Annotated in this window: 99 protein-coding genes, 1 tRNA gene and 1 pseudogene (2 of these 101 only partly in view); 69 read left to right on the top strand and 32 right to left on the bottom strand. The window is 71.4% G+C overall.

Annotation, left to right across the window (positions count from 1 at the left end):
* Positions 1-291 carry the 3' end of a TetR/AcrR family transcriptional regulator gene (locus ACMCNO_RS11565; RefSeq protein WP_412749405.1) on the top strand. It extends 345 nt beyond the left edge of the window, so the window shows 291 of its 636 coding nt (coding positions 346-636); the start codon falls outside the window, past its left edge; the stop codon is at positions 289-291.
* The gene (locus ACMCNO_RS11570) at positions 278-1030 is read left to right on the top strand and encodes a DUF4190 domain-containing protein (RefSeq protein ID WP_412749406.1); all 753 of its coding nucleotides are present in this window, start codon (positions 278-280) and stop codon (positions 1028-1030) included. Before ACMCNO_RS11565 ends, ACMCNO_RS11570 begins: the two co-directional genes overlap by 14 nt.
* 124 nt (positions 1031-1154) lie before the next feature.
* Here the strand turns inward: ACMCNO_RS11570 and ACMCNO_RS11575 are convergent, their stop codons facing one another.
* A complete protein-coding gene (locus ACMCNO_RS11575) occupies positions 1155-2417 on the bottom strand; it encodes an ATP-binding protein (RefSeq protein ID WP_412749407.1) in 1263 nt (420 codons plus the stop codon).
* Positions 2414-3097: a response regulator transcription factor gene (locus tag ACMCNO_RS11580; protein WP_412749408.1), complete on the bottom strand. Its 684-nt coding sequence runs from the start codon at positions 3095-3097 to the stop codon at positions 2414-2416. Before ACMCNO_RS11580 ends, ACMCNO_RS11575 begins: the two co-directional genes overlap by 4 nt.
* A gap of 101 nt (positions 3098-3198) precedes the next feature.
* On the opposite strand from ACMCNO_RS11580, the gene ACMCNO_RS11585 reads away from it, so the two are divergent.
* A complete protein-coding gene (locus ACMCNO_RS11585; RefSeq protein ID WP_412749409.1) occupies positions 3199-3783 on the top strand; it encodes a hypothetical protein in 585 nt (194 codons plus the stop codon).
* Positions 3784-3793: 10 nt separating this feature from the next.
* On the opposite strand, the gene ACMCNO_RS11590 is transcribed toward ACMCNO_RS11585, so the two are convergent.
* Positions 3794-4432, bottom strand: a complete 639-nt coding sequence (locus ACMCNO_RS11590; protein ID WP_412749410.1) for a TIGR03085 family metal-binding protein — start codon at positions 4430-4432, stop codon at positions 3794-3796.
* Positions 4433-4602: 170 nt separating this feature from the next.
* Between ACMCNO_RS11590 and ACMCNO_RS11595 the strand changes: the two genes are divergently transcribed.
* The gene (locus ACMCNO_RS11595; protein WP_412753676.1) at positions 4603-6381 is read left to right on the top strand and encodes an ABC transporter ATP-binding protein; all 1779 of its coding nucleotides are present in this window, start codon (positions 4603-4605) and stop codon (positions 6379-6381) included.
* Positions 6382-6418: 37 nt separating this feature from the next.
* A complete protein-coding gene (locus ACMCNO_RS11600) occupies positions 6419-8203 on the top strand; it encodes an ABC transporter ATP-binding protein (protein ID WP_412749411.1) in 1785 nt (594 codons plus the stop codon).
* Between the two features lie 39 nt (positions 8204-8242).
* Here ACMCNO_RS11600 and rpsD read toward each other — a convergent pair whose 3' ends face one another.
* Positions 8243-8851 carry a 30S ribosomal protein S4 gene (gene rpsD / locus ACMCNO_RS11605; protein ID WP_412749412.1) on the bottom strand — a complete coding sequence of 203 codons (609 nt, stop codon included), beginning with the start codon at positions 8849-8851 and terminating at the stop codon, positions 8243-8245.
* Positions 8852-8951: 100 nt separating this feature from the next.
* Between rpsD and ACMCNO_RS11610 the strand changes: the two genes are divergently transcribed.
* Complete coding sequence (locus ACMCNO_RS11610) at positions 8952-9677, top strand: DUF2470 domain-containing protein (protein WP_412749413.1); 726 nt, start codon at positions 8952-8954, stop codon at positions 9675-9677.
* Positions 9678-9726: 49 nt separating this feature from the next.
* Here the strand turns inward: ACMCNO_RS11610 and ACMCNO_RS11615 are convergent, their stop codons facing one another.
* From ACMCNO_RS11615 to ACMCNO_RS11635, 5 genes are all read right to left on the bottom strand, one after another.
* Positions 9727-10359, bottom strand: coding sequence for a TetR family transcriptional regulator (locus ACMCNO_RS11615; protein ID WP_412749414.1), 633 nt, complete (start codon positions 10357-10359; stop codon positions 9727-9729).
* Entirely contained in the window at positions 10356-11093 is a 738-nt protein-coding gene (locus tag ACMCNO_RS11620) for an ABC transporter permease (protein ID WP_412749415.1), read from the bottom strand. The genes ACMCNO_RS11615 and ACMCNO_RS11620 overlap by 4 nt, the downstream gene beginning before the upstream one ends.
* Positions 11090-11818 carry an ABC transporter ATP-binding protein gene (locus ACMCNO_RS11625; protein ID WP_412749416.1) on the bottom strand — a complete coding sequence of 243 codons (729 nt, stop codon included), beginning with the start codon at positions 11816-11818 and terminating at the stop codon, positions 11090-11092. Before ACMCNO_RS11625 ends, ACMCNO_RS11620 begins: the two co-directional genes overlap by 4 nt.
* A gap of 177 nt (positions 11819-11995) precedes the next feature.
* Positions 11996-13297 carry a hypothetical protein gene (locus tag ACMCNO_RS11630; RefSeq protein WP_412749417.1) on the bottom strand — a complete coding sequence of 434 codons (1302 nt, stop codon included), beginning with the start codon at positions 13295-13297 and terminating at the stop codon, positions 11996-11998.
* Between the two features lie 169 nt (positions 13298-13466).
* Entirely contained in the window at positions 13467-14723 is a 1257-nt protein-coding gene (locus ACMCNO_RS11635) for a hypothetical protein (protein ID WP_412749418.1), read from the bottom strand.
* 296 nt (positions 14724-15019) lie between these two features.
* On the opposite strand from ACMCNO_RS11635, the gene hisI reads away from it, so the two are divergent.
* From hisI to ACMCNO_RS11650, 3 genes are read left to right on the top strand one after another with little or no spacing between them, the layout of a single operon-like run.
* Positions 15020-15421 (top strand): phosphoribosyl-AMP cyclohydrolase, encoded by a 402-nt coding sequence (gene hisI / locus ACMCNO_RS11640; protein ID WP_412749419.1) that lies wholly within the window; start codon positions 15020-15022, stop codon positions 15419-15421.
* Complete coding sequence (locus tag ACMCNO_RS11645) at positions 15418-16950, top strand: anthranilate synthase component I (RefSeq protein WP_412749420.1); 1533 nt, start codon at positions 15418-15420, stop codon at positions 16948-16950. The genes hisI and ACMCNO_RS11645 overlap by 4 nt, the downstream gene beginning before the upstream one ends.
* Positions 16950-17585 carry a Trp biosynthesis-associated membrane protein gene (locus ACMCNO_RS11650; protein ID WP_412749421.1) on the top strand — a complete coding sequence of 212 codons (636 nt, stop codon included), beginning with the start codon at positions 16950-16952 and terminating at the stop codon, positions 17583-17585. The genes ACMCNO_RS11645 and ACMCNO_RS11650 overlap by 1 nt, the downstream gene beginning before the upstream one ends.
* On the opposite strand, the gene ACMCNO_RS11655 is transcribed toward ACMCNO_RS11650, so the two are convergent.
* Positions 17507-17848, bottom strand: a complete 342-nt coding sequence (locus ACMCNO_RS11655; RefSeq protein WP_412749422.1) for a hypothetical protein — start codon at positions 17846-17848, stop codon at positions 17507-17509. The two genes, ACMCNO_RS11650 and ACMCNO_RS11655, sit on opposite strands and share 79 nt — an antisense overlap.
* 391 nt (positions 17849-18239) lie before the next feature.
* On the opposite strand from ACMCNO_RS11655, the gene trpC reads away from it, so the two are divergent.
* From trpC to ACMCNO_RS11680, 5 genes are all read left to right on the top strand, one after another.
* Complete coding sequence (gene trpC / locus ACMCNO_RS11660) at positions 18240-19031, top strand: indole-3-glycerol phosphate synthase TrpC (protein ID WP_412753677.1); 792 nt, start codon at positions 18240-18242, stop codon at positions 19029-19031.
* Positions 19028-20263, top strand: coding sequence for a tryptophan synthase subunit beta (gene trpB, locus ACMCNO_RS11665; RefSeq protein WP_412749423.1), 1236 nt, complete (start codon positions 19028-19030; stop codon positions 20261-20263). The genes trpC and trpB overlap by 4 nt, the downstream gene beginning before the upstream one ends.
* Positions 20260-21066 carry a tryptophan synthase subunit alpha gene (gene trpA, locus ACMCNO_RS11670; protein WP_412749424.1) on the top strand — a complete coding sequence of 269 codons (807 nt, stop codon included), beginning with the start codon at positions 20260-20262 and terminating at the stop codon, positions 21064-21066. The genes trpB and trpA overlap by 4 nt, the downstream gene beginning before the upstream one ends.
* A gap of 74 nt (positions 21067-21140) precedes the next feature.
* Positions 21141-22457 (top strand): prolipoprotein diacylglyceryl transferase, encoded by a 1317-nt coding sequence (lgt, locus tag ACMCNO_RS11675; protein ID WP_412749425.1) that lies wholly within the window; start codon positions 21141-21143, stop codon positions 22455-22457.
* A 28-nt stretch (positions 22458-22485) separates the two neighbouring features.
* Complete coding sequence (locus ACMCNO_RS11680) at positions 22486-23676, top strand: FAD-dependent oxidoreductase (RefSeq protein ID WP_412749426.1); 1191 nt, start codon at positions 22486-22488, stop codon at positions 23674-23676.
* 66 nt (positions 23677-23742) lie between these two features.
* Here the strand turns inward: ACMCNO_RS11680 and ACMCNO_RS11685 are convergent, their stop codons facing one another.
* Positions 23743-24615 carry a GNAT family N-acetyltransferase gene (locus ACMCNO_RS11685; protein ID WP_412749427.1) on the bottom strand — a complete coding sequence of 291 codons (873 nt, stop codon included), beginning with the start codon at positions 24613-24615 and terminating at the stop codon, positions 23743-23745.
* Positions 24616-24796: 181 nt separating this feature from the next.
* Here ACMCNO_RS11685 and gltB point away from each other — a divergent pair, with 181 nt between their 5' ends.
* From gltB to ACMCNO_RS11705, 4 genes are all read left to right on the top strand, one after another.
* Entirely contained in the window at positions 24797-29380 is a 4584-nt protein-coding gene (gene gltB / locus ACMCNO_RS11690; protein ID WP_412749428.1) for a glutamate synthase large subunit, read from the top strand.
* Positions 29373-30851 carry a glutamate synthase subunit beta gene (locus ACMCNO_RS11695; protein WP_412749429.1) on the top strand — a complete coding sequence of 493 codons (1479 nt, stop codon included), beginning with the start codon at positions 29373-29375 and terminating at the stop codon, positions 30849-30851. The genes gltB and ACMCNO_RS11695 overlap by 8 nt, the downstream gene beginning before the upstream one ends.
* Before the next feature lie 279 nt (positions 30852-31130).
* Positions 31131-32579, top strand: a complete 1449-nt coding sequence (gene pyk, locus ACMCNO_RS11700; protein WP_412749430.1) for a pyruvate kinase — start codon at positions 31131-31133, stop codon at positions 32577-32579.
* Positions 32576-33454, top strand: a complete 879-nt coding sequence (locus ACMCNO_RS11705; RefSeq protein WP_412749431.1) for an acyl-CoA thioesterase — start codon at positions 32576-32578, stop codon at positions 33452-33454. The genes pyk and ACMCNO_RS11705 overlap by 4 nt, the downstream gene beginning before the upstream one ends.
* Positions 33455-33577: 123 nt before the next feature.
* Here ACMCNO_RS11705 and ACMCNO_RS11710 read toward each other — a convergent pair whose 3' ends face one another.
* Positions 33578-35035 (bottom strand): hypothetical protein, encoded by a 1458-nt coding sequence (locus ACMCNO_RS11710; protein WP_412749432.1) that lies wholly within the window; start codon positions 35033-35035, stop codon positions 33578-33580.
* A gap of 253 nt (positions 35036-35288) precedes the next feature.
* Here ACMCNO_RS11710 and ACMCNO_RS11715 point away from each other — a divergent pair, with 253 nt between their 5' ends.
* The 3 genes from ACMCNO_RS11715 to ACMCNO_RS11725 all read left to right on the top strand — a co-directional run bounded on the left by ACMCNO_RS11715 (position 35289) and on the right by ACMCNO_RS11725 (position 37344).
* The gene (locus ACMCNO_RS11715) at positions 35289-35888 is read left to right on the top strand and encodes an RNA polymerase sigma factor (protein ID WP_412749433.1); all 600 of its coding nucleotides are present in this window, start codon (positions 35289-35291) and stop codon (positions 35886-35888) included.
* 34 nt (positions 35889-35922) lie between these two features.
* A complete protein-coding gene (locus tag ACMCNO_RS11720; RefSeq protein WP_412749434.1) occupies positions 35923-36843 on the top strand; it encodes a hypothetical protein in 921 nt (306 codons plus the stop codon).
* Positions 36844-36912: 69 nt separating this feature from the next.
* Positions 36913-37344 carry a hypothetical protein gene (locus ACMCNO_RS11725; protein WP_412749435.1) on the top strand — a complete coding sequence of 144 codons (432 nt, stop codon included), beginning with the start codon at positions 36913-36915 and terminating at the stop codon, positions 37342-37344.
* Positions 37345-38035: 691 nt separating this feature from the next.
* Here ACMCNO_RS11725 and ACMCNO_RS11730 read toward each other — a convergent pair.
* Positions 38036-38118 (bottom strand) — tRNA-Leu (locus tag ACMCNO_RS11730).
* A 127-nt stretch (positions 38119-38245) separates the two neighbouring features.
* Here ACMCNO_RS11730 and ACMCNO_RS11735 point away from each other — a divergent pair.
* The 11 genes from ACMCNO_RS11735 to ACMCNO_RS11785 all read left to right on the top strand — a co-directional run bounded on the left by ACMCNO_RS11735 (position 38246) and on the right by ACMCNO_RS11785 (position 49997).
* Positions 38246-38863, top strand: coding sequence for an ANTAR domain-containing response regulator (locus ACMCNO_RS11735; protein ID WP_412749436.1), 618 nt, complete (start codon positions 38246-38248; stop codon positions 38861-38863).
* A gap of 216 nt (positions 38864-39079) precedes the next feature.
* Positions 39080-40249, top strand: coding sequence for a branched-chain amino acid ABC transporter substrate-binding protein (locus tag ACMCNO_RS11740; protein WP_412749437.1), 1170 nt, complete (start codon positions 39080-39082; stop codon positions 40247-40249).
* Positions 40250-40331: 82 nt separating this feature from the next.
* Positions 40332-41282 (top strand): branched-chain amino acid ABC transporter permease, encoded by a 951-nt coding sequence (locus tag ACMCNO_RS11745; RefSeq protein WP_412749438.1) that lies wholly within the window; start codon positions 40332-40334, stop codon positions 41280-41282.
* 46 nt (positions 41283-41328) lie between these two features.
* A complete protein-coding gene (locus tag ACMCNO_RS11750) occupies positions 41329-42459 on the top strand; it encodes a branched-chain amino acid ABC transporter permease (protein WP_412749439.1) in 1131 nt (376 codons plus the stop codon).
* A 65-nt stretch (positions 42460-42524) separates the two neighbouring features.
* Positions 42525-43343 carry an ABC transporter ATP-binding protein gene (locus tag ACMCNO_RS11755; protein ID WP_412753678.1) on the top strand — a complete coding sequence of 273 codons (819 nt, stop codon included), beginning with the start codon at positions 42525-42527 and terminating at the stop codon, positions 43341-43343.
* A complete protein-coding gene (locus ACMCNO_RS11760; protein ID WP_412749440.1) occupies positions 43333-44043 on the top strand; it encodes an ABC transporter ATP-binding protein in 711 nt (236 codons plus the stop codon). The genes ACMCNO_RS11755 and ACMCNO_RS11760 overlap by 11 nt, the downstream gene beginning before the upstream one ends.
* Before the next feature lie 32 nt (positions 44044-44075).
* A complete protein-coding gene (locus ACMCNO_RS11765; protein WP_412749441.1) occupies positions 44076-44978 on the top strand; it encodes an ABC transporter substrate-binding protein in 903 nt (300 codons plus the stop codon).
* Positions 44979-44985: 7 nt separating this feature from the next.
* Complete coding sequence (locus ACMCNO_RS11770; RefSeq protein ID WP_412749442.1) at positions 44986-45993, top strand: amino acid ABC transporter permease; 1008 nt, start codon at positions 44986-44988, stop codon at positions 45991-45993.
* Positions 45990-46766: an amino acid ABC transporter ATP-binding protein gene (locus ACMCNO_RS11775; RefSeq protein WP_412749443.1), complete on the top strand. Its 777-nt coding sequence runs from the start codon at positions 45990-45992 to the stop codon at positions 46764-46766. The genes ACMCNO_RS11770 and ACMCNO_RS11775 overlap by 4 nt, the downstream gene beginning before the upstream one ends.
* Before the next feature lie 54 nt (positions 46767-46820).
* The gene (gene polA / locus ACMCNO_RS11780; RefSeq protein WP_412749444.1) at positions 46821-49511 is read left to right on the top strand and encodes a DNA polymerase I; all 2691 of its coding nucleotides are present in this window, start codon (positions 46821-46823) and stop codon (positions 49509-49511) included.
* A 117-nt stretch (positions 49512-49628) separates the two neighbouring features.
* Entirely contained in the window at positions 49629-49997 is a 369-nt protein-coding gene (locus tag ACMCNO_RS11785; RefSeq protein WP_412749445.1) for an ArsR/SmtB family transcription factor, read from the top strand.
* 154 nt (positions 49998-50151) lie between these two features.
* Here ACMCNO_RS11785 and ACMCNO_RS11790 read toward each other — a convergent pair whose 3' ends face one another.
* Positions 50152-51003, bottom strand: coding sequence for a class I SAM-dependent methyltransferase (locus ACMCNO_RS11790; protein ID WP_412749446.1), 852 nt, complete (start codon positions 51001-51003; stop codon positions 50152-50154).
* A 331-nt stretch (positions 51004-51334) separates the two neighbouring features.
* Here ACMCNO_RS11790 and rpsA point away from each other — a divergent pair, with 331 nt between their 5' ends.
* The 3 genes from rpsA (at position 51335) to uvrB (ending at position 56692) form a co-directional block, all read left to right on the top strand.
* Complete coding sequence (gene rpsA / locus ACMCNO_RS11795; RefSeq protein WP_412749447.1) at positions 51335-52837, top strand: 30S ribosomal protein S1; 1503 nt, start codon at positions 51335-51337, stop codon at positions 52835-52837.
* Between the two features lie 212 nt (positions 52838-53049).
* Positions 53050-54243, top strand: a complete 1194-nt coding sequence (coaE, locus tag ACMCNO_RS11800) for a dephospho-CoA kinase (protein WP_412749448.1) — start codon at positions 53050-53052, stop codon at positions 54241-54243.
* A gap of 316 nt (positions 54244-54559) precedes the next feature.
* Positions 54560-56692, top strand: a complete 2133-nt coding sequence (uvrB, locus tag ACMCNO_RS11805; protein WP_412749449.1) for an excinuclease ABC subunit UvrB — start codon at positions 54560-54562, stop codon at positions 56690-56692.
* Positions 56693-56786: 94 nt separating this feature from the next.
* Here the strand turns inward: uvrB and ACMCNO_RS11810 are convergent, their stop codons facing one another.
* On the bottom strand, positions 56787-57089 hold the full coding sequence (locus ACMCNO_RS11810) for an antibiotic biosynthesis monooxygenase family protein (RefSeq protein ID WP_412749450.1): 303 nt from the start codon (positions 57087-57089) through the stop codon (positions 56787-56789).
* 385 nt (positions 57090-57474) lie between these two features.
* On the opposite strand from ACMCNO_RS11810, the gene ACMCNO_RS11815 reads away from it, so the two are divergent.
* On the top strand, positions 57475-58470 hold the full coding sequence (locus tag ACMCNO_RS11815) for a TerC family protein (protein WP_412749451.1): 996 nt from the start codon (positions 57475-57477) through the stop codon (positions 58468-58470).
* 42 nt (positions 58471-58512) lie between these two features.
* Here the strand turns inward: ACMCNO_RS11815 and typA are convergent, their stop codons facing one another.
* A complete protein-coding gene (gene typA / locus ACMCNO_RS11820) occupies positions 58513-60378 on the bottom strand; it encodes a translational GTPase TypA (RefSeq protein WP_412749452.1) in 1866 nt (621 codons plus the stop codon).
* A 265-nt stretch (positions 60379-60643) separates the two neighbouring features.
* Between typA and ACMCNO_RS11825 the strand changes: the two genes are divergently transcribed.
* Entirely contained in the window at positions 60644-62614 is a 1971-nt protein-coding gene (locus tag ACMCNO_RS11825; protein ID WP_412749453.1) for a fibronectin type III domain-containing protein, read from the top strand.
* Positions 62615-62790: 176 nt separating this feature from the next.
* Positions 62791-63216, top strand: coding sequence for an uL11 family ribosomal protein (locus ACMCNO_RS11830; RefSeq protein ID WP_412749454.1), 426 nt, complete (start codon positions 62791-62793; stop codon positions 63214-63216).
* 51 nt (positions 63217-63267) lie between these two features.
* Here ACMCNO_RS11830 and ACMCNO_RS11835 read toward each other — a convergent pair whose 3' ends face one another.
* Entirely contained in the window at positions 63268-63906 is a 639-nt protein-coding gene (locus tag ACMCNO_RS11835; protein WP_412749455.1) for an ATP-dependent Clp protease proteolytic subunit, read from the bottom strand.
* A 184-nt stretch (positions 63907-64090) separates the two neighbouring features.
* On the opposite strand from ACMCNO_RS11835, the gene ACMCNO_RS11840 reads away from it, so the two are divergent.
* Positions 64091-64711 (top strand): cysteine hydrolase family protein, encoded by a 621-nt coding sequence (locus tag ACMCNO_RS11840; RefSeq protein WP_412749456.1) that lies wholly within the window; start codon positions 64091-64093, stop codon positions 64709-64711.
* Between the two features lie 26 nt (positions 64712-64737).
* On the opposite strand, the gene ACMCNO_RS11845 is transcribed toward ACMCNO_RS11840, so the two are convergent.
* The gene (locus tag ACMCNO_RS11845) at positions 64738-65442 is read right to left on the bottom strand and encodes a maleylpyruvate isomerase family mycothiol-dependent enzyme (protein WP_412749457.1); all 705 of its coding nucleotides are present in this window, start codon (positions 65440-65442) and stop codon (positions 64738-64740) included.
* A gap of 170 nt (positions 65443-65612) precedes the next feature.
* Here ACMCNO_RS11845 and rsgA point away from each other — a divergent pair, with 170 nt between their 5' ends.
* From rsgA to ACMCNO_RS11920, 15 genes and pseudogenes are all read left to right on the top strand, one after another.
* Positions 65613-66440, top strand: a complete 828-nt coding sequence (gene rsgA, locus ACMCNO_RS11850) for a GTPase RsgA (RefSeq protein ID WP_412749458.1) — start codon at positions 65613-65615, stop codon at positions 66438-66440.
* Positions 66441-66472: 32 nt separating this feature from the next.
* Positions 66473-68293: a hypothetical protein gene (locus tag ACMCNO_RS11855; RefSeq protein ID WP_412749459.1), complete on the top strand. Its 1821-nt coding sequence runs from the start codon at positions 66473-66475 to the stop codon at positions 68291-68293.
* 139 nt (positions 68294-68432) lie between these two features.
* Positions 68433-71405: pseudogene (gene uvrA, locus ACMCNO_RS11860) on the top strand (excinuclease ABC subunit UvrA); the annotation flags it as partial.
* 380 nt (positions 71406-71785) lie between these two features.
* Complete coding sequence (locus tag ACMCNO_RS11865) at positions 71786-72337, top strand: Rieske (2Fe-2S) protein (RefSeq protein ID WP_412749460.1); 552 nt, start codon at positions 71786-71788, stop codon at positions 72335-72337.
* 104 nt (positions 72338-72441) lie between these two features.
* Positions 72442-74589, top strand: a complete 2148-nt coding sequence (uvrC, locus tag ACMCNO_RS11870) for an excinuclease ABC subunit UvrC (RefSeq protein WP_412749461.1) — start codon at positions 72442-72444, stop codon at positions 74587-74589.
* Between the two features lie 62 nt (positions 74590-74651).
* Positions 74652-75551 (top strand): RNase adapter RapZ, encoded by a 900-nt coding sequence (gene rapZ / locus ACMCNO_RS11875; protein ID WP_412753679.1) that lies wholly within the window; start codon positions 74652-74654, stop codon positions 75549-75551.
* Positions 75548-76618 carry a gluconeogenesis factor YvcK family protein gene (locus ACMCNO_RS11880; protein ID WP_412749462.1) on the top strand — a complete coding sequence of 357 codons (1071 nt, stop codon included), beginning with the start codon at positions 75548-75550 and terminating at the stop codon, positions 76616-76618. The genes rapZ and ACMCNO_RS11880 overlap by 4 nt, the downstream gene beginning before the upstream one ends.
* Before the next feature lie 59 nt (positions 76619-76677).
* A complete protein-coding gene (gene whiA / locus ACMCNO_RS11885; protein WP_130511592.1) occupies positions 76678-77658 on the top strand; it encodes a DNA-binding protein WhiA in 981 nt (326 codons plus the stop codon).
* 357 nt (positions 77659-78015) lie between these two features.
* The gene (gene gap, locus ACMCNO_RS11890; RefSeq protein ID WP_412749463.1) at positions 78016-79014 is read left to right on the top strand and encodes a type I glyceraldehyde-3-phosphate dehydrogenase; all 999 of its coding nucleotides are present in this window, start codon (positions 78016-78018) and stop codon (positions 79012-79014) included.
* A 10-nt stretch (positions 79015-79024) separates the two neighbouring features.
* Entirely contained in the window at positions 79025-80221 is a 1197-nt protein-coding gene (locus ACMCNO_RS11895) for a phosphoglycerate kinase (RefSeq protein ID WP_412749464.1), read from the top strand.
* Positions 80222-80223: 2 nt separating this feature from the next.
* Positions 80224-81012 carry a triose-phosphate isomerase gene (gene tpiA / locus ACMCNO_RS11900; RefSeq protein ID WP_412749465.1) on the top strand — a complete coding sequence of 263 codons (789 nt, stop codon included), beginning with the start codon at positions 80224-80226 and terminating at the stop codon, positions 81010-81012.
* 114 nt (positions 81013-81126) lie between these two features.
* Positions 81127-81384, top strand: coding sequence for a preprotein translocase subunit SecG (gene secG / locus ACMCNO_RS11905; protein WP_412749466.1), 258 nt, complete (start codon positions 81127-81129; stop codon positions 81382-81384).
* A gap of 177 nt (positions 81385-81561) precedes the next feature.
* Positions 81562-81903: an RNA polymerase-binding protein RbpA gene (locus tag ACMCNO_RS11910; protein WP_412749467.1), complete on the top strand. Its 342-nt coding sequence runs from the start codon at positions 81562-81564 to the stop codon at positions 81901-81903.
* 96 nt (positions 81904-81999) lie between these two features.
* The gene (locus ACMCNO_RS11915; protein WP_412749468.1) at positions 82000-82422 is read left to right on the top strand and encodes a VOC family protein; all 423 of its coding nucleotides are present in this window, start codon (positions 82000-82002) and stop codon (positions 82420-82422) included.
* A 112-nt stretch (positions 82423-82534) separates the two neighbouring features.
* Positions 82535-82807 (top strand): flagellar biosynthetic protein FliQ, encoded by a 273-nt coding sequence (locus tag ACMCNO_RS11920; protein ID WP_412749469.1) that lies wholly within the window; start codon positions 82535-82537, stop codon positions 82805-82807.
* 15 nt (positions 82808-82822) lie between these two features.
* On the opposite strand, the gene ACMCNO_RS11925 is transcribed toward ACMCNO_RS11920, so the two are convergent.
* The 8 genes from ACMCNO_RS11925 to tkt form a co-directional block, all read right to left on the bottom strand.
* On the bottom strand, positions 82823-84595 hold the full coding sequence (locus ACMCNO_RS11925; RefSeq protein ID WP_412749470.1) for an MFS transporter: 1773 nt from the start codon (positions 84593-84595) through the stop codon (positions 82823-82825).
* 11 nt (positions 84596-84606) lie between these two features.
* On the bottom strand, positions 84607-85038 hold the full coding sequence (locus tag ACMCNO_RS11930; protein ID WP_412749471.1) for a MarR family winged helix-turn-helix transcriptional regulator: 432 nt from the start codon (positions 85036-85038) through the stop codon (positions 84607-84609).
* Positions 85039-85100: 62 nt separating this feature from the next.
* A complete protein-coding gene (locus ACMCNO_RS11935) occupies positions 85101-85814 on the bottom strand; it encodes a hypothetical protein (RefSeq protein WP_412749472.1) in 714 nt (237 codons plus the stop codon).
* On the bottom strand, positions 85754-86524 hold the full coding sequence (pgl, locus tag ACMCNO_RS11940) for a 6-phosphogluconolactonase (RefSeq protein ID WP_412749473.1): 771 nt from the start codon (positions 86522-86524) through the stop codon (positions 85754-85756). Before pgl ends, ACMCNO_RS11935 begins: the two co-directional genes overlap by 61 nt.
* 136 nt (positions 86525-86660) lie before the next feature.
* Positions 86661-87677 (bottom strand): glucose-6-phosphate dehydrogenase assembly protein OpcA, encoded by a 1017-nt coding sequence (locus ACMCNO_RS11945; protein ID WP_412749474.1) that lies wholly within the window; start codon positions 87675-87677, stop codon positions 86661-86663.
* On the bottom strand, positions 87674-89191 hold the full coding sequence (gene zwf, locus ACMCNO_RS11950) for a glucose-6-phosphate dehydrogenase (RefSeq protein WP_412749475.1): 1518 nt from the start codon (positions 89189-89191) through the stop codon (positions 87674-87676). Before zwf ends, ACMCNO_RS11945 begins: the two co-directional genes overlap by 4 nt.
* A 93-nt stretch (positions 89192-89284) precedes the next feature.
* Positions 89285-90430 (bottom strand): transaldolase, encoded by a 1146-nt coding sequence (gene tal, locus ACMCNO_RS11955; protein ID WP_412749476.1) that lies wholly within the window; start codon positions 90428-90430, stop codon positions 89285-89287.
* A 94-nt stretch (positions 90431-90524) separates the two neighbouring features.
* Positions 90525-92579: a transketolase gene (gene tkt / locus ACMCNO_RS11960; RefSeq protein WP_412753680.1), complete on the bottom strand. Its 2055-nt coding sequence runs from the start codon at positions 92577-92579 to the stop codon at positions 90525-90527.
* 343 nt (positions 92580-92922) lie between these two features.
* Between tkt and ACMCNO_RS11965 the strand changes: the two genes are divergently transcribed.
* The 3 genes from ACMCNO_RS11965 to ACMCNO_RS11975 all read left to right on the top strand — a co-directional run bounded on the left by ACMCNO_RS11965 (position 92923) and on the right by ACMCNO_RS11975 (position 95318).
* Entirely contained in the window at positions 92923-93882 is a 960-nt protein-coding gene (locus tag ACMCNO_RS11965) for a heme o synthase (protein WP_412749477.1), read from the top strand.
* A gap of 202 nt (positions 93883-94084) precedes the next feature.
* Positions 94085-94378 (top strand): hypothetical protein, encoded by a 294-nt coding sequence (locus ACMCNO_RS11970; RefSeq protein ID WP_412749478.1) that lies wholly within the window; start codon positions 94085-94087, stop codon positions 94376-94378.
* Between the two features lie 22 nt (positions 94379-94400).
* A complete protein-coding gene (locus ACMCNO_RS11975) occupies positions 94401-95318 on the top strand; it encodes an ATP-grasp domain-containing protein (protein WP_412749479.1) in 918 nt (305 codons plus the stop codon).
* Positions 95319-95418: 100 nt separating this feature from the next.
* On the opposite strand, the gene ACMCNO_RS11980 is transcribed toward ACMCNO_RS11975, so the two are convergent.
* Positions 95419-96363: a COX15/CtaA family protein gene (locus tag ACMCNO_RS11980; protein ID WP_412749480.1), complete on the bottom strand. Its 945-nt coding sequence runs from the start codon at positions 96361-96363 to the stop codon at positions 95419-95421.
* Positions 96364-96479: 116 nt separating this feature from the next.
* Between ACMCNO_RS11980 and ACMCNO_RS11985 the strand changes: the two genes are divergently transcribed.
* The 9 genes from ACMCNO_RS11985 (at position 96480) to ACMCNO_RS12025 (ending at position 103952) form a co-directional block, all read left to right on the top strand.
* Positions 96480-97199, top strand: coding sequence for a helix-turn-helix transcriptional regulator (locus ACMCNO_RS11985; RefSeq protein ID WP_412749481.1), 720 nt, complete (start codon positions 96480-96482; stop codon positions 97197-97199).
* The gene (gene sufB, locus ACMCNO_RS11990) at positions 97200-98621 is read left to right on the top strand and encodes a Fe-S cluster assembly protein SufB (RefSeq protein WP_412749482.1); all 1422 of its coding nucleotides are present in this window, start codon (positions 97200-97202) and stop codon (positions 98619-98621) included.
* A 51-nt stretch (positions 98622-98672) separates the two neighbouring features.
* A complete protein-coding gene (sufD, locus tag ACMCNO_RS11995; protein ID WP_412749483.1) occupies positions 98673-99806 on the top strand; it encodes a Fe-S cluster assembly protein SufD in 1134 nt (377 codons plus the stop codon).
* Positions 99803-100135 carry a non-heme iron oxygenase ferredoxin subunit gene (locus ACMCNO_RS12000; protein ID WP_412742121.1) on the top strand — a complete coding sequence of 111 codons (333 nt, stop codon included), beginning with the start codon at positions 99803-99805 and terminating at the stop codon, positions 100133-100135. Before sufD ends, ACMCNO_RS12000 begins: the two co-directional genes overlap by 4 nt.
* Positions 100132-100890, top strand: a complete 759-nt coding sequence (gene sufC, locus ACMCNO_RS12005) for a Fe-S cluster assembly ATPase SufC (protein ID WP_412749484.1) — start codon at positions 100132-100134, stop codon at positions 100888-100890. Before ACMCNO_RS12000 ends, sufC begins: the two co-directional genes overlap by 4 nt.
* A 19-nt stretch (positions 100891-100909) precedes the next feature.
* Positions 100910-102166 carry a cysteine desulfurase gene (locus ACMCNO_RS12010; RefSeq protein WP_412749485.1) on the top strand — a complete coding sequence of 419 codons (1257 nt, stop codon included), beginning with the start codon at positions 100910-100912 and terminating at the stop codon, positions 102164-102166.
* Positions 102163-102621, top strand: coding sequence for a Fe-S cluster assembly sulfur transfer protein SufU (sufU, locus tag ACMCNO_RS12015; protein ID WP_412753681.1), 459 nt, complete (start codon positions 102163-102165; stop codon positions 102619-102621). Before ACMCNO_RS12010 ends, sufU begins: the two co-directional genes overlap by 4 nt.
* Before the next feature lie 37 nt (positions 102622-102658).
* Complete coding sequence (locus ACMCNO_RS12020) at positions 102659-103108, top strand: metal-sulfur cluster assembly factor (protein WP_412749486.1); 450 nt, start codon at positions 102659-102661, stop codon at positions 103106-103108.
* 88 nt (positions 103109-103196) lie between these two features.
* Entirely contained in the window at positions 103197-103952 is a 756-nt protein-coding gene (locus ACMCNO_RS12025) for a maleylpyruvate isomerase family mycothiol-dependent enzyme (protein WP_412749487.1), read from the top strand.
* Between the two features lie 150 nt (positions 103953-104102).
* Here the strand turns inward: ACMCNO_RS12025 and ACMCNO_RS12030 are convergent, their stop codons facing one another.
* Genes ACMCNO_RS12030 through ACMCNO_RS12040 form a run of 3 tightly spaced genes read right to left on the bottom strand, consistent with a single transcriptional unit; the run spans position 104103 to position 111003 of the window.
* Positions 104103-105818, bottom strand: coding sequence for a response regulator (locus ACMCNO_RS12030; protein WP_412749488.1), 1716 nt, complete (start codon positions 105816-105818; stop codon positions 104103-104105).
* Entirely contained in the window at positions 105815-110422 is a 4608-nt protein-coding gene (locus ACMCNO_RS12035; RefSeq protein WP_412749489.1) for a hypothetical protein, read from the bottom strand. The genes ACMCNO_RS12030 and ACMCNO_RS12035 overlap by 4 nt, the downstream gene beginning before the upstream one ends.
* Positions 110422-111003 carry a hypothetical protein gene (locus ACMCNO_RS12040; protein ID WP_412749490.1) on the bottom strand — a complete coding sequence of 194 codons (582 nt, stop codon included), beginning with the start codon at positions 111001-111003 and terminating at the stop codon, positions 110422-110424. Before ACMCNO_RS12040 ends, ACMCNO_RS12035 begins: the two co-directional genes overlap by 1 nt.
* Positions 111004-111584: 581 nt before the next feature.
* Between ACMCNO_RS12040 and ACMCNO_RS12045 the strand changes: the two genes are divergently transcribed.
* Positions 111585-112181: a LysE family transporter gene (locus ACMCNO_RS12045; protein ID WP_412749491.1), complete on the top strand. Its 597-nt coding sequence runs from the start codon at positions 111585-111587 to the stop codon at positions 112179-112181.
* Between the two features lie 11 nt (positions 112182-112192).
* Here the strand turns inward: ACMCNO_RS12045 and ACMCNO_RS12050 are convergent, their stop codons facing one another.
* Positions 112193-112876, bottom strand: a complete 684-nt coding sequence (locus ACMCNO_RS12050; RefSeq protein WP_412749492.1) for a DNA alkylation repair protein — start codon at positions 112874-112876, stop codon at positions 112193-112195.
* A 32-nt stretch (positions 112877-112908) separates the two neighbouring features.
* On the opposite strand from ACMCNO_RS12050, the gene ACMCNO_RS12055 reads away from it, so the two are divergent.
* Positions 112909-113547 (top strand): acVLRF1 family peptidyl-tRNA hydrolase, encoded by a 639-nt coding sequence (locus tag ACMCNO_RS12055; RefSeq protein ID WP_412749493.1) that lies wholly within the window; start codon positions 112909-112911, stop codon positions 113545-113547.
* On the opposite strand, the gene ACMCNO_RS12060 is transcribed toward ACMCNO_RS12055, so the two are convergent.
* A complete protein-coding gene (locus tag ACMCNO_RS12060; protein ID WP_412749494.1) occupies positions 113544-114467 on the bottom strand; it encodes a neutral zinc metallopeptidase in 924 nt (307 codons plus the stop codon). The genes ACMCNO_RS12055 and ACMCNO_RS12060 overlap by 4 nt on opposite strands.
* A 246-nt stretch (positions 114468-114713) precedes the next feature.
* On the opposite strand from ACMCNO_RS12060, the gene ACMCNO_RS12065 reads away from it, so the two are divergent.
* Positions 114714-115343: the 5' end (the start) of an ABC-F family ATP-binding cassette domain-containing protein gene (locus ACMCNO_RS12065; RefSeq protein ID WP_412749495.1), read on the top strand. Its footprint extends 975 nt past the window's final position; only the first 630 of its 1605 coding nucleotides appear in the window; the start codon lies at positions 114714-114716; its stop codon lies beyond the right edge, outside the window.

The raw sequence follows: 115343 nt of genomic DNA on the forward strand, positions 1-115343 counted from the left end.
CGCCAGATCAACGCCGAACGGGAGCACATCCCGCCCGCCGCTCTGCTGCTCTGGCAGCAGACCGGCCCCGGCCGCACGCGGCACGAGCTGGCCCTACGGCTGCGCCGGATCGCCGAGCGCGGCGACCTCGCGATCGACGACCCCGACCGCGCGGCCGGGCATCTGATGCTGCTCATCTCCGCCGACAACCTCACCGACCCGGACGCCCTGCACGACCGGGCCGAGGTCACGGCGATGGTCGCCGCCGGGGTGCGCACCTTCCTGCACGGCTACCAGGGTGCGCAGCGCTGATGCCGACCGGCCGCGCCCGCAAGGCCGGTTAGTTGATCTTCGATGTACCATCCGCGAAATGGATCATGGTAATCAGCCGCTTCCGACTCCTGTCGTGCCCGCGCCGCAGCCCGCGGCACCCGCATGGAACGGCAAGACGAACGGCTTCTCCATCGCCTCGCTGAGCCTCGCGCTCTTCGGCTGCATCAGCGTGATGAGCATCGTGTTCGGCGTGATCGGGCTGCGCCAGAGCCGGCGCAACGGCGACCGCCGCGGAAAGATCTACGCGATCCTCGGACTGAGCATCAGTGCCTTCTGGGTACTGGCCATCGCGGTCGCCGTCGGCGTGGCCATCGTCAAAGACGTCGCGGACGGGCCCGACCGGGATGCGTCCGGCGCGATCCGCGGCGAGCGTTCGATCCTCGCCACCGAGCTGCGCGTCGGCGACTGCATCAAGGACCTCGAATCCCAGTCCGGTCGTGAGGTCGACGTGCTGCCCTGCGCGTCGGCGCACAGCAGCGAGGTCTTCGCAGTCCTTCCCCTGCCCGGCGGCTCCCGGCTGCTGACGGGGAAGGCCAGGCAGCAGGTGGAGACCAGCTGCGCCGCGAAAGTCACGGAGTACGCGGGGCCGAAGCTCGACAAGGACGCCTACCTGGTGCTGGTGGTGACCCCCGAGGACCTGGACGCCCCCGACTTTCACGATGTGCTGTGCATCGCTCACCGTCAAACCGGCACGACGACCGGCTCGCTGCATCACTAGACGCGGACGGCCCAATCCATGGACAGCATGTGCCGGGAGGTGCAGGGCTTCGCCAGCCCCGACGGTGCGGCGATCCCCGCCGGGGGCCTGGCCGGACTCCTCGACCGGGCGTGCGGTTCGCCGGTCAGCTGGGGCCGAACAATTCCAGGATGACGCGGGCGCCACCGCTACGGGTCGCCTCGACCCGCAGCGCCCCACCGCTGGCCTCGGCGGCCTGCCGGGCGATGTCCATGCCGAGCCCGGTCGAGCCGGATCCCGAGGCGCCGCGGCGTAGCGCCGACTCCGCGAACCCGGGACCGGCGTCCGCGACGGTCAGCACCGCGCCGCCGCCCGGTCGCGCGGTCAACGACACCCCGAAGTCGGTGCCGTCCGGCGTGTGCGCGAACACGTTGCCCAGCAGGGCGTCCAGCGCCGCCGCGAGATCGTCGGCGGGAACCGCCACCGGGAGCGGCATGCCGGGCAGCTGACGGTGTACCCCTCGGTCGGTGTCCTCGGCCAGCACGGACCAGAACGCGACCCGGTCCGCGACCACCGCGGTCGCGTCGCAGCCGGTCCGCGGGCGCTGCGCGCCGCGGTGGCGCGCCTCCCGGATGACCGCGGTGACGGCCCGCTCGATGGCGTCCGCGGCCGCCGCCACCCGGGCGGAATCGTCCGGGTCGCGCAGCGACTCGGCCTCCAGCCGCAGCGCGGTCAGCGGCGTCCGTAGCCGGTGCGACAGGTCGGCGACCTGCTCCCGTTCCTGGCGCAGCAGGTCCTGGATGCGTCCCGCGAGATGGTTCAGGGCCCCGGCCACCTCGCGCAGCTCCGGCGGCCCGGCGGGGGAGGCCCGGGCCGACAGCTCCGCGCGGGCCAGGCGATGCGAGACCGCGGACAGCTCCGCGATCGGGGCGACCAGCGTACGGGCCAGCCGGTCCGCGACCAGCAGCCCCAGCAGGACAAGGGCGGCGCCGAGCCCGGCCAGCACCAGCCACGCCTTGGTCACCCCGCGGGTCAGCTCCGCGCGCGGCACCACGGTGCGCACCACCGCCGTGCCCTGCGCGGTGACCACCGGCACGACGATCTCCCGCCCGTCCGGGCCGTCGACCGTGAACGACTGCCCGTCCGCCCGCGCCAGCCGCACCGCCGGGGTCTCCGGCGCCGGGGTCCCGAGCACCCGGCCGTCCGGCAGGTAGACCGTGACCGGCGCGGACACCCCGCTGAGCGACAGCTCCAGCTGGGTCGAGTCGCTGGTGCCCACCAGTGGGACGATGGCCCGGACCACGTCGTCGGCGGCGCTGACCGCCCGGTCCGCGGCGACCTGGCGGATGAGCAGCGCCAGCGGCACCAGGAAGGCCAGCAGCACCAGGCACGTGGTGGCGGCGACCAGCAGGGTGAGCCGGCGCCTCACGCCGGCTCGCTCAACCGCACGCCGACCCCCCGGACGGTGTGCAGGTAGCGCGGCGCCTGGGCGGTCTCGCCGAGCTTGCGGCGCAGCCACGACAGGTGCACATCGACGGTCTTGTCCGCACCGCCGTACGGCACCTGCCACACCTCGGCCAGCAGTTCCCGCTTGGTCACCACCTGCCCGGCGCGGCTGGCCAGGTGGTGCAGCAGGTCGAACTCGCGCGGGGTGAGGTCGAGCGGGGTGCCGTCCAGGGAGGCGGTACGGGCCCCGGCGTCGATGCTCAGGCCGCCGACCGTGAGCGCGGCCTGCTCGGCGCGGTCCCCGGCGCCGCGGCGCAGCACCGCCCGGATCCGGGCGTCGAGCTGCGCGGCGGTGAACGGCTTCACCACGTAGTCGTCCGCCCCCGCGTCCAGCACCTGCACGATCTCGGTCTCGTCGTCGCGGGCGGTCGCCACGATCACCGGGACCGGACTGACCGCCCGCAGCATCCGCAGCAGCTCACGGCCGTCGAGGTCAGGCAGGCCCAGATCCAGCACCACCAGGTCGGGGCGTTCGGCCAGGGCGGTCTGCAGCCCGTCCATCGCCGTGTGCGACGCGGCCACGGCATGGCCCCGCTCGCGCAGCGCGCGCAGCAGATGGGTACGGATCGCCGAGTCGTCCTCGATCAGCAGCAGGTGGGCCACCGCTGCACGGTAACCCGGGCACCGCCCGCCACCAGGCGTGTTAACCCTCCCTTAGCGCTCGGCAGGCCCCGCCTTAGCGTCGCGCCGGGCATCATCGGTGAGTGACCCGACGTACCCTGCTCGTGATCGCCGGCTGGTTCGGCGCCGCCGTCCTGGCCGTGCTCATCGGGATGGGTGCCGTCCGGGTCATCGGCGACGGCCTCACGTCCGAGGCGGGACGCCCACGCTCAGAGGCCGAAGTGGCCCAGACTCTGGCTGCCCGGGGGGTGCCCAGTGCCTTGTCATCAGTCCCGCCCACCGTCTCACCCGAGGTCTCGTCCGCAGTTGAGACCCCGCCCCGCCAGGATCCGCCCGCCGCGGACCCGTCCGTCACGGCCTCCGCGCCCCCACGGGTCCCGGTAGCGCCCAGCACCTCCACCGGGACGGGCGCCGCCCCGGCGCCGACCGCGGCGACCCGCTCCTTCCGCACCCGCGGCGGCACGGTGGTCGCCCGGTGCGAGGCGGGTCGCGTCGAGATCGTCGCGATGTCACCGCTGAGCGGGTTCGCGGTGCACGAGCGCGACCAGGGGCCACGGGCGCAGGCGGAGGGGGAGTTCCGGGGCACCGCGGACGAGCACGACCGGGTGCGCGTCCGGGTCACCTGCACCGCGGGCCGTCCCGTCCTGACCGAACGCAGCGACGACTGATCCTGGCGGCTCACACGCCGAACTTGGCGGTCCGCAACCGGTCCGTGATCGCCGCCGGACCCTCGATCTGCACCCGGGCGGCCTGCTGCCTGCCGGACAGGAACATCAGCAGCTCGCCGGGCTCACCGTTCAGCACCACCGCCGGGCTGCCCGCGTCCGGCGCGCCGACGCGCTGCTCACCGAAGCCGTCCGCGCGCACCAGCACGGGCGCGCGCATCCGGCGCAGCCGCATCCGGGCGCTGAACTTCGCGGCCCGCCACAGCGCCTGCGCCTCACCCGCGTCCAGGCTCCGCGGCGCCCAGTCCGGCCCGCCCCGGCGGATGTCCTCGTGGTGGACGAAGAACTCCACGGTGTTGGTCAGCTCATCCGTGAGCTGGTTGCTGACCGGGCTCCACCACGGCGGATTGCGCACTTGGTCGACCACCCGCTCGTACGGTTCGGCAGCCTTGGCCGTGCGGATCCGCTCGGTGTACGCGGCGAACCGCGGCAGCACGATCCCCGCGGACGCGTCCGGGCGCCGGTCGCGGACCACCAGGTGGGCGGCGAGGTCGCGGGTCGTCCAGCCGGCGCACAGGGTCGGGGCGTCCGGCCCGGTCGCCAGCAGCAGGTCCGCCACGGCCGCGCGCTCCCGGCGTGCGTAGTCGCTCATGGGGAGATCGTATGGGTGGATCCCGTACCGTCGCATCGATGTGTGCGTGGACACACCGGTAATCCGGTGGGCCCGGGCCCAGGGGTTCGGCAGGATGGACCGGTAAGGCCGGGAGCACCCGGCCACGACTTACGCAAGGTGGGGAATTGACCGCGAGGGCCAGCCGAGACGTGCTGGGTCGGGGACTGCGCGTGCTCGGCCACGCGATCCGTACGGAACCCAGACTCTTCACCGTCGGCACCGTCGGCGGCAGCCTGTTCGGGCTGCTCGTCATCGCCAACGCGTACGTGGTCGGCGCGGTCATCGGCCACATCGTGGTGCCCGCGTACGCGCAGCACCGGGTGGAGCCCGCGGCGCTGGCCGCGGTCGCGGCGGTCTTCCTGGGGATCAGCGTGCTGCGGGTGGCCAGCATCTTCGCCAGGCGCCTGGGCGCCGGGTTCATGCAGTTCCGGCTGCAGGCCCGCTACCGCCGCGCGGTCACCAGCCGGTACCTGTCGCTGCCGCCGTCGTGGCACCAGCAGCACGCCACCGGCACCCTGCTGTCGAACGCCAACTCCGACGTCGAGGCGGCGTTCGTGCCGATCGCCCCGCTGCCGTTCGCGGTCGGCACGATCGTCATGGTCGTCGTCGCGGTGATCTCGCTGTTCCTCACGGACTGGGTCCTGGCCATGGTCGGGGTGACGCTGTTCCCCGCGCTGTTCGGCCTCAACCTGGTGTATTCGCGCCGCATGTCGCCGCGGCAGATCCGCGCCCAGCACCTGCGCGCCAAGGTCAGCGCGGTGGCCCACGAGAGCTTCGACGGCGCGCTGGTGGTCAAGACGATGGGCCGCGAGGCGGACGAGTCACAGCGCTTCGGGGTGTTCGTCGCGGAGTTGCGCGACGCGCTCATCGCGGTGGGGCGGCTGCGCGGGCTGTTCGACCCGTTGATGGACAGCCTGCCCAGTATCGGCACGCTCACGGTGCTGCTGCTGGGCGCGTGGCGGCTCGAGACCGGGGCGATCAGCGTCGCCGAACTGGTCAGCGTCGCCTTTCTGTTCACCGTGCTGGCGTTCCCGGTGCGGGCCATCGGCTGGGTGGTGGCGGAGCTGCCACGCAGCGTCGCCGGGTGGGAGCGGGTCCAGGCCGTCCTGGACGCGGACGGCGATCTCGCGTACGGGACCGCCACGCCATCGGGCACGGGTCCGGCCGCGCTGACCTTCGACCGGGTCCGGTTCGGGTACGCGGACGGCCCGGACGTGCTGCACGAGGTCAGCTTCACCGTGGCCCCCGGCAGCACGGTGGCACTGGTCGGCGCCACCGGATCCGGCAAGTCGACGATCGCCGCTCTCGCGGCGCGCCTGGTCGACCCGGCCGCAGGCGCGGTCCGGGTGGACGGCATCGAACTGCCCGAGCTGACCGCCCAGGCGTTGGCCACCACCACGGCGCTGGTGCCACAGATCCCGTTCGTCTTCGACGACACCGTCCGCGGCAACGTGACCCTGGACCGCCCGGGCCTGGACGACGACGCCGTGCAGGCCGCGCTGCGCCTGGCCGAGGCCGACGGTTTCGTGGGCCGCCTGCCCGGGGGCCTGGACACGGCCGTGGGCGAGCGGGGCACGTCGCTGTCGGGTGGGCAGCGGCAGCGGCTCACCCTGGCCCGGGCACTGGCCGGGCGGCCCCGGCTGCTCGTCCTCGACGACGCGACCAGCGCGGTCGACCCGCGGGTGGAGGCCGCGATCCTCGCCTCGCTGCGGCGCCGCGACGCCGGTGCCTCGATCCTGGTGGTCGCGTACCGGCGGGCCACGATCGCGCTGGCCGACCAGGTCGTCTACCTGGAGCAGGGCCGGGTGGCGGCGACCGGCACGCACACCGAGCTGATGGCGTCCGCCCCCGGCTACCGCGACCTGGTCACCGCGTACGAGCAGGCCGAGGCCGACCGCGCGGCCGTCGACGACGAGGTTGCCGCATGAGGGAGTGCACCGAGCGCATGCGAAAGGCGGGCCCCCGATGAGTACGACGCCGGTGACAGCGGACCGGGCGGAGGGGGCGTTCGCCACGGTGCGGCGGGGGATCGCCCTGTCGCCGGAGCTGCGGCCGGGGCTGGCCGGCACGATCGCGCTGGCCGTGGTGGCGATGGTCGGGCGGGTGGCCGTACCGATCGCTGTCCAGCAGGGGATCGACCGGGGCATCCGCGCCCCGGGCGGCCCGGACCTCGGGGTGGTCCTGACCGTCGTGGTGATCACGCTGGCGGCCCTCGTGGTGTCCACGACCTGTGGCTATCTGATGACCCGCCGGCTGTTCACGGTCAGCGAGACCGCCCTGACCTCGCTGCGCGCGCGCACGTTCCGGCACATCCACGATCTGTCGATGCTGCACCAGCAGGCGGAGCGGCGCGGCTCGCTGGTGTCCCGGGTCACCGGCGACGTCGACCAGATCACCCAGTTCCTGCAGACCGGCGGCATCATGCTGCTGCTCTCGTCGGGGCAGCTGGTGGTCACGACCGTGGTGATGCTGATCTACTCGTGGCAGCTGACCCTCGTGGTGTACGCCGCGTTCGTCCCGGCCGTGGTCATCATCCGGTTGTTCCAGCGGCGGCTGGCCGTCGCGTACCGGATCGTGCGCGAGCGCACCGGCGCGATGCTCGGCGTGGTCGCCGAGAGCGTGGTCGGCGCCACCGTCATCCGGGCGTACGGGGTGGCCGACCGCACCGAGCGCCGCCTGGACACGGCCATCGGCGATCTGCGCACGGCGCAGCAGCGCGCCATGCGCACCAGCGTGATCGGCTTCTCCACCGGTGAGCTGGCGGCCGGGCTGGCGCTGGGCGCGGTGGTGGTGGTCGGGGTGCTGCTCGGCATCGGGGGCGGGCTGAGCGTGGGGCAGCTGACCGCGTTCCTGTTCCTGGTGACGCTGTTCATCCAGCCGGTGCAGATCGCCACCGAGGTGCTCAACGAGGCGCAGAACGCGGTGGCGGGCTGGCGCCGGGTGCTGGACGTGCTCGACCTCGACCCGGACGTGGCCGACCCCGACGAGCTGGGGGTGGCGCTGCCGGAGGGCCCGCTGTCGGTGCGGTTCGCGGGCGTCTCGTTCCGCTATCCCGGCGGCCCGGTCGTGCTGGCCGATGTGGATCTGGAGATCGCGCCGCGGACCAAGGTGGCCGTGGTCGGGGAGACCGGCAGTGGCAAGACGACGTTCGCGAAGCTGCTGACCCGGCTGATGGACCCGGGCGCGGGCGAGGTGCTGCTGTCCGGCACGCCGTTGACCTTCGTGCGGTTCGCGTCGCTGCGCTCGCGGGTGGTGATGGTGCCGCAGGACGGGTTCCTGTTCGACGCCACGGTGGCGGAGAACATCCGCTTCGCTCGTCCGGAGCTGAGCGACGCCGACCTGGAGCTCGCGTTCGTGGAGCTGGGTCTCGACGACTGGCTGGCCGGGCTGCCGGACGGGCTGGACACGGCGGTCGGGGAGCGGGGGGAGGCGCTGAGCGTGGGGGAGCGCCAGCTGGTCGCTCTGGTCCGGGCGTACGTGGCGGACCCGGACCTGCTCGTGCTCGACGAGGCCACCAGCGCTGTGGACCCGGCCACCGAGGTACGCCTGCAGAAGGCGCTGGACGCGGTGACCCGGGGCCGGACCACGGTGGCGATCGCGCACCGGCTGTCCACGGCGGAGGCCGCCGACGAGGTGATCGTGGTGGACGCGGGCCGCGTCGTGCAGCGCGGCCCGCACGCCCGTCTGCTGGAGGACCAGGACTCGATCTACGCCAACCTGTATGCCAGCTGGCTGGAGCAGACCCGCTGAGCGGCCAGCGGACCTGATGGGTCAGCGGACCTTATTGGGTCAGCGGGCGTAGAACTCCACCACGAGCTGCTCGTCGCAGGCCACCGGGATCTCGCGGCGCAGCGGCTCGCGCAGCACGGTGGTGCGCAGCTGCGCCAGCTCGGTCGACAGGTACGGCGCGGTCGGCCCGTCCAGGTGGGCGCCCGCCGCGGCGAGCTGGAACGGCGGCTTGGTGCGGCTGCTGTCCCGGACGGCCACGACCTGACCGGGCTTCAGCCGGTACGACGGCCGGTCCACCTTGCGCCCGTCCACGGTGAAGTGGCCGTGGGCGACGAGCTGGCGGGCCTGGTAGATGGTCCGGGCGAACCCGGCGCGCTGCACCGTGGCGTCGAGCCGGCGTTCGAGCAGGACGACCATGGTCTCGCCGGTCTTGCCGGTGCCCTTGTGCGCGTCGTCGTACGCCCGGCGCAGCTGCGATTCGCTGACGTTGTACTGGTGGCGCAGCCGCTGCTTCTCCAGCAGCCGCACCTGGTAGTCGGAGGTCTTGCGCCGGGCCCGTCCGTGCACCCCGGGCGGGAACGGCCGCCGCTCGAAGTACTTGACGCACTTGCGGGTCAGCGGGATGCCGAGGGCGCGCGACAGCCGGACCTTGGGACGGGAATTGTTCACGTGCGCTCCGATCGAGGGGTGTTACGGTTAGGCTCACCTTACTAAGGTAAGGCTAACCAGCGCCACGGCCCCCCGTTCCCGGCTCTCGGAGGTACCGTCCATGCACCCCAACCCCGCCGAGGTCGCGCGGACGATCGTCGCGGGCCACCTGCCCGCAACCGCGCACGTCTCCGGCCACCCCGGCGCGCTGCCGGTGCGCCACGTGACCGACGCCCGCGGCAACGTCCTGCTGCTCAGCCCGCGCGACGGCGCGCTGGCCGCCGCCCTGCGCCCCGGCGACGGCACCGACGACACCGCGATGGTGCTCGACGTCAAGGACGTGCCCCCGATCGCGGGCGCCCCCTCGCTCGGCCGGGTGTGGGTGGTCGGCTGGGCCCGCGCCCTCGCGGGCGCCGAGGCCCGGGCGGCCGCCCTCGACTACGCCGACACCGACGCCACCGGCGACCTGCTCGACGTCGGCGGGACCCAGATGCTGCACCGGATGGAGGTCGCCGAGATCCGGCACGAGCGGCACGGCACGCTGCATGAGATCGACCCCGATGAGTACGCCGGAGCCACCCCCGACCCGCTGCGCGCCATCGAGTTCGACCTGCTGGCCGACCTGGCCGACCACCACCTCGCGCAGGTGGCCGCGTACGCGAACCGCTGCCTCGGCGCGGCCGCCCGCCCCGGCGACGAGCCGCGGGTGGTCCGCCTCGACCGGTACGGCCTGATCGTCCGCGCCGGCAAGCGGCTGGCCCGGCTGCCGTTCCCCGCCCCGGTCGCCGACCGGCACGAGCTGGCCCACCTGCTGCACCCGGTGCTCTGCCGCCACTGCACGGCCTGATCCCGCCTCCCGCAGGCGGTGGCGCGCCGCGGTCAGGCGCCGACTCGGCTCACAGCTCCCCGGTCAGGTACCGCTGCACGGTGGGGCCGATCGCGGCGACCAGCTCCTCCGCGGGGGCGCTCGCCACGGGCTCCACCTTCAGCACGTAGCGGACCGCCGCCAGCCCGGCGATCTGCGTCGCCACCAGGGCCGCCCGCAGCGGCGCCTGCGCCGGATCCAGGCCCAGCTCGACGACGGCTCGGCGCAGGATCTGGGTCACCACGAACTCGCGCATCAGCCGGGCGGTCCAGTCGTTGCTCATCGCCGAGCGCAGCAGGGCCACCGCGGCGCCCCCGGCCGGCGAGTCCCACACCGACAGCACCAGCCGGACCAGCCGCTCACCGGCCTGCTCGCGCGGCCCCGCGAGCGCCTGTGGCACCAGCTCGGCGGGATTGATCGGCGAGTTCATCGCCGCCAGGAACAGCTTCTCCTTCGTGCCGAAGTAGTGGTGCACCAGGGCGGGGTCCACGCCTGCGTCCCCGGCGATCGACCGGATCGATGCCTGGTCGAAGCCACGCTCCGCGAACGCGGCGCGCGCGGCGTCCAGAATGGACTGCCGGGTGTCCTGGTTGCCGGGCCGCCGCCCGCTGCGCCGGGTCCGCAAGCCCGCCCCGGCGCGGTCTTTGCCCGGCGCACCACTCACGGCGTGCGCCGCCGCAGGGTCGCGGCGGCCAGGATCAGCGCGGCCACGGCCGCCCCGGTCACGACCATCAGGTCGTGCCACATCGTCGCCGTGGCGGCGGCGTGCACTCCGACCTGTCCCAGCGCCTCCACCGCGTACGACAGCGGCATCACGTCGCTGACCACCTGCAGCCAGTCCGCCATCTGCCCGCGCGGCACGAACAGGCCGCACAGCAGCAGCTGGGGCACCACGACGACCGGCAGGAACTGTACGGCCTGGAATTCCGTGCGGGCGAACGCGCTGCACAACAGTCCCAGCGCCACGCCCAGCACCGCGTTGAGGATGGCGATGAGCACCACCAGCCACGGGCTGCCCACGGTGTCCAGCCCCAGCAGCCCGTACGCCGCGCCCACGGCGACCCCCGCCTGCACCGCGGCGGCCAGGCTGAACGCGATGCCGTACCCGAACAGCAGGTCCACTTTGCCCAGTGGGGTGGTCAGCAGCCGCTCCAGGGTGCCCGTGGTGCGTTCGCGCAGCATGGCGATGCTGGTGACCAGGAACATCGTGACGAACGGGAAGACGCCCAGCATGATCAGGGCGATCCGGTCGAACGTGGGACCCGCGTCCTCGTACATGAAATACAGCAGGGTCAGCAGCAGCGCCGGGACCACGACGAGCAGGGCCACCGTACGCCGGTCGTGCCGCAGCTGGCGCAGCGCCCGCACCGCCGTGGCCGTGGTGATCCTCGGGTTCATGCCGTCGCCTCCGCGCTCTCGCGTTCGCGGATGAGGCGCAGGAACGCCTCCTCCAGGTCGTCCGTCTCCGCCGCCGTGCGCACCGCGGCCGGGGTGTCGTCGGCGATCAGCCGGCCCTCGCGGATGAGCAGCAGACGGTCGCAGCGCCCGGCCTCGTCCATCACGTGGCTGGACACGAGCAGTGTGGTGCCGCGCGCGGCCAGCTCGTGGAACTGGGCCCACAGCTCGACCCGCAGCACCGGGTCCTGCCCGACGGTCGGCTCGTCCAGCACCAGCACGTCGGGGGTGCTGAGCATGGCGCAGGCCAGCGACACGCGGCTGCGCTGACCGCCGGACAGGTTCACCACGAGCTGCCCGGCGGCGTCGGCCAGACCGACGTCGGCGACGGCGCGGTCGGCGACGGCGGAGGGCAGGCCGTAGAGGGCGGCGAAGTAGCGCGCGTTCTCCCGGACGGACAGGTCGGAGTAGACGCTGGGGGCCTGGGTGACATAGCCGACCTGGCGGCGCAGCGGGGGTGATCCGGCGGGCTGGCCGAGCACGGTCACCGTGCCGGACTTGACGATCTGGACGCCCACGATCGCGCGGATCAGGGTCGTCTTTCCGCTGCCGCTCGGCCCGAGCAGGCCGGCCACGGTGCCGGCGGGCACGGTGCAACTGATGCCGTGCAGGACGCGGCGCCCGCCGCGCTCGACCACCAGGTCGCGGACCTTGATGGCGCTGTCCATCACGCCCTCCTCGAATTCACTGACCGTTGAGTTCAACGCTAGATGAATTCTGTGGCCAGGGTCAACGCCCAGCCCGGGTGATTCCCGGTGATCATGCGGGCGGGTGACGGGATACGACGAGGCCCCGCGGACCGGGTCGGTCGGCGGGGCCTCGGGCGCTGTTGACGCAGCGACCCGTCACAGGGACAGGATGCGCTCCAGGAAATCGCGGTAGCCGCGCATCGCCATGCGCATGCTCTCCGTGTCCGGCGCGGCGGTGTGCCGCAGCGGGTCCAGCTCGTCCCGTTCGGCCAGCAGCGACTCGGTCAGCTCGTGCACGGCCTCGGTGAGCAGGTCGTGGGCGCGGGTCAGCGCCGCCACCGGATCGTCGACGAACCCCGCCTTCACCTCGTGCCACTCGGCGCGGAAGTGCGCGGCGCCCGCCTCGTCCCAGAACGCGATCTCGGTCTCGCGGACGTCACCCGGGCGCAGGGCCGAGCGCCCGTCCACTCCCGGTCCGTCGGTCGCTCCGGGCGCGCCGCCGTCGCCACGCCGTCGCCCCTCGGCCTCGCCCGCCTCGTCGAGCCGGGTCGCACGGCGGGGTGGCGCGGCGACATCGTCGTCGTGGCCCCGGCGCGCCGCCCGGGAGGGGCTCGACGCGGGCCCACCGGAAACCGGCGCACCGGATACCGGAGCCGCGGGAGCGGGTACCGGTGCGGAGGCCCCGGTCACGGGCGTCGACGTCAGGGAGGTCGGAACGAGCGGCGTCGACGTCACGGACGTCGGCAGGGTGGAGGGCAGGGTGGAGGCCGCCAGCCCTGGCGGGGGCGGCGCCGCCGCCGGCAGCCCCGGTGTGGCCAGCGGAGCCTCCGACGGGCTGTCGGGCGGCACGGAGGCGCCGGGCGGGACGGAAGCACCGGCCGCGCTGGAGGTCGGCACGGCCCACGGCGGCGGCGTCGTGTCGGTGGGCCCACCCGCCGGCGGCCGGGGCGCCTCGGCGCGGTCGAGCGGGAACGGAAGAACCCCTGCCGAGCCACCCGCCGTGGGCGTCGTGGAAGCGCGTCCGTTCACCGGTCCGGGGCGGGCGCCGGAATCACCGTTGCGATACGTCCGGTCGGTGTCCATGGCCGGGAATCCGCCCTGGCTGACACTCCACGGACGGGCGCCGGGCATGGCTGGGAGCAGCGCCTCCGGACCGCGCCGACCGCCCAGCGCGGCCCGCTCGGTGTCGTCGGCCGGACCCGGCCCGGGCGGCTGTGTCGGCAGGGCCGGGGCGGGCGGGAGGTCCAGTCCGGGTGTCTGGTGACCGGGCAGGTCCAGGCCGGGGGCCGGGGCGCCGGGGAAGATCTGGTCCTGGCGGAGTGACAGGTCCGGCCCGGCCGCCTCGGGCTCGTCCGAGTCGGGCGTGCGCTGGCCGGGCGCGGGCATCCCGTGCGACGGCCAGAAGCGGGCTACGCCGCGCGACTGCGGGACGTTCTCGGGGCTGGAGGTGGGCTCCATGGGATCTCAGACTCCCGTCGCGAGGGGACGCGACCCGCAGGAGGGCGCTACGGGCGGCGGCGCGGGCACCCGGGCAGGCGCGGCGCTCACCGACCGTACCGTGCCCGGTCGCCCGGCACATCCCCGGAGCGGCCGCCTGAGCCGGGGCCGGGACCGCGCAGCCAACCACCTACCGCGATGATCCCGCGACCTGGAGTGATGTCCGGGGTGGGGGGTGCCTGGGCGCCGTGGGCCCGATCCGGCCGGCCAGAAGCAGCGGTAGCCCGTACACGGTCACCAGCCATGCGACGAGGATGAGGCGGTCAGCCTGGCTGGCGGCCGGGTGACCGGCCTGGTTGCCGATCCCGGCCAGCAGCGCGGCGAAGACGGCGAAGCCGATCACCGTGCGGGACCGTACGACGCCCCATGCCGCGACCAGCCACGTGGTGATCATGAGGGGTGCACGAAGCTGGTCGCCGATCCAGAAGATCCAGAAGTGGACGTTGGACCGGAGCCATTGATAGGCGGGATCGGGCACGTCCGGCTGGCGGAAGTGCTCGGTGGCCAGATCCTGCATGCTCTCGGCGCCGCCCGGCCAGCCCAGGAACTTCGGCACGGCGTACAGGACGATCACGGCCGCCGTGGACACGCCGATGACGTGCAGCAGCCCGCGGGTCGGACGCCCGGCGCGGCGGGCGATCACCGCGGCGAGCCCCGCGGTGCCCGCCAAGGCCACCGCGAACAGCAGGAACTGGGAGTACTTCACGAACAGGCCGCATCCGAAGGCCGCGGCCATCAGGCACGGCCCGAGACGGGTACGGCCGGTCATCGTGTACGCGACTCCGAGCAGTGCCAAGGCGACCAGGGTGAGGGTCATCCCTTCCGCCAGCGGCGCCATCGTCCAGTATCTCGGCGGCAGGATCAGGAACAGCACCTGGCCGAGCACAGCGAGCGGCACGGACACCCCGACCACGCGCAGCAGCAGGAAGACGAACAGGCTGCCGACCAGGGTCCAGATCAGCGTCGTCACCCACATGCCCATCCGGGCACCGAGGAGCGCGACCCCGGGCGCGTAGAACACGGCGACGCCAGGCCGGGACAGGAAGATCTTCTCGTAACGCGGCGACAGGATGGCTGATCCGCGGGTGATGCCGGGACCGTAGTGGTTGCCGGTGGCCAGGTGGTCCTGGGCGTGGAGCTTGCGCAGGCAGGCGTCCGCGGCGCCCGCGGCCTCCTCCGACGTTCGCCCGAGCAGGCTCGGTATCAGCCGGGGCCGGCGGTAGGCGTCGCAGTAGGCCTGGATCGTCGCCTCCCGGCCCGCCTCGGGTGTGTCGCCCAGCAGGTCGAGGGTCTGCGCGAGGTACTGCGTCGAGTCGGGATAGAACTTGCCGGGCGCGGCGGTGAGCTGGGCCGTGGAGAACAGCGCGGCGACCACGAGCACCCACACCCACGGACGGGCCAGCGCGCGGCGGGCCCGAGTGGCAGGTACGACTGCCGATCGCGCCCCGTCGTGCCGACCGGGATCAGGTGAAACGAGGGTGCCGCCCGGTGCGGCCGCTCGATGACGGCCGTTGCCGTGAGTGATGCGCACACCCCCGTCAACGACCAGATGGCGCGACGAGTCGCTGGCCGGATGCTGCGGGCGGTCACGCATGGTCATCCGGGGGGTGGGACAGGTGCCCGGATCGTGGGCGGTGGGCGGCCTGCGTGGAGGCCTCCTGCGCGTGCGGGACAATCGCAGGCGTGCCCGTACCTGAACTCGCGCCCCGGTCCGCGCTGGACCCCGCTATCGCCGCCCGCCTGAAGCGCACCCCCGACGGCCTGGTCGCCGCGATCGTGCGCGAGCACGGCACCGGCGACGTGCTGATGCTGGCCTGGATGGACGACGAGGCGCTGCATCGCACCCTGACCACGGGCCGGGCCACTTACTACTCCCGCAGCCGCCGGGAGTACTGGGTCAAGGGCGCCACCTCCGGCCACCACCAGTACGTGCGCTCCGTCGCCCTGGACTGCGACGGCGACGCGCTGCTGCTCACCGTGGACCAGGTCGGCGCGGCCTGCCACACGGGTACGCACACCTGCTTCACCGACGAACTCCCGGTGACCGTGCCAGGGCACGGCACGCCAGAAGGGAGCACAGCGTGACCAGCGGCGCGGTAGTCCCCGACGAGGACGGATTCGTCGCGCGGGCCGCGCACCGCCGGGTCGTCCCGGTGGTCCGGCGGCTGCTGGCCGACGGCGAGACCCCGGTCGGGGTGTACACGAAGCTGGCCGGTGGCCCGGGCACCTTCCTGCTCGAGTCGGCGGAGCAGGGCGCGGCCTGGTCGCGGTACTCGTTCATCGGGGTGCGCAGCGCGGCGACGCTGGTCGAACGCGACGGTCAGGCGGCGTGGCTCGGTGAGCCGCCCGCGGGCGTACCGGTCGACGGTGACCCGGTGGTCGCGTTGCGCGAGACGGTCGCCGCCCTGGCCTCGCCGCCGGACGCGCAGGCCGACGCGGGCCTGCCGCCGCTGACCGGCGGCATGGTCGGCTACCTCAGCTATGACCTGGTCCGCCGCTTCGAGCGGCTGCCGTCCCAGGCCGTCGACGATCTGCCGCTGCCGGAGCTGGGCATGATGCTGGCCACCGACCTGGTGGTGCTCGACCACCACGACGGCTCGGCCATCCTGGTCGCCAACGCGGTGCTGGCCGGCGACGCGGACGAACGGGAGCGGCGGGCCGCCTACCACCACGCGGTGGGGCGGCTGGACGCGATGACGACCGCGCTGTCCCGTCCCACCCCTCCGATGATCTCCGCGGTCGACCGGGTCACGCCCGGCCCGGCGGTGAGCCGGACCCCGCCGGGGGAGTATCAGAAGGCGGTCGAGCAGGCCAAGGAGGCGATCCGCGCGGGGGAGTGCTTCCAGATCGTGGTGGGTCAGCGCTTCGAACGGCCCACGGACGCCAACCCGCTGGACGTCTACCGGGTGCTGCGGGCGACCAATCCCAGTCCGTACATGTATCTGCTGCGCTTCGACGACTTCGACATCGTGGGCTCGTCGCCGGAGGCACACCTGAAGGTCAGCGCCGAGCAGGACGGCACCCGCCGGGCGTTGCTGCACCCGATCGCGGGCACCCGCTGGCGCGGTGCCACCCCGGAGCAGGACAACGCGCTCGCGGCGGAACTGCTGGCCGACCCGAAGGAACGCGCCGAGCACGTCATGCTGGTCGACCTCGGCCGCAACGACCTGGGCCGGGTGTGCACCCCGGGCACGGTGGAGGTGCCGGACTTCGCGCGTATCGAGCGGTACAGCCACGTCATGCACATCGTCTCCACCGTGGTCGGTCAGCTGCGTGCCGACCGGACCGCGTACGACGCACTGGCCGCGACGTTCCCGGCGGGCACCTTGTCCGGGGCCCCCAAGGTTCGGGCCATGGAGATCATCGACGGTCTGGAGCCGACCCGTCGCGGCCTGTACGGCGGCACGGTCGGCTACTTCGGCTTCGCCGGGGACATGGACATGGCGATCGCGATCCGGACCGCGCTGCTGCGCGACGGCGTCGCGTACGTGGGGGCGGGTGCAGGGATCGTGGCCGACTCCGATCCAGCCGCCGAGGAACAGGAGACGCGCAACAAGGCGGCCGCGGTGCTCTCCGCGATCGCCTCCGCCGAGACCCTGCGCGCCGCCCGCTGATGGCCCCGCAGCGACTGCTCGGCCCGGCGGCGGTGGCCTGCGCGGCGGGCGCGGGCCTGGCGCTCTACGCCGCCACCCGCACCTGGTCGGTACGCCTGACCCCGCGGCCCGGCCTGACCGAGCTGCGCGCCGCGCACACCGGCGCGGAACAGATGCCGTGGCTGGTGGCACTCGCCGTGGTGGCGCTGGCTGGGGCGGGTGCGCTGCTGGCCACCCGCGGAGTGGCCCGGCGCCTGCTCGGTGGGCTGCTGGCCACGATCGGGGTGGGCCTGGCGGCGGTCGCGGTCGCGGGACGCGCGACGCTGGACCCGGGCGCGGCCGGGGCCGCCGCGACGCTCGGCCCGGCAGCGTGTGTGCTCGGCGGGGCGCTGGTCGCCGTGGGCGGCTGGTGGGCGGCCCGGCACGGGCACACCTGGCCGGCGATGGGCGCCCGCTACGAGCGGGGCACCGCGCCGCGCCGGTCGAGGGGACCTCAGCAGCCGTCCACGGAACCGGAACAGCAGGGCCCGGGCTCTGAGCCGCCGTCCGCGCAGCGGCAGCCGCGGCCGGTGGAGCCTCAGCGGGGGGAAGCGCCGCCGGTGGACACCAGGGCCGCGTGGGACGCGCTCGACCGCGGCGACGACCCGACGACCTGAGGCCCGACGAGCCGACTCTTGTCGCCCCGCATCGGCGGGCCCGAAGCCAGCAGGTCGGCCACCAGACGGTCCAGGTCCGCGCGGGCCTGGCGCGCCGCGCGGTCCGCGCAGATGGCGTCCCAGGCGTTGCTTTGCGCGGTGCGCACCTTGCCGTCGCCAACCACCACCCGCTCGACGCCGGACACGAGGTCGACGGCGACGGAACACACCGCGCGGGAGAGAGCGACGAAGCCGCTGGTCTGCGCATTCACTGCACTGGCCATGGTCAACTCCAGAACTGCTCGTCGGCTGGTCGGCGCCCCCGACGCCGGAAATCAGTTTGCCCGAATCAGATGATGCCGGAGTCGTATTTCCACCTGGTGACGACCACGTCAACGGCAGGTCGGATCCACCGATCACCCGAATCGGTGCAGGCCGGCGTACGGGACCACGGATGCGCCGGTGACCAACGAGACAGGCTCCTGGCAGGGCATTATGCCGGGCCCACGTAGTGGTGTGGGTCGCACCCCGGGGGGTCGATGTCGACCGCCCCCGCCTAGCATCGGGCGGAAGGCACCCGGAGAGGGAGGTCATTACGTGACATCCGATCAGGCGGAAGCGGGCGCAGGCGGACCCGCCGACCGGGACTCCGGACCGCAGAACGTACTCGAGGAGATCCTGGCCGGGGTCCGCGAGGACGTGGCCCAGCGGCAGCAGCAGGTGCCGCTGGAGCAGATCCGCGACCTGGCCGCGGCGGCCCCGCCCGCCATCGACGCGTACGCGGCGCTGCGCAAGCCCGGCGTGGCGGTGATCGCCGAGGTCAAGCGGTCGTCGCCGTCCAAGGGCGCGATCGCCGACATCCCGGACCCGGCCGAGCTGGCCGGGGAGTACGCGGCGGGCGGCGCCCGCTGCATCAGCGTGCTCACCGAGGGCCGCTGGTTCGGCGGCTCCCTGGAGGATCTCGCCGCGGTACGCGCCGCGGTGCAGGTCCCGGTCCTGCGCAAGGACTTCGTCGTCTCCAGCTACCAGGTGCACGAGGCCCGCGCCCACGGCGCCGACCTGGTGCTGCTGATCGTGGCCGCGCTGGAGCAGAACGTCCTGGTCGGGCTGCTCGAACGCATCGAGTCGCTCGGCATGACCGCCCTCGTCGAGGTGCACAACGAGGAGGAGGCCGACCGCGCGCTCGCCGCGGGAGCCCAGGTCATCGGCGTCAACGCCCGCGACCTGCGGACCCTGGAGGTGGACCGGTCCGTCTTCGAGCGGATCGCACCCGGCCTGCCCAACAACGTCGTCAAGATCGCCGAGTCGGGGGTGCGCGGCCCGCACGACCTGATCCGGTACGCCTCGGCGGGCGCCGACGCGGTCCTGGTCGGCGAGGGTCTGGTCACCAAGAAGAGCCCGCGCGACGCGGTGGCCGAACTGGTCAACGCGGGCAACCACCCGGCCACCCCGAGGCCGGTCCGATGAGCGAGCTGCCCGACCTGGCCGGTCACTTCGGCCGGTACGGGGGCCGCTTCGTGCCCGAGGCCCTGGTCAAGGCGCTCGACGAGCTCGACGCCGCGTACCGGGACGCGAAGACCGACCCGGCGTTCCAGGGCCGGTTCACCGGGCTGCTGCGCGACTACGCGGGCACCCCCTCGCTGCTGTACCGCGCGGAGCGGCTGTCCGCGGCGGTCGGCGCGGAGATCCTGCTCAAGCGCGAGGACCTGAACCACACCGGGGCGCACAAGGTGCGCAACGTGCTCGGCCAGGCCCTGCTGGCGCAGAAGATGGGCAAGAAGCGGGTCATCGCCGAGACCGGCGCGGGCCAGCACGGCGTCGCCAGCGCCACCGCCGCCGCCCTGCTCGACCTCGACTGCGTCGTCTATATGGGCCAGGTCGACACGCAGCGTCAGGCGCTCAACGTGGCCCGGATGCGGATGCTGGGCGCCACGGTCGTGCCGGTCACCACCGGCTCGCGCACCCTCAAGGACGCCCTCAACGAGGCTCTGCGCGACTGGGTGTCCACCGTGGAGACCACCCACTACCTGCTGGGCACGGCCGCCGGGCCGCACCCGTTCCCCGAGCTGGTCCGCGACTTCGTGGGCGGCATCGGCACCGAGGCCCGCGCCCAGTGCCTGGAGCAGCTGGGCCGGCTGCCCGACGCGGTGGCCGCCTGCGTGGGCGGCGGCTCCAACGCCATCGGCATCTTCCACGCCTTCGTGCCCGACGCCGGAGTCCGCCTGTACGGCTTCGAGGCGGGCGGCGACGGCGTCGAGACCGGCCGCCACGCCGCCTCGATCACCGGTGGGTCCTCCGGGGTGCTGCACGGCGCCCGCACGTACGTGCTGCAGGACGACGACGGGCAGACCCTCGAATCGCACTCGATCTCCGCGGGCCTGGACTATCCCGGCGTCGGCCCGGAGCACGCCTGGCTGAACGACACCGGGCGGGCCACGTACGAGCCGGTCACCGACGCCGAGGCGATGGCCGCGTTCCAGCTGCTGTGCCGCACCGAGGGGATCATCCCGGCGATCGAGAGCGCGCACGCGCTGGCCGGTGCCGCCCGCCTCGCCCCGCGGCTGGCCGCCGAGCTGGGGCGTACCCCCACCATCGTGGTCAACCTGTCCGGCCGCGGCGACAAGGACGTGCACACCGCCGGGGCGTACTTCGGGCTGCTCGGCGACGTCTCCACGATCGTCCCTGGGGAGAACTCGTGACCAGCATCGCCGAGGCGTTCGGCAAGGCCCGCGCCGAGGGACGGGCTCTGCTCGTCGGCTGCATGCCCGCCGGGTTCCCGACCGTGGACGACAGCATCGCCTCGATGGTCGCGATGGCCGAGGCCGGGTGCGACGTCATCGAGGTGGAGCTGCCGTACTCCGACCCGGTGATGGACGGGCCGGTGATCCAGAAGGCCAGCGACATCGCGCTGGCGGCCGGGGTACGCACCCGCGACACGCTGCGCATCATCGAGGCGGTCGCGGCCACGGGCGCGCAGGTCGTGCTCATGACGTACTGGAACCCGATCGAGAAGTACGGGGTCGACGCGTTCGCCCGCGACCTCGCCGCGGCCGGGGCCACCGGCATGATCACCCCGGACCTGATCCCGGACGAGGCCGCCGAGTGGATCGCCGCCAGCGACCGGTACGGCATCGACCGCACGTTCCTGGTCTCCCCGTCGTCGACTGACGCCCGGCTCGCCATGACGCTGCGGCACTGCCGCGGCTTCGTGTACGCCACCGCGCTGATGGGGGTCACCGGGGCCCGCTCCCAGGTCTCCCAGCAGGCGCCGGAGCTGGTCGCCCGGATCCGCGCGGTCGATCCGGAGCTGGCGGTCGGGGTCGGCCTGGGCGTGGGGACGGGCGCGCAGGCGGCCGAGGTGGCCGGGTTCGCCGACGGGGTGATCGTGGGCAGCGCCCTGATCCGGTGCGTGCTGGAGGCCCCCGACACGGCGACCGGGCAGCAGCGGCTGCGCACCCTCAGCGCCGAGCTGGCGCAGGGCGTACGCAACCCGCGGCGCTGACGGGGGACACCCTCGGGCGGGCCTGACCGCCCTGGGGATTGCCACCGCGCCGTACGGCGGTAGCCTGTGCAGCCGTGACGCTCGCCGCAATTCCCAGCCCCACCGTGTCGGTCTGGCACGTCCTCGGTTTCCCCATCCGCGCGTACGCGCTGTGCATCGTGCTCGGCATCGTCGCGGCGGTGCTGGTCATGGAGGCGCGGCTGCGCCGCCGCGGCGTGGCCCCCTGGGCGTCGCTGGACATGGCGGTGTGGGCGGTGCCGTTCGGCATCCTGGGCGCCCGCATCTACCACGTCATCACCTCGCCGCAGGACTACTTCGGTGCCGGTGGCAGCCCGATCCGCGCCTTCTACATCTGGGAGGGCGGCCTGGGCATCTGGGGCGCGGTGGCCGGTGGTGCGGTGGGTGCCTGGATCGCGGCGCGCCAGCTCGGCCTGCCACTGAGCGTCTTCGCCGACGCGCTCGCCCCCGGCCTGCCCCTGGCCCAGGCGATCGGCCGGTTCGGCAACTGGTTCAACAACGAGCTGTACGGCAGCGTCACCACCCTGCCGTGGGGCCTGCGCGTGCACGACATGGACCGGGCCAACCCCGGCCACGCCACCCTCATCGACGGCAAACCGGTCACGCTGCCCGACCTCTACCATCCGACCTTCCTGTACGAGGCGGTCTGGGATCTGGGCGTGGCCGGGCTGGTGTTCCTGGCGGACCGCCGGTTCAAGTTCGGCAAGGGCCGGGCCTTCGCCCTGTACGTGATGGCGTACACGGTCGGCCGGTGCTGGATCGAGATGCTGCGGGTCGACGACGCGAACCACTTCTTCGGCATCCGCCTCAACGTCTTCACCTCGATCCTGGTGTTCGTCGGCGCCCTCGCGTACTTCCTGCTGGTCAAGGGCCCCCGCGAGTACGTCGTGCCGGTCGACGCCCCGGAGACGGCGGCCGAGCCTGCCGCGTCCGGCGACCTCGGCCAGGTGGACGTCACCGCGAACGCCGAATCGGCCCGGGCCAAGGCGCCGCGCGCGTACCAGGTGGTCAGCGAGGAGCGGTTCCGGGAATACGAGCAGACGGGGATCCTGCCGCCGCAGGACGCACCGGCCGCGGGCGCCTCCGAGGCGACCACGGCAGCGGACGAGTCGGGGCAGACCCCGGCCTCCCCCGGCGCCGGCGCAGATGCCACCGCTCCGGAGCCCTCCACCGCGTCGAATTCGGGTCACGGGAGCACCGCGGCCCGTCCCGGCCAGGGCGCAGCCGCGGCGGAGCCGGGCGACACCGCACCGGGTGCGGGCCAGGGCTCCGGCGCGTCCCAGTCGGGCCAGGGCTCGGCCGGGCCGGGTTCGGCCGCGGGAGACGGCGCCCAGCCGGCCGGTTCCTCAGCCAGCCCCATAGACGAGCGCTGACCCGACGGCCCCGGCGGGAGGCGGCGACGTGCGCACGGCCGTGGTGGTGGGCGCCGGGATGGCCGGGCTGGCCGCCGCCGGTGCGCTGGCCCGTACCGGCTGGCGGGTGACCCTGCTGGAGCGCGCCGAACGCATCGCCGCGCCGCCGACCGCCCTGGTGTTGTGGACCAACGGCCGTCGCGCGCTGGAGGCCATCGACCCCGGCGGCGGCTGGGCGGGCATCGCCGCCCCGCTGCCCGACGGCGGCGTGCGCCGCCCCGACGGCGGCTGGCTGGTCGCGCCCCGCAGCAGGCCCGGCACCGGACCCGCCCCCGCGGTGGTGCACCTGGAGGACCTGTACGACACGCTGGTCGCGGGCCTCGGCGACGGGGTGGAGATCCGTACCGGGGCGCGGGTGCACCAGGTACGAGTGAGCCGCGAACACCGCCCGTCGGTCGCGGACGGCCCGGTGGTGTTCGAGGCCGACCTGGTGGTCGCCGCGGACGGCATCGACAGCCCGGTACGCCGCGCGCTGGCGCCGGAGTCGGTGGCGGTCGGCTCGGGTTTCGCGGCGTGGCAGGCGGTGGTCCCGGGCTACCGGCTGCCCCGGCTGAGCGCGGAGCTGGCCGCCGGGGGCGAGACCCTGGGCGCCGGCTACCGGTTCGTGTCCATGCCGCTGGGCGAGCGGGCGGCCGGGCGGGGTGGCATGTACTGGGTCGCCACCGCCGCGGGTGCGCCGCGCCCGGAGCCGCCCGCCGCCCAGCTGTCGCTGCTGCGCCGCTGGTTCGCACACTGGCATGCCCCGATTCCGGAGCTGCTGGCCGCCACCCGGCACGAGGATCTGGTCCCGCAGGAGGTGCGCGAATTGCGCCCGTTGCCCCGCGCGTACGGCTTCGGCGCGGGGCCCGGCGGGGTGGTGCTGGTCGGCGACGCGGGCCACGCGATGCCGCATCACCTCGGACAGGGTGCCTGCCTGGCGTTCGAGGACGTGGCGACGCTCGCGGCGCTGGTGGGCGCGGCCCGGCCGGGCCCGCAGCTGCGCGCGGCGATCGACACGTACAGCCGGACCCGGCGGCCGCGCACGACGAGCGTGGTGCGTCAGATGCGGCGGATGTCGGCGGTGGTGCAGGCCCGGGGACGGCTGGCGCTGCGCGCCCGCGACGCCGCGCTCGGCTCGCTGCGTCCCCGCATGCTGGGCCACGCGGAGGGCCTGGCCGCGCAGTGGCAGCCACCGGAGTAGCCAGGGCGGTCGGGAGAGCGACTGCCCGGACGGGTCCAGGGCCGGTCACCGCCGGCTCTGGGCGGGTCACATGGGCGCTGGGGCGGGCTCGGCGATGCACGCCGTGCCGATCCGGCGGAAGCCGATCTTGGAGTAGAGGCGGGCGACATCGTCGTCACCGGCGGACAGGAACACCAGGTCGGCACCGGCCTGCAGGGCCTCGCGGGCGAGGCTCGCGGTGAGCTGCGACGCGTACCCGCGCCGGCGTGCCGACGGCAGCGTCGCCACCCCGGCGACCTCGGCCACGTCGCCGACCCGCTGCACCACCCCGCTGGCCACGATCCCCTCCGCGTCCGACTCGACCACCGCGGTGACGTGCCGGCCGGACAGCTCGCGCTGCCGGGCCGCCTCGACCTGGGCCTCGTCCGGCCGGGGCGCCGCGTCGCGTTCCCGGGGGCCCGCCGTTGAGATGACCAGTTTCCCGTCGCTGTCGGCCGTAGGCATGGGTGTGCTGGGCGCGCTGAACCCGAGCTGGGCGACCGCGCGGCTGGCGGCCAGATCGTCCGCGAAGCCCGGGGCCGCCGGGTCCAGCACCCGGATCCGCGCGCCGGGCAGGGGCAGATCCGGCACGAGTGCCGCCTGCTGCAGTACCATCAGCGGCGCGAGCAGCACCTCCAGACCGGCGGAACGGGCGACCGGAAGCAGGTCAGGGGTGGTTTCGTGCACCCATTCGAAAGCCTCGGCGACCCCGAGGTCTCGTTGGCGCTGCCGCACCGCAGTAACATCGGCGGCAGACGGTGTCGGCGCCCCGATCCGGGGTCGGGCGTAGAAAGGCCAGCCCGCGCCGTCGCGCACGAACAGTACGAGATTCCCGAAGTCCTCCGCGACAGCGGCGTCGCGGGGCACAGCGTCGTAGAAGCGTTCGAGACGTGCGAAGACGTCGGGGTTCGGAAGCGCCACCGCGCGAGACTACCCAATCGTGCGGAGGGCGAATCGTGCGGACGGAAGTGTGATCGATCCGCAGTGTGACGAATCTGCATCTGGCGGAGATCGGTAACCCTTAACGTAGACTCTAGTGACTTTGCAGGGCCGACGTCGTCCCGACCTTGATTCGAAACACCCAGTGACGACAGGAGGCCCGGTGGCTCTTCCGCACCCGCTGAACCTGCCCGCCGCGGAGACCCGCGCCCAGGGGCTGTACGACCCGGCGCATGAGCACGACGCGTGTGGCGTGGCGTTCGTGGCCGACCTGCACGGCCGGCGCAGCAACGATGTCGTGGCGAAGGGCCTGTCGGCGCTGATCCGGCTGGACCACCGCGGCGCCCGCGGGGCCGAGCACAACACGGGCGACGGCGCCGGCATCATGATCCAGGTACCGGACACCTTCCTGCGCGCGGTCGTCGACTTCGAACTTCCTGCGGCCGGCCGGTACGCGACCGGCCTGGTCTTCCTGCCCAACGACCCCGCCGAGGCCGCCCGCGCGATTGCGGTGTTCGAGAAGTACGCCCTGGTCGAGGGCGGCGACATCCTCGGCTGGCGCGACGTTCCGGTGAACCCGTCCGGGCTGGGCGAGACCGCCGACGCGGCGCGCCCCGCCATCCGCCAGGTGTTCCTCGCGGCGCACCGCCTCACCAGCTCCGAGGCCGGTGCCGCGGGTGACCCGCTGGAGGGCATCGACCTGGACCGGGTCGCGTTCTGCATCCGCAAGCAGGCCGAACGGGAGACCGCGCAGCGTGGCGTGGCCGCCTACTTCCCGTCCCTGTCCTGCCGCACCATCACCTACAAGGGCATGCTGACCCCGGACCAGCTGCCCGAGTTCTTCCCGGACCTGTGCGACGAGCGGGTGGACAGCGCGATCGCGCTGGTGCACTCCCGCTTCTCCACCAACACGTTCCCGTCCTGGCCGCTGGCGCACCCGTACCGGTTCATCGCGCACAACGGTGAGATCAACACGATCCGCGGCAACCGCAACTGGATGGCCGCCCGCGAGGCGCTGCTGGCCTCGCCGAACGTGCCGGGCAACATCAAGCGGCTGTTCCCGATCTGCACGGCGGAGGCGTCCGACTCGGCGAACTTCGACGCCGTACTGGAGCTGCTGCACCTGGCCGGGCGCAGCCTGCCGCACGCCGTACTCATGATGATTCCCGAGGCGTGGGAGAACGACCCGGGCATGGACCCGGCCCGGCGCGCCTTCTACCGCTTCCACGCCAGCCTGATGGAGCCGTGGGACGGCCCGGCCAGCGTCGCGTTCACCGACGGCACCCTGATCGGCGCGGTACTGGACCGAAACGGGCTGCGCCCCGGCCGCTGGTGGCACACCAGCGACGGCCTCGTCGTGCTGGGCAGCGAGGCGGGCGTGCTCGACCTCGACCCGGCCACGGTCGTCGCGAAGGGCCGCCTCCAGCCGGGCCGGATGTTCCTGGTGGACACCGCGGCGGGCCGCATCGTGCACGACGACGAGATCAAGAGCGAGCTGGCCGCCGCGCAGCCGTACGACGACTGGCTGCACGCGGGTCTGATCGACATCGCCGACCTGCCGCCGCGCGAGCACATCATCTACACCCACGACTCGGTGATGCGCCGCCAGCAGGTGTTCGGCTACACCGAGGAGGAGCTGAAGATCCTCGTCGCGCCGATGGCCCGCACCGGCGCCGAGCCGCTCGGGTCGATGGGCACGGACACCCCGATCTCGCCGCTGTCCACCCGGCCGCGGCTGCTGTTCGACTACTTCCACCAGCTGTTCGCGCAGGTCACCAACCCGCCGCTGGACGCGATCCGCGAGGAGCTGGTGACCAGCCTGGGCACCACGATCGGCCCGGAGGGCAACCTGCTCGACCCGGGGCCGGCGAGCTGCCGTCAGGTGGTGCTGCCGTACCCGATCATCGACAACGACGAGCTTGCCAAGCTGCTCTCCATCGACGAGGACGGCGACCTGCCCGGCTTCAAGGCCGTGCGCGTGTCCGGTCTGTACCCGCTGCGCGACGGCGGGGAGGGCATCAAGGCCCGGCTCACCCAGATCTGCCGGCACGTCTCCGAGGCCATCGAGGACGGCGTACGCATCCTGGTGCTCTCCGACCGCGACGCCAACGCCGACCTGGCGCCGATCCCGTCGCTGCTGCTGACCGCCGCGGTGCACCAGCACCTGGTGCGCGAGCAGACCCGCACCCAGGTCGCGCTGGTCGTCGAGAGCGGCGACTGCCGGGAGGTGCACCACGCGGCCGTGCTCATCGGGTACGGCGCCGCAGCGGTCAACCCGTACCTGGCGTTCGAGACGGTCGACGACCTCATCGCCACCGGCCCTCTCGCGGGGATGGACCCGGGCAAGGCGATCCGCAACTACGTCAAGGCGCTCGGCAAGGGCGTCCTGAAGATCATGTCCAAGATGGGCATCTCGACGGTGACGTCGTACTGCGGCGCGCAGGTGTTCGAGGCGGTCGGCCTCGACGACGAGCTGCTGCAGCGCTACTTCGTCGGCACCTCCGGGCGCATCGGCGGCGCGGGCCTGGCCGAGATCCACGCCGAGGTTGCGGCGCGGCACGCCAAGGGCTACCCGGCCAACCCGGCCGAGCGGGCGCACCGCCGCCTGGAGGTCGGCGGCGAGTTCCAGTGGCGCCGTGAGGGCGAGATCCACCTGTTCAACCCCGAGACGGTGTTCCTGCTCCAGCACGCCACCCGCAGCCGCCAGTACGACGTGTTCCGCCAGTACACGTCCAAGGTGGACGAGCTGTCCGCGACCGCGGGCCACCTGCGCGGGCTGTTCCAGCTCAACCCGGACCGGCCGCCCGTGCCACTGGAGGAGGTGGAGCCCGCCAGCGAGATCGTGAAGCGGTTCTCCACCGGCGCGATGAGCTACGGCTCCATCTCCGCCGAGTCCCACGAGACCCTCGCCATCGCCATGAACCGCCTCGGCGCCAAGAGCAACACCGGCGAGGGCGGCGAGGACACCGAGCGCCTCTACGACCCCGCCCGCCGTTCCGCGATCAAGCAGGTCGCCTCCGGCCGCTTCGGCGTCACCACGGAGTACCTGGTCAACGCGGACGACATCCAGATCAAGATGGCCCAGGGTGCGAAGCCCGGCGAGGGCGGGCAGCTGCCCGGAAACAAGGTGTGGCCGTGGATCGCCAAGACCCGGCACGCCACCCCGGGCGTGGGCCTGATCTCCCCGCCGCCGCACCACGACATCTACTCCATTGAGGACCTGGCCCAGCTCGTCCACGACCTGAAGATGGTCAACCCGACCTCGCGGGTGCACGTGAAGCTGGTCAGCGAGATCGGCGTCGGCACGGTCGCCGCGGGTGTCGCCAAGCTCAAGGCCGACGTCATCCTCATCTCCGGCCACGACGGCGGCACCGGCGCGTCCCCGCTGAACTCGCTCAAGCACGCGGGTTCGCCGTGGGAGCTGGGCCTGGCCGAGGCGCAGCAGACCCTGCTGCTCAACAAGCTGCGTGACCGGGTCACCGTACAGGTCGACGGCCAGCTCAAGACCGGCCGCGACGTGGTCATCGCGGCCCTGCTGGGCGCCGAGGAGTTCGGCTTCGCCACCGCACCGCTGATCGTGTCGGGCTGCATCATGATGCGGGTCTGCCACCTGGACACCTGCCCGGTCGGCATCGCCACGCAGAACCCGGTGCTGCGCGAGCGGTACACCGGCAAGCCGGAGTTCGTGGAGAACTTCTTCCTGTTCCTCGCCGAGGAGGTCCGCGGCTACCTGGCCGAGTTGGGCTTCCGCAGCATCGACGAGGCGATCGGGCACGCCGAGGTGATCGACACGGCCCCGGCCGTCGACCACTGGAAGGCCAAGGGTCTCGACCTGAGCCCGCTGCTGTACGTACCCGAACTGCCCGACGGCGCCGCCCGCCGCGGCATCGTCGCCCAGGACCACGGCCTGGAGAAGGCTCTGGACAACGAGCTCATCGCGCTGGCCGCCCCCGCCCTGGCCGAGGGCACGCCGATCCGCGCCGAGCTGGACTGCCGCAACGAGCAGCGCAGCGTCGGCGCGATGCTCGGCGGCGAGGTCGCCCGCCGCTACGGCGGCAACGGCCTGCCCGACGACACGATCGCGTTCACCCTGCGCGGCACCGGCGGGCAGTCGTTCGGCGCGTTCCTGCCGCGTGGCGTGACGCTGCGGCTGATCGGTGACGTCAACGACTACGTCGGCAAGGGACTGTCCGGCGGGCGGATCATCGTGCGCCCACACGAGCAGGCCCCGTTCGTCGCCGAGGACAACATCATCGCCGGCAACACCATCCTGTACGGCGCCACCGGCGGCGAGGTGTTCCTGCGCGGCCGCGCGGGCGAACGCTTCGCGGTGCGCAACTCGGGTGCCGCCGCGGTCGTCGAGGGCGTCGGCGACCACGCCTGCGAGTACATGACCGGTGGCACCGTGGTGGTGCTCGGCAGTACCGGCCGCAACTTCGCCGCGGGCATGAGCGGCGGCACCGCGTTCGTGCTGGGCCTCAACCCCAGCCAGGTCAACCCGGAACTGGTCGACCTGGCCCCGCTCACCGACGCCGAACAGCAGCAGCTGCACGGCCTGCTGGAGAGGCATCACGCCGAGACCGGGTCGGCCGTGGCCGCCCGGCTGCTGGCGGACTGGCCCGCCGCGGTGGAGCAGTTCACCGCCGTGGTCCCGCGCGACTATAAGCGCGTCATGGAACTGATCAGGACCGCCGAGGCCGCCGGTCGTGACGTCGACGAGGCGGTTATGGGGGGCATCAGTGCCTGATCCGAACGGTTTCCTGCGCTACGAGCGGCAACTGCCCAAGCGGCGGCCGGTGCCGGTGCGCATCAGGGACTTCCACGAGGTGTACCCGCCCGCGGGTGAGGAACTGATCCGCGACCAGGCCACCCGGTGCATGGACTGCGGCATCCCGTTCTGCCACGAAGGCTGCCCGCTGGGCAACCGCATCCCGGACTGGAACGACCTGGTCCGTACCGGTGCGTGGGCCGCCGCCGCGGAGAGCCTGCACGCCACGAACAACTTCCCGGAGTTCACCGGCCGGTTGTGTCCCGCGCCGTGCGAGGCCGCCTGCGTGCTCGGCATCTCCGACGACGCGGTCACCATCAAGCAGGTCGAGGTCGAGATCGCCAACCACGCCTTCGACCTCGGGTACGTGCAGCCGCAGCCGCCCCCCAAGTTGTCCGGCAAGAGTGTCGCCGTGGTCGGCTCCGGTCCCGCCGGGCTCGCCGCCGCCCAGCAGCTGGCCCGGGCCGGGCACGCGGTCACCGTGTTCGAACGCGACGACCGCATCGGCGGCCTGCTGCGCTACGGCATCCCCGACTTCAAGATCGAGAAGAAGGTCGTGGACGCCCGGCTCGCCCAGCTCGAAGCCGAGGGCGTGGTGTTCCAGACCGGAGTCGACGTGGGCGTCGACATCACCGCCGACGACCTGCGCGAACGCTTCGACGCCGTGCTGCTGGCCTGCGGCGCCCTCGCGGGCCGCGACACCCCGGAAACCCCGGGCCGCCAGCTGAACGGCGTCCACCTCGCCATGGAGCACCTCGTCCCCGCCAACCGGGTCGTGGCGGGGCTGCAGGACACCACGCCGATCGACGCGCACGGCAAGCACGTCGTCATCATCGGCGGCGGCGACACCGGCGCCGACTGCCTCGGCGTCGCGCACCGCCAGGGCGCGGCCGGGGTGATCCAGCTCGACCAGTACCCGCTGCCGCCCGACGTACGCGCCGCCGACCTGCACCCCTGGCCCACGTGGCCGGTCATCCTGCGCAACTACCCCGCGCACGAGGAGGGCGGCGACCGGGTGTTCGGCGTCGCCGTGCAGGAGTTCGTCGACGACGGCAACGGCAATGTCCGCGCCATCCGCATCGCCGACGTCAGCGTGGAGCGGCGCGACGGCAAGCGGATCGTCACCGTGGCCGAGGGCAGCGAGCGTGAACTGCGCGCCGACCTGGTGCTGCTGGCGATCGGCTTCGAGGGCACCGAGGACTCGCCGCTGCTGGGCCAGTTCGGCATCACCCGCAACCGCCGCGGCGCCCTCGACGCCCGCGACGACTGGCAGACCGACGCCGACGGGGTCTTCGTGGCCGGTGACATGCACCGCGGTGCGTCGCTGATCGTGTGGGCCATCGCGGAGGGCCGGGCCGCCGCCGCGGCCATCCACCGCCACCTCGGCGCGTACGGCGAACTGCCCGCCCCGGTCCGGCCGTCCTCGCAGCCGCTGGCCGCCGCACGCTGAGCGCACGCAACGGGCGCGGGACGGTACGCCGTTCCGCGCCCGTCGCGTTTTGTCAGGGCCGCGTTTCGCCCGGGTGCCCCGGCTGCTGCCGGCGCCCGTTGCGCGCACCGCCCGTACCCCTAGAGGGGCCATCTGCGCACGGGCGCTGCGCGGCGCCCGATAAGCTGGGGCCGTTCGCGGTCGCTGACGCCCGCTCGACGCCGTTCTCGCGCGTCGTTTGCCCTTCATCCCCTTCATGGGGGTCGGCCAGCGGGCCGATCCGAAAGAGAGACTAGCCTGATGGCTGTGACACGCCGCGCAAAGATCGTCTGCACCATGGGCCCCGCCACCGCCTCCCCGGAGCGCATCCGAGGGCTTGTCGAGGCCGGCATGGACGTGGCCCGGCTGAACTTCAGCCACGGCAGCCACGAAGACCACCAGCACGTGTACGACCTCGTCCGGGAAGCCGCCCGTGACACCGGCCGCGCGGTCGCCGTCCTCGCCGACCTGCAGGGCCCGAAGATCCGGCTCGGCAAGTTCGCCAACGGCCCGCACGAGTGGCGCACCGGCGACGCCGTCACCATCACCAGCGACGACCTGCTCGGCACGCCCGACCGGGTCTCCTGCACCTACAAGAAGCTGCCGCAGGAGGTCAAGGTCGGCGACCGTCTCCTGATCGACGACGGCAAGGTCGCGGTCGAGGTCGCCGGCGTCGAGGGCAACGACATCCGCTGCCTGGTCGTCGAGGGTGGGCCGGTCAGCAACAACAAGGGCGTCTCGCTGCCCAACGTCGCGGTCAGCGTGCCCGCCATGAGCGACAAGGACGAGGCCGATCTGCGGTTCGCGCTGAACATGGGCGTGGACCTGATCGCCCTGTCGTTCGTCCGCTCGCCCGACGACATCAAGCTCGTCCACCAGATCATGGCCGAGGAGGGCCGGCAGCGGCCCGTACTCGCCAAGGTGGAGAAGCCCGAGGCGGTCACCCACCTGGAGCAGATCGTGCTGGCGTTCGACGGCGTCATGGTCGCCCGCGGCGACCTCGGCGTCGAACTGCCCCTCGACCAGGTGCCGCTGGTGCAGAAGCGCGCCGTGCAGCTGTGTCGGGAGAACGCCAAGCCGGTCATCGTGGCCACTCAGATGCTCGACTCGATGATCGAGAATTCGCGTCCCACCCGCGCCGAAGCCTCCGACGTCGCCAACGCGGTGCTCGACGGCGCCGACGCCGTGATGCTGTCCGGCGAGACCAGCGTCGGCAAGTACCCGGTCCTGACCGTCAGCACCATGGCCAAGATCGTCACCACCACCGAGAACGGTGCGTTCGGCGTGCCGCGCCTGCAGCACGACCCGCGCACCCACGGCGGCGCCCTCACGGTCGCCGCCTCGCAGATCGCCCGCAACATCGGCGCCAAGGCGATGGTCGCGTTCTCGCAGACCGGCGACACGGTGCGCCGGCTCTCCCGGCTGCACTGCGACCTGCCGCTGCTGGCCTTCACCCCGGTGCCCGAGGTCCGCGACCAGCTCGCCCTCTCCTGGGGCGTCGAGACGTTCCTGACCGACTTCGTGCAGCACACCGACGACATGTTCCGCCAGGTCGACCGCGCGTTGCTCGGCCTGGGCCTGGCCAAGCCCGGCGACTACGTCGTCGTGGTGGCCGGCAGCCCGCCGAACGCGCCCGGCAGCACCAACACGCTGCGGGTGCACCAGCTCGGCTCGCTCGTCGACCCGGCCACGGTCAACGGCGCCCAGTGAGCGAGCCCCTGCGCGGACAGGCCGCGGTCGATCAGCTCCTGGACGTTCTCGACCTCAAGCAGATCGACGCGGCCACCTTCCAGGGTGAGAGCCCGCAGGTGGGTGCCCAGCGGGTCTTCGGCGGCCAGGTGGCCGGTCAGGCGCTGGTCGCCGCCGGCCGCACGGTCGAGGAGGACCGCTTCGTGCACTCCCTGCACGGATACTTCGTCCGCGCGGGCGACCCCAGCGTGCCCATCGACTTCCACGTCGAGACCATCCGCGACGGCCGGTCCTTCTCCGTGCGCCGCTGCACCGCCCAGCAGCACGGCCGCGCCATCTTCCTCATGTCCGCCTCGTTCCAGGTGGTCGAGGAGGGTCTGGACCACTACGGCCCGGCCCCCGCCGACGTGCCCGCGCCTGAGGACGTGCCGACCATGGCGGACTGGCTCGAGCGGTATCCCGACCGCGCCGCCGCGTTCGCCGCCTCCCCGCAGGCGGTCGACGTGCGCTACATCAACTCGCCCGGCTGGGTGCCGCCCGGCGACCGGGACCCGGCGATCCACCAGCGGGTCTGGATGCGCATCGACGGCCGGTTGCCCGACGACCCGCTCATCCACGCCTGCGCTCTCACGTACGCCTCCGACCTCTCGCTGCTGGACTCCGTGCTGTCCATCCACGGCGAGGTGTGGGGGCCCGGCGGGGTCATCGGCGCCAGCCTCGACCACGCGTTGTGGCTGCACCGGCCGTTCCGCGCCGACGAATGGTTCCTCTACGACCAGACCAGCCCGTCGGCGGGCGGCGGACGCGGGCTGGCCGTCGGGCGCATGTTCACCCGCACCGGCCGGCACATCGCCAGCGCCGTCCAGGAGGGTCTGCTGCGCCGCATCGGTGGCTGACCTCAGGCCCCGCCCGTCAGCGGGATGAAACACCTCGCCGATCCGGGACCCGGCCTGGCGACTGACCGTGTTGGGCCCCGGACCGGCGAGGTTTGGGGAGACAGGTCCGGTCCGGTACGCGTCTCATTCCGCGCGGCGGCGGCCCCCGCTCGCCGGGCGCTCGCCCGTACCGGTGGCGGGTGGGCCCTGCGTTCCGCCCGGCCACGGCTGGTCGGCCGGGGGTGCGGGGGCCTGAGTAGCAGGCGCCTGGGCCTGCACGGCCGGTGACGGGGGTGGCCACGCCGCCTCCGGGGGGCGCTGCCACGCCGCGTCGAGTTGCGCGCCCGGTGGCCGCTGCCAAGCCTCTTCGGGCATGGCCGGGCCCGGCGCAGGTACGTCCGCCTGGGACGGCCACTGGCCCGTGGGTGGCTGCCCGTCCGGGATCGCCAGCACACCCTCCGGCGTGTCCGGCACGGGCGGCAGATCGACGTGCCGGTCCGCTGGCGACGCGGCCGTGGCCGTGCCGGTCACCCCGGCCATCGCCAGCATCGTGTCCAGATCCGCGGTGGTACGCAGCACCTCGTCGTGGAAGCTCGTCGGCCGGTCTCCCGCTGGTGGCACACCCGCGGCCCCGGTGGCCGGCGGACCCGCCGCGCCCACGGGCGCCGTACCCATTGCCCTTGTGCCGGTCGGCGCTGCGCTCCTCGGCCCTGCGCCCGTCGGCCCTGTGCTCGTCGGCCCTGTGCTCGTCGGACCTGTGCTCGTCGGCCCTGTCCCGGCGGACTGCGCGCCCGTGGACCAGGCACCCGGCGCGCCCGCACCGGTCGGCCCGGCGGCCGCCCACCCCGCTCCGGGCACCTGCGGGCCGGGCTCGGCAAGCTCCAGACCGGCCAGGCCGGGACCCGAGCCACCCGCCGCGGCCGTCAACCCCGCAGCCGATCCCCGCGCGACCGCCCGGTGCCGCGGCGGCGGATGCGCCACGGACTCCGGATAGGCCGTCAACCCGGCCGCGAACCCGGCCATCCCGGCGGCCCGCTCCGACGGCAACTCCAGCAGCGACGCCGGCGGGCCCTCCCACAGCTGGAGCGCGCCGACCAGATCCGCCACCGCCCGTGCCAACGCCGCCGCGGCCAGCACCGCGATCAGCGCCCCGGAGGTACGCGCGGCGGGCGCCGCGGTCCACACCCCGAGCGCCGCCTCGGCCAGGCCCAGCAGCAGCAGGAAACCCCAGATCCGGTCCGTCTCACGCAGCAGCACCGCCACGATCACATCCGCGACGCCGCGCACCATCAGGAACCCGCCGACGATCGCCGCGGTGGTGGCGTACGAGGAGTCCACCCCAATCCACACCACCACTCCGGCAGCGGCGAACAGGACCGCCAGGGCGGCGCCCAGCCACCACGTACGCGCACCCGCCAGCGCCCGCACCACCTCGCTGGCGGCGGCGAACAACAACACCGGCCCGGCCACGTCCGCGACGTCGGCCGGGTCCGCCCGCAACACGAGCCAGGACACGCCCAGCCACGCCACGCCCATGACCAGCAGGACACCCCACATGCGTTCACGTACGCCGGAGCGCGGCGCCGAGCCCGACCACACCATGGAGCCTCCCGCCAGTGCTGATTACTGCCATGACAGCACCAGCCACCCGACGGAGCCCGCCGTTTGCGGAAAAGACCGGGCGACCCGCCGCCCGCGCGCGGCTGTCCACCGCCCCGCCTGCCGCAACGGCCCCACCGGCCCGTCGGACCCCGCCCGCGGCGCCCCGGCCACCGGTGTACCGTGCTGGCCCTGCCCCCAACGGATCGGAAGCCGAACCCCCCCATCCCCCCGGATCGGAAGTCGACGAAACAGCGTGTCGCACGACGATGACATCGCCTGGGCGGTCCGCGCGGCCAGCGCCGGCGACGAACAGGCCTTCGCCGTGCTCTGGCGCTGCCTGCACCCGGCGTTGCTGCGGTACCTGCGCGTCGTCGTCGGCGACGCGGCCGACGACGTGGCCTCCGAAACCTGGCTTCAGGCCGCCCGCGACCTGCACCGTTTCACCGGCGAGGCGGCCGCGTTCCGGGGCTGGCTGTTCCGCATCGCCCGTAACCGGGCGATCGACGAACAGCGCCGCGCCGGTCGCCGCCCCGAACACCCCACCGGTTCCGTCCCGGACGAGACGGCCGGCACCCCCGCGCGCGACGCCGCGGCCGAGGCGTTCGAAGGCAGCGACACCACCTGGGCACTGAGCCGCATCGCCGCCCTGCCCGCCGACCAGGCCGAGGCGGTCATGCTCCGCGTCGTCGCCGGTCTCGACGTCGCCACGACCGCCCAGGTGCTCGGCAAACGCCCCGGCGCCGTACGCGTGGCCACCATGCGCGGCCTGCGCCGCCTCGCCGCCGACCCGCAGGTTCAGGCCCGCAACCCGGCGCCCGCGCCCGCCCGCACCGTCCGAACCGAGGGGGTGTAACGCCATGCGAGCCCGCGACGCTCTTACCCATGCGATGCGTACGTGGCGAACCCGGAGACTCGGCCTCGACGAGGCCGACCGCCTGGTTGCCGGTCATCAGCCCAGGCCCGGACGAGAGGGCCTGGGTCAGCTGCTCGCCGCCGCCCGGGCACCCGCCTCTGCGCGGGAACTCGCCGGCGAACGGGCGGCGGTGGCCGGATTCGTGGCGGCGCGTCAGCACGCCGTGCCGATCGACCCCCCGAAGGGAACACGCCGTGTCCGGGTACCACTGTCCGTCAGGGCGGTCGCGATGAAGGTGGCGGCCGGATTCGCAGTCCTGGCGGCCACCGGCACCGCGGCCGCGGCCGGCACCGGCACTCTGCCGGACGGCGCACAGCAGCGTGCGCATCGCCTTTTCTCCGCGCTCGGCGTCCCCGCGCCGACACCCGTCCCACACCGGACCGGTCCGGGCGGCGGCGCGCCGTCCCCCCAAGGCGCCGCCTCCCGGACCCCGGCCAACCCCCGCACCCGCACCACCGTCATCCCCACCACCCCGGTCACGAGTGCACCACCCGGATTCAGCGCACCACCCGGATTCAGTGCGCCGCCTCCGGTCAGCGCGCCGATCACCGCGCCACCCGACGTCACCGATCTGCGTCTGTGCGCCGCGTGGGATGCGGCCCTGCGCAAACCCCACGCCAAGGCCATGAGCCCGCAGGCCCGCGCCGCCCTGGCGGCCGCCGCCGGCGGGGAGGACGCCGTCACCCAGTTCTGCGCCGCCCTGCGCGGCCCGGCCGTTCCCGGGCACAAGAAGCCCGAGCCGACCACCGGTCCGCACCACCCCGGCGGCGAGCAGGGCAGCGGCACCGAATCGGGCAGCGGCACAGATCAGGGCGGCGGTACCGATCGGGGTGGCGGCACCCGGCGCGGTGACGGCAAACCACGCACCCATCCGGGACCCCACCCCCAGGACTGAAGCCGGCGCCCGGCGCCGGCCCACCATGCACACGTCCCGGCCGAGGCCGGCAACCATGAGGCGGCCACCATGCTCCACCGCACCGCCCCCGCCCCGGATCCGGTGCTGCTCGCCCGGACCGGCTGGACCCTGCGCGCCATCGCCAGCGGTACCCGCCTGCGGCAGCTCACCCTGGCGCGCTACCGGCAGCTCATGACCGGGGTGGCCGCCGTCCGGCAGGCCGCAGCGGTCCTGCGCCACGGGCGGGTCCGCCGACACCTCCCGCCGCTCGTGCCGGCGCCCGCGGTGGTTTCCGGGCCCGCGGTGGTTTCCGGGCCCGCGAGCGTCTCCACGCCCGCCGACGCCGGAGCCCGGCCTCGCCGCACGCCCGCCGGGGCCCGGTACAACGCCCAGATCCTCGCCCGGCAACTGCCGCCGCACACGTTGCCGGGGCCGCCGAACGCCCGGCCCGGGCGCTATCCCGAGAACACCATGACCGGTGCGCGCTGGCCGGTGAACTGACCGGCGCGCCCCTGCGCCGCCCGAGGTCCGGCACCGGCCGCCGGGTCAGGGCGGCGCGCCGGAGCCCGCCCGTGCGCTCGGGCGCGGGCGGGCTCTCCGGCTCACTGTTTGGGACCGACATGCTGGTCCAGGACCGCCACGGCGTCGCGGCCCGCTACGGAGAGCGGCACATCCGTCAGGAGACGCCGAGCCGGTCCAGCGAGGCCTGGCAGAGGCCCATGATGTCGCCCGACTCGTTCGAGAACATGTATCTCGGATAGGAATACGTCTTTTTCGTGCGCTGTATCGTGTTTATTACCCGACAGCCATCTGAGTGAAATAGCCCGCGCAGGAAATGCCCGGGGTGGTCATCAATGACCGGTTGTTGCCAATCGGCTAGGAAGATTGGCCTTCGTGTTTCGGGCGGGGCCAAAGGACGGGACCTTGGCGTCGGTGACGAGGTGACCGTCGCCGAGATAGAGGCCGAGTAGGTAGGCGTAGCTGGCCTGGTCTTCTGGTGGGCCAGGCACGGGTCGACATCGTGAACAACCAGTGGGCTCCGGGGGCCGTCTTAGCCGACGGCGCGGCAGGCCGAGGGAATGGCATACCGCTTTGAAGCGCATCCCGTCGGCCAGGAGTCGAGCCGCCTGCTCGCGAAGGTGGGGTGGATGCACTCCACCATTCTCGAACGTAGGTACGACGCTTCTGACGGTGCCGAGGGCGGGATTCGAACCCGCACGCCCTTTCGGACGGATCCTTTTGAGAGATCTGCGTCTGCCATTCCGCCACCCCGGCATGCTCGCGCGCACCGTGACATCGCCACGCTGACCCGAGCACGTCGAAGCTTACCCACTACGCTGAGGGCGGTGACACCCAGATACCCGGGTGTCGAGATCCATTGAGCGTTGGGGGTAGGGAATCCGTGGCGGACACGCAGGCGGGGGCAGAGCGCAGGCGGGTGCTGATCGCCGAGGACGAGGCGCTCATCCGGCTGGACCTGGCCGAGATGCTCGTGGAGGAGGGCTACGACGTCGTCGGCGAGGCCGGGGACGGCGAGGCCGCCGTACGCCTGGCCGAGGAGTTGAAGCCGGACCTGGTCATCCTCGACATCAAGATGCCCATCATGGACGGCCTGGCGGCGGCCGAGCGGATCGCGGGCGGCCGGATCGCGCCCGTGGTGATCCTGACGGCATTCAGCCAGCGCGACCTGGTGGAGCGCGCGCGAGCAGCCGGCGCGATGGCCTACCTGGTGAAGCCGTTCCAGAAGTCGGATCTGGTGCCGGCGATAGAGATCGCGCTCTCCCGGTACGCGGAGATCGCCGCCCTGGAGTCCGAGGTGGCGGGCCTGACCGACCGCCTGGAGACGCGCAAGGCGGTGGAGCGGGCCAAGGGCCAGCTGATGACGAAGTACGGAATGACCGAGCCGCAGTCGTTCAAGTGGATCCAGCGCACGGCGATGGACCACCGGATGACGATGCGGGAGGTCGCCGAGCGGATCATCGCGGAGGATCTGGAATCGGGGACCTCGGCGGGCTCTTGATCTTCGGCCGGCGGAGCGCTCAGTTGTGACACCTCCTCGCACCCAAACTGCACCCCACGTAACGGTTCGGTGAATGCCCGCCCGTCCCCTTACCCCCGGTGATGGGGTTGGGATAGCGTCCCGCCCCATGACGGGCCCGGGATGTGTCGTGGAGCACGCAAGTGCCAATCGACCTGCGGTGGCTCGATGGGTTCGGTATGGAGGAGGGGTCCAACCTTGAGGCAGGTTCTCGCACGAACCATCAGCGGGGTGGCCGTCATCGGCCTCATTGCCGGTGCTGCCGCTTGTAACAAGGACACGAGCAGCAGCAACAACGCGAGCGGTGGCTCGAAGTGCGGCAATTCGCTCGCGTTCTTCGGCGCACTGACCGGCCCGGCGGCCAACCTCGGTGTCAACATCGAGCAGGGCTTCGAGCTGGCGGTCATCCAGTACAACAAGAAGAACGGCGCCGACTGCATCACGGTCAAGAAGTTCGACTCGCAGGGCAGTGAGAAGGAGGCCGCGGGTGTCGCCCGTAGCCTGGTCGCCGACAAGAAGATCATCGGCATCGTCGGCCCGCCGTTCTCCGGCGAGTCGCAGGTGGCGAACCCGGTCTTCAACGAGGCGGGTATCCCGGCGATCACCCCGTCCGCGACCAACGTGACGCTGTCCACCAAGGGCTGGAAGGTCTTCCACCGGGCCGTGGGCAACGACAACTCGCAGGGCCCGGCGGCGGCCGCGTACATCAAGGACACGATGAAGGCGACCAAGGTGTTCGTCGCCGACGACCAGTCCGCGTACGGTCAGGGCCTGTCGGACGGTGTGAAGCAGGCGCTCGGCTCGCTCGTGGTGGGTACGGACAAGACCGAGGGCGACGGCAAGCAGACCGACTTCTCCGGTCTGGTGCAGAAGGTCGTCGGCAGTGGCGCGACCGTGCTGTTCTACGGCGGCTACTACGCCAACGCGGGCATCATCCGTAAGCAGCTGACGGCGGCCAACTGGAAGGGCACGCTGGTCGGTGGCGACGGCATGAAGGACCCGGGTCTGGCCAAGACGGCCGGCAACAAGGCGGCGGAGGGCACGATCGTGACCTGCCCGTGTTCGCCGGCGGAGAAGGCCGGCGGCACCTTCGTGGCCGACTACAAGGCGCAGTGGAAGGTGGACGCCGGTACGTACTCCGACGTGGCCTTCGACGCGGCGAACCTCTTCCTCGCGGGCATCGACGCGGGGAACACCACGCCGCAGAAGCTGATCGACTACCTGTCGACGGCGAACTACCAGGGTATTGCGAACACGTACAAGTTCACCTCGACCGGCGAACTGGACCCGAGCCTGCTGAAGGTCTGGGCGTTCAAGTTCGACGCCACTGGCAACCCGATCGCGGACCAGGAGATCAAGACTTCCTGACGGATTCGCTGTAACTCTTTGCCGGGACGGTGTGGCCGGATGACCTCCGGCCACACCGACCTCTTCGTTTCAGGAGCCCCTTGTGAACTTCTCTGGTCTGATCCACGACTTCGGGCCGCTGACGATCACCGGCCTGACGCAGGGGGCGATCATCGCCCTGTTCGCGCTGGGATACACCCTCGTCTACGGCGTACTGCGTCTCATCAACTTCGCGCATTCCGAGGTCTTCATGCTCGGGTCGTATGCGTGCCTGGTCCTGTGGGGCTGGCTCGGCCTCGACCAGAACTCCGCCACCCCGGGCCTCGCAGCGGTCATCGGACTGCTGCTGGTGGGCCTGGTGGCATCGATTCTGGTGTCCGGTGCGACCGCGCTGGCGGTCGAGTTCGTGGCGTACCGGCCGCTGCGGCGGCGTAACGCGCCGCCGCTGGCGTTCCTCATCACGGCGATCGGCGCCTCGCTGGCCATCTCCGAGTTGGTCGGCGTGCAGACGGACCGCAACGTCCGTGGTGTCCCGCCGCTGGTCCGCCAGGCCGACGTGATCGTGATCGGCGACACGCACATCACGAACCTGCAGATCGCGATCATCGCGCTCGCCCTCGGTTCCATGTACATCCTCGACCGGTTCATCAACCGGTCGCGGCTCGGCCGGGGTATCCGCGCGGTGGCGCAGAACCCGGACAGCGCGGCCCTGATGGGCGTGAACAAGGGGCGGGTCATCTCGCTGGTGTTCATGATCGGCGGCCTCATGGCGGGCGTCGCCGCGCTGATGTACGACCTGAAGATCGGTGGTACCCGGTTCGACGCCGGTTTCATTCTGGGCATCGAGGCGTTCACCGCGGCGGTGCTCGGCGGCATCGGCAACCTGCGCGGTGCGCTGGTGGGCGGTCTGCTGCTCGGTGTGCTGCAGAACTGGGCGGCGGGTCTGTTCGGTTCGGCGTGGTTGCACGCGGCCTCGTTCGTGCTGCTGGTCCTGATCCTTCTCTTCCGCCCGACCGGCCTGTTGGGCGAGTCTCTCGGAAAGGCGCGGGCATGACGGGCGGTAGCGGGCACGGCGGGTCGAAGGCCAAGGAGACACAGTCATGAGTAACCAGGAGACCGCCGGCGACGCGGTCACGAAGCCGGGCTGGCGTGAGTCGGGCGGTACGCGGGGTTGGTACGCCCGTCAGCCGGCGATCGTTCGCTGGATCGTCATCCTCGCCGTCGTGGCGCTGGCGTATCTGCTGCCGTATGTCGGCGACGTGCCCGTGATCGGCCCGCAGATCGTCACGCAGGGCGTGGACTGGCCGAGTGCCCTGTTCAACATCTCGTACTTCGTGTTGCTGGCGCTGGGCCTGAACGTGGTGGTCGGCTTCGCCGGCCTGCTGGACCTCGGGTACGTCGGCTTCTTCGCGGTGGGTGCGTACACGGTGGCGTTGCTGACGTCGCCGGACAGCATCATCCACACGCAGTGGGGGTGGCTGGCGGCGGTGCCGGTCGGCCTGGCGGCGACGATGATCGCGGGCCTGATCCTGGGCTGGCCGACGTTGCGGCTGCGCGGCGACTACCTGGCCATCGTGACGCTGGGCTTCGCGGAGATCATCCGGATCGTCGCGACGAGCGCGCCGGACATGCGTGGCGACCAGGGCTTCACGAACATCCCGCATCCGCCCGGTAAGGGCTCCGACGGCCTGCCGCTGTTCGGCGTGGCGGACGCGACGCCGTACTTCTGGCTCGGTCTGACGGTGATCATCCTGGTGGTGCTCGGGGTGCGGAACCTGGACCGCAGCCGGGTGGGCCGGTCCTGGCTGGCGATCCGGGAGGACGAGGAAGCCGCCGAGATCATGGGCGTGCGGACGATCAAGTACAAGCTGTGGGCGTTCGCGATCGGCGCGTTCATCGGTGGTCTCGGCGGCGTGCTGTTCGCGGGTGAGCAGGGCTTCATCAACTCCGGCACGTTCATCCTGCAGTTCTCGATCCTGGTGCTGGCCGGGGTGGTGATGGGTGGTTCGGGCAACATCGCCGGTGCGATCCTCGGCGGTGCGCTGATCTCGTACATCCCGGACCGGCTGCGCGGCATCGAATTGGGTGACACGGACCTGTTCGAGTACCGGTTCGCGATCTTCGGTGCGGTGATCATCGTGATCATGATCTTCCGGCCGCAGGGTCTGATCCCGAGCCGGCGGCGGGCGATGGAGCTGAAGGACCGGGAGAAGGAGGTGGCTCCGCAGTGAGCGAGCCGCACATCGAGACACCGCAGGAGTGGGACGAGGCGAACGCTCGCCGCGTGGACCTGCCGATCCCGACCGGTCCGGGGACACCCTCAGTCCCCGGTGCCGGCTCCAGCGACCTGTTGCTGGAGGTCGACCACGTGACGCTGCGCTTCGGCGGCGTGGTGGCGCTCAACGACGTCAGCTTCAGCCTCCGCAAGGGCGAGATCTTCGGGCTGATCGGCCCGAACGGCGCGGGCAAGACGACCTGCTTCAACGCGATGACCGGCGTGTACCGCCCGACCAGCGGCACCATCCGGTTCCAGGGCGAGCCGGTCACCGGGAAGAAGAAGCACGAGATCACCCGGTCCGGAATCGCCCGTACGTTCCAGAACGTCCGGTTGTTCCCGGAGATGACCGCGCTGGAGAACGTGATGGTGGGCGTGGACGCCCACCACAAGACCAGCGTGATCGGGGCGCTGTTCCGCCTCCCACGGCACTGGCGCGAGGAGCGGGTGGGCCGGGAGCGGTCGCTGGAGCTGCTGCGCTTCGTCGGCATCGCCAAGCGGGCGGGCGAGGTGTCCCGCAACCTCTCGTACGGCGAGCAGCGACGGCTGGAGATCGCCCGCGCGCTGGCGACGAATCCCACCCTGCTGTGCCTGGACGAGCCGGCGGCGGGCTTCAACCCGGCGGAGAAGGAGGAGCTGCTCGGGCTCATCCGCAAGATCCGTGACTCCGGGGTGACCGTGCTGCTGATCGAGCACGACATGCGCCTGGTCATGGGCGTGACCGACCGGATCGTCGTGCTGGAGTTCGGCAAGAAGATCGCCGAGGGGACCCCCGCCGAGGTGCGGGACAACCCGGCGGTCATCGCCGCGTACCTGGGAGTGCCGACCGATGCTGCTTGAGCTGGACAACGTCACGCTGCTGTACGGCCGCATCCAGGCCCTGCACGGCATCAGCCTGACCGTGGCGCAGGGCGAGATCGTGGCCCTGATCGGCGCCAACGGTGCCGGCAAGTCGACCACGATGCGGGCGATCTCGGGCCTGCGGCCGGTGGCGCAGGGCGCCATCCGCTTCGACGGCGAGGACATCACGAAGCTGCGCGCCGACCTGCGTGTGGTCCGCGGGGTGTCGCAGTCGCCGGAGGGCCGGGGCATCTTCCCGGGCATGACCGTCCGGGAGAACCTCGAGATGGGCGCGTACACCCGCAGGGTGCGCTCCGAGATCAACGAAGACATGGAGCGGGCCTTCACGCTGTTCCCCCGGCTGAAGGAGCGCGAGAAGCAGGTCGGCGGCACCCTGTCCGGCGGTGAGCAGCAGATGCTCGCGGTCGGCCGGGCGCTGATGAGCCGACCCAAACTGCTCCTTTTGGATGAGCCGTCCATGGGTCTAGCGCCGATGCTGATTCAGCAGATCTTCGACATCATCGTCGAGATCAATCAGCAGGGCACCACGGTGCTGCTGGTGGAGCAGAACGCACAACAGGCGCTGTCGCGCGCGCACCGCGCGTACGTGCTGGAGACCGGCAGGATCGTCAAGGCCGGGACCGGCGCGGAACTGCTGCACGACCCCGCCGTCAAGGACGCCTACCTCGGCGTCGCCTGAACCGTCGTACCCCTCACAAGGAGTTGTTGTTCATGTTCCGCACCGCCCCTGGTCGGCGCGCGATCCTCGGCCTCACTGCCGCGGCCGCTCTGACACTCTCTATGGCCGCCTGTGGTTCGGAGTCCGAGACCGGCTCGTCCGGCAAGGCCGTGCCCACGGCCTCGGCTGACACGTCGCTGGCGGACAAGGTGCCGGCCGACATCAAGTCGGCGGGCAAGCTGGTCATCGGCACGGACTCGTCGTACGCGCCGAGCGAGTTCCTGGACACCGACGGCAAGACGGTCGTCGGCTTCGACGTCGACCTGTTCAACGCGGTCGGCCAGAAGCTCAACCTCAAGACCGAGTGGCAGTCGGCGACGTTCGACAGCATCATCCCGGGCGTGAGCAGCGGCAAGTACACGGTCGGCGTCTCGTCCTTCACGATCAACCCGGACCGCCTGAAGGTGGTCAACATGGTCTCCTACTTCTCCGCGGGCACCCAGTGGGCGGCCAAGGCCGGCGCCACGGTCGACCCGGAGAACGTCTGCGGCAAGAAGATCGCGGTCCAGACCGCGACGGTGCAGGTCGACGACCTCAAGGCGCGCTCGAAGAAGTGCACCACGGGGGGCAAGCCGGCGATCACGATCGAGCAGTACCAGAAGCAGTCCGACGCCACCAACGCCGTGGTGACCGGCAAGGACGAGGCCATGCTGGCCGACTCCCCGGTCGTCGCGTACGCGGTGAAGCAGACCAACGGGCAGCTCGCGCTGGTCGGCGACATCTACGACTCGGCGCCGTACGGCTACGCCGTGAGCAAGAAGCAGACCGAGTTCGCCAACCTGGTCCAGCAGGCGGTTGCGGCGCTGATCGCGGACGGTACGTACAAGACGATCCTGGACAAGTGGGGCGTCGGCGCGGGTGCGATCACCACGCCCGCGGTCAACCCGGCGTCCTGAACCGCGCATGAGCGATCAGATGCAGTCCGAACGGGCACGGCCTGAGGCGATCAAGGCCGTGCCCGTGCGGCACCCCGGGCGGTGGGTCACCATCGCGGTTCTCGCGGTGCTGACCGCGATGTTCATTCACATGCTGGTGAGCAACGACAACTTCCGCTGGTCGTTCATCTTCTCCTCGTACGCCGAGGGCAAGCGCGGCGTGATGTTCACCGGCCCGGTCCTGCAGGGCCTGTGGGGCACGATCCTGCTGACGGTCTTCGCGATGCTGATCGGCATCGTGCTGGGCATCGTCATCGCGATCATGCGGTTGTCGGACAACCCGATCCTGAGCCGGGTGGCCTGGGTCTACACGTGGTTCTTCCGCGCGGTGCCCCGTCTGGTGCTGGCGATCCTGTTCGGCAACCTGAACATCCTGTGGAGCCGGGTCGGCTTCGGTCTGCCGTTCGACAAGCAGATCGGCCAGCTGTTCGGCATCGACAACTTCAACGGGCAGTTCTACAGCATCAAGGCGAGTGACCTGCTGGCCGGATTCGTGGCCGGCATGCTCGCCCTGGGCCTGTCCGAGGCCGCGTACATGGCCGAGATCGTCCGGGCCGGCATCCAGTCGATCGATCCCGGGCAGGCCGAGGCGGCGGTGGCGCTGGGCCTGTCCCGCGGGCAGGTGCTGCGCCGGGTCGTCCTGCCGCAGGCCATGCGAGTGATCGTGCCGCCGACCGGCAACGAGGTCATCGCGATGGTCAAGGACACGTCGCTGGTGGCGTTCGTGCCGGTGACCGGCGAGTTGTTCTTCCAGTTGCAGGCGGTCAGCGCACGGACGTTCATCGTCCTGCCCGTGCTGGTGGCCGCGGTGATCTGGTATCTGATCCTGTGCAGCGTCCTGATGGTCGGGCAGTTCTTCCTGGAACGGCACTTCAGCAGGGGCTACGGCACGGCCAGCAAGGCCAAGCGGCGCCTGCGCAACATCGAGATGGAGCAGGGCGGCCGCATCACGGTGGAGGGCGGTGCGACCCCATGACCAGCAACGGTACGGCCGAGATGGTGCGCGCGGACAACGTGCACAAGTCGTTCGGCAGCGTGGAGGTGCTCAAGGGCGTCGACCTGGTGGTCAAGCCCGGCGAGGTGTGCTGCGTGCTGGGCCCCTCCGGCTCGGGCAAGTCGACGTTCCTGCGCTGCATCAACCACCTCGAGAAGATCAACGGTGGCCGGATCTTCGTCGACGGGGACCTGGTCGGCTACCGCGAGCGCCGCGGCAAGCTGTACGAGCTGAAGGACCGCGAGGTGGCCGCGCAGCGCCGGTCCATCGGCATGGTGTTCCAGCGGTTCAACCTGTTCCCGCACATGACAGCGCTGGAGAACGTCATGGAGGCCCCCCTGCGGGTCAAGCGGGAGAACAGGACCGCGACCCGGGACCAGGCCCTCGCCCTGCTCGACCGGGTGGGTCTGGGCGAGAAGACCGGCAACTACCCGTCGCAGCTGTCCGGCGGGCAGCAGCAGCGGGTGGCGATCGCCCGGGCGCTGGCCATGCGGCCGAAGCTGATGCTGTTCGACGAGCCCACCAGCGCGCTCGACCCGGAGCTGGTCGGCGAGGTCCTCGACGTCATGAAGGACCTGGCCCGCGACGGCATGACGATGGTCGTGGTGACCCACGAGATCGGCTTCGCCCGCGAGGTCGGCGACTCCCTGGTCTTCATGGACGGCGGGGTCGTGGTCGAGCAGGGCAACCCGCGCGACGTCATCGGCAACCCGCAGCACGAACGAACGAAGGCATTCCTGAGCAAGGTGCTGTAAAGCGGGCGGGGCGGTCGGCGGAGTTGTCGTAGGTCGCGACTAGAGTTCAGCGACGTGAGCGACGACGCCCAGACCCCCCGCTTGCTGCTGCTCGACGGCCACTCGCTGGCCTACCGGGCCTTCTTCGCGCTGCCGGTGGAGAATTTCTCCACCCAGACCGGCCAGCCGACCAACGCCGTGTTCGGCTTCACGTCGATGCTGATCAACATGCTGCGCGACGAGCAGCCGACCCACATCGTGGTCGCCTTCGACGTGTCCCGGCAGTCCTTCCGCACGGAGAAGTACGCGGAATACAAAGCGGGCCGCTCCGAGACCCCGCAGCCGTTCAAGGGCCAGGTCAGCCTGGTCAAGGAGGTCCTCGAGGCGCTGCGCATCCCGGTGGTGGAGAAGCCGGGCTACGAGGCCGACGACGTCATCGCCACCCTCGCCACCCAGGCCCGCGAGTTGGGCATGGAGGTGGTCATCTCCACCGGCGACCGGGACGCGTTCCAGCTCGCCGGCGAGCACGTGACGATCCTCTACCCGGTGCGGGGCGTCTCCGAGGTCTGGCGGATGACCCCCGACGCCATCGAGAAGAAATACGGCGTCGGCCCCGAGCGCTACCGCGACAAGGCCGCACTGGTCGGCGAGACCAGCGACAACCTGCCCGGCGTGCCCGGGGTCGGCGACAAGACCGCCGCCAAATGGATCAATCAGTACGGCGGCCTCGACGGCATCGTGGCGCACGTCGACGAGATCAAGGGCAAGGCGGGGGAGAACCTGCGCGCCCACCTCGCCAACGTCCTGCGCAACTACGAGATCAACGCCCTGGTCTGCGATCTGGAGCTGCCGCTGGGCCCGGCCGACGTGAAGTGGCCGGGCTGGGACCGCGAGGCGGTGCACCAGGTCTTCGACGCGCTGGAGTTCCGGGTGCTGCGCGAGCGGCTGTACTCGTACCTCGAGGCGGTGGAGCCGGAGGCAGAGTCCGGGTTCGACCTGTCCGGCGCGGTGCTGCGCACCGGTGAGGTGGCGGCGTGGCTGCGCGAGCACGCCGGCGTCGCCCCGGTCGGCGTGGCGGTCACCGGCCGCTTCGGCCGCGGCACGGGCGCCCTGACCGGGATCGCGGTCGCCACCGGCGACGGCCCCGCGGCCTGGTTCGACCCCACCACCCTCGATGAGAACGACGAACGCGCGGTCGCCGCGTGGCTGGCCGAGCCGAGCCGCCCCAAGGTGATCCACGACGCGAAGCCGGCCATGCTGGCCATGCGGGCGCACGGCTGGGCGCTGGCCGGGGTGCGGGTCGACACCGCCCTCGCGGCCTACCTGGCCAAGCCGGACCAGCGGGCGTACGACCTGACCGACCTGGCGCTGCGCTACCTCAAGCGGGAGCTGCGGGTGGACGCCCCCGACGACGGCCAGCTCACCCTGGAGGGCCTCGGCGACGACGGTGCCGCCGAGGAGGGCGTGATGCTGCGCGCCCGCGCCACCCTCGATCTCGCCGATGTGCTGACCGAGGAGCTGTCCCGCGACGGCGGCGAGTCGCAGCGCCTGCTGGCCGACGTGGAGCAGCCGCTGGAGGTCGTGCTCGGCGAGATGGAACATCTCGGCATCGCCGCCGACACCGAGTATCTGTCCGAGTTGGAGGCTCATTTCGCCGCCGAGGTGAAGGCCGCCGCCCAGGCCGCGCATGCCGAGGTCGGCCGCGAGTTCAACCTCGGCTCCCCGAAGCAACTCCAGGAGATCCTGTTCACGGAGCGGAACCTGCCCAAGACCAAGCGGATCAAGTCCGGGTACACCACGGACGCCGACGCGTTGCAGGGCCTGTTCGCGCAGACCGCCGACCCGCTGCTGGCGCATCTGCTGCGGCACCGCGACGTGGCCAAGCTCAAGTCCACCGTGGACGGGCTGCTCAAGTCGGTCTCCGACGACGGCCGCATCCACACCACGTTCAACCAGACCGTGGCGGCGACCGGGCGGCTCTCCTCGACCGACCCGAACCTGCAGAACATCCCCATCCGCACCGAGGAGGGCCGGCGCATCCGCCGCGCGTTCATCGTGGGGGAGGGCTTCGAACAACTGATGACCGCGGACTACAGCCAGATCGAGATGCGCATCATGGCGCACCTGTCGGGCGACGACGCGCTCATCGCGGCGTTCAACTCCGGCGCGGACTTCCACGCCGCCACCGCCTCGTCGGTGTTCCACCTCCCGGTGGAGCAGGTCGGGCACGAACACCGGCGCAAGATCAAGGCGATGAACTACGGCCTCGCGTATGGGCTCAGCGCGTACGGCCTGTCCAACCAGCTCGGCATCGCGGTCGAGGAGGCCCGCGGGCTGATGGAGGAGTACTTCAGCCGGTTCGGCGGGGTCCGCGACTACCTGCAGGCGGTCGTGCGCCGCGCGGTGCAGGATGGATACACCGCCACCATCCTCGGCCGCCGTCGCTACCTGCCCGACCTGAGCAGCGACAACCGGCAGCGCCGGGAGATGGCCGAGCGGATGGCGCTCAACGCCCCGATCCAGGGCTCCGCCGCCGACATCATCAAAGTCGCGATGCTGCGCGTCGACGAGGCGCTGCGCGAGACCGGGCTGCGTTCGCGGATGCTGTTGCAGGTCCACGACGAGCTGGTGTTCGAGGTGGCCGCGGGCGAGCGCGAGGCGCTGGAGGAGCTGGTGCGCAGGGAGATGGGCGGGGCGTATCCGCTGTCCGTGCCGCTGGAGGTCTCCGTGGGCGTCGGCCGTGACTGGGACGGCGCCGACCACTGAGTCGCGCCGTGCCGGCCCGGGGAGGCGGGTCGCAGCGGCGACCGCGCCGGCATCGGGACGGAGCGTCCTGACATCGATACGTTCGCGTACTTGCCCCGCTTTGCCAAGCTGGGCCCCATGCGAGCAACGATCGAGACGAAGCCCCGGGCGTCCTCCTGGACACCGGTGGTTCGGGGGGCGCTCGACGCCAATCAGGCCACCGCGGTCGCGCCGATGTTCAAGGCGCTGGGCGACCCGGTGCGCCTGCGACTGCTGTCGATGATCGCGTCGGCGGGCGGCGGCGAGGTGTGCGTGTGCGACCTCACCGGCGAGTTCGACCTGACCGGCCCCACCATCTCCCACCACCTGAAGGTCTTGCGGGAGGCCGGGCTGGTCCACAGCGACCGGCGCGGCACCTGGGTCTACTACCGGCTCGTGCCCGGCGCGTTGGCGGGCCTCGGCGACCTGCTCGACGTCAGCAGCCTGGCCACCTCTGCCGCCCGCTGAGCCGCGCCCGCTCCCTCCGTCCACCTTGCAACCGCCGGTCGACTGCGATAGCCGCTGGCTACGGCGCTCATCGGCTGCGGCGCCCGCCGGTTGCGGTGTCCGCTGGCTGCGGTGTCCGCTGGCTGCGGCGCTCGTCGGCTGCGGCGCGCGAGGGTCAGTGCAGCTCGGCGACGAAGATCGCGCTGCCGGGGAACAGCCGGCCACGCAGCGGGCTCCACTGGCCCCACACCTGCTCATGACCCTCGGGCCACTCCGGCTCCACCAGGTCGCGCAACAGGAATCCAGCCGCCACCAGTTCGCGGACGCGGTCGCCCAGGGTGCGGTGCTGTTCGACGTACCCCGGCACGCCATCGGTGTCCTGCTCGACGTAGGGGCGCCGGTCGAAGTACGAGTGGACGGCCAGCAGCCCGGCCTCGCCCGGGTCGTCGAGGAAGATCCAGCGCATCGGGTGTGTGATGGAGAACACCCAGCTGCCGCCCGGGCGCAGCACCCGGGCGACTTCCCGCATCACGCGTTGCGAGTCGGCCACGAAGGGCACGGCCCCGAAAGCGGTGCACACCACGTCGAACGTCCGGTCGGGGAAAGGCAGGGCCAGGGCGTCGGCCTGGAGCAGTGGCACCCGCACGCCGCTGCGGGCCGATGCCATCCGGGCGTGCCGCAGCATGCCCCCGGACAGATCCATGGCGACCACCTCGGCGCCCTGGCCGGCCAGCCAGCGGGCACCGGCCGCGGCCCCACAGCCCAGTTCGAGGATCCGCCGACCGGACACGTCGCCCAGCAGCCGCGCGTCTGCCTCGCGCAGTCCTTCCGGGCACCACACGAAGTCGGTGTCGCCCAGGAACGCGCCATGCTCGGCCTGGTACTCGTCGGCGTCCGCGTCCCACCATCGGCGGCTGGCGACGCGGCTCTCGTCGTCGGTGACGGGCCGGCGGGTGACGGCCGGTGCGGCGTCGGCGGTGGGTTGCGCTTCGATCACCAGGGCAACGGTACGGGTGCGGGGGTCCATCGCCGTGTTTCGCCGTCGGCTCACTCGCGCCCGGGCCTGGCGAAACGGGGACAAAACGGCCGGATTGCTGGGTTCCGTCGAAACATTGTGCCGCCGTCATCAGGAGGGCTTGCAACCTGTGGTAATGCGCACGGTAAGCTAGTCGATGCGCTCGCGGATCGTGTGCCTCGGCAGGGAGCAGGCTCCGTGGTCGTCGGTCCCAGCCCGTGCAAACTAGCTTGATCAGGCGCTCGATTGCCATGATCACGACGGATGTTCGCGCTGTGCCCGCCGGCAGTTCCGCCGGGCGCGTGAGACACCACGAATCCATCCGTTCGGAGCAACAGTCCACATGACGAGCAGCATCGAGGCCACCTCGAGCGCCCCCAAGGTCACCGTCGACGACATCGGCTCGGAGGAAGCATTCCTCGCGGCGATCGACGAGACCATCAAGTACTTCAACGACGGCGACATTGTCGAAGGCACCGTCGTCAAGGTCGACCGGGACGAGGTCCTGCTCGACATCGGCTACAAGACCGAGGGTGTCATCCCCTCGCGCGAGTTGTCGATCAAGCATGACGTGGACCCCGCGGAAGTGGTGTCGGTCGGAGACCACATCGAAGCCCTTGTCCTCACCAAGGAGGACAAGGAGGGCCGGCTGATCCTCTCGAAGAAGCGGGCGCAGTACGAGCGCGCCTGGGGCACCATCGAGAAGATCAAGGAGGACGACGGCGTCGTGCGCGGCTCCGTCATCGAGGTCGTCAAGGGTGGCCTCATCCTCGACATCGGTCTGCGCGGCTTCCTGCCCGCCTCCCTGGTCGAGATGCGCCGGGTGCGCGACCTGCAGCCGTACGTGGGTCGTGAGCTCGAAGCGAAGATCATCGAGCTGGACAAGAACCGCAACAACGTGGTCCTGTCCCGCCGCGCGTGGCTCGAGCAGACCCAGTCCGAGGTCCGCACCGAGTTCCTCAACAAGCTGCAGAAGGGCCAGGTCCGCAAGGGCGTCGTGTCCTCCATCGTCAACTTCGGCGCCTTCGTCGACCTGGGCGGTGTGGACGGCCTGGTGCACGTCTCCGAGCTCTCCTGGAAGCACATCGACCACCCGTCCGAGGTTGTCGAGGTCGGCCAGGAGGTCGAGGTCGAGGTGCTCGACGTCGACCTGGACCGCGAGCGCGTCTCGCTGTCGCTCAAGGCGACCCAGGAAGACCCGTGGCGCCAGTTCGCCCGGACCCACGCGATCAACCAGATCGTCCCGGGCAAGGTCACCAAGCTGGTGCCGTTCGGCGCGTTCGTGCGCGTCGACGACGGCATCGAGGGCCTGGTGCACATCTCCGAGCTGGCCGAGCGGCACGTCGAGCTGCCCGAGCAGGTCGTCCAGGTCGGCTCGGACGTCATGGTCAAGGTCATCGACATCGACCTGGAGCGGCGCCGGATCTCGCTGTCGCTCAAGCAGGCCAACGAGGGCTTCGTCGAGGGCGAGGAGCACTTCGACCCCACCCTCTACGGCATGGCCGCGACGTACGACGCCGAGGGCAACTACATCTACCCGGAGGGCTTCGACCCGGAGACGGGCGAGTGGCTCGAAGGCTTCGACAAGCAGCGCGAGGCGTGGGAGAAGCAGTACGCGGACGCCCGCGAGCGCTGGGAGGCCCACACCAAGCAGGTGCAGACGTCCCGCGAGGCCGAGGCGGAGGCCGCGCTCAACCCGGCCCCTGCGGGCGGCGCAAGCGGTCCGTCGTCGACCACCTCCAGCTCGCCCGCCCCGGCGCGCGCCGCGGAGGAGCCGGCCGGCACGCTGGCCACCGACGAGGCTCTCGCCGCCCTGCGGGAGAAGCTCGCTGGAGGCAAGAGCTGATCAGGTCAGCCTGACCACGAAGGCCCGTCCGCGATCGTTGCGGGCGGGCCTTCGCCTTTGCCGATGGTCCGCGATCGTCGCCTGGCGGGCCTCATGGCTTTCCCCCGCCCGTCCCGGCCCCCGTTGCCTCCGGGCCTCGTTGCCTCTGGGCGCGCCGTGTGCTCCCGGCCCGGCTGTGCGACGCCGATCTCGGGGCGCACTAGGCTGACGGCGTGTTGATGGTCGGGCTCACGGGTGGCATCGGTGCGGGAAAGAGCGCGGTCGCCCGGCGGCTCGTCGACCGGGGTGCCGTCCTCATCGACGCGGACCGGCTGGCCCGCGAGGTCGTGGCCGCGGGCACGACCGGATTCGTGGCGGTCGTCGAGGCGTTCGGCACGGAGGTCGTCGGTGCCGACGGGGAACTTGACCGCCCCGCACTCGGGGCGCGGGTGTTCGGTGACGAGGCGGCCCGCCGTCAGCTCGAAGGCATCATCCATCCCCGGGTACGCGCCCGGACCGCCGAGCTCGCCCTTCAGGCTCCCGCCGACGCGGTCGTCGTCAACGACGTGCCGCTGCTCGTCGAGACCGGCCTGGCCCCGTCGTATCACCTGGTCGTCGTCGTCGAGGCCGACGCGCAGACCCGGGTCGGCCGGCTGGTCGGGCAGCGCGGCATGACCCGTGCGGACGCCGCGGCCCGGATCGCCGCGCAGGCGGACGACGCACGCCGCCGCGCCGCCGCGGACGTCGTGCTCGACAACGACGCGGGACTGGCCGAACTCGACGCCCGGGTCGACGCACTGTGGCAGGCGCGCCTGCGGCCGTACGAGGAGAACCTGCGGGCCGAGCGCGCGGCGGTCGGACATCGCGGGCCGTGTGTGGTGGGGCCCGATCCGGCCTGGCCCGCCCAGGCCGAGCGCAGCATCGCGCGGATCAGGCACGCGTTGCGGACGCGGCTCGGCCGCGACGCGGACGTCACCCACATCGGTTCGACCGCGGTGCCCGGCCTGCCCGCCAAGGATCTGATCGACCTCATGCTGGCGGTCGACACGCTGGCGGACGCCGATGCGCTGGCCGGCGCCCTGGCCGCAGCGGGCCTGCCCCGCCGGCCGGGGGAGTGGGCCGACAACGCCCGGGGTGTCCCGGGCGAGACCTGGCCGAAGCGGCTGCACGGCAGCGCCGATCCGGGCCGGCCGGTCAACCTGCACGTGCGGGTGGCCGGTTCGCCGGGCTGGCGGTTCGCGCTGCTGATGCGCGACCATCTGCGCGCGGTGCCGTCGGCCCGGGACGAATACGCGGCTGCCAAGCGACGCTGGGCGCGCGAGCATCCGGACGTGGGAGCCTACGCGGAGGCGAAGGAGCCGTGGTTCGACGCCGAGGCCCTGGCCGCGGACGACTGGGCGGAGCGGACCGGCTGGCAGCCAGCCTGAGGCCGGACGGGCGGACAGCAGAGGGCGCTCGCGGCGGCCGGTCAGCGTCATACGCGACCACCCGCAGGTGCGCTCGCCGGCCTTGGCCGGGGCTGCAACCTCGGTGCCGACGCGAGCGGGCCGTTGTCGGGCCCGGCCGGTCGGGCGGCCGCCGCGAGCGGCCTACCGGCTCAGGCTAGGGGAGCCGCGCAAGTGCCCACAATGCCCGGGGCCGAGGCGGAATTGGCACTCTCCGAACACCCCTCGAAGGCCCGGGCCGGGGTCGACGTCGCCGGGGCGGGCGAAGTTGTCGGACCCCCGTCGTACCGTAGGCGTCATGGCGCTCGACATCCCTCGACTCGACGGCCGCTTCCAGGTCATCAGCGACTACCAGCCCGCCGGTGACCAGCCGGCTGCCATCGACGAGCTGGAGCGCCGGGTCCGCGCCGGGCACCGAAACGTGGTCCTGCTCGGTGCGACCGGCACGGGCAAGAGCGCGACCACGGCCTGGCTCATCGAGCGCCTGCAGCGGCCCGCGCTCGTGCTGGCTCCCAACAAGACCCTCTGCGCCCAGCTGGCCAAGGAGTTCCGCGAGCTGATGCCGCACAACGCGGTCGAGTATTTCGTGAGCTACTACGACTACTACCAGCCCGAGGCCTACATCCCGCAGACCGACACCTACATCGAGAAGGACTCCTCGGTCAACGAGGAGGTCGAGCGGCTGCGCCACTCGGCCACGATGTCGCTGCTGACCCGCCGCGACACCGTGGTGGTCGCCACGGTGAGCGCCATCTACGGCCTGGGCACCCCACAGGAGTATCTGGACCGCAGCGTGACCCTGCGCGTCGGGGCGGAGATCGACCGCGACCAGTTGCTGCGCCGGCTCGTGGAGATCCAGTATTCGCGTAACGACATGTCGTTCCAGCGGGGCACGTTCCGGGTCCGGGGCGACACCCTGGAGATCATCCCGGCATACGAGGAGCTCGCGGTGCGCGTCGAGCTGTTCGGCGACGAGATCGAGAAGCTCTACTACCTGCACCCGCTGACCGGTGAGATCGTCCGCGAAGTCGACCAGCTGATCATCTTCCCGGCGTCGCACTACGTGGCCGGCCCGGAGCGGATGGAGCGGGCGATCCGGGCCATCGAGGCGGAGCTGGAGGACCGGCTCGCCGAGCTGGACCGGCAGGGCAAGCTGCTGGAGGCGCAGCGGCTGCGGATGCGCACCACCTATGACATCGAGATGATGCGCCAGGTCGGCTTCTGCAACGGCATCGAGAACTACTCCATGCACATGGACGGCCGGACGTACGGGGAGCCGTCCTTCACCCTGCTGGACTACTTCCCGGACGACTACGTCACCGTCATCGACGAGTCGCACGTGACGATCCCGCAGATCGGCGGCATGTACGAGGGCGATGCCTCCCGCAAGCGCATGCTCATCGAGCACGGTTTCCGGCTGCCCAGCGCCGCGGACAACCGGCCGCTGCGATTCGACGAGTTCCTGGAGCGGGTCGGTCAGGCAGTGTTCCTCTCCGCGACCCCCGGCCCGTGGGAGCTGCAGCAGTCCGGCGGGGAGTACGTCGAGCAGGTCATCCGGCCCACCGGCCTGGTCGATCCGCAGGTGGTGGTCAAGCCGACCAAGGGCCAGATCGACGACCTCATGCACGAGATCAGGTTGCGCACGGAGCGCGACGAACGGGTCCTGGTGACCACGCTGACGAAGAAGATGGCCGAGGACCTGACCGACTACCTGCTGGAGAACGGCATCCGGGTGCGCTACCTGCACTCGGAGGTCGACACCCTGCGCCGGGTGGAGCTGCTCAAGGAGCTACGCAAGGGCGACTACGACGTGCTGGTCGGCATCAACCTGCTGCGCGAGGGCCTCGACCTGCCCGAGGTGTCGCTGGTCGCCATCCTGGACGCCGACAAGGAGGGCTTCCTGCGCAGCGGCCGCTCCTTGATCCAGACGATCGGGCGGGCGGCCCGCAACGTCTCCGGCGAGGTCCACATGTATGCCGACAAGATGACGCCGTCGATGCGTGACGCCATCGAGGAGACCGACCGCCGCCGCGCCAAGCAGATCGCCCACAACGAGGCCAACGGCATCAACCCCGAGCCCCTGCGCAAGAAGATCCACGACATCCTCGACGACATCTACCGGGAGGCCGAGGACACCGACACCGCGCTGGGTGGGCACGGCCCCGGCGGCCATGTCGTCGGCGGTGGTGGTAGGCAGATGTCCCGGGGCAAGGGCCCGGTGCCGGAGACGCGGTCCAAGGCGCGCGGCGCGGCGCGGCCCGCCCGCGAGGGCATGGCCCGCGCCGAGCTGGCCCAGCTCATTCAGGACCTCAACGAGCAGATGCTGGGCGCCGCCCGCGAGCTGCAGTTCGAACTGGCGGCCCGGATCCGCGACGAGGTGGCCGAGCTGAAGAAGGAACTGCGCGGCATGGACGTGGCCGGCGTGCGCTGACCCCGGCTGCGTGCGGTGACCCCGGCTGCGTGCGCTGACCCGGGCTGCGTGCGCTGACCCGGGCTGCTTGCGCTGACCCGGCGGACGGGTCGGCTCAGGCGCCGTCCGGGGTGACGTCGGTGAAATGCTCGACGACGGGCGGGTTCGCGAAGTGCTTGCCGATGAGGGCACGCCACTGGGCGAACCGCTCGGTGCCCCGGAAGTTCTCCTCGTGGGCGGCGACGCTGTCCCACTCGACGAGCAGCACGAACCGCGACGGTGACTCGATCCCGCGCGTCATGCGTACGGAGCGGCAGCCCGGAGTGCCCGCGAGCACCGGGTGCCCCTGCCGGTAGTCCGCGACGAACGCGTCCTCGTGGCCGGGCAGGACGTCGATGAGGGCGACTTCGAGAACCATGGTCGACACCCTAGACCACGATGATCACCTCGCCGCGTGACCCAAACACGCTATCCTCCTAGGACGCTCAGCAGATAGTGGCCCGATTCACACGCTGGTGAGGTCGAGTTGTCCCTGAATAGGCAATTAGCGAAAGAGAGCCTTCACACCCTTTCCGTGGCGGTGTGCAGAAACGGCCTTCCATGGGCGAGAATGATGGGCGTAGGAGGGGAGTATTCCCCCGCACCGGCGTCGTCAACACGGTTTCTGCCCCCTGAGGCAGACCCGGGGCCGGTGGTCGCGTCCCCCCTCAAGGGCGCGGCGGAAGAGACCTCCGACAGTCGCACGTCGCTGAGCTCCGTCGAACCGACGGCGTGGCGATGCACCGTGTCTGCCGGAGGTTTCATTGAATGTCTCTGCCTGGGTGTGGATCGTCACCCTCGTCGCGCTGGCCGCGGTTCTCGCCGTCGACCTGCTGATCGTGGGCAGGCGCCCGCACGAGCCGAGTATGCGGGAGGCGGGCGGCTGGGTAACCCTGTACGTCGGGCTCGCCCTGCTGTTCGGGCTCGGTGTGTGGGCGACGGCCGGCGCCCGCTACGCGGGTGAGTTCTACACCGGGTGGCTCACGGAGTACAGCCTCTCGGTCGACAACCTCTTCGTCTTCGTGCTCATCATGGCCCGGTTCGCGGTGCCCCGGCAGTTCCAGCAGAAGGTGCTGCTCATCGGCATCGTACTGGCGCTGCTCATGCGGGGCGCCTTCATCGCCGCGGGCGCGGCGCTGATCGCCCAGTTCTCCTGGATCTTCTATCTCTTCGGGGCGTTCCTGGTCTACACGGCGATCACGCTGGTCCGGCAGGGCGGGAACGACGAGGACGACTTCAAGGAGAACGTGCTCATCCGGTGGGCCAAGCGGGCCTTCCCGGTGTCGAGCTCGTACGACAGCGGGCGCATGAGGATGACCGCCAGCACGGGGCAGCGGCTGTTCACGCCGATGCTGATCGTGATGATCGCGATCGGAACCACCGACCTGATCTTCGCCCTGGACTCGATCCCGGCGATCTTCGGCATCACCAAGGAACCGTTCCTGGTCTTCACCGCGAACGTGTTCGCGCTGATGGGCCTGCGGCAGCTGTACTTCCTGCTCGGCGGCCTGCTGCAGCGGCTGGTCTACCTCAACATCGGGCTCGCGGTGGTGCTCGGCTTCATCGGCGTCAAGCTGGTCTTCGAGGCGCTGCACACCAACCAGGTGCCGTTCATCAACGGCGGTCAGGGCGTGCCGTGGGCGCCCGAGATCCCGATCTGGCTGTCGCTGCTGGTCATCATCGGCACTCTGGGGGTGGCCACCGCCGCCAGCCTGGCCAAGTCGTCGCGCGACCGCCGCAAGGAACTGGTCAACGCATAGGCGCGACGGGGTGCGGGCGCGCGCGCCCGCACCCCGTCGGCGTCACTGCTGGTGCTTGCGGCGGGCCGCCGCCCGGCCGCGGGTCTGCTGGTCGAGCACGACCTTGCGGATGCGTACGGCGGCGGGCGTCACCTCGACGCATTCGTCCTCGCGGCAGAACTCGAGGGCCTGCTCCAGCGACAGCTTGCGCGGCGGGATCAGCTTCTCGGTCTCGTCCGCGGTCGACGAGCGCATGTTGGTGAGCTTCTTCTCCTTGGTGATGTTGACGTCCATGTCGTCCTGGCGGCTGTTCTCGCCGACGATCATGCCCTCGTACACCTCGATGGTCGGCTCGACGAAGAGCTGGCCGCGCTCCTGCAGGTTGGTCATGGCGAACGCGGTGACCACGCCGGCCCGGTCGGCGACGAGCGAGCCGTTCTGGCGGGTCCGCAGCTCGCCGAACCACGGCTCGTAGTCCTCGAACAGGTGGTGCATGATGCCGGTGCCGCGGGTCTCGGTGAGGAACTCCGTACGGAATCCGATGAGGCCGCGGGCGGGCACCAGCCATTCCATGCGCAGCCAGCCGGTGCCGTGGTTGATCAGTTCTTCCATCCGGCCCTTGCGGGTGGACAGCAGCTGGGTGATCGCGCCCATGTACTCGTCGGGGGCGTCGATGGTGAGCCGCTCGACCGGCTCGTGCACCTTGCCGTCGATGGTCCTGGTGACCACCTGCGGCTTGCCGACGGTCAGCTCGTAGGACTCGCGCCGCATCTGCTCCACGAGGATCGCGAGGGCCAGCTCACCGCGGCCCTGGACCTCCCAGGCGTCCGGGCGCTCGGTGGGGAGCACCCGCAGCGACACGTTGCCGACCAGCTCCTTGTCGAGCCGGTCCTTGACCATGCGGGCGGTCACCTTGCCGCCCTTGACCTTGCCGACCAGCGGTGAGGTGTTGGTGCCGATGACCATGGAGATGGCCGGCTCGTCGACCTGGATCAGTGGCAGCGGCTTCGGGTCAGCGGCGTCGGCGAGGGTCTCACCGATCATGATGTCGGCGATGCCGGCGACCGCCATGATGTCGCCGGGTCCGGCGCTCTCGGCGGGCTTGCGCTCCAGGCCCTCGGTGATCAGCAGCTCGGAGATGCGTACGTTGCTGATCGTGCCGTCGGTCTTGCACCAGGCGACGGTCTGGCCCTTGCTGATGGTGCCCTCGTGCACGCGGCACAGCGCGAGCCGTCCGAGGAACGGCGAGGCGTCGAGGTTGACGACGTGCGCCTGCAGCGGCGCGCCCTCGGTGAACGTCGGGGCCGGGATGGTGTCGAGGATCGTGCTGAACAGCACCTCGAGGTCGGTGCTGTCGTCCGGGACGGTGCCGTCCTTGGGCTGCGTCAGCGAGGCGATGCCATCGCGGGCGCAGGCGTAGACGATCGGGAACTCGATCTGGTGCTCGTCGGCGTCGAGGTCGAGGAAGAGCTCGTACGTCTCGTCGACGACCTCCTTGATCCGGGCGTCCGGCCGGTCCACCTTGTTGATCACCAGGATGATCGGCAGCTTGGCGTGCAGCGCCTTGCGGAGCACGAAACGGGTCTGCGGCAGCGGGCCCTCGCTGGCGTCGACCAGCAGGACGACCCCGTCGACCATGGTCAGGCCGCGCTCGACCTCGCCGCCGAAGTCGGCGTGGCCAGGAGTGTCGATGATGTTGATGGTGACGGGCGGGCCGTCGGCGGGCTGGTAGCTGATCGCCGTGTTCTTGGCGAGAATCGTGATGCCCTTTTCCCGCTCCAGGTCCATGGAGTCCATGACGCGGTCGGCCATCTCGCCCCGCGCGTGGGACTGGCTCCCCTGGCGCAGCATGGCGTCGACCAGGGTGGTTTTGCCGTGGTCGACGTGGGCGATGATGGCGACGTTGCGTAGGTCGGTGCGGGTCTGCATGCCCCCCATTGTCACGGAGTCAGGTTGCCGAGGGCGTCCCGGGGTCGCACCCGGTGACCCTTTCCGGCTGTGAGTCGAATGTCCGTTTTTGTGGCAAGTCAGGGCTGTGACGTGCCGATAGCGTCCGCCGTCGATCACTGACGGGAAGGATCTGGTCGATGGCGGGGGCGTCCCGGCCTGACCGGCACGCGGCATTCCACCGGCCCGGCCGGGGCGGAGCGCCGGTTCGGCGGTGCCGCGCGGCCCGGGGTGATCAGATGGTGCCATGGGGGCACGCCGCATCGCGGCCGGCGCCGCCGCCACCGTCGTCGCCGGTCTGAGCATGGCGGTGCTGCGCGGCGGATCAGCGGGCGCCGCCGACACGGTCGACGAGATCCATTATTCGTACGGCGACGCGCCGACCTCGGTGGTGCTGGACTGGCGGGGGGAGGAGACCACCGTCGCCTACGGGCCCACCAGCGCGTACGGCTTCGTGGCGGTGGCGGCGCCGCCCGCGGTCGCCCCGGTGGATTCGCCGGGGCCGTTCCGCGAGGTCGTGCTCTCCGGGCTGGCCCCGGACACGGACTACCACTACCGGATCGGCGCGGGCGCGGACCACGTGCTGCACACCGTTGCGCTGGGCAGCTTCCGCTGGGTGGACGTGGGCGACACGGCCAGCGCCCTGTGCAAGCCGTGGGAGGCGCAGGTGCATGCGCTGATCGAGCGGCTGGGGCCTTGGTTCGTCACGCACGGCGGGGACATCTCCGAGGCCAACGTGTGCGGGACCGCGGCGGTGCATGCCTACTACCGCGATCAGCAGGTGTGGTCGACCGCGGCGGCGTTCCAGCCGGTGTGGGGCAACCATGACTACGCCCAGCCCGCGCCGGGCGCGCCGCCGGGGACGCCGCGCGACTCGCTGGCCAACTACAAGGGCCGCAGCGCGCTGACGCACGCCCGGCCGGTCTCGCTCGACACCCCGGCGCGCACGACCCCGCCCGGCTGTCCGGGCGTCGGCGGAGTCAACGGGTGCCGCGGCGAGGACTGGGGCTGGTTCCGGGCCGGTGGGGTGCTGTTCATCAGCTACCCCGAGCCGTGGACCGGTGCGCTGGCGGACTGGCGGCCGGAGGCCGACGCGCTGCTGGCGCAGGCCCAGGCCGATCCGACGGTGGACTTCGTGGTCACGTACGGGCACCGGCCCGCGTACTCCAGTCAGACGGCGAACGGGTGGGATGCCGGGGTGCGCGCCGCGCTGGACGCGCTGGCCCGGCGGTACAGCCCGCGTACGGACAATCCGGCCGGGAAGTACGTGCTCAACCTGGCCCACCACGTGCACGCGCTGGAGGTCTTCGCGCCGATCGACGGGTTGACGCACGTCACCAATGCCACCGGAGGGCAGGGAACGAGCAGCCTGCCGGTGCCTGCGCCCGGGTCGGTGCTGCGGTTCAGCCATCCCGGCGTGCTGGCCGGGGACTACGCCGCCGCCGCACACCGGCTGACCCTGCGCTGGGTGTGCGGCCCGGCGCTGGGGACGAAGGACACCTGCGGGTACGGGGACACCGTGTGGTCGACGGCGTTCACCGCGGGGGTCCCCGGCCCGGTTCCGCCCGGCCCTGTTCCGCCGGGCCCGTCGCCGTCCGCCACGCCGCCCGGGCCGTCCCCGCCGGGCCCGTCGCCGAGTCCCTCCCCGCCGAGTCCCTCCCCGCCGGGCCCGTCCCCGACGAGTCCCTCTCCACCCAGGCCTACGCCGTCGGGGAGCGCCACCACGCCGCCTCCCGCCGGGCCGGTCCAGTGGGTGCGTAACCCCGGGGTGGAGACCGATCTGACCGGCTGGACCGGGCGCTACGGGGCTTCGAGCGCCGTCACGGTGGCCCGGGTGACCACGGCCGCGCACAGCGGCCGCGCCTCGATCAGGGTTGCCGCGGGCCCCGGCGCGGCGAACCTGACCAGCGGGTTCAACGACCGCCCACGATGGGTGACCCGCACCAGCGGCGGGACGGCGTACACGGCGTCGGCCTGGCTGCGGCCGGGGCTGACCGGGCAGTCGCTCGCGCTGCGGCTGCGCGAGTGGAGCGGTACGGGGGCGCTGCTGACCGATCGGACGTCCACCCTGCGGGCCGCGGCGACGGGCTGGCAGCGGGTGTCGGTGCAGCTCACCGCCGCGCGCTCCGGGGGCAGCATGTCCCTGGCGGTGTATGCCCGGGACCTCGATTCCGGCGAGTGGTTCCTGGCCGACGATCTGTCGCTGACCAGCAATTGAGGCCGCCCGGCGCGGCCCGCCCCGCCCGGGCTACACTGGTGGGCGCTACCCGGGACTAACGCCGTTTTGACCACTTCGTGGGCGCGGCTGTAAGGTCTCGGGGTTGTTGTGCGTTCAGATGCTGGCGGCGCTCCCTACTTCGGCCCGTGCAGCACACACGAAGGAGCCCTGAAGCAATGCCGCCCAAGAAGAAGACCCACGTGGTGACCCTCGCGCTGGAGGCGGGCAACGCCGCGATGGTCGACCTCGGCAAGATGCTCGGCCCGACCGGCGCCAACATGCGGCAGGTCAAGGTCGAGTACGACGAGGCCACCGCCAACCAGCGCGGGGAGATCATCCCGGTCGTCGTCACGGTCTTCGAGGACCGCAGCCACCAGCTGACCTACAAGACCCCGCCGACGAGCTTCCTGATCCGCAAGGCGCTCGGGATCCAGTCCGGTGCGTCGAACCCGCTGACCCAGACGGTGGGCACTCTGTCCGCCGAGCAGGTCCGTACGATCGCGGAGCGCAAGCTGCCCGACCTCAACGCCAACGACGTCGAGGCCGCGATCAAGGTCGTCGCCGGTACGGCCCGCTCGATGGGCGTCAAGGTCGCCGAGTAACTCGCACCTTCCGAAAGCGCGGACCTGTCGGGTCCGCGCTTTTGCTTTGGCTCAGGTCGTGGCGGTTTCCTCGCCGACCACCGTGTCGATGAGGCCGTAGTCGCGCGCCTGCACGGCCGTCAGGTTGCGCCCGGCCGACAGATCGTCCTCGATCCGGGTGCGTGACTGGCCGGTCAGGGTCACCAGCCGCAGCACGACCTCCTCCAGCTCGCGCAGGTGGTGGCCGGCGGCCGCCGCGACCTCGTCCGCCGTGCCGGTGACCCCGGCCGCGCGCGGTTCGGCCAGCCGGAACCGTGCGTGCCGGTACGCCACGCGGGTGCGCGCCGCTGCCAGTACCGCGAGTACGGCGCCGCCTGCCTCCCCGGTGACCACCGCATGCACCGGTGCCGCCATCGCGTCGATGACGTCGACGATCGACAGGGCCGCGCCCAGCTCTCCGCCCGAGCTGGCCATGTGCACCTGCACCGGGGCGGGCCCGGCCGCGTCCAGGGTCAGCAGGGCGGCCGCGACGCCGGTGGCGGACTGCCCGGTGAGCGGGCCGCGCAGCATGACGATCCGCTGGTCGAAAAGGCGCTCCTCGAGCCAGCCGGGTACGGCCGGGCCGGCGTCGGCGGGCGGCGGCGGTGGCCATCCGCCGGGGTTGGGGTCCGGTGTGGGCTGCCAGCGCAGGGGGTCATGTCGCAGGTCCACCGGTACCTCCGCGCGTATGCCGCCGCCGGGCGCGGACGGCCGGGAATGCCGCCCAGTCTAGGTTCGGCCCAGTCTAGGTTCGGCGCCGCGCCGGGGCGGAGCCCTTCCGCTGAGGGCGGACACCGGTGGTGCTGTGTTTGCATGGACACGTCACCGCGTTCGCATCTTCGTAGGGGGTTGAGCCGTGTCCGACACACTGCACCTGGATCCCGCCACGACCGCGCTCGTGCTCATCGAGTACCAGAATGAGTTCACCTCGGACGGTGGCGCCCTGCACGGCGCCGTGGCCGCGGTGATGGACAAGACCGGGATGCTGCCGAAGACGGTGGCGCTGGTGGAGGCGGCCCGGGCGGCCGGCGTCACGATCATGCACGCGCCGATCACGTTCGCCCCCGGCTACGGCGAGCTGAGCCGCCACCCGTACGGGATCCTCAAGGGGGTGGTGGACGGCAACGCGTTCGTCAAGGGCACATGGGGCGCGGCCATCGTGGACGTGCTGGCGCCGGCCGAAGGGGACATCGTCGTCGAAGGCAAGCGTGGGCTGGACACGTTCGCCAGCACGAACCTCGACTTCATCCTGCGCAGCCGCGGCATCACGACGGTGATCCTGGGTGGCTTCCTCACCAACTGCTGTGTCGAGTCCACGATGCGCAGCGCGTACGAGAACGGGTACCGGGTCATCACGTTGACCGACTGCACGGCCGCGACCTCGGCGGAGGAGCACGACAACGCGATCGCCTACGACTACCCGATGTTCTCGCTGCCCGTGGATGCCGCGCAGATCATGGCCGCGTTGGGGCGCTGAGCGCGGCTCGGGCAGGGTGGATCAGCTCATATCCAGGTGGCCGGGGTGGGCAGCGCGCCGTCGGGGGAGACCGTGAGATCGGCGCCGTCGCCGCGCCCGGCCAGCCATGCCGCGAGGGACCGGGTCGGGCCGCCGATCACCGGGGCCGTGCTGCGTTCGCCGATGACCAGCTCATGGTCGAGGCCGAACGGGCGCAGCACGAGCGCCGCCGCGTCGGCGGACGCACCGCTCACGATCTCGCGCAGCAGCCGCAGGGCGAACGCGTCGGACCAGTCCGCCGGTGTGTATCCGGTGGCGAGATCCACATGGTGCACCTCCACCTCGCGCAGGCGCACCCAGGGCAGGGCGGCGGCCAGCTGGTTGCGGCCGGGTATGTGGAACGTCCAGGCTTCGGCGGGCATGGCGGCGGCCGCGTCGGCCATCCGCTCGTGCGCGGCGCGCAGGTCGGCGAGTTGCTCGGCGACGGGGCGCTCGGCGCCGGCCTCGATGCCCTCGACGCGGGCCGCCGGCGAGGCGTACGCCGGAGTCTCGACGCCGGTGCGTGCCCAGGTGAGCAGGTTGGTGATGGCGTCCGCCTGGCGCGCCAGGTGGGTCAGGACGTGGCCCCGGGTCCAGCCGGTCAGCCCGGACGGCTCGGTGACGGCGCCGTCGCCGAGGGACTCGGCGGCGCGCAGCAGCCGCTGCGTCGCCTCCTCCACGTCGGTCATCAGCGCAAGGGGATCGACGGTCATGATCGAGTGCATCCAGGATGGCGAGGGCAGGCCAAGGAAGTCGTCGACATGGCTTGAACCCTACTGGTGGGGGTGGACAACCCGGCACCGGAATTCGCTTTCCCGGGTGTAGCCGTGACCGTACCGTCTGTGCAGACGCGTCGATCGAACCTGTGGAGGAGGTAGGCAGCGTGTCAGATCTGTCCCTCCTGGGCTGGGACGATGGCTTCGCCGACGCCTATCGGCCGTTCGACCGTGCGGACACGGTCCCGGCCCGGGTGCTGCGGGCCGACCGCGGCGTCTGCACCGTCCTGGACGCCGCCGGGGTGGGGCGGGCCAGCCTGGGCGGCCCGGTGCTCATCTGCGCCGCGGCCGACCCGGTCCGGCTGCCGTGTCCGGGTGACTGGGTGGTGCTGCGGCGCTGGCCGGACCGCCGGACCACGGTCGAGTACGTGCTGCCCCGCCGTACGGCGTTGCTCGGCCCCGCCGTGGGCGCCGGTGCCACCGGGCAGTTGCTGGCCGCCAACATGGACACTGTGGCGGTGGTCGAGCCGATGCATCCCGGTGCCGACGAGGCCCGGGTCGAACGCCTGCTGGCGCTGGCCGCGGCGTCCGGGGCGCGGCCGGTCGTGGTGCTGTCGAAGTCGGATACGGCCCGCGACGCCGACGCGGTCGCGCAGCGGGTGGCCGCCGCGACGCCGGGCGTAGCGGTGCTGCCGGTCAGTGCGTTGCGCGGTGACGGACTGGCCGAGGTGCGTGCACTGATCGGGCCCGGGCGCACGCTGGCGCTGTTCGGCTGCCCGGAGGGCGGCAGATCCACGCTGGTCGACGCGCTCGCCGGGGCCTGCGTGATGCCGGCCCGGGAGGGCCGCGGCGACGCCGGCCAGGTGGATCCGGCGGCGGGCCGCAGGCTGGTTCCGGTGCCGGGTGGCGGCGCTGTCCTGGACACCCCCGGGATCCGTGAGATCGGGCTGCGCGGCACGGTCGGTGGGGGTGCACGTCACCGGGCCCTGTCCTGACGCCGGGCCCCGATTCCTGGCAGAATGCGGCGGTGCACGCGGTCACCGAGGCGGTCGATGGGCGGGCGGAGCCCGGAGCCCCGGAGCCCGCCGCGCCGGTGCCTGGCGTGCCCCCCCGTCGCTGGTGGCGGCTGGCCGGCCCGGGGGCTCTGCTGAGCTACCTCGCCCTGGCGGTCCTGGTCCTGCTGCAGCTCTGGCGCGACCCGGACGGCCGGGTGCTGGCCAGCAACGACGACGACCACGGCGTGTTCCTGTTCATGGTCGCCCACGGCGAGCGGGTGGTGTTCCACGGCGCTGACCTGATGTTCAGTGACCGGCTCAACGCCCCGTCCGGGGTCAACATGATGGCGAACACCTCCGTGCTGGCCCTGAGCGTGCCGGTCGCACCGATCACCCACCTGCTGGGTGCCGGGGTGTCCGTGGTGCTGCTGCTCACCCTCGGCCTGGCCGGCACGGCCGCCGCCTGGTACTGGCTGTTCACCCGGCTGGTCCGGGGACGCCTGGCCGCCTGGCTGGGCGGGCTGTGGTGCGGGTTCGCGCCGGCCATGGTGTCGCACGCCAACGGGCATGTGAACTTCGTCTGCCAGTTCGTGGTGCCGTTCATCGTGTGGCAGGTGCTGCGCCTGCGGGAACCGGGCCGGGTGTGGCGCGGCGGGGCGGCGCTGGGGCTGCTGGTCGTGGTGCAGGTGTTCATCAACGAGGAGACGCTGCTGTTCACGGCGCTGACCCTCGGCGTGTTCGTGCTGGCGTACGCGGTGCAGCGGCGGCGCGAGGTGGCGCAGGTGTGGCGCCGGTTCGTCGCCGGGCTGGGCGTCGCCGCCGGGCTGGCGGGGGCTTTGCTGGCGTACCCGCTGTGGTTTCAGTTCTCCGGCCCGGGCAGCTATCACGGGCAGCCGTTCCCGGCGGACCAGTACGTGACCGACCTGCTCTCGCTCGGTGCGTACGCGCGTCAGTCGCTGGCCGGCAACGCCACCGCGGCCCGCGCGGTGAGCGTCAGCGCCACCGAGGAGAACACCTTCTTCGGCGTACCCATGTTGATCATGCTGGGTGTGATGGTGGCCATGCTGTGGCGCTCGGCGGCGGCGCGGGCGACCGCGCTGGCCGGGGCGGTCCTGCTGGTGATGTCGCTGGGTCCGCGGTTGCGCGTCGCCGGTCACGACACCGGGATCCCGATGCCGTTCGGCCTGGTCAAGCACGTGCCGATCCTCGACCTGGTGAGTGTGACCCGGTTCGCGATGGTGACCGCCACGCTGGTGGGTGTGCTGATCGCGCTGGCGGGCGACCGGATCAGCGACTTCCCGCACCGGCGGCGCGTCGCGTTCTGGGCCGGGCTGGCCGTGGCGCTGGTGCCGGTCCTGCCCAAGCCGCTGCCGATCGTGGGCGCCGACCCGCTGCCGCCGTTTCTCACCGAGGGCACGTGGCGGCAGTACGTGGGCGCCGACCGGACCGTGGTGCCGGTGCCACTGCCCGAGGTGACGACGGGGCGGGCGGGGATGCGCTGGGCCGCCCTGTCCGGGCTGGAGTTCGCGGTGCCGCGCGGCTACTTCATGGGCCCGGCGAACCCGCCGGGCGACCAGACCGGCTCCTGGCATGCGCCGCGCCGTGCCACCGCGGAGCTGTTGGTCCGGGTACGCGAGCACGGGATCCCGCCGGTGCTCTCGGAGGCCGACCGGCGGGCCGCGCTCGCCGACCTGGGCTACTGGCGCGCCGGTGTGGTGGTGCTGGTGCCGGGCAGCCGCAACGGCGACGTGCTGGCGGCCACGCTGACGGAACTGCTCGGGCGCTCCCCGCAGCTGATCGGCGGCGTGCAGGTGTGGGACGTCCGCGATCTGGCGGCTGCCCCACCCGGGTGACGTCTGCGCGGCCGATCTGGGGGAATGTGCAGTAACTGGAGGGCGCTGCACCAAGGCCGGGGGAACTTGTCGTACCCCGTGGCTAGAGTTGCCGCGACTGAATCCCGGACCCGAAGACCTCAAGACGGAGTGGCTGGCTGTGGCCGACCGACTGATCATCCGCGGCGCGCGGGAGCACAACCTGCGCGACGTCAACCTCGACCTGCCCCGGGACGCCCTCATCGTGTTCACCGGCTTGTCCGGTTCGGGCAAGTCCAGCCTCGCCTTCGACACGATCTTCGCCGAGGGGCAGCGCCGCTACGTGGAGTCGCTGTCGTCGTATGCGCGGCAGTTCCTCGGCCAGATGGACAAACCCGACGTCGACTTCATCGAGGGCCTGTCACCGGCGGTCTCGATCGACCAGAAGTCCACCTCCCGCAACCCGCGCTCCACGGTCGGCACGATCACGGAGGTCTACGACTACCTGCGGCTGCTGTTCGCCCGCACCGGCATCCCGCACTGCCCGGTGTGCGGGGAGCGGATCAGCCGGCAGACCCCGCAGCAGATCGTCGACCGGGTCCTGGCGATGCCCGAGGGCACCCGGTTCATGGTGCTGGCCCCGGTGGTGCGCGGCCGCAAGGGGGAGTATGTCGACCTCTTCGGTGAGCTGCAGTCCAAGGGCTACGCCCGGGCCCGCGTCGACGGGGTGGTGCATCCGCTCACCGAGCCGCCGAAGCTGAAGAAGCAGGAGAAACACACCATCGAGGTGGTGGTCGACCGGCTCAGCGTCAAATCGGGCAGCAAACAGCGGCTCACCGACTCGGTGGAGAGCGCGCTGCAGCTGTCCGGGGGCATGGTGCTGCTCGACTTCGTCGACCTGCCCGAGGACGACCCGCACCGGGAGCGGCGCTTCTCCGAGCACCTGGCCTGTCCCAACGACCACCCCCTCGCGATCGAGGATCTCGAGCCGCGGGTGTTCTCCTTCAACGCTCCGTACGGCGCCTGCCCGGAATGCACCGGGCTGGGCACCCGCAAGGAGGTCGACCCGGAGCTGATCATCCCGGATGTGGAGCGCAGCCTGCGCGAGGGCGCGATCCAGCCGTGGTCCGGCGGCACCACCCTGGAGTACTTCCTGCGGCTGCTGGAGGCGCTCGGCGAGCAGGAGAAGTTCAGCATCGACACCCCGTGGCGGCAGCTGCCCGCCCGGGCCCAGAAGACGATCCTCCATGGCTCCGACGACCAGGTGCACGTCCGCTACCGCAACAAGTACGGCCGGGAGCGCTCCTACTACACCGGCTTCGAGGGCGTGGTGCAGTGGCTCGAACGCCGCCACGCCGACACCGAGAGCGACTGGTCCCGGGACAAGTACGAGGGGTACATGCGCGACGTGCCGTGCCCGTCGTGCGGTGGGGCGCGGCTCAAGCCCGAGGTCCTGGCGGTCACGATCGCCGGCAGGAGCATCGCCGAGGTGTGCTCGCTGTCGGTCGGCGACTGCGCCGAACTGCTGGCCACGATCGAACTCGACGACCGGCAGAAGATGATCGCCGAGCGGGTGCTCAAGGAGATCAACGCCCGGCTCCGGTTCCTGGTCGACGTGGGCCTGGACTACCTGTCCCTCGACCGCGGCGCAGGCACCCTCTCCGGTGGCGAGGCGCAGCGGATCCGGCTGGCCACCCAGATCGGCTCCGGCCTGGTCGGCGTGCTGTACGTGCTGGACGAGCCGTCGATCGGCCTGCACCAGCGGGACAACCACCGGCTCATCGAGACCCTGGTGCGGCTCAAGAAGCTCGGCAACACGCTGATCGTGGTCGAGCACGACGAGGACACCATCCGCACGGCGGACTGGGTGGTCGACATCGGCCCCGGCGCGGGCGAGCACGGCGGGCGGATCGTGCACAGCGGCCCGGTGCAGGGCCTGCTCGACAGCAAGCAGTCGCCGACCGGGGCGTACCTGTCGGGGCGCAAGTCGATACCGACTCCGGCGCAGCGCCGGCCGCGTGACCCCGGCCGGGAGCTGGTGGTGCAGGGCGCCCGGGAGCACAACCTGCGCAACCTGACCGTGGGCTTCCCGCTGGGGCAGTTCGTCGCGGTCACCGGGGTCAGCGGCTCGGGCAAGTCGACGCTGGTCAACGACATCCTGCACACCGTGCTGGCCAACCAGATCAACGGCGCCCGGATGGTGCCCGGCCGGCACACCCGCATCACCGGGCTCGAGCACGTCGACAAGGTGGTGGGGGTCGACCAGTCGCCGATCGGGCGTACCCCGCGGTCGAACCCGGCCACCTACACCGGCGTGTTCGACAACATCCGCAAGCTGTTCGCCGAGACCACCGAGGCGAAGGTGCGCGGGTACGGCCCAGGCCGGTTCTCGTTCAACGTCAAGGGCGGCCGCTGCGAGAACTGCGCGGGCGACGGCACGATCAAGATCGAGATGAACTTCCTGCCGGACGTCTATGTCCCGTGCGAGGTGTGCAAGGGCGCCCGGTACAACCGGGAGACCCTGGAGGTGCACTACAAGGGGCGCACGATCTCCGAGGTGCTGGAGATGCCGATCGAGGAGGCGGCGGAGTTCTTCTCCGCGATTCCGGCGATCCACCGACACCTGCGCACCCTGGTCGACGTGGGCCTGGGCTACGTGCGGCTCGGCCAGCCCGCCCCGACCCTGTCCGGCGGGGAGGCGCAGCGCGTCAAGCTCGCCTCGGAGCTGCAGAAACGTTCCACGGGCCGCACGGTGTACGTGCTCGACGAGCCGACCACCGGCCTGCACTTCGAGGACATCCGCAAGCTGCTGACCGTGCTCGGCGGGCTGGTCGACAAGGGCAACACGGTGATCGTCATCGAGCACAACCTCGACGTCATCAAGACCGCGGACTGGCTGATCGACATGGGCCCGGAGGGTGGCAGCAAGGGTGGTCTCGTGCTGGCCACCGGCACCCCGGAGGAACTGGCCGAGGTGCCCGAAAGCCACACCGGCGGCTTCCTGCGCCACGTGCTGGGACTGTCCGGGCAGCCGCAAGGGTGCGCCGCGGCGGTGGCCCGTGCCGCCAAGGCGAACGGCAACGGCAAGGCGCCCGCCGCCTCGCGGTCCAACGGTGCCACCGCGCGTACCCGGGCGAAGGCGAACGGTGCGGCAGCGAGTCCGGCGAAGGCGAACGGTGCGGCAGCGAGTGCCGCGAAGCCGCGCGCCTCGCGCTCGCGAGCCGCCACCGCGGACAGCTGACCCGCGGCGCCCGCGGCGGACTTCCGCAGCGGCGACCTTCCCGCTCTCAGGTAACACACAGCTACACCAGGCCCCACGCCGCGGGCCTGGTGTAGCTGTGGTGGCCGGGGACCGGCCGTCCCCGAAATCCACCCGAAAGCATCCTGTAAACGTCACAAAGGGGGAGAACAACGTCCGAGGCGCCCGGATAATTTCGGTCCGACCCATGAACCGCTGCAGCGGATTCCGCGTATCTAATGACAACGCCGCGTGAGGTCCCGGGCGCGGCCGAGGGCACTGGAGGGTACCGACACATGACTGACGTGCAGGCGAGGACCGACACCGCGAACCCGCAGGGTGAGCCGACCCGCCCGGGTGCCGTGGCGCCCCGCCGCGCCGTGCTGGCCGGTGCCGGCGCCCTCGGCGCTACCTGCCTGCTGGCCGCGTGCGGCACATCGGGCGGCAGCAGCGGTTCGAACCCCAGCGGCAGCGACTTCCAGAACAACCCCGCCCCGGCCGGCAGCAAGGGCGCCGACGCGGGCTTCCCGGCCGGCGGCGGCTCCAAGGGCGGCGACTCCGGCGGGGCCACGGCGCTCGCCGCGGTGGCCGACGTGCCCAAGGGCGGCGGCATCATCCAGGGCGATCTGGTCATCACCCAGCCCAGCGAGGGCACCTTCAAGGCGTTCAGCAAGGTCTGCACCCACGCGGGCTGCGACGTCAACAAGGTCGACGACGGTGTGATCAGCTGCCCGTGTCACGGCAGCACGTTCTCCATCGAGGACGGTTCCCCGAAGGGTGGCCCGGCCACCAAGGGGCTGCCCGAGACCAAGGTCAAGGTGGACGGCGACAACATCGTCAAGGCCTGATGTCGGGACCCACCCGAGTTTCCGGCCGGAGGCCCGACGCCGTGGCGGCGGCGACGGGCCTCCGGTCGGCTAATCATGTCAGGGCCACGCACTACTGTTGAGCCGTGCCTGACCCGTCCAGCTACCGGCCGGCGCCCGGGACCGTGCCCGACGCCCCCGGCGTGTATCGCTTCCGCGACCCCACCGGCCGGGTGATCTATGTCGGCAAGGCCAAGAGCCTGCGCAACCGGCTGAACTCGTATTTCGCTGACACGTGGTCGATGCACCCACGCACCCAGCAGATGGTCACCACCGCGGCGGCGGTCGACTGGGTCACGGTCGGCAGCGAGGTCGAGGCGCTGCAGCTCGAGTTCTCCTGGATCAAGGAGTTCGACCCCCGGTTCAACGTCAAGTATCGCGACGACAAGTCGTATCCGTTCCTCGCCGTCACCCTCAACGAACAGTTCCCGCGCCTGCAGGTGATGCGCGGCGCCAAACGCAAGGGCGTGCGGTATTTCGGGCCGTACTCGCATGCCTGGGCCATCCGCGAGACCCTCGACCTGCTGCTGCGCGTCTTCCCGGCGCGGACCTGCTCGGCCGGGGTGTTCAAGCGCGCCGGACAGATCGGCCGACCCTGCCTGCTCGGCTACATCGGCAAGTGTTCCGCCCCATGCGTCGGCCAGGTCAGCGCCACGGAGCACCGGGCCATCGTCGACGACTTCTGCGACTTCATGGCCGGGCGCACAGACACGTTCGTCAAACGGCTTGAGCGCGACATGCTCGACGCCTCCGAGCAGCTGGAATTCGAGCGCGCGGCGCGGCTGCGCGACGACATCGCCGCGCTGCGCCGGGCGATGGAGAAGCAGACCGTGGTGCTGGGCGACGGCACCGACGCCGACGTCGTCGCGTTCGCGGAGGACCCGCTCGAGGCCGCCGTGCAGGTCTTCCACGTGCGCGACGGCCGCGTGCGCGGCCAGCGCGGCTGGGTGGTGGAGAAGACCGAGGAACTGAGCACCGGCGACCTGGTCCACCACTTCTGCACCCAGGTGTACGGCGACGAGCACGGCGAGGGCGACGTCCCCCGGGAACTGCTCGTGCCCGAGCTGCCGGCGGACGCCCCGGCGCTGGCCGACTGGCTCAGCGAGCACCGCGGCAGCCGGGTCACCCTGCGGGTCCCGCAACGCGGGGACAAACGCGCCCTGATGGAGACCGTGGCGCGTAACGCCGGCGAGGCCCTGGCCCGGCACAAGCTGCGCCGCGCCGGCGACCTCACCACCCGCAGCAAGGCGCTCGACGAGATCGCCGACGCGCTGGGTCTGGAGTCCGCGCCGCTGCGCATCGAATGCTTCGACGTCTCGCAGATCCAGGGCACCGACGTGGTGGCCAGCATGGTGGTGTTCGAGGACGGGCTGGCCCGCAAGAGCGAATACCGCCGCTTCGCGGTGCGCGGCAACCCCGACGGCAGTGGCACCGACGACCTGGCCGCGATGAGCGAGGTGATGCGGCGTCGCTTCGCCCGCTACCGCGCCGAGGCGGGCACAGCGGCGTCCCGCGCGGCCGACGGCTCCGGTCTGGCCGCGCCGGAGGGCGGCGCGACGTCCCCACCGCCCTGGCCGACCGGCGGCGGTGAGCCGGCTGGCGGTGGTGAGCCGGCTGGCGGCGGTGAACCGGCTGGCGCCGACGATGGGCCGGCATCCGCCGGGGGTGGACCTGCGGCCACCGAACTGCCCGGCATCGACCCGTTGACCGGGCGGCCGCGCCGGTTCGCGTACCCGCCGCAGCTGGTCGTCGTGGACGGCGGTCAGCCGCAGGTCAACGCGGTCGCGGCGGTCCTGGCCGACCTGGGCATCACCGACGTGGCGCTGTGCGGGCTGGCCAAGCGCCTCGAGGAGGTGTGGCTGCCGGGAGACGACTTCCCCGTCATCCTGCCGCGCACCTCCGAGGCGCTGTACCTGTTGCAGCGGGTCCGCGACGAGGCGCACCGGTTCGCCATCACGTTTCACCGTCAGCGTCGTTCCAAGCGGATGACGGCATCCGCGCTGGACAACATCCCCGGCCTGGGGGAAACCCGGCGCAAAGCGCTGCTGCGGCACTTCGGGTCGCTCAAGCGCCTGGCGCAGGCCACGCCGGAGGAGGTGACCGAGGTGCCCGGGATCGGCCGGCGTACCGCTGAGGCGGTGCTCACCGCGCTGCGCCCGGCCGCGGAAGGCTCCGTGACCGAATCGGGTATCGGACCCCAGGCCGGGCAGCCGGGCAGCGCGGGGTCGGCCTAGGATGCAGTGTCCGCCCGAGCTCGGGCGCAGCGCAGCGCAGGAGGACGTGCGTGAGTGAGTCCATGCCGGAGTTCGCTCCGGAGGAGCCGGGCCCCGACGAGGCCGGCACCGACCTGGTCGTGGTGACCGGGCTGTCCGGTGGCGGCCGCAGCACGGTCGCCCGCGCGCTGGAGAACGTCGGTTTCTACGTCGTCGACAACCTGCCCCAGGCACTCATGCTCGACATGGCCCAGCTCGCGTTCGAGGCCGGCGGGGCGGCTCGGCGTACCGCGATGGTGCTGGACGTGCGCAGCCGGGCCTTCTCCACCGACCTGGGCGGCGCGGTCCGCGCGCTGAAGGACCGCGGCTTCCACCCGCGGGTGGTCTTCGTGGACGCCGACGATGAGGTGCTGATCCGGCGGTTCGAGAGCGTGCGCCGCTCGCACCCGCTGCAGGGCGACGGCCGGCTGGCCGACGGCATCGCGGCGGAACGCAAGCTGCTCGAAGAGGCCCGCGAGCAGGCGGACGTGATCATCGACACCAGCCACCTCAACGTCAACCAGCTGCGCCGCCGGGTCGAGGAGCTCTTCGGCGGCGAGGACGTCCGCAAGCTGCGGATCACCGTGCTCTCCTTCGGCTTCAAGTACGGCCTGCCCCCGGACGCCGACTACGTCATGGACGCCCGGTTCCTGCCCAATCCGTTCTGGGTGCCGGAGCTGCGCGAGCACACCGGCCTGGAGGAGTCCGTCAGCGGGTACGTGCTGGGCCAGGACGGCGCGGGAGACTTCGTCCGCACGTACGCGGAGTTGATCGCCTCGACCGCGGCCGGATTCGAGCGCGAGGGCAAGCGCTACCTCACCGTCGCCGTGGGGTGCACCGGCGGCAAGCACCGCAGCGTGGCCCTCGCCGAGGAACTCACCTCGCGGCTGCGCGAGCTTCGCCTGTCCGCCCTCGCCTCCCACCGCGACCTGGGGCGGGAGTGACCGAGGGCCCCCGCCGCCTCAAGGTCGTCGCGTTCGGCGGCGGCCACGGCCTCTCCGCCTCGCTGCGCGCCTTGCGTCACACCGCGCCCGCCCTGGACCTGGACATCACCGCGGTGGTCACGGTCGGCGACGACGGCGGGTCCAGTGGCCGCCTGCGGGCCGAGCGCGACTCGTTGCCCCCGGGCGACCTGCGTCAGGCCCTCGCGGCCCTGGCCGACGACGATCCGTTCCATCAGCGCACCGCGGACCTCCTGCAGTACCGCTTCGCCGTGAGCGGCCACCTCGACCGTGGTGGTGACGACCGATCCGGCGCCGCGAAGGTGGGCACCGAGGACGCCACCGCCGACCGGCGGATCACGGGTGTGGCCGACCGCCGCGACCCCCTCGCCGGGCACGCCGTGGGGAATCTGCTGCTGGTCGGCCTCATGGAGCTGCTCGGCGACCCGGTCGCGGCGTTGCAGCACGCGGGGCGGCTCGTGGGGGCGCGCGGCCGGGTGCTGCCGATGGCCCTGGAGCCCGTCGGCATCGAGGCGGACGTGCGCGGCGTCGATCCGCAGCGTCCCGGCGACACGGTCACGGTCCGTGGCCAGCACGCGGTCGCGGTCACGCCGGGGCACATCGAGGCCGTACGCCTCATGCCGCCCTCGCCGCCCGCCTGCCCGTCCGCCCTGACCGCGGTCGCCGAGGCCGACTGGCTGATCTTCGGCCCGGGTAGCTGGTACACCAGTGTCCTGCCGCACCTGCTGGTGCCGCAGCTCGCCGAGGCGATCATGAAGAGCCAGGCCCGGCGGCTGGTGACCTTGAACCTCGCCACGGACATCGAGACGCTCGGCCTGTCGGTCGCCGACCACCTGGCCGCCCTGCACTGGTATCTGCCCGGCCTGCACGTCGACGCCGTGCTGGCGGACGCCAGATGGGTGGGCGAGCCGGAACCGGTGCACCAGGCGGCTCAGGCGCTCGGGGCGCGGCTGGTCCTGGCCCCCGTCGCCGTTGCGGGTGGCAGCCCCAGGCATGATCCTGAGTCGTTGGGCGTTGCACTGGTGCCTGTCCTGGGTGCCGCTCGTTAAGCATCAGACGACCACGGCCACACAAAGTTCACGATCCGGCGCGCGAGGTGACGACGACGATGGCGATGACCGCAGCGGTGAAGGATGAGCTGAGCCGGGTCGACGTGCCCAAGCCGTGCTGCCGCAGGGCCGAGATGGCGGCCCTGTTGCGCTTCGCGGGCGGGCTGCACATCGTCTCGGGCCGCGTCGTGGTCGAGGCTGAGCTCGACACCGGGGCGGTGGCCCGGCGGCTGCGCCGCGAGATCGCCGACGTGTACGGCTACCCCAGCGAGGTGCATGTGCTGGCCTCCGGCGGCCTGCGCAAGGGCAGCCACTACATCGTGCGCATCGTGAAGGACGGCGAGGCGCTGGCCCGCCAGACCGGGCTGCTGGACGTGCGCGGGCGCCCCGTGCGCGGGCTGCCCCCGCACGTGGTGTCCGCGAACGTGTGCTGCGCGGTCGCCGCGTGGCGCGGTGCGTTCATGGCGCACGGCTCGCTCACCGAGCCGGGCCGTTCCAGCGCCCTGGAGATCACCTGCCCCGGCCCGGAGGCCGCCCTGGCGCTGCGCGGCGCCGCCCGGCGCATCGGGATCACCGCCAAGGAGCGGGAGGTGCGGGGGGTGGACCGGGTCGTGATCAAGGACGGGGACGCGATCGCCGCCCTGCTCACCCGCATCGGGGCGCACGCCAGCGTGCTGGCCTGGGAGGAGCGGCGGGTCCGCCGCGAGGTTCGCGCCACCGCCAACCGGCTGGCCAACTTCGACGACGCGAACCTGCGCCGCTCGGCCCGCGCCGCGGTGGCCGCCGCGGCCCGGGTCACCCGCGCCCTGGAGATCCTGGCCGATGAGGCCCCGAACCACCTCACCTCGGCCGGTCGGCTGCGGCTGGAACACCGGCAGGCATCGCTGGAGGAGTTGGGGGCGCTGGCCGACCCGCCGCTGACCAAGGACGCCATCGCCGGGCGGATCCGCCGGTTGCTGGCGTTGGCCGACAAGCGGGCCCGCGACCTCGGCATCCCCGACACGGAGGCCGCCGTCACGCCGGAGATGATGGCCTGCTGACCCAGCTGGGCAGGCACGACGCGGGCGAAGGCCAGGACCGTCCGGCGCAGCGCGGGACGTCGGGCACCAGGCCGCCGGGGTCGGCGAAAGCGGACGGCTGACGGACACAGCTGTGGACCTGAAGTAACGATAAGGTCGCGCCCCGGCGACATGCGTCGTACGTTGCTCCGATAGGGTCTGGGGGACGGCGACGGTGCCGGCAGCAGGGCCGACCGCGCCGCCCTGCCGCCTGTGCGGCGGCGGGGATCCTCCGTAAGGCGCGGCGGCCGGGACCACACAGCCGGCCCGCGAGCAATGGTCGGCACACAGTCCTCCGCCGGTCGCATCGCCGGCGGACCGAAACGAGGAGATCCACCTGTGACCATCCGGGTTGGCATCAACGGCTTCGGCCGTATCGGCCGTAACTTCTTCCGGGCGGTTCTCGCCTCGGGCGCCGACATCGAGATCGTCGGTGTCAACGACCTGACCGACAACGCGACCCTCGCCCACCTGCTCAAGTACGACTCGATCCTCGGCCGTCTGCCGCACGAGGTGAAGGCCACCGCCGACGAGATCACCGTGGGTGGCAAGACCTTCAAGGCGTTCGCGGACCGGGACCCGGCCAACCTGAAGTGGGCTGACCTGGGGACCGACGTGGTCATCGAGTCGACCGGGTTCTTCACCGACGCCACCAAGGCCAAGGTGCATGCGGACAACGGCGCGAAGAAGGTCATCATCTCGGCGCCCGCCAAGAACGAGGACATCACGATCGTGATGGGCGTCAACGACAACCTCTACGACGCGGCCAAGCACACGGTCATCTCCAACGCCTCGTGCACGACGAACTGCCTGGCCCCGATGGCCAAGGCGCTGCACGACGCGGTCGGGATCGAGAAGGGTCTGATGACCACGATCCACGCGTACACGCAGGACCAGAACCTGCAGGACGGCCCGCACAAGGACCTGCGCCGGGCCCGTGCCGCCGCGCTGAACATCGTGCCCACCTCGACCGGCGCCGCCAAGGCGATCGGGCTGGTCATGCCGGAGCTCAAGGGCAAGCTGGACGGTTTCGCGCTGCGCGTGCCGATCCCGACCGGCTCGGCCACCGACCTGACCTTCACCGCGTCGCGCGAGACCTCGGTGGACGAGGTCAACGCCGCGGTCAAGGCCGCCGCCGAGGGTGCCCTGCGCGGCTTCCTGACGTACACCGAGGACCCGATCGTGTCGGCCGACATCGTCACCGACCCGTCGTCGTGCATCTTCGACGCGGGCCTGACCAAGGTCATCGGCAACCAGGTCAAGGTCGTCGGCTGGTACGACAACGAGTGGGGCTACTCGAACCGCCTGGTCGACCTGGTCAAGCTCGTCGGCGCCTGAGGACGACAGCGTGAAGACTCTCGACGACCTGCTCGGCGAGGGTGTCTCGGGTCGGCGCGTGCTCGTGCGCGCCGACCTGAACGTCCCCTTCGAGAAAGCCAACCCGGGCGTCATCAGCGACGACGGCCGCATCCGCGCGGTGCTGCCGACGCTGGTCGCGCTGCGCGACGCGGGTGCCCGCGTCGTGGTGTGCTCGCATCTGGGCCGCCCCAAGGGCGCGCCCGACCCCAAGTTCACCCTGGCCCCGGTGGCCGCCCGGCTCGGTGAGCTGCTCGGCTCGCCGGCGGTGTTCGCCGCCGACACGGTCGGCGCGGACGCGCAGGCGAAGGCGGCGGCGCTGACCGACGGCCAGGTGCTGCTGCTGGAGAACCTGCGTTTCAACGCAGGCGAGACCAGCAAGGACGACGCGGAGCGCGGCGCGTTCGCCGACCAGCTGGCGGCGTTCGCGGACGCGTACGTCGACGACGCGTTCGGCGCGGTGCACCGCAAGCACGCCTCGGTGTACGACGTGCCCGCCCGGCTGCCGCACTACGCGGGTGGCCTGGTGCTGCGCGAGGTCGAGGTGCTCAAGAAGGTCACCGAGAGCCCGGAGCAGCCGTACGTGGTGGTGCTCGGCGGCTCGAAGGTCTCCGACAAGCTGGCGGTCATCCAGGCGCTGCTGCCCAAGGTCGACAAGCTGCTCGTGGGCGGCGGCATGTGCTTCACCTTCCTCAAGGCCCAGGGCCACGAGGTCGGCAAGTCGCTGCTCGAAGAGGACATGGTGCAGACCTGCGCCGATCTGCTGGAGCGGGCGCAGGGCCGGATCGTGCTGCCGGTCGACGTCGTCGCGGCGACGGAGTTCTCCGCCGACGCCGACCACGTGACCGTGCCCGCCTCGCAGATCCCGGCGGACCGGCTCGGCCTGGACATCGGCCCGGAGTCGGTGGCCCTGTTCGCCGACGCCATCGGCGGCGCGAAGACGCTGTTCTGGAACGGCCCGATGGGCGTGTTCGAGCTGGCCCCGTTCGCCCCGGGCACCCGGGGGGTGGCCGAGGCCATCACCAAGATCGACGGGTTCTCCGTGGTCGGCGGCGGCGACTCGGCCGCGGCCGTGCGCACGCTCGGCCTGGACGAGACCGCCTTCGGGCACATCTCCACGGGCGGCGGCGCCTCCCTGGAGTACCTGGAGGGCAAGACCCTGCCCGGCGTCGCGGCCCTGGAGAAGTGACAATGAGCGAAACCCGTCGGCCGATCATCGCCGGCAACTGGAAGATGAACCTCAACCACCTGGAGGCCATCCTCCTGGTGCAGAAACTCGCGGCCAGCCTGCCCGAGCGGACCCTCGCCGAGGTCGAGGTCGTGGTGCTGCCGCCGTTCACGGACCTGCGCAGCGTGCAGACCGCGATCGACGGCGACAAGCTGCAACTCGGGTACGGCGCGCAGGACGTCTCGGCGCACACCAGCGGTGCGTACACCGGAGAGATCTCCGGCGGCATGCTGGCGAAGCTGGGCTGCACCTACACGGTGATCGGGCACTCCGAGCGCCGCCAGTACCACCACGAGGACGACGCCCTGGTCAACGCGAAGATCAAGGCGGCGTTCGCGGCGGAGCTGACGCCGATCTTCTGCGTCGGCGAGGGCCTGGAGATCCGGGAGGCCGGCGACCAGGTGTCGCACGTGCTGGCCCAGGTCGACGCGGGCCTGGACGGGCTCAAGGCCGAGCAGGTCAAGCAGACCGTCATCGCGTACGAGCCGGTGTGGGCCATCGGCACCGGCAGGACCGCCACCCCGGAGGACGCGCAGGAGGTCTGTGGCGCGATCCGGGCCCGGCTGACCGAGCGCCACGGCGCCGAGGTCGGCGAGGCGGTCCGGATCCAGTACGGCGGCTCCGTCAAGGCCAGCAACGCTGCCGCGATCATGGCGCAGCCGGACGTCGACGGCGCGCTCGTCGGCGGCGCGAGCCTGGACGCGGACGAATTCGCCGGGATCTGCCGGTTCTCCGAGCACGTGGGCCGTTAGCGTCCCGTGGGCTGTTAGTGGCGTTCACGCCCGGCCGTCCCCGGGGCGGCTGGGCGTGGGCGTGACCGCTATTGTTGGGGCGCTGCTGTGCCCGTCGAGAGGACGAAACCGACCATGCCGATCGCGTTCACCTACACGTTGATCGTGTTGCTGTTCATCACCAGCATCCTGCTGACCCTGCTGATCCTGCTGCACCGCGGCAAGGGTGGCGGCATGTCGAGCATGTTCGGTGGCGGTGTCTCCTCTGCCGTGTCCGGCTCCAGCGTCGCGGAGAAGAACCTCGACCGCTACACCGTGCTGGTGGGCGTCGTCTGGTTCGCCTGCATCGTCGGTCTCGGCCTCTGGCTGCGGGTCACCCAGTCCGGCGGCTGAACGACACGTTCCGCATCTCCGTCGATACTTCTCCCGTCGGCCCGGGAGTCGTAGACTCTGCCGCGCGGTCCGGTTCCGTCCGGGTCGCGCGGTTCTTTCCTCGGGGTCCCGTAACGGGGGATCTCCCGCGCCGCTCCGGCGGCCATGACACGACGCCCCTCGAGACAGGAGTCATCCGTGTCCAGTGGCAGTGCGATCCGCGGCAGCCGCGTCGGCTCCAGCCCGATGCGCCCGGACGAGCGCAGCGAGCCCGCCCCCAGGCGCGAGGTCACCTACTGGTGTGCCACGGGCCATCGGGTCGAGGTGCGCTTCGCCGCCGAGGCGACCTTGCCCGAGACGTGGGACTGCCCCCGCTGCGGGCAGCCCGCGGGCCTGGACCGGCAGAACCCGCCGGGCCGCAGCCGGGTGGAGCCGTACAAGTCGCACCTCGCGTACGTGAAGGAGCGTCGCTCGGACGCCGACGGCGAGGCGATCCTCGCCGAGGCCCTCGCCAAGGTGCGCCAGCGCCGCGGCGAGTGACCGCGGCCGGTGCCGCTGGGCCGCGGTGCGGGCGCCGGGCGCGTCGCCGCGCGCGCCGTGCCGCCCTGCGCCGGGCGCTGATGGCATCATGGCCGGGTGGACTGGACCCTGGAAGTCGTCATCGTGCCGGTCTCGGACCTGGACCGGGCGAAGGCGTTCTACGCGGATCGGCTGGGCTTCGCGGTCGACCATGACACGCGGTTCGGCGAGACGGGGCGGATGGTGCAGCTGACCCCGCCCGGCTCCGGCTGCTCGATCGTCATCGGCAACGAGGTGGTGCCGCAGATGCCGCCGGGCTCGCTGAAAGGGCTGCAGCTGGTCGTGGCGGACATCCGGCGGGCCCACGCCGAACTGACCGAGCGTGGTGTCGAGTGCAGCGAGGTGCAGGTGCTGGGGGAGAACCCGCGGCCCATGCCGGATCCGCTCGACAACGTCGGTTTCGTGTTCTTCAGCGACCCGGACGGCAACGCGTGGGCCGTGCAGCAGATCTCGTCCCGGGGACGGCCGGCGGGCGCCTGAGGGGGCAACGACGCCGGTCCCACTTGAGGGATCCGGCGGGCCGAACCCAACGGCAACCCGCGCGCGCCCGATCTGCGCTTCTTGAACCCGGCTTGCTCCCGAACGGGATGGCATGACCGACGCAATGATCGTTGAGCTGGCCATGCAGGCACTGACCATCGCCACGAAGATGGCCGCGCCGATCCTGTTGACCGCGCTGCTGATCGGCTTCGCGATCTCGCTGTTCCAGTCCGTCACCCAGATTCAGGAGGCGACCCTGTCCTTCGTGCCCAAGGCGGCCGGGGTCGGGGTGGCGCTGCTGGTCAGCGGCAACTGGATGCTGCACGAGATGATGACGTACACCACGCAGCTGTTCGACAAGGTGCCGCAGCTCCTCGCCGCGTGACGCCGCTCGGCGAGCTCAGCCGGAATCGCCCGTGCGGCCAGCCGGTGCCCCCACCCCGGCGCCCGCGGTGGCGTCCCCGGTTCCGGCGTCGTGCGAACCGCCAGGTCCGGCCATGCGCGGCGCCGGCGTACGGACGGGCGGCCGGTTGCGCGCCAGCGAGGCGAGGGCACCGATGACCGCCATCGCGGCGGCCAGCCAGAACACGATCACGAGGCCGTGGTGGAACGGCGTCGCGATGAGCCGGGGGAAGAACGCGAGGCCGGTGAGCGCGGCCGCGTTCGCTGGCGGCAGGGCGCCGAGGACCTGCGGGCCCAGCAGCTCCGCGATCGGGTTGTAGCCCAGGAACGCCGCGAACAGCGTGCCCACCGGTGGCAGCTGGGCGACCTGAGCGGCGGTCGCCGCGGGCACCCCCTGCGCGCTCAGGCCGGAGGCCAACGTGCCCGGCAGGGAGTCCGCCAGGCCCGCCACCATGAGCGAGAAGAAGACCCCGATCGAGAGCACCTGGCCCGCGTTCATGAACGTGGCCCGCATCCCGGACGCCGCGCCCCGCATGGCCGCGGGCACGCTGGACATGACCAGCGCGGTGTTCGGCGCGGAGAACAGCCCGCCGCCGAGCCCGTTCACGAAGATCAGGGTGGCGAAGACCGGGTAGGAGAAGTCGCCGGGCAGCAACAGCAGGCCCAGGAACGACGCCGCCATCACCAGCAGGCCACCAGCGGCGAACGGGCGCGCACCGAAGCGGTCCGACAGGTACCCGGACAGCGGGCCGGCCAGCAGGAAACCGATCGTCATGGGCAGCAGGTAGATGCCGGCCCACAGCGGCGTCGACTCGTACGAGTAGCCGTGCAGCGGCAGCCAGATCCCCTGCAACCAGATGATGAGCATGAACTGCAGGCCGCCGCGGGCCACCGCGGCCAGCAGGCTGGCGGCATTGCCGCTGGTGAAGGCGGCGTTGCGGAACAGCGCGAGGGGGAACATCGGCTCCGCCACCCGCTTCTCGATGACCACGAACGCGGCCAGCACCACGGTGCCGCCCGCGAGACCGGCCACGGCCCACGGGTTGCTCCAGCCCATGGTGTGCCCGCCGTACGGCTGGATGCCGTACGTGATGGCGGCCAGCACCGCGGTCAACCCGACCGCGAACGTCGCGTTGCCCCACCAGTCGATGCGCGCGTGCCGCCGTTCCCCGGTGTCGTGCAGCGACCGGTACGCCCACACCGTGCCCAGCACGCCGAGCGGGATGTTGACCCAGAACACCGAACGCCAGTCCCATTCGGCGAGCACACCGCCCGCGACCAGACCGATGAACGACCCGGCGAGCGCGGAGACGATGTTGACCCCCAGCGCCATGCCCCGCTGCCGCACGTCGAACGCGTCGGTGATGATGGCCGCCGAGTTGGCCATGAGCATCGCACCGCCGACGGCCTGCACGACCCGCCACCCGATCAGCCACAGCGCGCCGTACCCACCGGTGAACGGGTCCAGCGCCAGCACGATCGAGGTCACCGTGAACAGCGCGAAGCCGGCGTTGTAGATCTTGACCCGGCCGTACATGTCGCCGAGGCGGCCCAGCGTGACGACCAGGACGGCGGTCGCCAGCATGTAGCCCATGAGCATCCACAGCAGGTAGGAGACGTTGCCCGGTTGCAGCGGGTCGAGCGCGACGCCCTTGAAGATCGCCGGCAGGGAGATCAGCACGATGGACGCGTTGATCGTGGCCAGCAGGGTGCCGAGCGTCGTGTTCGACAACGCCACCCACTTGTAGTGCGGGTGATCCGCGGAATACACGCGTGCACCTCTCATCGTTCGGCGATGATCTCGGCCAGCCGTTCCATCGCGGGCAGCGCGGCCAGCAGTGCCGCCCGGTCGGGGGCGGCCAGGTCGTCGAGCACCTGCGCGAGCGCGGCGGCGTAACGGGCGCGGCGGTCCGCCACGAGCGCGCGGCCCGCCTCGGTGATCGTCACGACCACCACGCGGCGGTCGCCCGGGTCGGGGCCGCGGGTGGCGAGGCCGTCGCGTTCGAGCCGGGTGACGAGCTGTGTCATCGCCGGCTGGGTCACCCCCTCGGCGACGTGCAGGGCGCAGAGCCGGTGCGGGCCGCGACGCTGCAGGCGGCGCAGGGTCGAGGCGGCGGTGAGGCTCAGGCCGTCACGCGGGGTGAGGCGGTGCAGCGCCTCGTACAGCCGCTCGAACGCGGACGCGACGACGGCGCCCTCCGTGACCTGGGACATGCCTGATTTATATCACCGGCTTATACAAGCTGGTTATGTGATCCCCGCCGCGCCGGGAGCTGTCAGGTGCCGGGTGGAGGCCGCAGCGCGAGGGCCCGGCTCACCCGGTCGGCCAGGTCGCGCTCGGTCGACGCGGTGTCGACCTCGATGACCGGCAGGTGCAGGCGGCGGGTGTCCGCGCGCAGACGGTCGGTGAACATCCGGTCGCGTTCCATCAGGTTGCGCAGGGCTCGTGGGGGATCGCTCGTGCGGTCCGCGATCTGCCACGTCGAGCCGCGGCTGTCGAAGGCGGCCCGGCGGAAACCGGGCGTGGGCAGCAGCCACACCGCCTGCCCCGGCGCGGCCCACGGCCGTACCAGCTCCGGCAGCAGCCGGAAACCCTCGACGAGCACCCCCGGGCCCGGCGGCATCCGCATCAGGTCGTCGATGATCAGGTCGAAGCCCTCGCCCCGGAACCAGTGGAACGTCGCCAGCATCGTTTCCGGGCTGCGCCGGACCCACCGCTCGTCCATGTCCATCGAGAGGAAGTCCGCCAGAGCGGGACTGCCGGCCGCCGGGCTGCGCCGGGCGTGCTCGGCCATCACGTCGTCCGTGACGTAGAGCCGCAGGCCGTGCTCGTCCGCGAGGCGCCGGGCGACCGTGGACTTGCCCGCCCCGCTGCCCCCGCCGATCCAGTACACGTGGGCCAGCGGCGCGGGTGGCACGGCCCGGCCGCTCAGCGCAGGCTGCGCAGCTTCGACGGGACGTTCGCGGCGGCGGCCCGGTCCAGCAGCCACAACGTACGGTCGGTGCCGGTGGCCCCGGCCGCGGGCAGCTGCTTGGGTCCGGCCCCGTTGATCGCCATGCCTACCGCGGCGGCCTTGTCCGGGCCGGCGGCGACCAGCCACACCTCCTCGGCGCTCTGGATCGTCGGCAGGGTCAGCGTGACCCGGGTCGGCGGCGGCTTCGGGCTGTTGTGCACCGGAGCCGTCGTGCCGGTCGCGTGGTACACCGGGTGCTCCGGGAAGATCGACGCCACGTGGCCGTCCTCGCCGACACCCAGCATGAGCACGTCGAAATGCGGAAGCTCGGAGCTGCCCGGCTTGGCCGCGGCGGCCAGCTCACGGGCGTACCGGGCGGCGGCGGCCGCGGCGTCGTCCCCGTCCGGGCCGTCGGCGGCGGGCATCGGATGCACGCGGGCCGGATCCAGCGGCAGGGCGTCCAGCAGGGCCTCGCGGGCCTGGGTCTCGTTGCGGTCCGGGTCACCGGCGGGCAGGAACCGCTCGTCGCCCCACCACAGGTCGACGTGTGACCAGTCGATCGCGTCCGCGGCGGGCAGGTCGCGCACGGCACGCAGCACCTTCGCGGCGACCCGTCCGCCGGTCAGCACGATGCCGGCCCACCCGCGTTCGGCCTGCGCGTCGATGATCTTCACGACCAGGCGCGCGGCCACGGCCGACGCCAGGATGTCGGCGTCGGGGACGACCACCACAACCGTCTCGCTCATGTTCTCCCTTGTCGTCACGGGGCCGCGGCGAGGAGCCGGACGCCCCCGGTGGTTCGGCACGGACCACTGGCGGCGAGCGCCCGGGTGCCGCATTCGGCGGGCACCCGGACCAGCCGGGCCGGCCCGCGTGGACGGGTCAGACGGGCGAGCCGCCGGGCCCGGCCATGGCGCCCTCCGGTGCGCCCGCGCGCGCGGCGAGCGCCGGATCCTTCCACACGTGCACCCGCATCGCGGGGCGCTGATCCAGGTCGGCGACGCCGGCCATCGCGCCCAGCGCCTCGGCGTAGATCTGATCGGCGTCGAGCCGCCGCAGCTCCTCCGCCAGCTCGTCACCGACGGGCCGCTTCGGCAGCGGCATGTACCGGTCCTCCTGACCGGTACGGCTGAACAGCGCCGTGCCCTCCTCCCGGGTCACGGTCACGCAGTCGCCGTTGGCGCACTGCAACTGCACCGAATGCATGCGCGGTGCCCGGTCGGTGTGCTCCCACTCCGGGTCGATGTGCAGCCGCGACTTGAGCCAGCCGGACATCAGCGCGGCCGTCGGGTCGGTGCGCGGCGCGACGATCTTCGCGCCGACGACCTCCTCCTCGGTGGTGTCGAACGCGCCCGCGACCAGCGTGCGCCACAGGGTGATCCGGGTCCAGGTGAGGTCGGTGTCGCCCGGGGCGTAGTCGCGGGCCCGCTGCACCAGCGCGGCCACCGGGTCGGGAGCCTGCTTGGAGTCGGTGATCCGCCGGTCGGCCACCACGCCGAGGAAGTCGTTCGCGATCATCTCGGGTGGTTCGCCGTGCCACCAGGTCACCACGGGCACGTCCGGGGCCAGCAGCGGCATGACCACCGACTCGGCGTGCAGGGCGAGGCGGCCGTACATGCGCATGACGACCGCCTCAGCAGGCCCGAGGCGGCCGCCCACGACGATCTCCGCGTCCAGGCGGCTGCGGCCGTCCAGGTCCGAGCGGACCACGATGAGCAGCCGGCACGGGTGGGCCGCGGCGGCGATGGTGGCGGCGGCCTCGGCCTCGCGGACCATCTTCTCCTCGACCACGGCCACCAGGGTCAGCGCGAGGCCGCTGGCCACGCCGCCCGCGGAGCGGCGTTCGGCCGCGAGGGCCTTGACCACCTCGTTGCCGGTGGTGTCCCACAACCCGATCATGCTCGCCTCCAGGCGCGGCCCTCGCGGGCCAGCATCTCGTCGGACGCCCGGGGGCCCCACTCACCGGAACGGTACGGCTCCGGGGTGGTCCCGGCCCACGCCGCCTCCAGCGGATCGATGACCCGCCAGCTCTGCTCCACCTCGGCCGCGTCCGGGAACAGGGTCCGGTCCCCGACCAGCACGTCGAGCACGAGCCGCTCGTACGCCTCGGGGCTGGACTCGGTGAACGCCTCGCCGTACTGGAAGTCCATCGCGATGTCGCGGACCTCCATCGTGGTGCCCGGCACCTTGGAGCCGAACTTCAGCACCACACCCTCGTCGGGCTGGACCCGGATGACGAGCTGGTTGTGGCCGAGCATTTCCACGTCGGCCGGGTTGAACGGCAGGTGCGGTGCGCGCTTGAACAGGATCGCGATCTCGGTCACCCGGCGCGGCATCCGCTTGCCGACCCGGACGAAGAACGGCACCCCGGCCCAGCGGCGGTTCTGGATGCCCAGCCGCACGGCCACGTAGGTCTCCGTGGTGGAGTCGGCGGGCACCCCCTTCTCCTCCAGGTATCCGACCGCGCGCTCACCGGCCACCCAGCCGGGCAGGTACTGCCCGCGCACCGAGCCCTGCGCGATGTCCGCGGGCAGGCTGACCGCCTTGAGCACCTTGAGCTTCTCGGCGCGGATCTCGTTGGGGTCGAAGCTGGTCGGTTCCTCCATGCCCACCAGGGCCAGCAACTGCAGCAGGTGGTTCTGCAGCACGTCGCGGGCGGCCCCGGCGGAGTCGTAGAACGCGGCGCGGGTGCCGATGCCGACGTCCTCGGCCATGGTGATCTGGACACTGTCGACGTATTTCGAATTCCACACCGGCTCGAACAGGCTGTTCGCGAAGCGCAGGGCCAGGATGTTCTGGACCGTCTCCTTGCCCAGGTAATGGTCGATGCGGAAGACGTCCTGCGGGGTGAAGACCTCGTCGACGAGCTGGTTGAGCTCCATCGCGGTCTTCAGGTCGTTGCCGAACGGCTTCTCCACCACGACCCGGCGCCAGCCACCCGACTTGGCGTTGTCCGCCATCCCGGTGCGGTTGAGCTGGTTGAGCACCATCGGGAACGCGGCCGGGGGGATGGAGAAGTAGAACGCGGCGTTGCCCGCGATGCCGTTGCGCTCACGCAGCTCGTCCAGCGTGCCCGCCAGCTGGTCGAACGCGGCGTCGTCGTCGAACGAGCCGGGCACGAACTGGAACTGGCTGGCCAGTCGCTGCCAGACATCGTCGCGCCACGGGGTGCGGGCGCCGTTCTTGGCCGCCTGGTAGGCCAGGGACTCGAAGTCCCCGTCACCCCAGTCGCGGCGGGCGAAGCCCAGGACCACGAAGCCGGGCGGCAGCAGGCCGCGGTTGGCGAGGTCGTAGACCGCCGGAATGAGTTTCTTGCGGGACAGGTCGCCGGTGACCCCGAAGATCACCAGAGCACAGGGCTCCGGGATCCGGGGCAGGCGACGGTCCTGTGGTGCGCGCAGCGGATTACCCACGTGTCCCATCCTGCCAGCTTGTGGTGCCCCCGTACGGTGGCGGGTCGGGGTGTGACCGCCCGGCCGGGGGAACCGGCCGGGCGGACGGGAACCTCAGGCGCCCTTCGCGGCGTCGCTGGGGTGTGCGGCGCCCTGGGCGGCCGCGCGCAGCGACTTGCCGACGCTGTCGAGCAGCTCGACCCAGCTCGCCTCGAACTTCTCGACGCCCTCCTCCTCCAGCACCCGCACCACGTCGTCGTAGTCGACGCCGAGCGCGGCCAGGTCGGCGAGGACCTTGCGGGCCGACTCGTACGCTCCGGTGACGGTGTCGCCGCGGATCGTGCCGTGATCTTCGAACGCGAAGATCACCGACTCGGGCATGGTGTTGACCGTGCCGGGGGCGATGAGCTCCTCGACGTAGATCGTGTCCGGGAAGTCCGGGTTCTTCGTCGAGGTGGACGCCCACAGCGGACGCTGCGGGTGGGCGCCCGCGTCGGCCAGCTTCTGCCAGCGGTCGGTCGCGAACACCTCGGTGTACGCCTCGTACGCCAGCTGCGCGTTGGCGATCGCGGCCTTGCCCCGCATCGCCTTGGCCTCGTCCGTGCCGATCTTGTCGAGGCGCTTGTCGATCTCCGTGTCCACCCGGGACACGAAGAACGACGCCACCGAGCCGATCTTCGTGAGGTCGTGGCCGTTCGCCTTGGCCTGCTCCAGACCGGACAGGAACGCGTCCATGACCGCCTTGTACCGCTCCAGCGAGAAGATCAGCGTGACGTTGACGCTGATCCCCGCGGCCAGGGTCGCGGTGATCGCCGGCAGGCCCGCCTCGGTCGCCGGGATCTTGATGAACAGGTTCGGCCGGTCCACCAGCCACCACAGGGTCCGCGCCTCGGCGGCCGTCTTCGCGGTCTCGTACGCCAGCCGCGGGTCCACCTCGATGGACACGCGGCCGTCGACCCCGCCCGACGCGTCGTACGCGGGCCGCATCACGTCGCACGCCCAGCGCACGTCGTAGCCGGTGAGCAGGCGCACCGCCTCCTCCACCGTGACGCCCTGGGTGCCCAGGTCGCGCAGCTGCTCGTCGTACGCGTCCGCGTCCGCGAGGGCCTTGGCGAAGATGGTGGGGTTGGTGGTCACGCCGACCACGTGCTGCTCACGGCGCATCTTGTCCAGCGAGCCGGTCGTCAGCCGTACCCGTGATAGATCGTCGAGCCAGACCGCCACACCTGTGGCGGAGAGCTCGGCCAGCCTGTCGGTCATCGCGCTACTCCTCGTTTCTTCGTCGTGCACTGCGGCGAACCGTCTAGGCAGCTCAGTATCCGAGCTGGTAGTACGTCCGAACCGCTTGTGAAGATCAGTTGCCGGTGGTCGTACCGGTGATCTCGCCGACCTTCGCGAGGGCGGCGTGGGCCTTGGCCACCACGTTGTCCGCGGTGAACCCGAACTGTTCGAACAGCACCCCGGCCGGAGCGCTGGCGCCGTAGTGCTCGATGCTGACCGCCTCGCCGCAGTCACCCAGGATGCGGTGCCAGCTCAGGGCGATCCCGGCCTCCACGGACACCCGGGCCTTGACCCCGTGCGGCAGCACCTGCTGCTGGTACGCGGTGTCCTGCGCGAAGAACCACTCCTGGCAGGGCATCGACACGACCCGGGTCGGGGTGCCGTCGGCCTCCAGCCGCTCCTGGGCGGTGAGGCAGTACTGCAGCTCGGAGCCGGTGCCGATGAGGATCACCTGCGGCTGCCCGCCGGTGGCCTCGGAGATGATGTAGCCCCCCTTGAGGACGCCCTCCGCGGAGGCGTACTTGCCGCGGTCGATCGTCGGCAGGGCCTGGCGGCTCAGCGCGAGCGCGGTCGGGCGGTCGGTGTGCTCCAGCGCGCCGCGCCACGCCCAGGCGGTCTCGTTGGCGTCGGCGGGGCGGACCACGTCGAGGCCGGGGATGGCCCGCAGCGCGGTCAGGTGCTCGACCGGCTGGTGGGTGGGGCCGTCCTCGCCCAGGCCGATCGAGTCGTGCGTCCACACGTACGTCACCGGCAGCTTCATCAGCGCGGCGAGCCGGACCGACGGGCGCATGTAGTCGCTGAACACGAGGAACGTGCCGCCGTACGGGCGGGTGCCGCCGTGCAGCGCGATGCCGTTGAGGATGGCACCCATCGCGTGCTCACGGATGCCGAAGTGCAGCGTACGGCCGTACTCGTGGCCGGGGAACGCCTTGGTGGCGTGCTCGGCCGGGATGAACGACGGCTCGCCCTTCATCGTGGTGTTGTTGCTCTCGGCCAGGTCGGCTGAGCCGCCCCACAGCTCCGGCAGCACCGGGGCGAGGGCGTCGAGCACCTTGCCGGAGGCGGCCCGGGTGGCCACGCCCTTGGCGTCGGCGGGGAAGTCCGGCAGCGCGTCCGCCCAGCCGTCGGGCAGGGTGCGCGCGTCCAGCCGGTCGAACAGGACCCGGGCCTCCGGGTTCGCCGCGGACCAGGCGTCGAAGTCGGCCTGCCACTGCGTGTGCGCGGCCCGGCCACGGTCCACGACCTCGCGGGCGTGCGCGATGACCTGCTCGTCGACCGCGAAGCTGGCCTGCGGGTCGAAGCCGAGGATCTCCTTGGTGGCGGCCACTTCCTCGGCGCCCAGCGCCGAGCCGTGGATCTTGCCGGTGTTCTGCTTGTTCGGCGCGGGCCAGCCGATGATCGTGCGAAGCGCGATGAACGACGGGCGGTCGGTCTCGGCCTTGGTGGCCTGCAGCGCCGCGTACAGCGCCGCGACGTCCTCGTGGTACTCGCCGTCGGCCGGGTCCTCGGTGCGCCAGTCCACGGTCTGCACGTGCCAGCCGTACGCCGCATAGCGGGCGGCGACGTCCTCGCTCTTCGCGATGCGGGTGTCGTCCTCGATCGAGATCTCGTTGTCGTCCCAGATCAGCGTGAGGTTGCCCAGCTGCTGCGTGCCGGCCAGCGCGCTGGCCTCGTGGCTGATGCCCTCCTCGATGTCACCGTCCGAGGCGATCGCCCAGATGTGGTGGTCGAACGGGGACCGTCCGGGTTCTGCGGTGGGGTCGAACAGGCCGCGCTCGCGGCGGGCCGCCATCGCCATGCCGACCGCGTTGCCGATGCCCTGCCCCAGCGGGCCGGTGGTGGTCTCGACGCCGGGGGTGTGCCCGTGCTCGGGGTGACCCGGGGTGAGCGAACCCCACTGCCGCAGCGAGGCCAGATCGTCGAGTGACAGCCCGTAGCCGGACAGGTAGAGCTGGAGGTAGAGGGTGAGGCTGGAGTGCCCGCACGACAGCACGAAGCGGTCGCGCCCCGGCCAGGTCGGATCAGTGGGGTCGTGCCGCATGACGCGGTTGAACAACAGGTATGCCGCGGGGGCGAGACTCATGGCGGTGCCGGGGTGACCGTTGCCGGCCTTCTCGACGGCGTCCATCGCGAGCACGCGGACGGTGTCCACGGCCCGCCTGTCGAGGTCGGACCAGTTCAAAGCATCTGTGCCAGCCACGTCGGTTCTGCTCCTCGGGCGAATCGGGGGGACCCTACGCGTTCGACCCTATCCATTACCCGTGAAGACCCGCCCGGCGAACCTGGCAGGCCCATACGCTGAGAGCGGACAGGTGAGCGGCCCGGTTCGGCGGTCGCCGTGTGTGACGCCGTGCACGCCGGACGGGTCCTCCGGTCGGCCGTCGGGGCTGCGCGTAGTCTGTCCCCGCGTGCCGTCGGCCCCGCCGGCTAGGGGCGCGCAAGTCCGCGCCGATGCCGGAAGGTGGCTGTCCGTGAGCATGATCACCGAGCGTCCCCAGGGACTGCCGTCCAGCGTGCGCGAGGCGGCACCGTTCCCGGCGGACCGTTCGGCGGCGCGCCGCGACGTCCGGGCGATGCTGCGGGCCTATGTCGCGCTGACCAAGCCGCGCATCGTCGAACTGCTGCTGGTCACCACGGTCCCGGCGATGATGCTGGCCGCGGACGGCTGGCCAAGCCTCGGCCTGGTCGCGGTGGTGCTGGTCGGTGGCTCGCTGGCCGCGGGCGCGGCGAGCGCGCTGAACTGCTACCTCGACCGGGACATCGACCAGTTGATGCGGCGCACGAAGCGGCGCCCGCTGCCCGCGCACACGGTGACCCCGCGCGCGGCGCTCGTGTTCGGGCTGGTGCTGGCGGCGGTGTCGCTGGTGCTGATGGCCGCGTTCACGAACTGGCTGGCGACCGCGCTGACCGCGGCCGCGATCGCGTACTACGACCTGGTCTACACGCTGTGGCTCAAGCGCCGCACCCCGCAGAACACGTTCTGGGGCGGGGTGTGCGGGGCGGCGCCGGTGCTGATCGGGTGGGCCGCGGTGACGGGTTCGCTGGCCCCCGGCGCCTGGGCGCTTTTTGCCGTTGTCTTCTTTTGGCAGATGCCGCATTTCTACGCGCTGGCGATCACGTACAAGGACGACTATGCCCGGGCCGGAATTCCGATGCTCCCGGTGGTTCGTTCCGCGCGGCGGGTCAATGGCGAGATCCTGCTCTGGACCGTGCTGACGGTCGCCGCCTCGCTGGCCGCCTGGCCGCTGGGCCTGGGCATCGTCTACGGCGTCACCGCGATCATCACCGGTGTGCTGTTCCTCGGCGAGGCGCTCATGCTGGCGCGCCGCGGGCGCCGCGGGGAGCCGCTCAAGCCGATGCGGCTGTTCCACTGGTCCGTGACGTACCTGACGATCCTGTTCATCGCGGTCGCGATCGACGCCCTGCGCTGAGCCGCCTCGGTGCCTTCCGGGCGACGGGTGACGCGGTCGGGTGACGGCCGGGCGCTCGTTCGGAGGAACCAGCGCGAGCGTGCAATTCGGGCGTAATTGGTGCATACCAATGCGGTGATCACCGATCGTCGCAGGTAATTGGCATCACAAAAAGAGGCAACGGGCGCGTGCTTGGGTGCGCGGTCTGCTTAGGCTGCCCCTCATGGCAGAAGGTTCCGATACGACACTGACCGCCGGCATCCGGTCGTTCGCTGTGGGCCACGGTGGCGCCAAGGCGGTCATCGAGTACGTCGGTAAGCGCGGCGCCCGCATCGTCCTGGTCGGCGAGGACGGCGCCTGGACCGACCAGTTCGCCGACGGTACCGACATCGCCCGCAAGGCATGCGAGGGCGCAGGAGTCGAAGTCCAGAACGAGTGGGAACGCGAGCTGATGGAGCAGATGCGCCCCAGCGGCGACCTGTGGCGCTCGATGTCGCGCCGGAGCATGGCCCGCTGAGCCCGAGGACCGCAGCGCACCGATGACCTCAGTTCCATCCGGTTCCGCGACCCGGGAGCGATCCCGGGTCGCACTCGTCACCTCGGACTACTTCCCGGACCTGTACGCCGACGACCACCCGCTGCGCGACGCCCTGCGCGCGCGTGGCGTGGTGGTCGACGCGGTCTGCTGGGACGACCCCGGCGCCGACTGGACCGCCTACGACCTGGCCGTACTGCGCTCGACCTGGGACTATCCGCCCCGGCACGACGCCTTCCTCGCCTGGGCCCGGTCCGTGCCCGGGCTGGCCAACCCCGCCGACATCGTCGAGTGGAACACGGACAAGCACTACCTGCGCGAGCTCGCCGCAAGCGGTGTACCGGTCACCCCGACCCGGTTCGTGGAGCCCGGCGAACAGTGGACCGCCCCCGCCGCGGGGGAGTGGGTGGTCAAGCCCGCCGTCAGCATCGGCAGCCGGGACTCCGGGCGCTACCGGCTGCCCGGGCAGCGCGAGCTCGCCGAGGCGCACGTCGCCCGGCTCGGCGCGGCCGGGCGTACCGCGATGATCCAGCCCTACCTCGCCGCGGTCGACACCGTCGGCGAGACCGCCGTGCTCTGCCTTCCCGACAAGACCGGCGCCATGCGGTACAGCCATGCCATTCGCAAGGACGCGCTGCTGCACGGCCCGGACGTCGGCCTCGATCCCCGCCAGTACCGCCAGGAGATCACCTCGCGCGAGGCGGGCGATGCCGAACTGGCCGTCGCCGAGCGCGCCCTGGCGGCCGTCCCCGGCGGCGCGGACCGGCTGCTGTACGCCCGGGTGGACACGATCCCCGGCCCGGACGGCCGGCCGCTGCTGGTCGAGCTGGAGCTGGTCGAGCCGACCCTGTTCCTGCTGTACGACGAGGGCGCCGCCGACCGGCTCGCCGACGCCGTCCTGGACCGCCTGCCGCGTTCCTGACTCGCCGGTCCGGCCGAGCTACCGCGCGGGCGCGACCGCGCCCGGTCGGTCCAGCCACGCACGAGCGCGCGGGTGGCGCGCGGCATGTCCGCGGATGAACTCAGTGCGCCACCGGCACCGGGCTGGCGGGCTCGGCGGCGGCCGCGGGTGCGGCCGGCGCCTGGATGGCCGGGGCCACCGGGCGCTCACGCAGACTCCACAACACGGCCAGGGTGCCCACCCAGACCAGGCAGGCGCCGAGCATGTGCGCCGCCACGAGCAGCACCGGCAGGTGCGTGAAGTACTGCACGAAGCCGATCAGGCCCTGTGCCAGCTCGATCACGACGAGCGCCGCCGCGGCCCGGACGGCGGCGCGTGGGACGCCCACGGTGCGCAAGGCGAACCACAGCGCCACGGACAGCCCGAGCAGCAGGAATACCAGGTCGGCGTGGGCCTGCGAGATCATCTCCGGGTCGAGCCCGTTGCGCCGGGCGTGCTCGTCGCCCGCGTGCGGGCCGCTGCCGGTCACCACCACGCCGACCACGATGACCGCCGCGCTGACCACCGCGGTCAGCCGGGCCAGCGTGCGCAACGGCGCGGCCACCAGCGGCCGGGCCGGCCCGTCGCCCTCGCCGGTGCGGCGCCACAGCGCGTACGCGAAGGCGATCAGCGCCATGGAGAGCAGGAAGTGCAGCCCGACGACCCACGGGTTGAGGTCGGTGAGCACCGTGATGCCGCCGATCACGCCCTGGGCCGGGATGCCCAGGCCCACGGCGAGCGAGAGCAGCACCAGCGAGCGGCGCCGGGGACGCTGCCACAGCGCGGCCAGGAAGCAGGCCAGGGCGATCAGGCCCAGGGCGATGCTGAGCAGCCGGTTGCCGAACTCGATCGCGCCGTGCACACCCATGGCGGCGGTCGTCGTGTACGAGGCGTCGGTGCACCGGGGCCACGTGGGGCAGCCCAGGCCGGAGCCGGTCAGGCGGACCGCGGCTCCGGTGACGACCAGCGCGATGTTGGCGACCAGGCTCGCCAGGGCGAGGGGGCGCAGGGGGGCGCGGAAGCTCACCTCCCGGATCGTACGCGTAGATTTGATCTTGTTTGCGCGCGCTGGCCGGTGGCGGTGTCGTGGATCACCGGAACCCGGGTTTGCGGCTGGTCGGGGAAATACGTAACGTTGCCGTTGTGAAAAACGCGGTGCTGTCCCGAGGGGGTGCGGTGGCGAACGCCAGCGCCCCGGACGGACGTACCCGTGACCGGGTCGCCCAGCTGCTGCTGGAGCGCGGCGCGGCCACCGCCGCCGAGCTCGGCGCGGACCTGGGCCTGAGCCCCGCCGCGATCCGCAAACACCTCGACGCCATGCTGGCCGAACACCTCGTCGAGGTGCGCGAGCGCCCGCCGCGCGGCCCGCGCGGCCGGGGCCGCCCCGCGAAGGCGTTCGTGCTGACCGCCGAGGCGCGCGAGGGCTTCCCGCACTTCTACGACGGCATCGCCACGGCCGCGCTGCGCTGGATCGCCGAGCACGGCGGCCCGGAAGCGGTCAGCGCGTTCGCCGCCGCCCAGCTCGCGGCGCTGGAGGAGCGGTGCCGGTCGGCCATGCGGTCGGCCGGCGACGACCCGATCGCGCGGGCGGAGGCACTCGCCGAGGCGCTGACCGCCGAGGGTTACGCTGCCAACGCGACCGCGATCGCCTCCGGCGGGCAGCTGTGCCAGCACCACTGCCCGGTGGCGCACGTGGCCGCCGAGTTTCCCCAGCTGTGCGACGCCGAGACCGCGGTCATCTCGCGGCTCATCGGCACCCACGTGCAGCGTCTCGCCACCATCGCGCACGGCGACGGGGTGTGCACCACGCACATCCCGGGACCGGCGCGGGAGAAAACCGCCATCACGGTTAGGACCGGATAGATGACCGACCAGATCGTCACTCAGGAAGAGCACCTCGCCGCCCTGGGCAAGTACGAGTACGGCTGGGCCGACGCCGACGTTGCGGGCTCCGCCGCGCAGCGTGGCCTGTCCGAGGCTGTGGTGCGCGACATCTCCGCGAAGAAGAACGAGCCGGAATGGATGCTCGAGCGCCGGCTCAAGGGCCTGCGGCTGTTCGACCGCAAGCCCATGCCGAACTGGGGCGCCGACCTCACCGGCATCGACTTCCAGAACATCAAGTACTTCGTGCGCTCCACCGAGAAGCAGGCCCAGTCGTGGGAGGACCTGCCCGAGGACATCAAGAACACGTACGACAAGCTGGGCATCCCCGAGGCGGAGAAGCAGCGTCTCGTGGCCGGCGTCGCCGCGCAGTACGAGTCCGAGGTCGTCTACCACAAGATCCGTGAGGACCTTGAGGAGCAGGGCGTCATCTTCCTCGACACCGACACCGGCCTGCGCGAGCACGAGGACATCTTCAAGGAGTACTTCGGCACGGTGATCCCGGTCGGCGACAACAAGTTCGCGTCGCTGAACACCTCGGTCTGGTCCGGCGGCTCGTTCATCTACGTGCCCAAGGGCGTCAACGTGGAGATCCCGCTACAGGCGTACTTCCGGATCAACACGGAGAACATGGGCCAGTTCGAGCGGACCCTGATCATCGTGGACGAGGGCGCGTACGTGCACTACGTCGAGGGCTGCACCGCGCCGATCTACTCCTCCGACTCGCTGCACTCCGCGGTCGTCGAGATCATCGTGAAGAAGAACGCCCGCTGCCGGTACACGACCATCCAGAACTGGTCGAACAACGTCTACAACCTGGTCACCAAGCGCGCCACCTGCGAAGAGGGCGCGACCATGGAGTGGATCGACGGCAACATCGGCTCCAAGGTGACCATGAAGTACCCGGCGGTCTACATGACCGGCCCGCACGCCAAGGGCGAGGTGCTCTCGGTCGCCATGGCCGGCGAGGGCCAGCACCAGGACGCGGGCGCCAAGATGGTGCACGCGGCACCGCACACGTCGTCGACGATCGTCAGCAAGTCGATCGCCCGCGGCGGCGGCCGCACCAGCTACCGGGGTCTGGTGCAGGTGCTGGAGGGTTCGGCGCACTCCAAGAGCACGGTCAAGTGCGACGCGCTGCTGGTCGACACGATCAGCCGCAGCGACACGTACCCGTACGTCGACATCCGCGAGGACGACGTGTCCATGGGCCACGAGGCGACCGTCTCCAAGATCAGCGAGGACCAGCTCTTCTACCTGATGAGCCGGGGCCTGACCGAGGACGAGGCCATGGCGATGATCGTGCGCGGCTTCATCGAGCCGATCGCCAAGGAACTGCCCATGGAGTACGCCCTCGAGCTGAACCGCCTGATCGAGCTGCAGATGGAGGGAGCGGTCGGCTGACCGCCGCCCCCCGCCTGAGTTGAAGCGTCGGACCAACTGAGCAAGGACGAGATGACTACCGAGGCCCTGGCACCCCCGCGCACCAAATCGCAGGTGCTGCGCTCCTTCGACGTCGCCGACTTCCCGGCCTTGACCGGCCTGGAGGAGGAATGGCGCTTCACCCCGCTCAAGCGGCTGGGGTCCCTGGTCACGGCGAGCACGCTGACCGGGGCCGCCCCGGTGCTGGAGTACGGCGACCTGCCCGCCGGGGTGGCCGTCAAGTCGGTCTCCGCGGCCGACGTGGAGCCGGTGCTGACCCCGTTCGACCGGGTCAGCGCGCTGGCGTACGGCTCGGCGGCCGACGTCAACCTGATCGAGGTGGCCGCGGAGACGGTCGCGGAGGCGCCCGTACTGATCCGGGTCGTCGGTCAGGGCGCGGACGCCGCGGCGGCCCGTACGGTGATCAAGGTTGGCGGATTCGCCCAGGTCACGCTCGTGCTGGAGCAGGTCGGCAGCGCCCTGCTGGCCGACAACGTCGAGGTGGTCGTCGGTGACGGCGCCCAGCTGCACCTGGTCACGCTCGCCGAGTGGGCGGCGGACGCGGTGCAGGCCCAGCACATCCGGTTCCGGGTCGGCCGCGACGCCCGGGTCAACCACGTCCAGGTCGCCCTCGGCGGCTCGCTGGTCCGCCAGTTCACCAGCGTCGAGTACGCCGGGCGCGGCGGCGAGGCCGAGCTGTGGGGCCTGTACTTCGCCGACGCCGGGCAGCACTTCGAGCACCGCCAGCTGGTCGACCACGGGGTGCCGGACTGCCGCAGTTACGTCGGCTACCGGGGCGCGCTGCAGGGCGCCTCGGCGCACACCGTGTGGGTCGGCGACGTGCTCATCCGCGCGGCCGCGACCGGCACGGATACCTACGAGATCAACCGGAACCTGCTGCTCACCGACGGCGCCCGGGCCGACTCCGTGCCCAACCTGGAGATCGAGACCGGTGAGGTCGCCGGGGCGGGGCACGCCAGCGCGACCGGCCGCTTCGACGACGAGCAGCTGTTCTACCTGATGGCCCGGGGAATCCCGGAGGGCGAGGCCCGCAAGCTGGTCGTCCGTGGCTTCTTCGCCGAGCTGATCAACAAGGTGCCGGTCGAGGAGCTGCGCGAGCGGCTCGGCGACACCATCGAGGCCCGCCTCGCCGAGGTGGAGCCGTGACGTTTCAGCTGGTCGGGTCCGCCGACGACGTCGCGAAGGGCACCGCGATCAGCGTCGAGGTCGACGGCGTGGAGATCGCCGTCGTGCACACCGACGACGATTCGTTCTACGCGGTGCGCGACGAGTGCAGCCACGCCACGGTCGCCCTCTCCGAGGGCGAGGTCGACGGGTGCACCCTCGAATGCTGGCTGCACGGCTCCCGCTTCGACCTGCGTACCGGTGCGCCCACCGGACTGCCCGCCACCGAGCCGGTGGCGACCTTTCCCGTCGAGATCCGCGACGGCGAAATCTACGTCTCTTCGACACCGAGCAATGGAGTAATGCCGTGAGCACCCTCGAGATCCGCGACCTGCAGGTGTCGGTCAAGCTGCCCGAGGGCGAGCTCAAGCCGATCCTGGCCGGCGTCGACCTGACCGTGAAGTCGGGCGAGACCCACGCCATCATGGGTCCCAACGGCTCCGGCAAGTCCACGCTGGCGTACTCCATCGCGGGGCACCCCAAGTACCAGATCACCGGCGGCTCGGTGACCCTCGACGGCGCCGACGTGCTGGCCATGAGCGTCGACGAGCGGGCCCGCGCGGGCATGTTCCTGGCCATGCAGTACCCCGTCGAGGTGCCGGGCGTGTCGGTGGCGAACTTCCTGCGGACCGCGAAGACCGCGATCGACGGCGAGGCCCCGAAGCTGCGCACGTGGGCCGGCGAGCTGCGCGCCGCCATGGAGAAGCTGCAGATGGACCCGGCGTTCGCGCAGCGCAACGTCAACGAGGGCTTCTCCGGCGGCGAGAAGAAGCGCCACGAGATCATGCAGCTCGAGTTGCTCAAGCCGAAGATCGCCATCCTGGACGAGACCGACTCGGGCCTCGACATCGACGCGCTGCGCGTGGTCAGCGAGGGCGTCAACCGGGTCCGCGCCACCGGCGAGGCCGGCGTCCTGCTGATCACCCACTACACCCGCATCCTGCGCTACGTGAAGCCCGACTTCGTGCACGTCTTCGTCGCCGGCAGGATCGTCCAGGAGGGCGGTCCGGAACTGGCCGAGCAGCTCGAAGCCGAGGGTTACGAGCGTTACCTGACCCGCGCCTGAGACCCCCGAAGGACCCACGATGACGTTCGACGTTGCCCGGGTGCGTACCGACTTCCCGATCCTCGGTCGGGAGGTCAACGGGCACCCACTGGTGTACCTCGACAGTGCGAACACCTCGCAGAAGCCCCGCGCGGTGCTCGACGCGATGCGCGCGCACCACGAGCGGCACAACGGCAACGTCTCCCGTTCGGTGCACACGCTGGGCACCGAGGCGACGTCGGCGTACGAGGACGCCCGTGCGAAGGTGGCCACCTTCATCGGCGCCGCCTCCCCCGACGAGGTGGTGTTCGTGAAGAACTCCACCGAGGCGATCAACCTGGTCGCGTACGCGTTCTCGAACGCGGCCACGCAGCCCGGCGCGGACCCGCGGTTCTCCCTCGGCCCCGGCGACGAGGTGGTCATCTCCGAAATGGAGCACCACTCGAACATCGTGCCGTGGCAGCTGCTGTGCCAGCGCACCGGCGCGACCCTGCGCTGGTTCGGCATCACCGACGACGGACGGCTCGACGAGTCGCGCCTCGGTGAGCTGGTCAACGAGCGGACGAAGATCGTCTCGATCGTGCACATGTCGAACATCCTCGGCACGATCAACGACCCCGCCCGGATCGTCGCCCGGGCGCACGAGGTCGGCGCGCTGGTGCTGCTGGACTGCTCGCAGTCCGTACCGCACCTGCCGATCGACGTGGCCGCCCTCGGCGCGGACTTCATCGCGTTCACCGGCCACAAGATGCTCGGCCCCACCGGCATCGGCGCGCTGTGGGGCCATGGCGAGCTGCTGGCGGCCATGCCGCCCGTGCTCGGCGGCGGCTCGATGATCGAGACCGTGACGATGGAACACACCACGTTCGCCGCGCCGCCCGCCCGCTTCGAGGCGGGCACCCCGCCGATCGTCGAGGCGGTCGGCCTCGGCGCCGCGGTCGACTACCTGTCCGCGCTCGGCATGGAGGCCATCCACCACCACGAGCAGGAGATCACCGGGTACGCCCTGAAGACCCTCGCCGACGTCCCCGGGGTACGGGTGTTCGGCCCCGGCGGGCCGGAGGGGCGCGGCGGCACGGTGTCGTTCGACGTGGCCGGGGTGCACCCGCACGACGTCGGCCAGATCCTCGACGACCTCGGGGTGGAGGTGCGGGTGGGTCACCACTGCGCCCGCCCCGTGTGTGCCCGGTTCGGGGTCTCCTCGATGACCCGCGCGTCGTTCTACCTGTACACCACGACCCAGGAGATCGACGCGCTGGCGCAGGGGCTCGACCGGGTGCGGAAGGTGTTCGCCTGATGATGGACCAGCTGTACCAGGACATCATCCTGGACCATTACAAGCACCCGCACGGGAAGGGACTGCGCGACCCGTTCGGCGGAGAAGCGCACCACGTCAACCCGACGTGCGGGGACGAGATCACCATGCGGGTGGCGGTCGAGGGCGACAAGCTGGCCGACATCTCGTACGACGGTGCGGGCTGCTCGATCAGCCAGGCGTCCGCGTCGGTGCTGCACGAGCTGCTGCAGGGCAGTGACACCGCGCAGGCGTTCCGGGTGCACGAGGCGTTCCTGGAGCTGATGCAGGGCCGGGGCCAGGTGGAACCGGACGAGGAACTGCTCGGCGACGGGATCGCGTTCGCCGGGGTGGCCCGCTACCCGGCGCGGGTGAAGTGTGCGTTGCTGCCCTGGATGGCGTTCAAGGACGCGGCGGCACGCGCCGGAGTGGGCGCGAGCCCGGAACTGACGGCATGACCCCGTACTGCGAGCGCATGCGAAAGGTAGGCACGGCATGAGCGACAGGACCGTCGAAGAGATCGCCGCGGACGCCGCGGACACCGCCGGCCCGGACGACGCGACGTCCGCGAACGCCATCGCGGATTCCAAGTCCGGCGTCCTCAAGCCGGACGGCCCGGCCAAGGCGTCCGCCGCGGACGTCGAGGAGGCGATGCGCGACGTCGTCGACCCCGAGCTGGGCATCAACGTGGTGGACCTCGGCCTGCTGTACGGCACCCACATCGACGACGAGAACGTCGTCACGCTCGACATGACCCTGACGTCCGCGGCGTGCCCGCTGACCGACGTGATCGAGGACCAGACCCGGCAGGCCCTGACCGGCGGCCCGGGTGGCGGCGTCGTCAGCGACTTCCGGATCAACTGGGTGTGGCTGCCGCCGTGGGGACCAGACAAGATCACCGACGACGGCCGGGAACAGCTGCGGGCGCTGGGCTTCAACGTCTAGTCCACGATGCGGGTGGCCGCGTCCGGGTCGGATCGACGCGGCACGCGACAGACAGGGAATTGTCGGAGCCGGCTGCTACAACATCGGCATGACGCCGACACCGCCCTTCCCTGAGCTGCTGTCGTTGATCGACGAGCGCTCTGCCGTGCTGCGCGACGCGGTCGACTCCGCCGGTGCCCTCGATGTCACCGTGCCGGGCTGCCCGGACTGGTCTCTGCGCGAGCTGACCACCCACCTCGGCGAGGTGCAGCGGTTCTGGTCCGTGGTGGTCTCCGACGCGGATCCGGCCCAAGCGCCGTCGCGCGAGCGCATCCCCGACCCGGCGCCGGCCGGTGACCTTCTCGCCTGGTCGGCCGAGTCGACCCGGCTCCTGCTGGCCGCGCTGGGGCAGGCCGGACCGGATCGGCCGTGCTGGACGTGGTGGGGCCCGTCGGGCGCGCCGCTGACGGCCGGAGCGGTCGCCCGCCACCAGGTGCAGGAGGCCTCGGTGCATGCGTTCGACGCACAGGAGTCGATCGGCAAACCCGAGCCGTTGCCGTCCGTGGCCGCGCTCGACGGAGTCGCCGAGTTCGTGCAGGTCGGACTCGGCTCCCTGGGGGCCTGGCGGCACGATCCGGCCCGAATCGCCTTCGCGGCCGTCGAAGGGCCGTCCTGGCTGGTCGACCTGTCCGCCGAGGGAGCCAGGCTCGAACCCACCGCCACCGACGCGCCGCGGGCCACCGTCCGGGCGCCGGCCAGCGATCTCGTCCTGGCCCTTTATCGGCGGATTCCCCTGGAGCGGGTCCGCGTCGATGGCGACCGGGCACTGGTGGAGCGGCTCCTGGCCTGGGGTGACACGGAGTGACGGCTGGGCGAGCCAGCGGCCCGCCCCGTCCCGGTGGTGGGAGGCTTTGTGAGGAAGCCGGGCGTGCGCCACGTCGGTGGGCGAGCACGGCCGGACGGACACCATGGCCGCGCGCCCCCGTCCGAGGCGGCAGCGGTGCCCGCGACGATGTCAGTGTCCTAAAGCCTTAGCAGCCCGGCGGAGGTGCGAGGCAGCCGCGGACAACGCGACTACGGCCCGGGTCGGCAACATGCCGGGCCGGCTCCCCTGCCGGAGGAACTCCCGCGCCAAAGCCACGTGCCACTGCCAGTGCCAGAAGGCGTCGCGCAGGCCCAGCTCGGCAATGCACAGGTATTTTCGCTGCTCGGTGACGACCTGCGCGATGAAAGCGTCGACCGGGGTCGTCAACTCGCCGGCGGCATCGCCGGCGAAGCCACACCGTGCATCGGCGTCCCCGGCGTAGCCACACAGTGCATCGGCGTAGGCGCAGTCGTCGGCAACGGCGGACCACAGCATGGACTCGACGCCGGACCGCCGCACCTGCAGCACGAGATCTACCAGCAGGCGGGTCGAGTCGGTGGCCCAGTGATGTGGCCCGTACTGCGATGCGTCGACCAGCACGGGTCGCGGCCGGCCTACCGTTTGAACCAGGACGTTGCTGGCATGCAGGTCGCCGAAGGCGTGGACGTAGACGACAGTCTTGTCGATCATGCTGCGGTCGACGCCCGGCAGGGAGCCGGCCTCGACATACGTGCGCAGCAGCGCGACCAGGTCATCGACGTCCTTCCGGTGGACTCCTTGGGGATGTGCCCAGACCGGGGCGTAGGTCTCGAGGGCGTCTTCGATTCGGAGCCTGTGGAGTGGGGCAGTGGCGAGCCATTGAGAGGTGTCCCGGTCCTGCCGCAGACTCTCCTGGAACAAGCTCTTCAGATGCCCGCCGAACAACTCGTCGGCCACCTGTCGAGCCTGCGTGGTGGTCGTCTCGGTGCTTCGCAACCAGGAATCCAGAGTCACGGCGTTGTTTGCCAGGGCTGCAGCCAGGGCGCCGTAGTCGGAAGAGCGGTCGGTCTTCAGACCACCGGAATGCGTGACCAGCACTTGTGGGGTCAGCACCCGCGCCGCCTTGTCGTTCGCCGTGCGCTCCGCCTCCAACGCGGCACGGTCGAGGCCGATCTTGAGGACGAAGGACTCCGCGGGCTGCCCCGCCTGAACGCGACGTACCTTACACACATGCGCCCCTGAACGACCGGGCGCGAGACGGTTGACATGGAGAATCGCACCGGCGTCGTTGTCGCGTTCCAGAAACTCGAGGATCAAGGTACGGGCGATGTGCTCACCGCGGTCGATCACGTCCCCCCGCGCCCCGGGCGGTTCGCCGAGGCCGCTCAGCATGGATTGGGTGCCGGTGTCCTCTCCAAATTTGATTTCGAAATCGTGTACGCGCCCCAAAGCCTTCATGTGTTTGCGGATCCGGCGTGCCAGACTTTCGGCGTCCCATTTATCTGAGCCGTGGTTGCCCGTCGACGTTGTTGTCAGTCGCCCCCGGATAATCGCCTCGTTGGCGCCAGCGCCCATCGAGAGCTCGCGGAAACTTGGGTGGTCGTCCGCCTCGGCGGTGACCACCAGGATGTAGCAGTCGAGTCCTTGACGTAACCGAATCTCCGCCACGACGCTTTGGCCGGTCTCGCCATGCTCCAGGGCGTAGTCGATGATGGCGAAGTCGAACTTCGGTAGGTCCTGCACCATCCTCAACGCCGCCAATATTGAATCGGGCGTCTCCCAGTCCACCTGCCAGTTCAACGTCTTGAAGCCGTGGTCCACCACCCCCTTGGTCCGCTCTGCCATGAACGGTTTGTTGTCGACGATCAAGGCCCGGACGGTGGTCATGCCGGCATCCTCCATACGTCCAGTTCCACCGCGACGGCGTACGTCCAGCCCTTCCCGGCCGGAACTTCCTTGAGAGTGCCACCGAACCGAGCCAGCCGATGCCGTAGCGTTTCCAGGCCCGTTCCCCCGCCAGGGGTGTCCCGTTTGCTGCCGCTGTTGCGGACCGTGACGGTGATGCGTTCCGGGTGCGGCTGGGTGAGTTCGACCTGGAACCGCGGGACGGCGTCGCGGATTCGATGGGTCACCTCAGCGTTGATCCGGATGTGCGTGAAGGTATCAGTGATCAGGCGGTTGGTGCAGAACACAAGCTTTGTGGACCGCGGCCCTGAAAGATTGAATCGGTCTTCGGTGACGAATTCGGCGGGGGGTGGAAAGAAGTCATCAATGTATTTGATGACGTTGATCGGACCGCGGCCGATGACTCGTGGAAGCAAACCCTTGGGTTCCAACACGAACCGCAGCCACCACTTCAGGTTGGCGAGCAGCTCGCGGGACTTGTCGGCAGAGGGCCGGGCACCACTCTTGATCTCGCTTATGATGTCGTCAATGTAGACGGTTGTTTCGTCGATCATCTTATCGCCGCCGACGGACAGCGATTGTTCCCACCGGGCGGCGTCTTCTGCGGACATGTCGGCGAGCACAATCTTACTGAGCAGGATTTGCCGCAACGGTTCCACATTCGGCAGTACCGTCTCGTGTAGGTATCGTTCGCAGGTCTGCCAGAGTTCCCGCATCTCGTCGACATTGCCGACCGTCCCGCCCCTTGCGGCGAGTTCGACTCCCTCGTGGATGTGCCACACGTAGTTCTGGTAGTCGTGTGAGACCGACTTCATTTCATGGCGGAGCGTGAACCACGCGGCCTGCGCATCAGTGGGTCGTTTCCGCAACGGACGCCGTGCGTGCGACAACAAGTAGCGGATCAGGGGGAGTGTGACGAAATCCGAGCTGATCCTCGGCGCCTGGTCCTTGTCTCGCAGCTGGTCCTCCAGGTACATGAGACCCTCCGTCAACTGCTGTGCGACCCGGTTCCGGGGGTATTGCACGGACCCGCGCGGATCGACGATCAGCAGTAGGGTCTCCAGAAGCACCTGCTCGATCACCAGTCCTTCACGCCGGTTGGTACGCAGGATCCCGGTCAGCTCCCGGGCGAACCGCTCCGGGGCCGCGTGGGCCAGGAGAATGGCAGCCTGCGCGCGAAGCCGGGGTTCGATCAGCAAGGCGGCGTTGTCGGCCAGCATCGAAGCGGCCATGTCCGCGATCTTCGAACGACACTCAGGGAACCACAGCGGCGCCGACATGAGCCAATGCGACTCGGCGACCAGCAGCCGGATGAGTGCGTCCCGAGCTGGCTGGTTCCGCGCCATGGCGGAGAGCCGGCTGAACACCTTCGCCCGACGTGTGGTGTCGAGCGCGGCATCCCGCAGTTGCAGACGCCAGCTCAGGTACTCCACGCAATCGGGCTGGCTCACGTTCGCTCCGAAGAGATCGGCCGCCTGCTCCTCGAACAGCGCAGGCTTGGTCCGCGCCTCGAGCGTTCGCATCAACCAGGTACGGTGCCCGGCGAGCGCGTGGGGAATCGGCGTGTACAAGGTCACCGAGCCGTACCGGCGGCGTAGCGCGCAGATGGCGCAGCGGCCGCTGGTGAGACTACGCATGGCTGTCTTGGCGACGTAGTAGATCTCCAACCCGGCCGGGCCGAGCGTCGACTCCTGGATCGAACGTCGAACCGTGGCTATCCGCTGCAGGTTCACGGCATCGCTGTCGCTCATTCCGTTGAGCAGGAGGACCACGGTGATGATGACCGCGTCGTTGTCGGCGGCCAGGCCGACCAGTTGCTGGACGGTGTGGCCGCTGCTTGAGCCGGAATCGAGGATCACGGCGTGCTTGACCGGGGGCAGATTCACCGAGCCCGTCAGCTGCCAGTTCCCGGCATGCGCGGCCCTGGGCACGGCGACCGGCCGTGCCAGGTTGAGGTCGGCCGTCGTCAGCGCCGCGTGCAGCCAGTCCGCAGTGGTCGTCAGGTCGTCCGCCGTACCCGCCGGAAACAAGAGACAGGCCGCCGCGTCGGCGGTGCCGAAGGATTCGCGATGTCGCTCGCTGATCACGCCGGTGATCTGGTCGAAGACCTTCCGGGACCACTCCTTCTCCCGGAAGAGGAGCGTCGGGTCGACGTATGCGGTGTAGTGCCGGTCGGCCGGCCGCTCGATGTGTCCGAGCCGGGCCGCCATGTTGCGTTGCAACGCCTGCACATATTCGCCCTGCTTGACGAGGTACCGCGGGGTGGGTCGCCGACCGGCCTCGGGTCGGCGCAGGACGGGATCGATCGGCACCGGCTCGTCCCGATCGCCAGCGCCGGGATCCATGTCCACTGTGGCCAGGCTGACCAGTGGGATGCGGCCGGAGCCGTACTGGACGTGGTGGGGTTCGCTGACCCGCTGGTCCACCGTGCGGGCGTCCACCACGGCCGCGACGCCGACGGGAAACAGCTCCCGATCGACCGTGTCGGTCAGAGCTCGGAACAGGGTCGTCCCGCTGGAGACGACATCCGTCACCAACAGGACCCGCGTGCGGGCGTCCGACTGGTGCTCCGCGGAGGGGATATCCTGCAGGGAATCGACATATTCATCGTGACCCGTCAGCGACCGTGCGAACGCGGCAACCATCTCCGTCGGCGTGTGTTCGAGGCGGACGATCACTGGCGGACGCGCGTCCACCTTCAAAGTGGTTACGGCGTCCTCGACGAGGGCAGCGAGCGTGACGCCCGTCAGTGCCTGCAACGTCAAACGGTGCAACAGGGCGTCCAGGTCAAACCACCGGCTGGTCACGCGCAGGGTCGGGGTCAGGTACCGGCCCCGCCACACGTCGCCCTGACCGGATCCGCGCGGAGCGTCCCGGATCGTGTGGGCGATCTCATCTCCGACCCATCCCGCCAAGGCCGTGATCGCGTCCTCCGGCCGCGCCTGCAGGGCCACCGACTCCTCACCGACCAGCAGCAACCGGGTCCGGTTCGCGAGCTCCGCGATCGCGGCCGCCTCGTCGTCCGGCCATGATGAGATCGTGTCCGCCGCCGGGGGATCGGCGGTCGACAGCCGGGCAAGCACCCTTCGCTGTAGTGGTGTGCCGCCGACCCAGTAGTGCCCGTTGCTGGGGGCGATCACAAGAATCGGTGGAGGCAGCGCAGCGCCTGCTGCGGCTCGCTCATCGAATCTTGCGTTGAGATACTCCACCGCCACGGACATGAGGGGGCGATTGACGTTCGGGAACGCGATGGTCACCGGCTGGGCGGCGATGTCCTCCGCGGCGATGGCCAGGATCTGGGCGATGGCGTGACCTATGCCGGCGTCGTCGGCGCGGTCGCCGGCGTGCGGAGCATTCACGGCGACGACCAGGTCCGTGGTTCCGGCCGCCAAGTTCCCGCGCAGGTCCCGGATACGAGCCCGATCCTCCTCGAGCAGGCCCGCCGGCGAGGACAGCTGGGTCGTGACAGACGCAATCTTCGGTCGTGCTGCTGATTGACGGCGGCGCGGCGTGGCGAGCTGGCCCGCGCCGGTGAGTGCGGTGTCGCCGGGGCTGGTCAGAACGGCGCACTCCACGAATGTCCCGTGCAGCCCGCCCGGGATGGCACCCACCACCTCCCCGGACTCACCATCCCCGTAGACCCGGCCGGTTACCTGCGTCCCATTCGAGACCAACAGGGCCCCTCGGTACGCACGGACGACCCGCGAGACTTTCCACAGCCCGCGTGCCGCTCCGTCGAAGCCACTGTCGGTATCGCCCAGGCATGTGTCGAACGCTCTGACGACGGCGTCGGGACGAACCATCGCACGGCCGGTGTCCGCCACGACGAGCCTGATGAGCGGGCTGTTGACTGCCGCGGCCCGCCTGGCGGAGCTCTGTATCGACGTGTCGAAGTCCTCCGCCCGCGCATCGGATGTGTCAGGATCGATGATGACTCCGCCCAGGAGAATCTCCGCAGTACCGGAATGCTGCTCGGCATTCTCGAGCAACTCGAAGACGATGCCACGGTTTACGGCAGCGGCCGTCTCCGACCGCAGGCCCAGTTCGCGCAGTGTCCTGTATGTTTCGTCCGGCCGTTTCATCAACATATTTCGGACGGACTCGACTGTCATCCAACGGTAGCGGAAAATTCGGCGGTACCGATGCGACGGCGCTGCCTGGGATGCCGGCCCTCGCGACTCCACCTCCGCATTGGCTGGAACCACGTCGGATCTCGGCTCATCGTCTACATGGCGGCCCAATGCCTCAACCATGCCGGTCTGCTCGAGATAGAGGCGGCAGGTCTGTCGTCTCATGACGCGCGGCGCCGTATTCGAGTCTTGCGGGGTGCCGGTTTGCAGGCCCTCAACGCTGGGCAGCCGTACGGAGCAGTCCGCCCCGGCGTTGGCGACACTGCGAACGAAGACGAGCAGGCGGCCGAGCGTCACGAAGTCGGCGTAGCCCACCTCGCCCAGGTCGACCAGCACCCGATCATTGCGCAACGCTCCTTCCCGGTGGCTGCCCTCCGAGAAGCGGTTGGGCAAGGTGGCGAGGGCTGTCGCCCACGATTGAGCGTTCAGGCGCGTCCCGAATGTCAAAACGGACATTACGAGCTCTCCTGTGCTTGAGGCCGGTCAACACCGTCAGTCCGCCCGCGGCCGGTTCGATCGACAAAGACACGGCTCAGGAGGTAACTGGAGGTTCCGACGGCCAGCAGGCCTGTGATCCACACGGACACCACCCCGGCCGTCGCCCACCACGAGTGATGGTCTGAGTGGAAGACGAAGCGTGCGGTCCATCCGAGGGCCAACAAGCTCGCCCCGGGAAAGCAGATGATCAGGGGTAGGTACCAGTCAAGCAACCGACCGGGCCGGTGATTCTCGGCCGCCCACAGAGACCATCCGAAGCCCCCCGGAACCCGCTTGCTCAGCTCCTCCGTGATGTACCGCGAAGCCCAGCGTATTGCGGTCCGCTGGCCGACGTACCGACCACAGAGCAGATAGGAACTCAACGGAACGATCATCAGAATTCCCACCGGAACCGGTCGCGACAGGCCGAACGCAAAGATCGCGCTGGTCAGCGTCAACTGCAGCGCGAGGATCTGTTGCTGATATTTGTAACGCGAGTCGATCTCGGTGCGGAGTGTGGTGTATTCGGCAAGCGCGCCTTCGTATTCCCGCTCTGCCATTGCCCCGGAATCCTCCGTTCCGGGCCTGCGTTCGGCCCGATGGATCGGGTCACAGCACTGGTGGGTAGCCTCATTTCGACGCATTCGGTACTTGAACGGGATTCCCGGTCATCACGTCAGGAAAGGCTCAAGCGGTCAAATCCCATGTACCGGGATCCACCATTGTCACGACGCCCGGCAAGCAGTGGGCCGGCACCTCGTTGAGCCGCGGCCGGAGCGGTTGTTGCGTGCGCTCGTTCCGCATCTCGCATCATGACATGCGGCGTACCGCCCAGTCCGTTCTTCGAGTGAAGTCGCCCTCGGTCATGCAGCCGGCCGATTCCGGGGCGACCGAGCAGCTTGCCGCGGCGGAACGTCGCGCCCGCGAACCGGCGGGGAGCGGCGCGGCGGATCCGCAGTTGAAGGGTTGTGAGGTAGTCGGCGAGCGCCACAAATCGGTGGCCGAGGACGGCCGAGTACGGGCACCATGGCCGCGTGACCACGCCTGAGACGTTCCGCCGCCCCACTGTCGCCGCCCTTCCCCGGGCCTCGCGACAGCAGGCGCGTGCGGGCGACCGGCCGGTCCGTCCCGTTCCGCCGTCGTGACCGCCCCGTTCCTGGCCGGCGTGGTCGCCGGCTACGGCGTCGCCATCCCGGTGGGCGCCATCGCGGTGCTGATCGCGGGCCTGAGCGCCCGGACGTCACTGCGCGTCGGCGCAGCCGCGGGTCTCGGTGCCGCCACGGCCGACGGCATCTACGCGCTGGCGGCCGTGCTCGGCGGCGCGGCGCTCGCCGGCTTGATCGCCCCGGTCGCGGTGCCACTGCGATGGGTGGCCGCGGCGGTTCTGCTCGGCCTTGCCGCGCACACCGCCTGGAGCGCCCTGCGCCCGCGCCGCTCCGACGGCCCGGCGCGCTCGGCCGAGACCACGCCGCTGCGGGCGTACCTCGGGATCCTGAGCCTGACGCTGCTCAACCCGGCAACGGTCGTGTACTTCGCGGCGTTGGTCCTGGGCCGCGGCGGCACGGGTGGTGGGGTGATGTTCGTGCTGGGCGCGTTCGTGGCGTCGGCGAGCTGGCAACTGCTCATCGCCGGTGGCGGATCACTGGCGGGCCGGGTGCTGACGGGGGAGCGGGCGCGGCTGGTGACCGCCCTGGTGTCGAGCGCAGTGATCGCGGTGCTGGCGATTCAGCTGCTCTGAGCCGGGCCCGGCTACAGGTGCTTCATCGCCTCGCGGACCGACAGGCCGGACAACCGGTCACCGTTGGCCGCCACGTAGCGGCGGACCGCGTCGGGGTCGGTGCGGGCGTGCTGCCGCAGCGCCCAGCCGATCGCCTTGCGGACGAAGAAGTCGCGGTGCCCGGCCTGCCGGGTGCAGTAGCCGAACAGCCGCTCCGTGTCCGTGTCCGCGCCGTACCGCAGCTGGTGCAGGATCGCGGTCCGGACCAGCCACATGTCCTCGTCGACGGCCCAGGCGTCCATCTCGGTGACGAGCTCGGGGTGCCGCCGGACGAGACCCCCGGCGACCCACGTGGCCAGCGGGTCGACCGTGTCCCACCAGGGCTTCGTACTGATCAGGGTGCGCAGCGTGGGCACGAAGCCGGTGCCGGGCACGGCCGCGTGGCGGCGCAGGTAGGTGCAGGCGAAGTACTGGTACTCGCGCTCGGGGAGCTCCCAGCAGGCCAGCGCGACCGCGCGCAGGTCGTCCTCGGCCGGCTTGGGCAGCCCGGTCCACACGGTACGGTTCAGCGCGGTCTGGGTCGCGGCGGGCATCCCGAGGAACGGGAACTGGTCCCGCATGTACGCGGCCGCCTGCACGGCCCGCCCGGGCTCGCGGGCGGCCGAGTAGGTGCGGACCAGCCGGTCCAGGATCTCGTCGGCGAGCGCTCCGGCCATGTGGCGATCATGCCATCGGTACAGTCGGGGTCATGAGCGCACGTCCCGCCGCCGGGGGTGGCCGTTGGGTCGACGTCGCGCCGGAGCGCCTGCCGCGCTGGCTGGACAACTTCGCGACGCGGCACGGGGCGTACACCGAAGACGGTCTGACCGTGGTCGCCGCGGACGGCGCGTCGGCCGAGCTGGCCGCGCCCCCGGGGGCCCCGGCCGTCGCGGACCTCGCCGGGCTGCTGGGCGTCGCCGCCGCGCCGCGCCGGATCGGCCTGCTGCTGGCCCGCAAGGGCGCGGTCGCGGTCGGCGTCGCCGACGGCGCCGAGCTGGTCACCTCGAAGGTGGAGACGCACTACGTGCAGGGCCGGACCGCGGCGGGCGGGTGGTCGCAGCAGCGCTTCGCGCGCCGCCGTGACAATCAGGCGCGCGCGGCCGCGGCCGACGGCGCCGACATCGTCGCGCGGCTGCTGCTGCCCGAGGTACGCACGCTGGCGGCGCTGGTGACCGGCGGCGACCGGGCGGCCGTGGACGCCGTCCTGGCCCCGCCCGCGTGCGCGCCGGTGGCCGCGTTGCGCGCGGAACGGTTCCTGGATGTCCCGGAGCCCCGGCGCGCGGTGCTGGTGGCGGCGGTCACCGCGGCCAGGGCCGTGCGGATCCTGGTCCGCGATCCCGGGGACTAGACCGCGCCGACGGCGAAGGTGTCGCAGCTCTTCGGGTCGCCGGACTGGAATCCCGTGGCGAACCAGCGCTGGCGCTGGGCACTGGTGCCGTGGGTGAACTCCGCCGGGTTGATGCTGCCGCCGCCGCGCTGTTGCAGCGTGTCGTCGCCGATCTTGCCGGCGGTGTCCAGGCCCTCCTCGATGTCCTGCGCGGTGAGGCGCTTGAAGATCTTCTTGCCGGTCGCGGTCTCGGTGCCGGTGGCGTTCTTGGCCCACGCCCCCGCGTAACAGTCGGCCTGCAGCTCCAGGCGCACGGACAGCTGGTTCGCGTGCTTCGGATCGCGCTGCTGCTCGCGGCGCATCTGCGCCTCGGTGCCGAGCAGGTCCTGGACGTGGTGGCCGTACTCGTGGGCGAGCACGTACGGCTGGGCGAACTCGCCGGGGGCGCCGAGGGACTCCCCGAGCACCCGGTAGAAGGTGAGGTCGATGTAGACCTTGTCGTCGGCGGGGCAGTAGAACGGGCCCACACCGGAGTCGGCCCTCCCGCAGCCGGTCCGTACGACGTTGGAGAAGAACGCGGTCTTGGCGGGCCAGTAGCTCTCGTTGAAGTGCTGCGGCAGTGCCTGGGCCCAGTAGTTCTGGATGGAGTTGACGTACAGGTTGTTGCGGCAGTCGAGCTTCTTGAGCTTGTCGGACTGCGCGCACTCCTGCGCCAGCACGGTGTTGTCGCCGGACTGGCTCCCGCCGCCGCCGTCACCGGTCAGGTGGTTGATGCCCAGGTAGCCGGTGACCAGGGCGATGACCACCGAGACGACGATGCCGGTGAGGCCGCCCCCGCCGATCGGCAGTCCGGCGAAGCCGCCACCACCACCGCCACCGCCGGAGCCGCGGAGGTCCTCGACCTGACTGGTGTCGATCTCGGCGTTCTCGTTGAGTTCCATCTCATCCTCACTGAGCCGTCCGGCCCGGGTGTCCGGGCTGCTCCCCGCTGCCGGCCCGGGCGTGCCCGGGCTGTACCCGCTGATCCTGCCCGCTAATCGGTTGGGGGCCGTATCGGTCGGGTCGCTAGTATGGGCGGGTGCTGCTCTGCGAAGGCTGACCGCCCCGCGCCGACCGCGGACGAAACCGGTCGGCGTCGCCGCGTGCCCTGAGTCAGCCGGACCCCTGCGAGAGCGAGACGCCTTCCCATGATCACCGCCACCGGACTCGAACTGCGTGCCGGCGCCCGCATCCTGATGTCGCCCACCACGCTGCGGGTGCAGCCGGGCGACCGGATCGGCCTGGTCGGGCGCAACGGCGCCGGCAAGACCACCACCCTGAAGGTGCTGGCCGGCGAGGGGCAGCCGTACGCCGGGGCGGTGGAGCGGCGCAGCGAGGTCGGCTACCTGCCGCAGGACCCGCGTACCGGTGACCTGAACGTCACCGCCCGCGACCGGGTGCTGTCCGCCCGCGGCCTGGACACCCTGCTAACCGAGATGCAGAAGCTCGAGGTGCAGCTCGAGGAGAGCGCGGACGAGAAGCTGGTCCGCCGCTACGGCACCCTGGAGGACCAGTTCGCCAGCCTGGGCGGGTACGCGGCCGAGGCCGAGGCGGCCCGGATCTGCGCCAACCTGGGCCTGCCGGACCGGGTCCTCGCGCAGACCATCGGCACCCTCTCCGGCGGCCAGCGCCGCCGCATCGAGCTGGCCCGGATCCTGTTCCGCGACGCGGCCGAGGCCGGCAAGGGCATCCTGCTGCTCGACGAGCCGACCAACCACCTGGACGCGGACTCGATCGCCTGGCTGCGCGGCTACATGGCGCAGCACAAGGGCGGTCTC

This window comes from Krasilnikovia sp. M28-CT-15, assembly GCF_047159595.1.
Taxonomy (GTDB): domain Bacteria; phylum Actinomycetota; class Actinomycetes; order Mycobacteriales; family Micromonosporaceae; genus Actinoplanes.

Coding starts and splice junctions, on each gene's coding strand:
- pgl (WP_412749473.1), bottom strand. CDS start 86,524: ATGAGCGAGACGGTTGTGGTGGTCGTCCCCGACGCCGACATCCTGGCG.
- tkt (WP_412753680.1), bottom strand. CDS start 92,579: ATGGACGCCGTCGAGAAGGCCGGCAACGGTCACCCCGGCACCGCCATG.
- ACMCNO_RS11720 (WP_412749434.1), top strand. CDS start 35,923: ATGCGTACGTGGCGAACCCGGAGACTCGGCCTCGACGAGGCCGACCGC.
- rpsA (WP_412749447.1), top strand. CDS start 51,335: ATGACGAGCAGCATCGAGGCCACCTCGAGCGCCCCCAAGGTCACCGTC.
- ACMCNO_RS11590 (WP_412749410.1), bottom strand. CDS start 4,432: ATGAGCGACTACGCACGCCGGGAGCGCGCGGCCGTGGCGGACCTGCTG.
- uvrB (WP_412749449.1), top strand. CDS start 54,560: ATGGCGCTCGACATCCCTCGACTCGACGGCCGCTTCCAGGTCATCAGC.
- ACMCNO_RS11810 (WP_412749450.1), bottom strand. CDS start 57,089: ATGGTTCTCGAAGTCGCCCTCATCGACGTCCTGCCCGGCCACGAGGAC.
- ACMCNO_RS11790 (WP_412749446.1), bottom strand. CDS start 51,003: ATGGACCCCCGCACCCGTACCGTTGCCCTGGTGATCGAAGCGCAACCC.
- ACMCNO_RS12060 (WP_412749494.1), bottom strand. CDS start 114,467: ATGGAACTCAACGAGAACGCCGAGATCGACACCAGTCAGGTCGAGGAC.
- rapZ (WP_412753679.1), top strand. CDS start 74,652: ATGCCGGAGTTCGCTCCGGAGGAGCCGGGCCCCGACGAGGCCGGCACC.
- ACMCNO_RS11765 (WP_412749441.1), top strand. CDS start 44,076: ATGTTCCGCACCGCCCCTGGTCGGCGCGCGATCCTCGGCCTCACTGCC.
- ACMCNO_RS12025 (WP_412749487.1), top strand. CDS start 103,197: ATGACGCCGACACCGCCCTTCCCTGAGCTGCTGTCGTTGATCGACGAG.
- ACMCNO_RS11975 (WP_412749479.1), top strand. CDS start 94,401: ATGACCTCAGTTCCATCCGGTTCCGCGACCCGGGAGCGATCCCGGGTC.
- ACMCNO_RS11825 (WP_412749453.1), top strand. CDS start 60,644: ATGGGGGCACGCCGCATCGCGGCCGGCGCCGCCGCCACCGTCGTCGCC.
- ACMCNO_RS12030 (WP_412749488.1), bottom strand. CDS start 105,818: ATGACCACCGTCCGGGCCTTGATCGTCGACAACAAACCGTTCATGGCA.
- ACMCNO_RS11650 (WP_412749421.1), top strand. CDS start 16,950: ATGGCCCCGCAGCGACTGCTCGGCCCGGCGGCGGTGGCCTGCGCGGCG.
- ACMCNO_RS11845 (WP_412749457.1), bottom strand. CDS start 65,442: ATGACCGTCGATCCCCTTGCGCTGATGACCGACGTGGAGGAGGCGACG.
- ACMCNO_RS11770 (WP_412749442.1), top strand. CDS start 44,986: ATGAGCGATCAGATGCAGTCCGAACGGGCACGGCCTGAGGCGATCAAG.
- tal (WP_412749476.1), bottom strand. CDS start 90,430: ATGACCGACAGGCTGGCCGAGCTCTCCGCCACAGGTGTGGCGGTCTGG.
- ACMCNO_RS11600 (WP_412749411.1), top strand. CDS start 6,419: ATGAGTACGACGCCGGTGACAGCGGACCGGGCGGAGGGGGCGTTCGCC.
- ACMCNO_RS11930 (WP_412749471.1), bottom strand. CDS start 85,038: ATGTCCCAGGTCACGGAGGGCGCCGTCGTCGCGTCCGCGTTCGAGCGG.
- ACMCNO_RS11830 (WP_412749454.1), top strand. CDS start 62,791: ATGCCGCCCAAGAAGAAGACCCACGTGGTGACCCTCGCGCTGGAGGCG.
- ACMCNO_RS11750 (WP_412749439.1), top strand. CDS start 41,329: ATGAGTAACCAGGAGACCGCCGGCGACGCGGTCACGAAGCCGGGCTGG.
- sufD (WP_412749483.1), top strand. CDS start 98,673: ATGACTACCGAGGCCCTGGCACCCCCGCGCACCAAATCGCAGGTGCTG.
- ACMCNO_RS11620 (WP_412749415.1), bottom strand. CDS start 11,093: ATGAACCCGAGGATCACCACGGCCACGGCGGTGCGGGCGCTGCGCCAG.
- ACMCNO_RS11775 (WP_412749443.1), top strand. CDS start 45,990: ATGACCAGCAACGGTACGGCCGAGATGGTGCGCGCGGACAACGTGCAC.
- whiA (WP_130511592.1), top strand. CDS start 76,678: ATGGCGATGACCGCAGCGGTGAAGGATGAGCTGAGCCGGGTCGACGTG.
- ACMCNO_RS11610 (WP_412749413.1), top strand. CDS start 8,952: ATGCACCCCAACCCCGCCGAGGTCGCGCGGACGATCGTCGCGGGCCAC.
- ACMCNO_RS11785 (WP_412749445.1), top strand. CDS start 49,629: ATGCGAGCAACGATCGAGACGAAGCCCCGGGCGTCCTCCTGGACACCG.
- ACMCNO_RS11760 (WP_412749440.1), top strand. CDS start 43,333: ATGCTGCTTGAGCTGGACAACGTCACGCTGCTGTACGGCCGCATCCAG.
- ACMCNO_RS12035 (WP_412749489.1), bottom strand. CDS start 110,422: ATGTCCGTTTTGACATTCGGGACGCGCCTGAACGCTCAATCGTGGGCG.
- ACMCNO_RS11710 (WP_412749432.1), bottom strand. CDS start 35,035: ATGGTGTGGTCGGGCTCGGCGCCGCGCTCCGGCGTACGTGAACGCATG.
- typA (WP_412749452.1), bottom strand. CDS start 60,378: ATGCAGACCCGCACCGACCTACGCAACGTCGCCATCATCGCCCACGTC.
- ACMCNO_RS12020 (WP_412749486.1), top strand. CDS start 102,659: ATGAGCGACAGGACCGTCGAAGAGATCGCCGCGGACGCCGCGGACACC.
- pyk (WP_412749430.1), top strand. CDS start 31,131: ATGGCTGTGACACGCCGCGCAAAGATCGTCTGCACCATGGGCCCCGCC.
- ACMCNO_RS12010 (WP_412749485.1), top strand. CDS start 100,910: ATGACGTTCGACGTTGCCCGGGTGCGTACCGACTTCCCGATCCTCGGT.
- ACMCNO_RS11655 (WP_412749422.1), bottom strand. CDS start 17,848: ATGGCCAGTGCAGTGAATGCGCAGACCAGCGGCTTCGTCGCTCTCTCC.
- ACMCNO_RS11865 (WP_412749460.1), top strand. CDS start 71,786: ATGACTGACGTGCAGGCGAGGACCGACACCGCGAACCCGCAGGGTGAG.
- tpiA (WP_412749465.1), top strand. CDS start 80,224: ATGAGCGAAACCCGTCGGCCGATCATCGCCGGCAACTGGAAGATGAAC.
- ACMCNO_RS11945 (WP_412749474.1), bottom strand. CDS start 87,677: ATGATCGGGTTGTGGGACACCACCGGCAACGAGGTGGTCAAGGCCCTC.
- secG (WP_412749466.1), top strand. CDS start 81,127: ATGCCGATCGCGTTCACCTACACGTTGATCGTGTTGCTGTTCATCACC.
- sufB (WP_412749482.1), top strand. CDS start 97,200: ATGACCGACCAGATCGTCACTCAGGAAGAGCACCTCGCCGCCCTGGGC.
- ACMCNO_RS12055 (WP_412749493.1), top strand. CDS start 112,909: ATGAGCGCACGTCCCGCCGCCGGGGGTGGCCGTTGGGTCGACGTCGCG.
- ACMCNO_RS11725 (WP_412749435.1), top strand. CDS start 36,913: ATGCTCCACCGCACCGCCCCCGCCCCGGATCCGGTGCTGCTCGCCCGG.
- ACMCNO_RS11920 (WP_412749469.1), top strand. CDS start 82,535: ATGACCGACGCAATGATCGTTGAGCTGGCCATGCAGGCACTGACCATC.
- ACMCNO_RS12040 (WP_412749490.1), bottom strand. CDS start 111,003: ATGGCAGAGCGGGAATACGAAGGCGCGCTTGCCGAATACACCACACTC.
- ACMCNO_RS12050 (WP_412749492.1), bottom strand. CDS start 112,876: ATGGCCGGAGCGCTCGCCGACGAGATCCTGGACCGGCTGGTCCGCACC.
- ACMCNO_RS11630 (WP_412749417.1), bottom strand. CDS start 13,297: ATGGAGCCCACCTCCAGCCCCGAGAACGTCCCGCAGTCGCGCGGCGTA.
- ACMCNO_RS11970 (WP_412749478.1), top strand. CDS start 94,085: ATGGCAGAAGGTTCCGATACGACACTGACCGCCGGCATCCGGTCGTTC.
- trpB (WP_412749423.1), top strand. CDS start 19,028: ATGAGCGAGCTGCCCGACCTGGCCGGTCACTTCGGCCGGTACGGGGGC.
- ACMCNO_RS11625 (WP_412749416.1), bottom strand. CDS start 11,818: ATGGACAGCGCCATCAAGGTCCGCGACCTGGTGGTCGAGCGCGGCGGG.